Here is a 115,343-nt window from a genome sequence, read left to right as displayed (position 1 = left end):
TCCCTCAACCTCTTCAGATGATATTTTCATACTGTTGATACCAATAACTTGTCCGTCGGAATTGACAAGCGCTCCGCCACTGTTCCCAGGGTTTATAGCTGCATCCGTTTGAATTGCATCCATATCCCATTCACCAGCAGATGTAGCAACCGTTACTGTACGCTGCAATCCGCTGATAATTCCCTGGGTTACGGACCCCGAGAAGTCAAGACCCAAAGGGTTACCTATTGCCAACACTGGTTCACCAACACTTAGCTTTTCAGAGTCTCCGAATTCGGCTACTTTTGTCACTCTGCTTCCATCAATTTTTAATACCGCCAAGTCTGTTAATGGATCTGTTCCAACCAGTTCAGCCGTTATCCTTGTACCTTCTGCCAAGGACACCTCAATAGTATCTGCATTCTCAATAACATGATTATTGGTCACAATAAATGCATCTTTTCCCGTTTTTTTGAAAATAACCCCAGAACCAGTCCCGCTCTCCTGGCTGTTATTGGACTCCTCATTGATTGTTGGTTGGCGGTAGTCATAGTAATTAGATGAGTTTTGTATATTCACTATACCTACAACCGCAGGAGAAACCTCCTCAATCATTTGAATTAGTTCAGAGGTTGTTTTCGTAGAGTCTACAATCTTCAGGCCATCCTCATCATTTACCTTATCATTTGTAGCAATGGCTGTTTTAACAGGTCCATCATCACCTGGCAGTACGCCTGATAAATCAACAAAACCTAAGTAAGAACCTGCTCCAAGTGCCACCATTCCACCAAGAATTGCGGTAATGACTGGTGTCAGCCATCTGGACCTTTTTTTCTTCTCTCTTGTAGATCTAACCTCTGCTTGATCATCAGATGCTTGAAGCGGTTGTACTTCCACGCATTCATTTACTTGTTCATTATTTTCATCTGTCATATCTTCTTCCTTGGCAGAGCTTAGTTCATGATATCCACGATATGAAATAATTTCTGTTTCAATATCTTTCTCATCTGGTAATGCAGGAATCTGAATATTATCCTGATTAGCAGTATCTATTGGTCTATCAAAATCATCATAATCACGACGGTTATTGTTTTCCATCCAAATTCCTCTCCTCACTCATTAAACTGTCTATTTAATATATTACGATAATTGTAGAATAATTGCATTTCTGCTCTTCTCACTATCTAATTTACTAACTGTATGTGTCAACAAAATGTCAAAATCTTTTCTCCTCTTAAAAAATTTAAAAGCTGCCTGTTCTTTGGCAGCTTTTAAACATAATCATTATGTTCTGGGGGCCTACAGGATGTAGGTCACAAAGACGTTGCCACAGGAAGTGGCGCTTTTAGTCTTCGTTCCTTAAACGAGGCTCTTCAGCACTATGGTAATCCGGCTTCAGAGCCTAGGAGTTCGGGACATAAGCATAGCCTCTTCGGGGAAGAACATCCCCTTCGAGCCTCTGTCTTATGCTCCTCACGGGCCTACAGGATGTAGGTCATGAAGACGTTGCCACAGGACGTGGCGTTCTTAGTCTTCGTTCCTTAAGATAAGGCTCTTCAGTACTATAGTAAAGGTTGTACCTTCTTCACTGCTATTCGTTAATACCAAATCTCCATCCATTGCATTGGCGAGCATTCTGCTGAATGGGAGTCCTAGTCCTAGACCGCGGATTTTGTATTTTTTATCTTCTCCTCGATAAAAACGTTCAAATATTAAATCCTGCTCGGCAAGCGGGATTCCCGAACCGCTGTCCTGTACATCGATTGCGACATGATCCTCATCATATTTATAAATACGGACCTCTATCCTTCCCTCTCCTTGAATAGCATGCTTGGAATTATTCAAGAGATTAATCATAATTTGCTGCAATCGCAGAGGGTCCGCCGATACTACCATATCTTCTTTTGGTTGCTGTACAGTAACTTTAACAAGTTGATCATCCTGCACAATATCCCATTGGTAAATCATTTCATTAATGACCTCACCAATTTTTACAGACTCTCTGTTAACAGGGATGGCATTGGCTGTAAAGGAGTTGAACTCCAATAAGTCTCCCACCATTTTTTGCATACGAGTCGTTTCCTGTAAGGATATGGCCAGAAACTCTTTTGCTTCTTCCCCTGTTACAACTCCATCATTAACGGCTTGAAGCAAACCGCTGATAGACGTTACAGGCGTCTTTAATTCATGTGTTACACCTGCCAGCAATTCAGCTCGCATAGCTTCAAGCTGCTCCAATTTAATAGCCATTTCCTTAAAGGAATGGACTAAATCATAAACTTCCTGTTCATTTACCTCTTCAATAAGTTCAATATTATAATTTCCTTTTTGAACCTGCTTAGCTGCTTCAGCTACATTCTCAATCGGCTTAACCAGTCTTTTGGATAAAAAGTAAATCGCAACCCATCCGAGCAAGGCCAAACTTAAAATCATAATCAAAAGTAATTTGTATTCCTGATCTACTGCAGTTAACTCATCCTCAGATTGCATAACGACAATCCAACTAATCACCGTATCATTCACAATCATAGGCCGCTTAACCAAATAATAATCTCTGCCACCAATATTGTTTAATTGTTTCACTTCATCCTTACTATTAAGCAGTGCAGTTGAAAATGAAGATACATTAAGGTGATTACTTGAACGATTCTCAATTACTATTTTTCCATTTACATCCACCACATAAATGGACGGATTGCCGCTGACCTCTAATAATTTTTTTCGATTGGCAAAAACCTCTGGATTCTGCTCTGTTTGAATATCAGTTCCAACCATTTGATCCAGTATTCGCGCTGCTACTTCCTCAGCCAAATATTTATTAATATCCAGGTTCTTATTAAGAGTGGATTGCCTGATAATGATTCCTGTAAGGAATCCTATGACAATAAGTCCAATAAACAGGGTAACCAGATATCGTGTCGTCCAGTATTTCAACAAACTGACACGTTTAGTCGGATGGTTTTTCTTTTTTTGACCCAAGTGCTTCAGAAAATACATTTGCAGTTTATTATTTTTTTTCATAGACACTTAATTGATACCCCAATCCTCGCAGAGTTTTAATTTCTCCTTCAGATGCAGGCCAGTTTTGCAGAGACTTTCTCAGCCTTTTGATGGACAAATCTACCGCTCGGTCACTGCCGTCGTAATCCATCCCCCATACATGATCAATTAATTGATCTCTCGTAAATAATTGATTAGGATTTTGTGCCAAGAAGATGAGCAGTGAGAGATCGCGCGGTGTTAAGTCAAGCTCTACTCCATTTAATGTAACATTATGAGCTTTCATATTAATGCACAACGCGCCAAACTGTTTCTTTTCCTTATCATCAATGACCTGTCCAGATCTTCTCAATACTGCCTGGACACGGGCAACCACTTCATCTCCAATGAAGGGTTTAGTGATATAGTCGTCAGCTCCATCATTTAAGCCTGTGAGCTTGTAATTAATATCACCAAGTGCTGTGAGCATAATAACAGGGCATGCGCTTTTCGTACGAATTTCTTTTAATATATCCCATCCACTCATACCTGGAAGCATAACATCGAGCAAAACAAGATTCGGTTGAAACTCCTCAAATTTAGCAATGGCTTCACCACCTGTAAATACTTGTTCAACTTCGTAGTTTACTTTCTTCAAGTAAGCCTTTAAAACCTGGCTGATGGCTTTTTCATCTTCTACAATCATGATTTTTTGCATCTTTCGTACTCACTCCTCGAGGATTAAAAGATAGGACAAAAATCCCCGATAACTCGGAGATTTTCATTAAACAAAATTCACTTATTGGTGCGAATGTTCGCTTATATTATTAACAATCGTTATTTGGCCTTTAGAAAGGCGAATCGTTTGATCTGCAATGTCAGCAATATGCTGATCATGCGTAACGATGATGACACATTTATTTTCCTCATGTGCCAGCTGCATAAATAACTTAATGATGTCTTGAGCGGTATCCTCATCGAGGTTTCCAGTCGGTTCATCTGCTACAATTAAATCTGATTTACAGCAAAGGGCTCGTGCAATGGAGACACGTTGCTGCTGACCGCCACTCAGTGTGAGCACCTTTTGTCCAGCCTGCTTTTCATCGATGCCCACTTTTCTAAGCATCTCGAGTGCATACTGTTTTTTGTCCTTAACCTTATTTCCGGTAATCTCCATCGCTGTAGTGACATTTTGTAACGCAGTCATATAGGGCAGTAAATTATAGGATTGGAAGACAATCGAAACATATTTATTTCGAAACGTGGTATATCCAATTTTTCTAATATCTTTTCCTTCGTATAATACCTGTCCATCCTTAGGAGCATCCAGCGCACTCGCCAAGGCGAGAAGCGTAGTTTTTCCTGAACCGGAAGGACCGACAATTGCATAAAATAATCCTTTATTAAAAGAAACATTAATTTTCTTTACTATATCATGCTGTTTATTATTATGTCTGTACCAATAACTTAGATCCTTAAACTCCAATAATGCGCTCATTTACGGTTCCTCCTAATCCTGTCTTGAAAGTATTGCTTTTGGCTGCAATCGAAGTATGGATAATGATGGGATCAATGTAGCCAGGATGGCAATCAGTAAACCAATACCGGTTAACATACCAAGATCGGAAGCAGTTACTTTAACATCTAGATCATCCACTTGAGCTGTTTCCACCTGTGCCTGATTCGGTGCACCAGGAGCGTTTCCTCCTCCTCCCATTCCAGGGCCCATGCCGCCTTCCATTTGCATTCCTTTACCGCCAAATGGATCCATTGTGGATTGTGTATCCGTTTCTACTTGTTGGGATAATAATTGATCGCCGATTTTATCAGCTGCTACATTACCAGTGACAGAAGCTATACCAAGTGCAAATACAGCAATGATTAGTATTTCTACAATAAACTGCCCTATCAACTTGCTCTTCTTTTCTCCAATGGCAAGCAGTACGCCCATTTCATATTTACGCTCCCGTATACCAAGCATTACAATCAGTCCTAAAATAATCGCACCTGCAATAGTCACGAGATAGACAACGTTCTTAGAAAAGGATGCTACATTGTTAATTGGTTCAACCATTTGTTGATACAACTGATCGTTGGCATCCAATTTAAATATGTCCGTATCAATAGCTCCGGTCGCTTCTGCATCCTCAATAAAAGAATCCGTATCCGCTGGGTCATTCATGTAGTAGACTGCGCTTTCGATTGTATCCTTGTAATCTTCACCCTTCAATTCATTAACAAGTGTGTATGGTACATATACTTTGTTATACGGATTCATGGCAGTGAAGTTCATCATACCTGAATCAGTAGATATTGAAGAAGTTTTGTAAATGCCGATTATTTCGACTTCAACAGTTGTATCTTCATCTGTTGAAGAGGTCACCTCTAATTGGTCCCCAACTACCAATTCGTTCTCTTCAGCCAGTGTCTCTTCGATAATGGCTACATTTTTATTTAAATGGTCATCTGATAGATGAGTGCCCTCTACCATTTCGGCATCTCCATCCATAAATTCGCTTGTTGTATCTGTAAAAGCTACTCCCTGGAGACTAATATCGGCATCCGCCATACTTGGACTGCCGCCTCCTCCAAATCCCGGACCTTGGCCATTTTTGTTCGTTTCATTTGTTGTACTTGTTGACTCTGTTTCTATTGGATCAAAATTTCCAGCCACTCCAAATGTAGTAGAATAATAGTTATATCCTTTTATCTGTGACAAAGATAGTAATTCATTTGCATCCTCAACCGCGACAGGCTCTTCTGTTAATCTAACAGGTTCTCTGTTTTCTTGATTTTCACGCTCCTGCCGTTGCTGCTCCATTAATTTTTCTCGATCAGCACTTAGTGTGACTTCACTGCCAAGACTCTGTTTTGCGAGCTCTGCTGATTTGTTTGCTGCTGTTTGTATCGATAAGCCAGATAAAACAAGCACACAGATAACTGTGAATACAACTAACTGTAGAATGCTCTTCCCTTTTCTGGCTTTTACACTTAAAAAAGCCCTTTTTATAAAGTTCATCTTTTTCATCCTTTCTGACAATCTATACCGGGTAAATCCTTAGAAAAGCTTTTCTATAAAAAATCTTACGACCATAATGTGTCGATAAAATGTCAAACAAAACTAAAAATATTTGTGTAGGCGAAACTATTATATTTGTATGAAAAGCTTTACAATTGACGTTAGAAATATTGATTATGTACAGTTGAAAAGAATATAACTATTAATATAACCGCTTGATACATAGATTTTTTTATACTTCATAGACACATAATTATCTAAGCATTTTGAGCGGTTTTAGAGGAGAAACTCATGGAAAATAAAAAAATATTGCCCGTTCTATTCCTGGTCATGTTTTTAGTGATGGTTGGCTTCGGGATTATCATTCCGGTCCTTCCATTTTTAGCAGAAGAGGTCGGCGGCACACCTACCCAGCTTGGCTTACTAATGGCAGTTTATTCGTTAATGCAGTTAATTTTCGCTCCGATTTGGGGAAAGATATCGGATCGAATCGGCAGAAAACCAGTCATGTTAATCGGTATATTTGGTCTGGCTTTATCATTCTTCATCATGGCCATAGCCAATTCATTATGGATAATGTTTGTGGCACGGATCATTGGTGGTATCCTTTCCTCAGCCAATATGCCAACTACCATGGCCTATGTAGCAGATATTACGACTGAAGAAGATCGTGGAAAAGGAATGGGGATTATAGGAGCAGCGACCGGGTTAGGCTTCATCTTCGGTCCAGCAATTGGCGGGATTCTTTCAAAATCCAGCTTAAATACGCCTTTCTTAATTGCCGGAATCCTCTCTACTTTGACGTTCTTATTAGTACTTATTGTTCTTAAGGAATCCTTAACAGCTGAACAATTAGGAAAACAAAGCTCGGGCAACAAATCGATGTGGATGAATTTTAGCGGTGCTGCTTCTATCTTGTTTGTGCTTCAATGCGTCGTATCTTTGTCTATGGCTGGTCTTGAAGCAACTTTTGCTTATTTTGCCGCTAATAAGGCTGGAATTGATACGGTCCAATTAGGATATATCTTTATGATTATGGGATTTGGCAGTGCGATTGTGCAGGGAGGACTCATTGGAATTATGACGAAGAAATGGGGAGAAGGCCGAGTCATTCAAATCGGGCTAATCGTTTCAATCATCGGGTTTATACTAATCCTATTTACCAATAGCTTCTGGACTGCAACACTCTTTATAACAATCTTCGGGTTAGGCAATGGGCTTATTCGTCCAGCTGTCACTGCATTGCTGACAAAGACCTCAACAGGAGGACACGGCAGCTCAACCGGACTACTTTCATCCTTTGATTCCCTTGGCAGGATCATAGGCCCGCCACTTGGAGGTTTACTGTATTCATTCGCCGTTGGACTCCCTTATATTTCAGGAGCTATTCTGACTGTAGGTGCATTATTGCTTTATCAGGTTTACCATGCTCAGGCAAGAAAAGTTCAAGCTTTATAAAATTATAGTATTGAAGCCTTCGATTTTTTACCATCGGAGGCTTTTTTGTTTTATAAGAGGTAATCTTAAGCGCTATGGGCAGGCGCTGGCTGGTTTTTTCCTCAATCCGGCTTTATTATTCCTGCTTTCCGCTGGTTTATTCACCTAATTGGCTGGTTTCTGCCTCTTTCCCGCTGGATTTCCTGCCGAATCGGCGGGATTCCCCCTGTTACTCTCCCTAGAATATCCTAATCATCAGTTTCCTTTCCGCTATTTCACTTGCAATCTAGATTCGGTCTATATTTAGGAGGAATTTTGAGTGAATTATAGAATATAGGTATATCATAACTAACATTTTGTTAGCGGGGAGCCTTTACTTAATTTTATGCAACTTAATGGCTAGTAAGTTAACCGGAAGGATTCATGCTGAAAGAAGGAATATGATTCTTTTTGGAGAATTGAATATACATGAAACTAATTATGGACTTGGGAGACTTCTAATGGAACTTACAATAAGTAAAGATTATTTCAACGAGGCATTATCCGATGTTAGCAGGGCAGTGACAACAAAATCGCTTTTACCAATTCTAACAGGCATAAAGTTGGTCGCTAAGGAGGATTGTTTAATTCTGATTGGCAGCAATTCCAATATTGCAATAGAAAAAATAATTCCTTTAGAAATGAACGGTATCCGGATATTAAACATAGATGAAACTGGCAGCGCAGTTCTTCCAGCTAAATATTTATGTGAAGTTGTAAAAAAATTATCTGATGATATTCATATAAAGGTAACTGGAAATAACGTAGCTAAAATTCAATCTGATGAAGTCATGGTATACCTAAATGGATTTAATCCTGGCAAGTATCCCACTTACCCTTCAATAAAGACAAACCATTTTATACAGATACACAGCTCTGCCTTAATGGAAATAATCAAACAAACTACATTTGCAGTCTCCAAAAGTGAAACAAGACCTGTTCTAACTGGTGTGAATATGTCGTTTAAAGAGAATAAGCTAACCTGTGTTGCGACCAATTCCCATCGACTGGCTTTAAGGAAAGTACCAATAAACTCACAAATTGAAGCTTCTTTCATTGTTCCTGGTGCCAGCCTTACTGAGCTCACAAAACTAATGAATAATGAAAAAGATCTTATACATATTTACATATTAGACAATTATATCGTATTCAAATCGTCGACTACCTCATTATATTCCAGACTTATTGAAGGTAATTTCCCTGGCATCTCTAAACTTATACCAGCCGATTCGAAAACCGTCATGATACTAGATACAGTAAAGTTATTAAAGGGGATAGATCGGGCTCGGCTGTTTGCAAGTGAATGGAAAAATAACAATATATTGATTGAAATGATAGATGGTAAACAAATAAAGATTGCATCAAACTCAACAGACATGGGGAAAATCGAAGAAATAATGGATATCAGAATGGTTCAAGGTGAAATTAATTTAAGTATATCTCTTGATGGAGAATTTCTACTCGATGCTTTAAAAGCCATAAAAGAAAAAGAAGTAAAATTAAGTTTTGGCGGATCCTTAAGACCCGTCTTGATTGAACCAGTTAACAATCCGTCTCATCTTCACCTTATATCCCCTGTACGATCGTATTGATGTAAATCTATTTCTTAGAAAAAAAATAACGGCTGCTTGTACACGGCAGCCGTTATTTTTTATTGAATTCTGTTTTCAACTGCCTGACATACTTCCTCAGCAGTAAGACCATCAGCGTTGATCACTGAAGCTTTTGTTGCTGTATCCTGCATACCCATTACGTTAATATCCAGGCCGGATACAACACAGCAGTCACACCCTTGTGTGTCATTTTCCTGTTTTAATTCGATTACATTATGTCCTTTATCACGTAAAGCTTGTTGAACGTCTGATAAAGATTGCTCCACACCAATTTTAGCCATAACATCCACCTCCTTCTTATGTAAATTGTCCATTAAGGCGACAAATTATACCAAAAATGCAGAAGGTCAATCGAAATATTGGTATATATATTATTATTACTGGTATAGCATTTAGTATTACAATCATGTTAATATTTGAGCAAAACTATTTACTTATAACCAATTTAAGACTATTATTCTATAAAAAGGAAAGAAAAGTGGTGTGAAAATGAAGTCAACTGGGATTGTTAGAAAAGTCGATGAACTCGGCAGAATTGTACTGCCGATTGAACTTAGAAGAACTCTTGATATTAACATAAAAGATTCTATAGAGATTTTTACGGATGAAGACAAAATTATCCTGCAAAAATATACACCGGGTAAGGCTTGTGCCATTACAGGTGAAGTCAGTAATCAGAATATTTCATTAGCCAATGGAAAGATTGTGTTAAGTCAGGAAGGATTACGAATACTAAATTCAGAATTAAATCGAGTGATTGAAAGATAAAAGGCGATTCTTTATCGCCTTTTACCTCGAATTCAAGAGAATTTTATACTTACTTACTAGCATCGACTGTAATATGTTTAAATGCTTGGAAATTAAAGAGTCCTTGATTTGTTAATTTAAGTTGCGGACTAACTGGCAGTGCCAAAAAGGATCACATTAAAAAGGATTAACATCCTTTGAGGCACCGAGTTGTTCTAATCCTTTATGCAGCCGTCCAACTTTCTGATTTATCATGCAGGCAAAACAAAAAGCATGAGTCCAGTAAAGTACCGAACTCATGCCCTAAATCATCTGCAAAACAATATGTCATTTACTCAATTATTCTTTCACTAGATCCTCGATTGAATCTATATCCATGTAAGTAGGAACAACGAGTCCACTCTTGGCACCTTTTAGATTTGGACCCAGATCGGTTAAATCTTCCTTATACTTATCATAGTAGGCATTATGAGTTAATGGCAGCCAAGCCGCAACCATGGCATCTGCTTTTTGATTGGCAATTGATGCAAACATCGGCCCAATTTCTACCTGCTTTAATTCCGGACTATATCCATGCATTCTTAATACTTCACCAATAACATTTGTTGATGCGATCTCTGACTCCCAGGCAACATAGATTAGACTAATACTTTGTCCTTCTCCCTTTTCTGCACCTGTCAGCCATTGATCCACCTTATTTGGATATTTTTCAATCCATTTGGCGGCTGCCTCTTTTGGTGTCATTCCTCCTTCCATGTCCACCATTACCTCTTCCATATCAGCTGGAGTCCAGTAAAATTGATCTAAGATTTGTTCTGCTCCAGGCAACTCTTCTTTCAAGCCTTTTCGGACCAATGTATGGATGTTTTCACTTTGGCCATATACATTCTTAGAATCATCTAAATATTTCAGATCATATTTTTGGAACTTCCAATGCGGTGTCCAACCTGTCAGAATAATTGGATCCTGATTATCGTAAGCTTTTTGAAGCTCAGCAACCATAGCAGCAGATGATCCTTCCTGCAAAGTCCAGTCTTCTTCCAGTCCATATTTCTTCAACACTTCTTCAGTTGCTGACATAATTCCTGCTCCAGGCTCAATACCGACAATTTTATAATCCACCTGATTGCCCACATAAGCATCATCTTTTGTACCTGTTTCTGCAGAAGAAGATAATGCTATATATGCGTATCCTCCAAGGAAAATTAAGATGATGAAACTATAAACCCATTTCTTGGCAATTACTCTTTCATATACAGGAGTTCTGAGGTTTTGCGATAATCTGTCTAAAATAATTGCAATGATAACAAGTGCTAAACCAGCTTCGAATCCTTCACCTACTGCTATTTGCGAAACGGCACGGTATACCTCGGCACCCAATCCAGGCGCACCAACAAGGGATGCCATAACCACCATAGATAAAGAAAGCATGATACTTTGGTTGATTCCGGCCATTATCGTTGAAACAGCCAATGGCAGTTGGACCTTTGTGATTTTCTGCCACGTGGTGGAACCAAAGGCTTGAGAAGCTTCTATTAAATCTGCCGGAACCTCCCGGATTCCTAAGTTCGTCATTCGAATCGTCGGCGCAACAGCGAAAATAAAAGAGGCCACGATTCCCGGAACGACTCCAATTCCAAAGAAAAGGATGGCAGGAATCAGATAAACGAAGCCAGGCATCGTTTGCATGAAATCCAGAATCGGCATTACAATTCTCTTCACCGTATTACTCTGTGACGCCCAAATACCAATTGGGACTCCGACAATAACCGTAATCAGTACGGATGCCAAGACTAATGCCAATGTTTGAATCATAGCATCCCATAATCCTAAATTATCAATCAATAATAATCCTATAAACGTTAATAATGCCATGCCCCAATTATTTGTATATAAAACTAGCAGAGTAATCAGGATAATTAACAGAATGGAAGGTCCTAAGCCCAGTACTTCCACACTTGTATCAATAATAGTTTGAATGAACATCGAAATCCAATTAAATAGTGGTCCACATACTTCTGTTACCCAATCAATAAAACGATCTACTCCAGAAGCTATCGGTAATTTTTCTAGGTTCATTGACTTTCCTCCTTATCTTGGAGTACATCTTTGTTACCAGCCAATGCTCCAATGACAACACCACGTACAAGAACACCCTTCAATCTGTTAGCTTCATCAACGATTGCTAATGGGATTTGTGCATTTGCCATATCGTCGAGCAAATCAGATAGAATCGTATTTTCCAATGCTGTTGGCACTTCTTTTGTCATGACCTCTTCTATAGGGATTTTCTTTAGAATAGCTTCTCTTGCCTGGTCGGCGGAGAGCGCCCCAAGCAGTGTCTGCTTGCGGTCTACGATAAATATACTGGAGTATCCCCTGTCTTTCATAATTTGTAAGGCAACACGAGGACCTCTGTCAATTGTAATACGTTCCGCCCGAGTCATAATCGAAGACGCAGTCAGAACATGTGACAAATCGATATCTTCAATAAATCGTTCAACATAATCATTGGCAGGATTCATCATGATTTCCTCAGGAGTTCCCACTTGAATTACCCTGCCATCACGCATCAAAGCGATCCGGTCACCTATTCTTAAAGCTTCATCCAAGTCATGCGTAATAAACACAATTGTTTTTTTGTAATTATCCTGGATCTCCAGCAGCTCATCCTGCATGCTTTTGCGGATAAGTGGATCAAGGGCACTAAATGCCTCATCCATAAGAAGAATATCTGTATCACTGGCCAAAGCCCTCGCAAGTCCAACACGCTGTTGCATCCCGCCGCTCAATTGGGATGGATATTGATCTTCATATCCTTTTAGGCCAACTACTTCGAGTGATTCCATTGCCTTCTGTTTTCGTTCCTGTTCAGGTATTTTTTGAATTTCCAATCCATACTCTGTATTCTCCAGGATAGTTTTATGAGGAAATAGGGCGAAGTTTTGAAACACCATACTAATTTTCTTTCTTCTAGTTTCACGTAATTCAGCCGGTGACATGTTAACTATATTCTCATTATCAATCAAAATCTCACCGGATGTCGGGGCAATTAGACGGTTTAACATTCGAATCAACGTGGATTTCCCACTCCCCGATAACCCCATAACAACAAAAATTTCTCCTTCATAGATATCAAGATTGGCATTATTAACCCCAATCGTACATCCTGTTTTCTTTAAGATATCTTTTTTTGAAGAGCCCTGCTTCAATAATTCAAGTGCAGATTGTGGAGATTTTCCAAACACTTTTACAACATTTTTTATACTTATTTTTGGCTGCAAACAACCACTCCTTCTATGTATTTTTTTGAAACAAACCATTTTCCCCTACTTATTACTATATCTTATTTCGGGAAAATCTAAACTTTTTTGCTCCTTTATACCCTTTTGCATAAGAATTGACACTAAAAAAGCCCCTCTTTTATGAGGGGCCAGACATTCAATTTATCAAATTCTATTCTTCTTCACCAATTATTTTTACTTCTGTTTCCAGGCTGACGCCAAAATTAGCTTTAACCGTGTCCTGAACATGCTTAATCAGCGCCAGATAGTCAGTAGCAGTAGCATCGCCAGTGTTAATGATGAAACCGGCATGCTTTGTAGATACCTGTGCTCCACCAATTTGAGCCCCTTGCAAACCGCTATCCTGAATCAGTTTACCCGCAAAATAGCCAGGCGGACGTTTAAATACACTTCCACAGGAAGGATACTCAAGCGGTTGCTTGGACTCCCTTAAAAAGGTTAACTCATCCATTTTTTCTTTAATTACTTTTACATCTCCCGGTACTGGAACAAAACGGGCTTCTAAAACGATATAATTTTGCTTGGCGATCAAACTGCTACGGTAAGTAAGCTCCATCTCATCCTTCGTCAATGTAAGAAGCTCACCCTTCTCATTTAACACGATAGCTGACTCAATGACCTGTGAAATTTCTCCACCGTAAGCACCAGCATTCATATACACAGCTCCACCGACTGAACCAGGGATTCCGCAAGCAAACTCTAATCCCGTCAGCTTCTGTTCTAAAGCAAAGCGGGATACATCAATAATGGTTGCTCCGCTCTGGGCAATAATTTTCCCATCTTCCATATAAATCTTATCCAAATGATTTAGAATCAGGACAATTCCTCTTATTCCACCATCTCTAACAATTAAATTCGACCCATTTCCTAAAATAGTCAACGGTATATCATTCTTATTTGCATAAAGTATCGTACTTTGAACCTCTTCATAGGTTGTAGGCAACACCAAAAAGTCTGCATTCCCACCCGTTTTAGTAAATGTATATTCACGTAAAGGTTCATCCTGTTTAATATGTTCTGCCTGAATAATCTGCTGCAATTCTTCAATTGTTTTTTGTTTATTCATACTCTCAACCTTCTGAATTTATATTTGTCATATCTTATTATATACATGATTCACTCTGGGAAATCACTGCAAATGGTTGGAAATCGCTAAAATCACATTCATGAGTAAAACGATAATCCTGTTAGTGAGATATCTTTAGAACAACCTCATTGACTATCATACTATAAATATGCCCTATAAAAAAATAGTTATATCTATACCAAGATACATCGAGTTAATTAAATGAACCATTTTTCTTTATGTATATGACATATACCTAAACTAATGTGCAAAAAGCATCATCCCTCCTTAAGGATGATGCTAAGTACACACTCTAAGCCCTTTTAATCTCTAATGTTCTTGCAACTAAGGATAAACCGTAATTAACCACAAAATACATAAGTGCAACGAGAATCAGGATGGGGTAAATATAGTTCCCGTTTTGCGCGTAAATAATCTGGCCGTTATGTGTCAGTTCTGGCAATGCAATAATAACCGCTAATGATGTATCTTTTAACAAGGAAATAAACTGACTAACAATAGGTGGAACCATGTTCCGCAAGGCCTGTGGCAAAATAATATGAATAAGTGTCTGTATGTAATTTAAACCTGATGAACGAGCTGCTTCTATATGTCCTTTTGGCACTGAGTTTAGGCCACTTCTGATAATTTCTGAAATCATGGCAGATTCAAAAATGGTTAACGCCATAATGGCCGCAGTCGTTACACTCATATTCAAGGACCAGCCTCTGCTTGGATCCTGTAAACCAAAATAAACAAAGAAAATAATTAGGATTAGTGGCAGATTTCGGATCGTTTCTACGATAACCGCCACAATCTTTGATAACAATGGTACCTTGGCATAACGGATTATTCCTAATATCCCCCCGATAATAAAACTAAGGATAATAGAAATTACAGCAACCTTTAGCGTAACAAGAAATCCATCTACTAAAAATTTAAGATTATCGGGCGTATATGCTCCTGCAAAATCCATGATTACGCCTCCTTACGAGCTTTTTGCCAGGTGTTTTTCTAAATACCCTACACCTAAACTGAGTGGAATGGTGATAACCAAATAGAATATAGCAACAAAAATATAGACATCAAATACAACAAATGTGTGGAGAGAGATCAAATCAGCCTGATACATTAATTCACCGCCAGCAATGACAGCCAAAATGGATGAATTTTTGACTAAATTAATAAATTGATTGCCTAATGGAGGAATAACAACTTTTATAGCCTGAGGCAAAACAATCATTCTCATGGCCTGCCCATAGGTTAAGCCTGATGAACGGGCTGCTTCCATTTGCCCTTTGTGAATTGAAAGAATCCCTGCACGAATGGCCTCTGCTATAAAAGCCGCCGTATAGATCGTTAATGCTAATGATCCCGCCGCAAAGCCTGGCATTTTCGCCCCATAATAAAAGAGAAATGCAATGATCAACAAAGGGATATTTCGTACAAATTCAACATAGGCAGTCCCAATCCAATTAAGTGGCTTGAAAGGCGCAATCCTCATGACTGCGATCACTGCTCCTAAAAAAAAGCTTCCTACGAGGGCTAATAAACTTATTTGTATCGTCTTTAGAAAACCCTCTAAATACATATCCATATTTTCTGCGAGTATAGAAAAATCCAGCAATTGATTCACTCCTCTTAATCAATCAGGATGAGCCTGTATGCCCATCCTGATTGGAGAAATTATTTATTTTTGATCCATTTATTAAGTATCTCATCATAAGTTCCGTTATCTTTAATTGTTTTTAGAGCTTTATTTAATTCATCCACTAATTCTGTATTACCTTTTTTAACAGCGATTCCATATGGCTCTTCCGTAAATTGTCCGCCAACTAATTCATACGAAGGATCTTCATCAACCATTCCATACAGGATGGCATCATCCGTTGTTAAAGCATCTCCTTGTCCGGATTTAAGTGCTGTAAAAGCTTCTGCATAGTTTTCATATTGCAGAACTTCTGCATCCGGTGCTTTTTCTGCTATATTAATAGCAGAAGTAGAACCTTTAACAGCAAGAACTTTGGTACCTGCTTTTAAATCATCTATGCTTTTAATTTTGCTTCCCTTTTTAACAAGCAATGATTGACCTGCTTCAAAATAAACATCTGTGAAATCTACTTCTTTTTTACGTTCCTCTGTAATTGTCATAGTGGCAACAACAGCGTCAATTTTTCCATTCTGTAGCAGTGGCACACGCGTTTTAGAAGTTACTTCTACGAACTCTACTTTATTTTCATCCCCGATTACCTCTTTAGCCAATGCTTTTGCAATGTCCACATCAAAGCCTTCTACTTTACCAGTGCTTGTATTTTTCAATCCAAACAGACGTGTATCATTTTTCACACCAAATACGATTTTATCTTTATCCTTAATTTTTTCCAGACCGTTTTCAGATGATCCTCCGGTTGTTTCTTCTTTACTACCGCAGGCTGTCAACATGAATACAGCAATGATTGAGAGTATTGATACCTTCCAAAACTTTTTTAATGACATTCTTTTTCCCCCTTATTAATGATTTAAAATACGGCTTAAGAATGAACGAGCCCTTTCTTCCTGTGGATTCGTAAAGAATTCAGCCGGTGTGGATTCTTCTAAAATTTTTCCTTCATCCATAAAGACAATACGATTAGCAACCTCTTTCGCAAAGCCCATTTCATGCGTGACGACAACCATCGTCATGCCTTCCTTCGCCAGCGCTTTCATAACATCCAATACTTCACCAATCATCTCAGGATCGAGAGCAGAGGTTGGTTCATCAAAAAGCATAACTTCCGGATTCATCGCTAATCCTCTCGCAATAGCAACACGCTGTTGCTGCCCGCCGGAAAGCTGGGCAGGAAATGCATTTGCCTTATCAGGGATACCTACTTTTTCAAGATATAGTTTTGCAGTCTTTACGGCTTCCTCTTCAGACTTACCCAACACTTTCATAGGAGCCAATGTTATATTTTGAAGGACTGTTTTATGAGGATATAAATAAAAATGCTGAAATACCATACCGATATCACGACGAAGCTCGTTGATATTTGTCTTTTTATCCGTCACCGAAATACCATTTACTTTTAAAGTACCGCTATTAATCGCTTCGAGACGATTAATACATCTGAGCATCGTACTTTTACCAGATCCCGAAGGTCCAATTACGACTACTACTTCTCCCTTTTCAATTTGTAGATTTATATCTTTTAGAACATGAAAATCACCAAAATACTTATTTACATGATCAAAGACAATCAAAATACTTCCCCCTTGCTGATATTTGCGGCAATATTTTATATTTTCTGATATTATATGGACTACTTAGAATTATATGTATATAAAGTTTGTCCGTCAACCAAATTAAAACAATGTTTTCCATTTTTGGGGTAATTATACTTAGATAAGATTCATGAAATAACCTCTTATTATCATGGGAATATACTATTTTATTATCTGTGTGTAGTGGTTTAATCATTCTAATAGAATTGAAGTAGCAAATTCATCTCATCTAGATGTAAAACTTGCTGTACTAAGAAGTGTCATACTCTGAGGTAATAGAAATGTAGATCTAAAGATGTTTAAAAGGAATATTTCCTCCGATAAATGAAAAAGCAAAATAGGAACATGTTACTACATTTGTTCAATCCTATTTTACCTATATTTCATCATATAATTTAGATTTTACTGGTATATTATAACATTATCAATCATATTTTTTAAAAATTATAACATATTCTACTTAAACCAGCCTTTTTCTTTAAATCGAGAGATAGCTTCTATTCGATTATTGACGTCCAGTTTATCAAGTATGACAGAGATATAGTTTCGAACCGTCCCTGTTGTTATAAATAGTTGATTGGCAATTTCCTTCGTATTTTTCCCATCAGCTATTAAGCCCAAAACCTGCTGTTCACGTTCCGTAAGAGGGTTTTCCTCTTCATAAATCATGTCAACCAGTTCGGGTGCATAAATACGTCGTCCATCCATAATAACCCTGATAGAGTTGGCCAGTTCTTCACTCGGACTGTCCTTTAACAAATACCCGCGTACATCCGCTTTTCGTGCCCTTTCAAAATAACCTGATCTCGCAAAGGTTGTAAGTATAATTACTTTGCATGCGCTTCCTTTTAATTCTTCTGCGACATCGAGTCCACTTTTTCCAGGCATTTCTATATCCATCACACAAACATCTGGCTTATGCTGTTTGATCATGGATATAGCTTCCTCTCCATTTTTAGCTTTACCAACTACCGTCATATCTGGTTCTAAATCTAACAATGCGCCTAATGCACCAAGCAGCATTCTTTGATCTTCAGCTATTACGATTTTAATCATGCCATTACCTCCTGTTGAACGTTCCGCTCTATCAGTGGAATTTTAAAAATTAATTCTGTTCCTGAATTAACCCGAATATCAAGGCTTCCATTCACAAATTCAAGCCGCTCCCTCATTCCCTTTAATCCATTCCCTTTACCCATTTCTTTTTCAACAATTCCTGTTCCATTATCCTGAATAATCATTGTTAATTCTGTATGCGTTTTTTTAATATCGAGTCTGCATTCATTGGCCCTGCTATGCTTCACGATGTTAGTAATAGCTTCCTTTAAACACATACTCAATACATTTTCCACAAGCAGCGGAATCTTCTGGATACTCTCTTCTCCTTCAACATAAAATTCCATTTGAGCTGCTCTCAATATTTGCTTGATACGGATTAATTCATCCTCCATTTTGGTGCCCCTCATATCAGCTACAATGTCACGCACTTCTTTTAATGCTGTTCTTGCAGTCACTTGAATATCTTTCAATTCATTCTTTGCCTGCTCCGGATTTATTTGTACCAGCTTACCGGCCAAATCACTTTTCAGTCCGATCAACGAAAGTTTCTGACCAAGAATATCATGTAAGTCCCTTGCAATTCGCTGGCGTTCCTGAAGCTTAACTAAATCTGATATTTGTTTGTGAGCATCTTTCAGCTCAGCCTCCAGCCTTTCTCTTTTGTGAATATTATAGGAGCTCAATGGAAGTAAAATGACACCAATTACACATATTAAAATAAAAGGAAATTGTGAAAAGAAGAGTGGATTCTGAGTAATGAATCCCCAATTAACCGTAATCACTGTGCCTCCAACATGAATACCATATAAAATAAAGAAACCTACCTTATTCTCAACAGTTCCAATATAATAAGCCAGAAAGAGTGAAAAATAAACAAATCCAAAAATTAATGACATAGCTATACAAATGGCCATTTGAATTCCTACCCAGAAATAAACAAATCCACCTTTTGAAATAGCAGAAATACGATTGCTTATAAAAAATAACAGAATAAGAATGACTCCTAACACCATCATAAGTATGGATTTTGCATGAAAAATAAAATAGAAAGGGAGAATACTAAATACGAGCCAAACATAAAGATTCAGTCCTTTATTAGTTGGTAATAACTGATTCAAAGCATTCAATTGTCCTCTCCCCCTCGATTAATTTTACTTCAGCATATACCAGTAAATAAAAAAAATACAGTAAATTTACTGTATTTTTTTGTAATATCCAAATTATGACTTTACCTTACCAGCACGCCCATTTATGTCTTTAAAGCTCACAAATCCTTTACCTTTTTCATCCCATAAGCGAAAACGGATTGCCTTTAAGCTTGAAGATATCGTAATAGTTGTAGCTTGCTGTAAAGGAGCAGTCTCATTATGGACTTTTTCAAGATGATAATTTGGTACTCTTGGGCTTAAATGATGGACATGGTGAAACCCTATATTCCCCGTCACCCATTGAAGAATTCTTGGAAGCTTATAATAGGAGCTTCCGTCGATTGCCGCTTTGACATAGTCCCAATCTTTTTCTTCCTCAAAATATGAATCTTCAAATTGATGCTGTACATAGAATAACCAGATTCCCAGAGCACCTGCAATAAACAAGATCGGCAATTGAATCAATAAAAATTCTTTCCAACCGATGAGCAAGCACATAGATGCATATATGACGACGATAGATAGATTGGTAATATACGTGTTTATGCGTTCTTTTCTTCTGGCACCCTTACGATTGAAACGATTTGTAACTAAAAATAAATAGATAGGACCTAACCCAAACATGACAATTGGATTCCGATATAGTCGATATATTAACTTTTCCTTAAACGAGGCCATCTTGTATTCCTCGACAGTCATGATCCAAATGTCTCCGGTTCCACGCTTATTCAAATTACTGCTTGTCGCATGATGAATGGAATGACTTCTTTTCCACTGTTCATATGGAAACATGGTAATAACTCCAGTTATCGTCCCTAAAATGTCGTTCCATTTCCTATTTTTAAAAAAGGATTGATGGCAGCAATCATGGAAGATAATAAATAATCTAATAACAAATCCGGATGTAAGTACCGCAAAAAACAATGTCAGCCAATACGAAATCTCCAGGCTTTGATAGGCAGCAAACCAAAGAATTAAAAATGGAATAAATGTATTTAGAATTTGTTTTACGCTTGATTTTGTATTCGCCTTTTCATAGGGAGCAATTTGTTTTCTTAAGGATATATTCTTCTCCTTGGACATTTTATTCACCTCTATAACAATATTTATTCTTAATGTTATAGAATAGTTCAACTCCAAACTAGTCATAAACGTCAATAGGTAAACATGACATATGTCATATACAAACATTTTTGAATAAACTGAATAATTCATTTGCAAATCAAAAAAAATTAAACTATAGTTAATGTAATCACTTACTTAAAGGAGGAATGTATTATGGAAACTCAAATAGCAAACATCGTTAATGTCAATTTCATATCACAGCCCTCTGGTAAGGATGCATAAAAATTTCTTTTATTCTAACATGATTGAATTTGCATATTTCCATGGGCTGTGTGTGCCCATGGTTTTTATTTGTCTAATCTGTCTATAGCACAGAACTGACATGAAGGAGACCAACTTGTTTGGCCTCCTTTTTATTTTGCAATCAAAAACAATCATTTGGAGGAATTTAAATTGAATTTAAAACAATTAGGCTGGAATCAACATTTTGAAGAAGCTTTCAAACAATATAGCAATAAAGAATATACAGTAGGCCGTATAGCTTTGGAGCATAAAGGTATGTATCGTGTTTTCTCAGCTGATGGTAATCTTTTAGCTGAAGTTACAGGCAAAATGCGTCATGAAGCAAAGGAAAGCTCAGATTTTCCTGCAGTCGGTGATTGGGTTACCATCACTTCCCGAAAAGATGAGCAAAAAGCAACCATCCACGCCGTACTGCCAAGAAAAAGTAAATTCTCAAGAAAGAAAGCTGGAGTGACAACTGAAGAGCAACTTGTCGCAGCCAATATCGATACCATTTTCTTAGTCAATGCACTAAACACCGATTTTAATATGCGCAGGCTGGAACGTTACTTATTGATGGCTTGGGAAAGCGGAGCAAATCCTGTCATTATTTTAAGCAAATCTGATTTATGTGATGATGTTGATCAAAAAATCAGAGAAGTAGAGGCAGTCGCATTAGGTGTACCCATTCATGCTATCAGTGCGGAAAACAGGATGGGTTTAGAGCAATTAGACCCTTATATCCAAGAAGGTAAAACAGTTGCTTTACTTGGTTCATCTGGTACCGGTAAATCAACATTAACAAATGTACTATACGGCGACAGCATCCTAGAGGTTAAATCCATTCGGAAAGATGATGATAAAGGGAGACACACAACTACACACCGAGAACTAGTTATCCTTAATGGAGGAGGGATCATAATTGATACTCCCGGAATGAGGGAATTACAATTATGGGAAGCCGACGAAGGAATCAGTCATAGTTTCACTGATATAGAAGAATTAGCTTCACAATGTAAATTCACAGACTGTAAACACAAAACCGAACCAAGTTGCGCAGTACAGGAGGCAATATCCAATAAAACGCTGAGTAAAGAACGCTTTGCCAGTTACCTAAAACTCCAACGCGAACTCGCCTACCTAAACCGAAAAGAAAACCAACGCGCCGCACTCGCGGAAAAAGCTAAATGGAAAAAAGCAAAAGGCTGAGACGGCTTGCCCAGAAGCGAGGAGCATAAGACAGGAACTCGGAAGGAGGTGTTCTCCCTCCTGTAGAGTTCATGCTTATGTCCTGAGCTTCTAGCCGTCGAAGCTAGATTAGACAAAAGGCTGAAACGACTGGATTAAGGATCGAAGACTAAATTCGCCACGTCCTGTGGCAACGTCTTCGTGACCTACATCCTGTAGGCCTCCTCTTCTGCGTGCTTTTTCTTATCCACTATCCTATCTTTCTTGGTAAATTGATTGAACTGCCCACTCATATAAAACCCTCTCTTACAAAAATCCTCTTATATAAAAAATTACAAAATTCTCCCCCCAGTGCAGAATATTCAATCATTTAACCAAAATATGTTAAAATCATCATGACAAAATGATTATCCATATTTACAAGATAAAAGGCAGGCCTATGTACAGAAAGAGGAGATTTAAATGAATAGTCCAATAGGAAGAAAAAAGCGGACAGAAAAATTATTAAAAGAGATGGGAATCCCAATAAATACACACTTACATACATTAGAAAGTGAAAATAGCCTGCATTTTAAAGATATTGAACAGGTGATTGACCGAATTATTGCCATCACTATAGTATCGGCTAAAGGCAGCGGTGCCCCCGATGAAACGATCGACGAATTTTTAGAGAGTTACAATGCGAAAGAATTATTTTCTCCTGAGGAAAAAGAGTTCATTGAGAATGAAGAACCTGACCAGGACGAATATAACACCTACTCCTGGAAAATTGAATGTAACTCTGCCCTTTTATGGGCCATCAATCTGATACCCGATCTTCCATTCCCACATACTTTATCCGATGTAGAAACACTTTATGATCTTGTATTGCATTCTACCAAGGAAGAGCTATTGGAACGGGCTTCCTATCGGGACAAAAATGAAATACTGGATGCACTCGATCTTTTGTACAGACTCCATTGGGCTATTGCCGAAACTCGTATGAATAATGAAGAATTTCCGATTGAACTTAGTCCCGGTGTTGTTTACGAGAGAAGATATGCTCTAAATTGGATGATTAATATCTTGGATGAGGAATGGGACGATATATCAATGGATACAATCTAAACCTATACTATATTCAATCAATTCAGATGGGGATGCCTTGGCTTGCAGTTTCGTCACTACTTGTTACGAACTTACCATATCCCCTCCATTTGGATGGAGGATTTGCCCCGACATATAGCTCGAATCATCTGATGCTAAAAATACATAGCTGGGGGCAATTTCAAATGGTTGGCCTGCTCGCTTCATCGGTACCTCAGGAGTTAATGTTCCAAAAGTCTTTACCTCTTCAGCTGAAAATGAAGACGGAATCAGCGGTGTCCAAATTGGTCCTGGAGCTACACCATTTACCCGAATCCCCTTTTTTATTAAAGAAAGAGAAAGCGAACGCGTAAATGTAACAACCGCCCCTTTCGTTGCTGAATAATCCAATAGCTTAGGGTGACCATTATATGCTGTTACGGAAGCTGTATTTATAATAGAAGACCCACGCTGGAGATGTGGCAGGACAGCCTTCACCATGAAAAAATAGGAATAAATATTCGTACGAAATGTTAAATCAAGTTGTTCCTCCGTAATATCCTCAATCCGTTTTTGAACAAACTGTACAGCATGATTATTTACCAAAATATCGATCTTTCCAAATTCGTCCAAACATTGACGAACGGCAGCCACTGACATATCCTCATGGGTAAGATTTCCACATATAAGCAGGCACTTAACCCCTAGCTTCTCGATTCTTTCTTTTGTTTCCTCGGCATCCTCATGCTCATACAGATATACAATAGCAACATTCGCACCCTCTTTCGCAAAAGCATAGGCGACCGCTCTGCCAATACCTGAATCTCCTCCTGTAATAAGCGCAGTCTTCCTCTCCAGCTTTCCGCTCCCTTTGTAGTATGGATTTTCAGATATAGGTCTAGGATTCATTACATATTCCAACCCCGGATGCTCGCTTTGATGTTGAGAAGGAAAAGCAATCGGTACATCTTTACAATATCTTTCCTTCCTTAAATACTTATAGTATGGATACATATAATTCAGACCTCCCGAATTTTAGCCTCACTATTATGCGTATAGCAGAAAAGTGTCCTATATGCGCCCTGGGGTTATATATTTATTAAAATAGCTCATCAAGAGACAGGTGGCTTCCTATAATCCCTTTAACATAAAAAAGACACCCACTCTGGGTGCCCTTCATTTAAATACTTTTTACATTTTGGATAATGAATCCACTTTTTGGGTAGGTTGGTATTCTGGTCTTACTGATTGCTAAGTCCTGTTCGGGTACTTCATAATCAATATCTTTTACTAGAAAATCAACAGTTGTTTGCAAAATCTTGACGGTAGCCCATTCCCCTGCACAACGGTGTCCCTTATCATAATCTCCGCCGCCTTGTGGAATAAAGGCAAATGGGCTGTCCTTCCATTCTCTAAATCGCTCAACGTTAAATGTATCTGGATCATCCCAAAGATTCGGATGATGATTGGTTCCGTATAGATCCAAAAGAACCAATGTCCCTTTTTTGAACGGATATTCATTCCAATAAAAGTCTTTGCGGACTCTGGCTCCTAAAAATGGTGCAAAAGGATAATAGCGACGTACTTCCTGTACAAACATTTTATTGTACACTTCATTATTGGTTTTCAATAATTTACGTACCTCAGGATAATCATGCATCGCTATAGCACAGAATACAACAAAATAACAATTAGCCACCACAGGTCGAATGATATTAATTAATTCGACCGCAGCCAATTCCGGTTCCAACAATTCACCAGTCAAATCACGATGATTAGCTATGATCGATAAAGCAGTACCTGGCTCAGCTCTTATTTTCCCATCCCGTACTTGTCCAATAATATCAGCAACCCACTTATCTGAGTCTCTTCTTGCCCATCTGCCTTTTTGGTATCTTGGACCCACTCCACCAATAGAATCAACTAAATTAAACATTTCTTCTGCTCTCTTTTTTACTTCCTTTTCTTTTAACGGAACTCCAGCCCACTCACAGGCAATCCTGTAAAGAACTTGTTTAGCCTCTTCCATTAAAATCACTTTTTTACTCTTTTCCCATTTAGGGATAACCGACATCCATTGTTTTTTTGTGATTTCCTGGAGTTTGTCCAAACTTTGGTGTGTCATAATCGACATGAACATCCCTTTACGATGTCGGTGTTCTTCTTCATCCAGCGTTTGTACACCATTTTTACCAAAAAGAGATTTCTGAATTCTCATCGGAATTGCCGGTTTACGAATAAATCGATCTTCATCATAGAAGGCTCTTCCAGCTTCCTCTCCTGTCATACAAATAACCTTCTGTCCCAGAAGGCGAGTCTGAAATATGTCCGAATTGAATTGCTTTCGCCTGTTAGAAATAAATTCGTACCCTTCTGATAGTAGGGTAAGGGTGTTATCAACGGTTTTTTCACGAGGAATTTCTTTTATACCTTTCATATCAACAGCTCCTCATATATAGTCCATAATAAAACAGGATACCCCTCAGAAAAGTATATAAACATACTATTCATGCATGCCATTTCCGTTCTGTACCAACTAGCTGCCCTAATAGAAATAAGACTTACGTAATCCGTAAGTCTCTAATCAATTTTCAATATATACATGCTGGGAAAGTTCATGTTTTAAATGTTGCGGTATAGGTTCTGTTTTCTGAGTCTCCAAATTAAAATTAACATATACTGCTGTCCCTTTGGCACAAACCTGACCATTCTGGTGAATCTCCTCATACAGCTCCAAGCTTGTATTTCCAATGCGTTTAACCCATGTGAAAACTTCGACATTTGTACCGAAATATATTTGTCTACTATAATCTATATTCATATTTAGAATGATCATTTTCCATTTCTGAAATGAGAGATCTGGAGTAAACAGTTTAAAAATCGGGTTCCTTGCTGCTTCAAGCCAAATGGGAATCGTCGTATTATTGACATGGCCAATGCCATCTGTTTCAGAAACTCTCGGCTCTATCGTTTTCTTATACATACCGGCCTCCCGCCTCCCTACTCAAAGGCACTCCTTTATATGCATGCTGATAAATGTTCAATATATCATCCTTATTTAAAGGGAGCGGACTTCTGGCCAGCAACCTTGTCTGTTTGTTCGCATCATCGGACAATCCTACCAACGAGGCTTCCTTCACACCATATTCTTTCAATGTGACAGGCAATCCAACGTCCTCTATCAATTGATGAAACACCTCGAATGGCGTCTGCTTTTCATCTCCCAGCATCGTTACTAGATGACTCATTTTATCCTGGCAATGTTCCTTAATATAGTCCATTACATAAGGCAGCAATACAGCATTCGATTCACCATGAGGCAGTTTGTATTGACTTCCTAGTGGATACGCAAGTGCATGGACACCGGCTACACCTGCATTGTGAAAAGCCAGGCCAGCCAGATAACTCCCATGGCTCATTGCTGATCTTGCTTCCGGGGTCTCACCATTTTGTACAGCCCTGCGGATTGCCCCTCCAATAAGCTTAATTGCTTGAATGGCAATCCCATCCGTCACATCATTCGCTTGGACTGAAAGATATGACTCTATCGCATGTGTCAAAGCATCCACACCGGTAGCAGCCGTAATTCGTCTTGGTACAGAAACAGTCAGCTGCGGATCGACAATTGCCAGATCAGACAACAAATACTTATGGGTAATGACATCTTTTGTTCCATCAAGTGATAACACGGCAATATCCGTCACTTCACTTCCAGTCCCCGAGGTGGTCGGGATTAATATTTTTTGTTTCCCTTTACGGAGGATTGGTTTTGTCCCAGTTAAATTTAAATAGTCGGCAACATCCCCTTCATTGTCAGATATAACCGCGGCCAGCTTAGCTAAATCCAATACCGATCCTCCGCCAATACCTACAATACAATCAAAATCTTCTATTCTTGCAAAATCGACCAATCGTTGAGCACAAGCAAGAGTCGGCTCTGGCTCTACATCTGTGTAAATTTCAACTCTATATTTTGATTGCAATGGAGTCATATAAGGTGTAAGCAATCCAATATCAAGTAATATTTGGTCAGTGATTAGCAGGATTTTATTACTTTTCATAGATTGCAAACCTTCATCCAGTCTCTCCATTGAACCCCAGCCGATAAAAGTTTGACTTGGTAATTTAATAGTAGACAACACCATCACAGCCTCCTTTTCTCTATTAATGACTCTTTACTGAAAATCTAAAGACTTCTTTTACATACTTCGTTATAAACCGTCTATTTCCTGTTATATTTTTAACAACTACACAATTTTCTTCCAATTAAATATAAATTTTACATCTATTATCTATTTTAATATGATAGAAGTAACCACTTTCCCATCGATATAAAACTAATATGCCAAGGATTGCAGGAGATGAAGATGCATGAAAATCAAGAAAGTCCTTAATAATAATGCCGTTATTGTCATGGATGAAAATCAGGAAAAAATTGCGCTGGGTCCAGGAATTGCATTTAATAAAGGGAAAAACGATATCATCAATAGGAATAAGATCGATAAACTATTTGTTATCAAAAACAGTGATCATTTTGATCAGCTTTTGCCCCAAATCCCCAATGAGCATATGATTCTAACACAGGAGATTATTCAGTATGCTGAGGATTGCCTTCAAGTAAAATTAAATCCCCATATCTTTATTGCTCTCGCAGACCATCTTACGTTTGCGATTGAACGCCATGAAGATGGTATATTTATAAAAAATAAACTTATCCCCGAAATAAGAGTTTTATATAAAAAGGAGTTTGACATAGGCATTTGGGCGATCAATCATGTTAAGGAGAAAATAGGTATACAAATGCCCATAGATGAAGCTGCCTTTATCGCGCTCCATCTGCATACGGCATCTATTCCGTCTGGAAATCTGCAAGTCTCCCTGCGCCAAACTTCTATTATTAATGAAATTGTACATATGATCAGGGACTATTTTTCTATCAGTTTAGAAGAAACAGGACTTTCCTACGAGCGCTTAATAACTCATTTTCGCTACACCCTGTATAGAGTCAATGAAGCTCCTGAACGCACAATGGATGAAGAAATGCTAATGATGATAAGCAGTAAGTTTCCTTCCTCTTACCAATGTGCTAAAACAATCGCAGAACATCTATCTACACAGCATGGCATACATCTTCCCTCTGAGGAAATTGGCTATATTACGATTCATATTGAGAGATTGCGAGGCAGAAAGGGATGATTATGTTATTTATTGCTGATAGCTTTGACCGCTTCTCTCATAGTTGAACTTGTAATACTAAAAAAAGCTCTTTCCATATCGACTGGAAGGAGCTTTCGTTTGAGTTGCATTATAGGCTAGATGCCTGCAAAAAATGAAGCTAAGTTGCCAATTTAATAGGATCCACTTGAAATTCTATGATTGTATCTTTCATTTAAAACGATTATGAACTAGTTCTTTACTAATTTTTTTAATTCATCAGCAACAAACTGAACGTTTGTACCGACAATAACCTGCAGACTTTCCCTTCCGGTTATCTTAATACCATGTACACCGGTTGATTTAATTTTATTTTGATCAACCGCTTCCATATTTTTGACTTCCAGTCTAAGGCGAGTTGCACAATTATCAACAGAAACGATATTTTCTTTCCCACCCAATCCTGTATAAATCTCAGCAGCTAAACTAGCATATTTATTTTCAATAGAGGCCGCAGCAGATTGCATTCCATTTGCCTCATTCTCCAATTCTTCTCCTCTTCCAGGTGTATTAAGATTAAATTTCACAATAATGAATCGGAACAAGAAATAATAAATGACTGCAAAAATTAATCCCTGGACAATCAGCATATAAGGCTGATTTGCAAGCGGTAATTTGAAACTTAGGGCAAAGTCTATAAAACCAGCACTGAATCCAAACCCCGCTGTCCAATGAAAAGTGGCGGCAACCGCTAGAGAAATTCCTGTCAATACAGCATGGACTAAGTATAATAATGGGGCTGCAAACATAAAAGCAAACTCAAGAGGTTCTGTCACACCTGTAAAAAATGCAGCAAAGCCTGCAGCAAGCATTAAGGAAGCGATCTGTTTCTTATGTTTTGTTTTCGCCGTATGATACATAGCCAATCCAGCAGCAGGTAACCCAAACATCATTACCGGGAAGAATCCGGCCTGATACATTCCAGTGACACCTTTTACACCTTCACCTTTCCAGAAGTTACTGATATCATTAATGCCCGCAACATCAAACCAGAATACTTGGTTTAACGCATGGTGTAAACCGGTTGGTATTAGTAATCGATTAAAGAATCCGTAAAGACCGGCACCTACGGCTCCCAATTTAGAGATACCTTCACCAAATGAAATCAGAGCAGTATAAACAGGAGGCCAAACAAATAGTAAAACGATAGAGACAACCAGCATGGTTAAGGCTGTCATAATCGGCACCAAACGTTTACCGCTAAAGAAAGCCAATGCATCCGGAAGCTTGACATGACTGAATCTGTTATACATAGAAGATGCTATAATACCTGATATGATTCCGACAAATGCATTTTTGATTTTATCAAAGCCTGGTTGCACATTTTCTAATTCAATCCCTTTTAACATCGCAACCGTTTCCGGTGCCAGCAAGGTCGTTACAACTAAAAAGGCAACTAAGCCACTTAAAGCAGCTGAACCATCCCGATCCTTTGACATTCCAAGCGCCACACCGACTGCAAATAGGATTGGAATACTGTCAATAATTGATTTACCGGCTGTTATTAAGAAAGCCGCCAAAGGGCTGTCAGCACCCCAGTTATCAGGGTCAATCCAGTAACCAAGTCCCATCAAAATAGCAGCAGCAGGCAAAACTGCGACAGGCAACATTAACGAGCCGCCCAGCCTTTGTATATACTTCTTCACTTTACTCCCTCCGCTTCTTTTAATTAGTGAGCTAGACTACGCTTTCAAGCCATACATTTGACCAGATTTTGAAAACGTTTTCAAAATAATGCACTTTCCTAAAGTTCTCATCACCTCCTTTCATGTATAATAAAAAATAGTTTTAGATTGTCATAATAACCGTTTCACCTTGTGTACACGTTCCCTTACTGCCGTAGGTAATTTCCTTATCGCTATTCATCACTATAATTGGAGTAACCGTACTTTCAACTCGCTCCTCTAAATACGCCCAATCCACCTCTATCAACAATTGTCCAACTCTCACCTGTTCTCCTTCTTTAACGGAAGGCTGAAATCCTTCTCCATTTAAGGCAACAGTTTCAAGACCAATATGAATTAAGACCTCAATACCAGATTTACTGCGGATCGCAATGGCATGTTTGGTTGGAGCAATCATGATAATCTCTCCATTAAAAGGCGCATATACATGGCCGCCCGAAGGCTGAATTGCAATACCTTCTCCCATCATTTTTTGGCTAAATACCGGATCGGGAACCTCTTCAATTGAAATAACTGTACCATTTAACGGTGCCACCAAATTATTCTCTTTCTTCTTAAAAAAACTAAATGCCATTCTTAATTGCTCCTCTCTGTCTATAGATATGAATTGTATTTAGAAATTAATCTTCATCCTGTCCTATTGACCAAAAAAAGGCATGGCGGAATTAGAAATAGGTTACTTCTAACCTATCACTATACCACCATGCCTGATCGTATCAGTTACATGTGAGACAGATAACATTTCTATCTCCATAGTATCATTTTTCCTATGTAAATCACAGGATAATTTTGGATGCACTTACAATCTTTTTATATTGGCACTACCCTTATACCATTCATGAAATTCCACAACGACTTCCTTTGGTACATCAGGTAATGAAGTAATGACAACCGGCTTGGAGCGATTGGTGAATTCCAATGTAGCCACGTTAAATTTACGCTGCAGCCATGAATATTTACTCACGGTTTGCTGGATATTCTTGCGTTTTGTTAAAAAGGTTTCTGTAATTAAACCGCCATTTCGTACTTGGATGAAAGCATCCGTTTGCAAATAGCTTGTAAATTTATAATTAAGGAGGCGGAGAATCAGCTCAATTACAAATACACCTATAGCCAGCCAAATCCAGTCTTTCTTGAATAAAAAGAGACCGATCAAAGCAGCAATCGTCCAGTAATAAGGGCGAATTAGCCTTAGCCATAATACGTGCTTCGGTAAATGAGTCATTTCTTCTTCAATATGATAATCTGGCAATAATTCATTCGTTAACGAATAGGCTTCATGCTTTGGTAAAAATGGATAAAGTGAACTAATCTCCTGTTCACTACTCTCTGTTTGGCCGGCACTTACTACCTTGACCTCGGCCATCCCCAGAAGACGCTTGATTAAAGACTGTTTAATCGTAATCGCCTGAACCCTGCTTTTTTGTATAGAAAAAGTGTTTCTGTTCAACACTCCTTTAGAAATATAAATCCTTTGATTATCACCGGCTATTTCATAATTCCCATACTTGATGACAGTTTGGATATATCCTATTCCAAAAGAAAGAAGAAGCGCAATTACAATCAACGGAACCAATAAACCTAAGTGATTCATAAAGTAGGTAAACACTGCTTTAGTGGATTCCTCTACATTAAAAAAATCATCAATATTTGAGTACACAGCTGCCAGAAGAGGGAAAATGGCTAGAAAACTGAATGACGTCAGCGCAGCTTTTAGGTTATCTTTTTGAGTGGAGCGGAAGTAGATCTGCTTTTCAACGACTTCTTCTTCTTTTGCTTCATCTAACCGATTGGAATTTTTCCTGTATACTAAATCAAGGATGCGATCCGCTTCCTCTGAACTAACAGCCTCAAAGATTAGAGTCGATTCGTCATCCGTAGTCCCGGTTTCAAGTTTAATCGTTGTTAGCCCAAGCAGCTTATGAATAAAGTTTGTTTGAATATGATGGTCCTGAATTCGTTCATAGGTTGTTGTACGCAGCTTTTTAACCAACACACCCTCATGAAGAACGATCGCTTCTTCGTTCAATTCATAGGTATTTGAATACCATTTTAATGGAATGTATATAAGGGCCCAGGCAACAACAGCCCAAAATGCATATCGCGCCCATACAACCCAACCGGTCTCTGTGCCAGCATTTAAAATAAATAGGAAGATGATAATAAATAAGAGACTTTTAATAAATGAAACGATTTCTATAAGAATCCAGGCAGGATGCTGTCTTTTTTTAGAGTGATTCATAACTCCTGCTCCATTCCTTTTTCATCACGGTCTTTAACCTTCGCGAAAATCGCAATTTGCTCCCTTAAAGCGATCGCTTGTTCAGCTGGTATCGCTGGAATCGTATGATTTGTAGTTGTGGTTCCTATTTCAACATCATAAAGCTGATACTTTCGTAAGAAGGGGCCTTGATGTGTCGATACATATTCTACTTTTGCCATCGGAATCACAATGTGCTCTACAATAAAATGGCCACGCTTCAATTGAACGTATTCCTCGTCAATCTCGTATCTCCAGGTTTTATATTTATAGTACGGTTCAAATAAAATTTCATAAATAGCTGAAAGCACTGTCAAACCTATAAGCACGATTAAAGTATAGGTGATCCACGTTTTCCATTCATACATTTCAGATAGATACCATAATACCCCAGCTACGAGGATAGTGGCTCCATGCCCAAGTGTTTTGGACAGCCTCCAAACCAATATACTGTCCTTCGATATTCTCTGCGTCGGTTCTTGAATCTGTAAATACATTGCTCCACATCCCTGCTTATCTTTTACTATCTATACGTGAGGATAGATATTTACTCTGTTATGCTCCTATCCCTTATTTCGACAAAAAACCTTCTATTCCTTTCAATCAAATAAAAAAACCCGGTAACTAGCCTTACCGAGTTGTATCCTTCCAGGTTTATCCCAGCTTGATTGAGATACTGCATTTAGCCTGTAACTCATCGTGCGCAGGTAAACGAACAACACCTTCCATCTGTTCAAATCCACCAGGTAATGCCATCCATGGTTCAAGACATACATATTGATCCGGCCGTTCTGACCACACAACAATGGTAGTAAAGTCGTTGCTATACTCTACTTCTATAGTGTCTTGATTATTACTTAGTCTGGATATCCCTTCAGATACCGGATTGAAATTCTTTGCATCCTGAATAGGTAAATCTTTTAGATTTTCTTCGTACTTTTTTGTTATGCCATCTTCATTATCAACATATTGAGTTGCTGGAATTTCATAACGACTGTTTGGATGATTCGCATTAAAATAAGGATGAAAACCAGCATAGAATGGCATGGTTTCTGATGATAAATTTTTGTAGGTTTGGTAGATACTTAGTTTTCCGTCTTCCAATTTATACGTAAATTCTAGAGAAAAATGAAAAGGGTATTGTTTAAAGCTTTCTTCATCATCCTGCAGTTGTAAAGTAGCCCAATTTGAAGCTTGATCGATTACTTTCCAAGCTTTATTCCGGGCAAATCCATGCTGTCGCATTGTATATGTATGTCCGTTTAATTGATATTCATTGTTTGGTAATGGACCACAGATTGGAAACAGAACCGGGTTTCCTCCGCGGATATTTTTTGCTGGATCCGCAAACGTTTCCTCTTGTAAATATAAAATGTCCTTTCCATGAAGAGTTAGCTGAATTAAGATGCCCCCTCTTTCCGGACATAAAACCGCTCTTGAATCTGTGGCTTTTTCCGTAAGAACGATTACGTTATAACCCGCCATTACTTCCATCGTCATTCCGTTCACTCCTTAAACCTAAATTGATTTATATTTGTGAATTATACCACAATTCATACTCATATTGATTAATGGCTAGACAAAAAAACACAGTTTCGTTAGCAAACTAGGTTGCTAGGAAACTGTGTTTTTAGTTGTTTAGTCTTCTACTATATCCTTACGATTCTTCTTAAGCATTTTAGAAAGTACCTCATAAACAATCGGTACTACTACTAAAGTTAATAGCGTGGAACTAATCAAACCGCCAATAACGGTAATAGCCAAGTCTTTTGAAACAAGACCTCCACCGCCGCCATCACCGAGTGCCATTGGTATCATTGCACCAATTGTAGCAATAGCAGTCATGAGAATTGGGCGCAATCTTGTTGCTCCAGCCTCAAGAATGGCTTCACGCATCTTCATTCCTTCACGTTCCATGTGAATGATACGGTCAACTAACACTATGGCATTTGTAACAACAATACCAATTAACATTAACAGACCCATCATAACAGATACAGAAATGGTTTGATCAGTTAGATATAATCCAACAAATGAACCTATTACTGCAAATGGCAAGGAGAACAGAATGGCAAATGGCGCCAATCCTTCACGGAATGTGACAACTAGGATAAAGTAGACAATTGCAACTGCTGCAATCATGGCCACCCCTAGCTGTGTAAATGTCTCAGTCATATCTGCTGCAACGCCCGCAACTCCCGTCGTTACACCCTTAGGTAGATCGAGTTTATCCACTTCTTCATCTGCTGCAGTTGAAGCCTTGGATACATCTTCACCGATAATGGTTGCAGACACAGTCGCATAATACTCACCTTCAGAACGAGCTAATGTGTTGAGTGTTGTGCCTTCTTCAACTTTTACTAACTCGGATAAAGGCATTGCCGTACCCTGTGCAGTTGGTATTGGCGTTTTCAGTAAGTCATCCATTGATTTCGGATCAGCTTTCGCTTCACGTTGAACGACTACCTCTATATCATTGCCATCATTTTCAACTGTCGTTAATACTTCTTTTTGATCAGATGCATTTAGTGCCATAACAATTTGGCCAGTAGTTAAACCATATTGCAGGACATCCGCCTGATCCACATTTAATACGTGCTCAACATATGGATCCTCGGCATCAGAAGTCACATCTTCAACTTCATCCACATTACCGAGAGCGCCTTCCACTTGTTTAACAGCATTCTGCAGATCATCCAAGTCCTTACTGTAAATCGTGTAGCTTACTTCATTGGATGACATGCCGCCCATAGCTGCAAAGTCTTGCAGCTTCCATTCACCTGATTGGCCGATATTAAGTAAATATTCTTCAACTTCTTCTTTTGCCTCACTGAAGTTTTCCATATCAGGATCAAAGATGAGGAACATTAATGCTCCGCCAGCACCGCCGCCCATAGCCATAGATGCTGCCATATCAGCAGAATCAGAATCGTTTACGGATATCTGGATTGTATCTATATCTTTCCGATCCATTAACTTCTCTTCGACTTGCTCAATGTTTTTCAATGTATCTTCCTGTAACTCACCAGTAGCTGGTGTGTACGTAATATACATTGTTTTCTCTTCCTGTGATCCCATAAAGCTGAATCCAATTAACGGTGTTAAGGCTATTGAACCAACTAGCAGAACAACAGCGATAATGGAGGTGATGATTTTATGGTTCAGCACCTTCGCCAATACACCTTTATACCATAATGCTAGTTTACCTACTTCTTTATGCTGACCTTCTTTTCTTTCACCATATATTCCTTTACGGAATAAGAAGTGAGATAGTGCCGGAACAATTGTAATGGCCACGATTAACGATGCAATCAAGGCAAATGACATTGTTAAGGCGAATGGCATGAACAATTCTCCTACCATACCACCAATGAAGACCATTGGGGCAAATACTGCTATCGTTACTAATGTTGAAGACAATATAGGCTTGAACATTTCAAGCGTTGCTTCACGAATCAGTGCACGCCCTCTAAGCTTCTCTTCTTTCAAGTGCATTCTTCGATAAATATTTTCCACAACGACAATGGAGTCATCAATTACCCGTCCAATCGCAACCGTAATCGCACCAAGTGTCATGATATTTAAAGTAATATCCATCCAATTCAAGAGCAACAATGCCATGAAAATGGATACTGGTATAGAGATAATGGATATAATCGTAGATTTGATATCCCGTAAAAATAACAAGATAACCAGAATCGCAATTAATCCGCCAAATAAAGCTTTTTCAATCATCGTAAATACAGAGTCTTCAATTGGTTTACCCTGGTCAAGCGTAACATCGATCTTCAATCCATCGATTGCCTTCTCCTGGTCATCAATTAAATCTTTAACAGCATTCACGACTGTCACGGTATTTGCTTCCTGCCCTTTAACGATTTGAATCGCTATGGCATCCTTACCGTTCGTACGTGAAACGGATTCTACTTTACCAACCGTTTCAATTTTTGCAATGTCACTCAATTTCACAAATGGCGTTGGATTTTCCGCAGACGGTGTAACTGGAATGACCATGTTTTTCAGGTCATCAACTGTTTTTAGTTTACCATCTACATAAACCGCTTCTTCGCCTTCCTCAAACTCATAAAGACCGAGTGAAAGCTCCATATCACTCGCCTGAATCATTTCCTTCACTTTGTCTTCAGTCAGTCCCAATTGCTTCATCTTTTCCTGATCGTAACTGAAGTTTACTTCTTCTATATGCTGTCCTGTGATAGTTGCAGAAGCTACACCATCAATATCTTCAATCTTAGGCAGGATTGTATCTTCAACAGTCGAGGTTAAATCTACAATGTCCTCTTCCTCACTGCTGATGGATAAGGATAGAATCGGCATCATATTCATACTGATTGCCATAATAGATGGTTCTTCAGCATCCTCCGGCATTTTTACTCCGTCAATAGCTGATTCAAGCTGACGCTTTTTCTCATCCATATCTACTCCGTACTCATACTCTACCTGAACCTGAGATACACTGGATGATGAATTGGAATATACGGCATTGACATCTTCAAGTCCTTCTATTGCCTTCTCCATTGGAATGGAGACTTCATTCATTACTTGCTCTGGAGCAGCACCGGGATATACACCCATTACAATTAAGTAAGGAATAGATATATCTGGAATTGACTCCATTTTCATTCTTGTACCTGAATAGATTCCTGATGCTGTAATAATAATCGTTAATAGCCACACGGCCAGTTTATTTCCTAAAACAAAGTTGACTAACCCCTTCACCCTTACACCTTCCTTTAACTAAAAAAATTCAAACAATTGACTCAATTCCTACAATTAATTATAATAATGACTGGTTGGTCAGATGTCAACTAAATGAACAGGGGTGTCGGCATGGTTAAAAAACAATTAATAATGGAAAGGGCCTTTGAGCTTTTCGCAAAGAATGGAATTGAAGCAACATCTGTTCAACAAATAACGGAAGTATGCGGAATCTCAAAAGGCGCATTCTACCTATCTTATAAATCTAAGGATGAATTAGTTTATGCACTTATTGATTACTTCCTGAGCGATATGGCAGCGAATATTGAACAGGCGGTCAGTGAATCTAATTCAGACCATTCACTGCTTTATCATTTTTATTTTAATATTTTTAGTTCGTATCAAAGCCATTCCAACTTTGCAAAGGTTTTAATAACAGAACAATTTACCTCCTGTAGTATGGAATTATTTGAACAGTTATCAAAATATGATCAATTTATGAACTCTATTATATTCTCTATTGTTGACCGACAATTTCCAAATGTGGATGATTCGATGCGACCAGATTTGGTTTATACCATTAAAAGTTTCTCTAAACTATATGCAGAGCTATTCATATCAAATTATCCTTTTGAGCTTGATACAGTATGCAAATCGTTAGTTGAAAAGGTAACCATTCTAGCTAACCAGGCAGACATTCCGCTTATTTCAGCAGAATATTTAACCTATACAAGCTCAAAATCTATCATTCCTACCAAGGGGGAACTGGTGGATTTGCTCACTGCAAAAAAGGATGAAATATCAGATCAAACCATACAGCAATCATTAGAGCTATTAAAAGATGATTTATTGAACCCCCAATATCCAGGAGTCATCATTCAAGGGCTACTAAAAAACTTAAAGGCAAATTCCCACACTAAATGGACTGCTTATTTATATGAAACATATTTGGAGACATTACAATAAATTTTAACAACCGGAATTATTCATAAATCCCAAACGCAGAAAATGCCTGGGATTTTATTTATACTTATTGATAGTTCCATATCAAATATTCTATTTATTCTATTAATATTTATTACACCCTGCGATATTGCAGTATAATAAATAGAATAAGATGATTTCACCAGGGAGGGGTTTTCGTAATTGAAGGATTTAGGAAACAGCCTTTATACCATATTGGAATGGGTTATGAGGTTTGCTTATGTAAATATATTATGGATTTTATTCACGCTGGCCGGTGTAATTGTTTTAGGGATATACCCCGCCACCACAGCCATGTTTTCTGTAATGAGAGAATGGTTGAAAGGGAATTCGGATTTACCTGTGTTCAATACTTTTTCGTCCTATTACAAAAAAGACTTTTGGAAAAGTAATCATTTAGGAATTTATACATCCATTATCTTTTTATTGATAGGTATTGATCTTTTTTACATACAGAGCGAGGCAAGCAAGCTTATGACCTGGACTCATATCCCGATATTTGCTTGCATTCTATTTTTTATCTTTTTACTTTTTTACCTGTTTCCTGTGTTCGCTCATTATGATTTAACGGTACGATCCAATTATAAACAAGCATTCTTCATTATGTTAATTAGCCCAATCCAAATTATCATGATGGTCATTTGCCTTGTTGCATTTTCAATCATCTCGTTCATCTTCCCTGCACTTGCATTTATTTTTGGTTTAAGCTTTTATTCCTTTATTACATCATGGTTAGCCTCTTCCTCTTTCAAACGTTTAGAGGCAAACAACAAAATCAAACAGACTGATTTATAACTCTGTCAGTTAATTAAAACGCAAAGCACAAATGCTCCTTTATCGCACTTGTGCTTTTATTGATTTCATTGAATAAATTCCTTAACCATAAAAACGACATACTCCCCATGCCAGGTGTATGTCGCTTTGGTTTATCCTATTATCCTTTTACTGCGCTAGCTGATAATCCTTCAATTACTTTATTACTAAAGAAAATAAAGGCAAGCAATAATGGTAGGAAACTGATAATTAATGTGGCACCGATGGCACCCCAGTCAGTCATATACTGTCCAATAAAATTCTGAATGCCGACTGTTAAGGTTTTATATTTATCAGAGCTGATAAACGTATTAACAAAAACGAATTCATTCCAATTGTAAATCATATTGATGATGACTGTCGTAGAAAGAATAGGCATGGACATTGGCAGGACAATCCGGAAAAACATCCGGTTGATTGAGCTTCCATCTATGATCGCAGCCTCTTCAATTTCTCTTGGCAATGTAGTATAGAAGCCAAGCAGAATCATCATCGTAATCGGTAAATTATATGCAGTGTAGGTAAGAACAATCGACCATGGATTATCAATTAAGTTTACGTTCAAAAACATATTGAACAATGGAATTAATGCTGAGTGAATTGGAATCATCAACCCGATCATAAACAAACCAAGCACCAGCTTACTGAATTTCCAATGCATCCTCGTAATCGCATAAGTTGCCATACTTGCAAAAAGAACTGTCAAAATAATGGCTACTCCTGTAATCCAAATACTATTAAAAAAGTATAATCCTATGCCTCCATCCCAAACCTTCAAATAGTTTTCCCATCTAAATTCGGAGGGAAGAGCAAAGGGCGAACCCGCAAATATCTCCTGATTGCTCTTTAATGAAAACAGGAAAAGCCAAATAATTGGGAACACCTGAAAGACCGCAACAACTGTCAAACAAATATATAATACTATCTTTCCAAAACGAGCCATTCTTTTCCTCTCCTCTCTAATATTGGATTTCTTCCTTGGATGCAGTCAGTTTATTGATAATAAACGTCACAATTAACGTAATGACCAGTAACAGGAAGCCAATTGCACTGCCGTAACCAAAATTAGAGGATGAGAAAGCCAGCTTATACATATAGGATGCCATTACTTCACTGGATCCGTTCGGACCTCCGCCTGTCATAACATAAATAAGATCGAAATATTTAAGTGAACCAACAATAGCCAGTACAATTGTAACTTTTACAACTCCCATGATCAGCGGCAATTTAATCTTCATGGCAATCTGCCATGGAGTAGCACCGTCTATTTTTGCTGCTTCAATTAAAGATTCAGGTATATTTTTTAGGGCTGCATAATAAATCAAAATATAAAATCCTGCATACTGCCATAGGATGGGGATAAAAATAGCATATAAAACGATAGATGTATCAGATAACCATAATGGTGGATTTTCAACCCCAAACCAAACCAATATCGTATTTAATATTCCGTTCGATGGATTGAACACTTTAATCCAAAGCTGCGCAATAGCCACTGAAGATAGCAGCATTGGAATCAAATAAATTTTCCTTAATAAATTTGCCCCTTTTATTTTGGAAGCAAGAATGAGAGAAATAGCTAAATAGATAACTAAACTCAATGTTGAAAAGATAGCCAGTAAAATGGAATGCCAGGCACTATCCCAAAATTTCGCGTCCTGGATTGCATTTATATAGTTCTCCAATCCAATAAACTTCATGGCTCCAATGCCATCCCAATCCATAAGTCCATAATAACCTGTCAAAATAAGCGGGATAAAAATCAGTACACTGACCAATAACAAAGCCGGCAGAATATACATAGCTATAATCCACTTATTGGACATCACCTTATTCATAAAAACCACCTCATCTGTATGTAGGAAAAGGATTCATCGTATCAGGATGAATCCTTTTTCCTTTGTCGTTTTACTTTGAAGAAAGCGCCTTTTCATGCTCTTTTGCAAATTTCTCTGGAGTTGTTTCCTTGCCGAATAAAGCTTGAATTTGATCTAAGTGAACCTGTGCTGCATCGGAGCTTAATTGTACATCCGCATATAAGGTAATATTAGTTGCTTTATTTAATTTCCCTAAAACATCTACATACATTTGCGGCAAATCTAGCTTCTCAGCATCAATTTTAGTAGCTGGTATTACGCCGGCATCCGTGACAGATTTTTCTCCCCACTGCTGAACAAAGTAAGATACGAAATCCTTCGCCTCTTCTTTTACTTTAGAGTCTTCAGAAACAAACAATCCTACTCCAGGTCCACCAACATAACTGTTCATATCCCCTTTTCCATCAACAGATGGGAAGTCAAAGAAACCAACCTGATCTTTAAATTCCTGAGGTACATCTGGATTTGTTGTGTAGTTTGGCAAATCCCATGTAGCAATTAGATACATAGCGGCTTGGCTGTTCATGAACATACTTTTTGCTTCTTCATCAGATAAACCGTTGAATCCGTTTACAAACCCATTTGCATCAACTAATTCCTGTACTTTTTCAGCGGCAGATACAAGCGCTGGATCTTCGAAAGAACCTGAACGATCAATGGCACCTTTCAATGCTTCAGTCCCGCCAATTCGATCTGCTAAATACATATACCATAATGAACCAGTCCATTTATCCTTATTACCTAGCGCAATTGGCTCAACTCCATTTTTATCAAGCGTTTTTGCGGCCTTTACTAACTCATCAAATGTTTTTGGAGCTTCTAAGCCATTATCCTTAAACATTTTCTTATTATAGAAGACAGAGGCTATATTAAGCTCCAGTGGCAGACCGTACGTTTTACCATCGATTTGGTAAGCTTCCGAAGTACCAGCTACAAAAGAATCCTTTAAATCTCCTTCTAGAATGTCATCCAGCGGCGCAAACTTTTTGCCATCCACGTATGGTTGAAGGTATCCTGCTGACCATGTCATTCCCACATCAGGAAGTTCATTGGAAGCAGATAAAACTTTAATTTTATCCTTGTATTGTTCATTGCTAAGTACTTCAAGCTCAACCTTAACATCCTTATGTTCCTTCTCATAATCAGCAACGATTTTCTGAACAATTTCATGATGTTGTTTAGAGCTTCCTTCCGGCCATAGGTGCATAAACTTAACAACTTTCTTTCCATCACTGTTTGACTTTTCAGTTTCTGACGAACATCCCGCTAGAACTAAAAATAAGGCCAAGAACCCAGCAAGAAATGAAAACGCTTTCTTTTTACGCATAATTAAACCCCCAATAGTTAATTTTACTTACTATTAAACTTAAATTTAGAATATCATGGAATACTTTGTTTGTCTACTAGATAAACAAAGTATTAGATGTTACTATTATAGTAAATGTGATAGAAATGAGGCGGACCATTGAAAACGTATAATCAGCAGGTTGTAAAAAAAGAAAATAAATCTTTGGTCATGCATGTTATTAAGGAATCTCCTCCTTTATCACGCACAGATGTGGCCAATAAAACCGGCCTTAATAAAGGAACAGTCTCTTCATTGGTTTCCGAGCTTATAGAGGAACAGCTCGTATCTGAATCCGGACCTGGCAAATCCAACGGTGGCCGACGGCCAGTTATGTTATTCTTCAATGAAAATGCAGGCTATTCCATAGGAGTTGATCTTGGAGTTAACTATATTTTAGGAATCGTAACCAACCTACAGGGGAAAATCCACAAAGAAAAACTGGAAAAATTCCAGGAACTAACCTATGAAGATATTAAAAAAAGACTGTATGAAATGATTGATTGTATGATTGCTTCCATTCCTGATTCACCATATGGTTTAGTCGGGATTGGTATTGGTGTACCGGGCACAGTTGATACAACTGGAAGAATTTTAATGGCTCCCAATTTAAACTGGAAAAACATCGATTTGAAAAATATGGTCGCAAAGAAATACTGTGTACCTGTTAAAGTTGAGAATGAAGCAAACTGTGGGGCATATGGCGAAAAAAAATTCGGTGTCGGAATAAACTTCACCAACATGATATACATCAGTATTGGGTTTGGAATCGGCGGCGGCTTAATCCTGAATAACCAACTTTATCAGGGCAATAATGGACTTTCAGGGGAGCTGGGTCACATGACAATCGAAAGAAGCGGAGAAAAATGCCGCTGTGGAGACCATGGATGCTGGGAATTATATGCATCAGAGAGAGCCCTAGTCAGTCAGGCGAAGCTCATGATGAATGATCCCGCCATTACACTCGAACATTTAATTGATCTTGCTGAAAATGAAGACCTAACAGCAATTGAATTATTCAGTGAAATAGGGAAATCGATTGGGATTGGCATTAATAATATCATTAATATTTTTAACCCTAATCAAGTTATTCTTGGCAATCGCCTGGCCGCCTGTGAAAAATGGATTCACTCTTCATTAGTAGAAACCATAAAAAATCATTCTCTATCTAATCATCAAAAGAACTTACATATACAATATTCAAGTTTAGCGAGTCATTCTTGCGCACTGGGCGTAGCTGCTTTTTCAACTGAACATTTCTTAGATAACGACCTGTATCATCAAAGTATTCAGACCTATCCATTAGTGCATCAATATTAGCTGCTTTCTTTGCTGACGCAATCAAGATTACACATTTATGAAAGCGCTTCTATTTTTTTATATATTAAGGAGGCTACAATAATGAAAATTCAAAACCCTATTTTAACTGGCTTTAACCCTGATCCAAGTATTTGCAGACGTGACGAAGATTATTATATTGCCGTTTCTACGTTTGAATGGTTCCCCGGGGTCGGTATTTATCACTCTAAGGATTTAAAAAATTGGTCATTAGTTTCCCGCCCATTAAATAGATTAAGCCAATTAAATATGATGGGAAATCCTGATTCAGGGGGTATTTGGGCTCCTGCTCTCTCCTACCATGATGGGAAGTTCTGGCTCATTTATACAGATGTCAAGGTGACAGGCGGACAGTGGAAAGACAGCCATAATTATCTCAGTACCTGTGAAACGATTGATGGCGAATGGTCTGATCCAATCCATCTTAATAGCTCTGGCTTTGATCCATCTTTATTCCATGATGATGACAGCAAAAAATATCTTGTGAATATGGTCTGGGATCATCGCCTTGGAAACCATAGTTTCTATGGAATTGTACTTCAGGAATATAGTGTAGAAGAGAAAAAGTTAGTTGGAGATAAAAAAATTATCTTTAAAGGAACCGACATCAAACTGACAGAAGCTCCGCATTTATATAAATGGAATGGCTACTACTATCTGTTAACGGCAGAGGGTGGAACAAAATATGATCACCAGGCAACCATTGCCCGCTCCAAAACGATTGATGGACCATATGAAGTACATCCGGAAAATCCGTTAATTACATCGTTTCCTTATCCAAGAAATCCATTACAAAAAGCGGGCCATGCTTCTATCGTTCACACTCATACAGATGAATGGTTTTTAGTTCATTTAACCGGACGCCCTCTTCCTAAAGAGAATCAGGCATTGCTGGATCCAAGAGGGTTTTGTCCGCTCGGCCGTGAAACAGCCATTCAACGATTGACTTGGGAGAACGATTGGCCGTATGTAGTGGGCGGTAATCAGCCTTCTCTTGAAATAGAAGGACCTAAGATGGAGGAAGTAAAATGGGAAAAAGATTATCCTGAAAAAGATGATTTTAACGAGAAATCATTGAATCTTAACTTCCAAACTTTACGGATTCCTCTAGGAGATCATCTCTCATTGGAAGACAAACCAGGTCACTTGCGATTGTACGGTAAAGAATCACTCACTTCAAAATTCACACAGGCTTTTGTGGCAAGACGCTGGCAGCATTTTAACTTTACAGCTGAAACTAAATTGGCTTTTAACCCGGACACATTCCAGCAGGCCGCCGGCTTAGTAAACTATTACAACACGGAAAATTGGAGCGCCCTTCAGCTTACATGGAACGAAGAGAAAGGTAGAGTTCTAGATTTAACCGTATGTGATAATTTCACCTTTGATCGACCATTGAGTGGTAATGAAATTCCGGTACCGGATGAAATTGAATATGTTTATATACGTTCCGAAGTCCAAACAAACACGTATCACTACTCCTATTCATTTGACGGAGAAGCTTGGACACAAATCCCAGTAACCCTATACTCTTATAAACTATCTGATGATTATATCCGCGGTGGCGGATTCTTTACTGGAGCCTTTGTAGGCATGCAGTGCCAGGATACATCTGGAGAAGGCAAGGCTGCTGATTTTGATTACTTTACTTATAAGGTCAATGAATAATTTGCGTAGGGGTAAAATAGACTGCATTAGCTTAAGAGAGGATATCCAGACCGGATATCCTCTCTTCTCATGTATAAATACATCGTAAGCATTCCTATGTTTAAGTCCTTACTGTTTTAGGAAAGGTATAGGATAACGAGGAGGTTTTCTGATGGATACATTTTTGTATATACTGTTTGCTTGTTTTTATGCCGGCTTGCTCATCATGATGCTTCAATCCATAAAAAAGAGTGGTGTTAGCATAGTATCGAATGTATTAATTCTGGTTATTGTACCGCTCATCTATGATAATGCCATTCTTGGCATCGGAAAGTGGATTGGGGAGGGAGAAGTTTTAGAGAATTTGAATGCTGCTCGATACTGGATGCATGCGATTTTTACACCTTTGTTAATTTTATTTTCCTGGGATGTACTTAAACGTGCTAGGGTCAAGTGGGTGAATACCACCTCAGCCATACTGATTACAGTTGCCTTTACACTAATTGCTTTTTTGATAGAACTATTTACAGTTGTGTGGGACCTCTCACTAAAAGCGGAAAAAAGCTATGGCATTCTAAGCTATTCTTCAACCAATTCTCCACAAGGACCGCCAATCATGATTTTAATGGTCACACTGGCACTTCTTGTGTCATCCATTATTCTTTGGAAAAGGACAGGTTGGTATTGGATATTCGTTGGAACCGCACTTATGATTGTCGGGAGCATGGTCAAGATCCCAATTGAAAGCGGCGCAATCACCAATGCCTTTGAATTAATCTTACTCATCTCTCTTGTGTTTACAAAAAGGTATCAGGATCGTTATCAGGGGGGCAAAAAACTGGCTCTCGGTTGAATATCCAAAGAGACCAACCCAATGAAAATCAGCTTGGTCTCTTTAAAGCTCTATTTCTTATTAGGTTAAACTCCATTTACGATAAATAACAGATGCGCATTTAAAGGAAATATAAGACAATAAAATAAATCATAGTTATTGGGGGAGTTCATTTGAATTGGCTAGAACCTTTTAATAGAGATTTTTTTATTGATGAAGAAGAGGATAGCTCTCCTTTCTTCAGGAGCAAATCCATTGATGGTAATGGAGTGCCAAAACAATATTCCCTTCTGACGCAATTTTTCCTATTATTAAGTGCACAGTTGAGCGATAGCGTTACTTATTATCCGATAAAAAATGGCCTTATCAAGGATAAGGAGCTGCGAGAAATCATCTTGCACTTCGATGAGCGAAAAGAATTTATAGTGAATGATAAACCGATTGAGATCATGTTGGCTAAGCCCAATAATGATTCTTTAAAGCATCTCATGTCTAATCCCTTAAACCCTGTTATTAAGAGCCTTTTTCCACAAAGCAAACAACTTCAACAAGTTCAATTCTCACCTTCAAGTCCGTATAGAGTAATTCCAGAGAAAATCAATTCCTACGAGGACAAGGAGTTTGATCTAGTACTAGCCTATTTAAAAGAAAACACGGAAAGCCCTTCATTTGGTTTTCAACTCTCAAATTGGATTCTGAATGATTCCCTAAAAAATTCGCATGCTCTGCGTTATTTCTCTCATCACACACAAACACTTTGCCTGTGGATAGATGAATCAAAAAGAATTATCTCCATCGAAATGCAATTTTAGCATTAGCTGAAAGGAGAAAAACAATATTAAACAACACTAGCAGTAAAATATCTAACCTAAAATAACCCCTTGTTCTGAAAAACACACCAACCATGCTTAAGTCGCATAATACGTCTCAATGATGTATTTAAGGAAGGTTAGACAAACCTTCATCAATTATGGCGCTTTACGAATGGTAATGCGCCAATTACTGCCCGTACTAATGTGATAAGTATCAGCGAATGATTTTTGATTTAGGGCCAGCCCCAGATTATCAAGTGAATTAACATAAAGAATGGCTTCCTCTAATGCACTGTCTGCAAAAGATCTGCCATATACAACCTCTTCCTCAAACCTCACTGTTCCATCCTTTTCAATTTGAACCCAGACCTTATCTCCCAGTGAGATTTCCAGTTTTCTAAAGAGTTCTCGCGAAATATTCGTCCATAGATTTCCAAATCGAATATCAAGAATTTCAATAATACCGGTAATCTTATGATCATGTATGTATGCCTCATAAAGAGGTAGTTCAATAAGGGAATCAACAGGTATTTCCGGCCCCACTTCCTCAAAACTAATCACCCCAGCTGCAATCCTTGCCCCTGTATACGCATAAACATCACGCCCGTGGAAAGTGTAGGATTCTCCTGAATGCGGCAAACGATTTACCTTCTCATCTATCACTCTTGCTTCCGTGATGCCAATTTTATTTTTGATATGGGATAGGGTACCGTTATCAGGCGTGACCACATAGTGTCCACCAGAGGTCTTTGCAACGATACTTCGGCGATCGCATCCTACACCCGGATCTACCACCGATACAAATACCGTTCCTTCCGGCCAATAAGAAATAGCCTGCAATAGACGGTATGAGCCTTCCCATATATTAAACGTTGGAATATCATGCGTATTATTACTAATCTTTAAAGATGGCTCGACAGAAAGCGCTACTCCATACATAGCACTTACAGCCCCATCACTTAATCCAAAATCTGATTGAAAAACTAATAAACGTTTCAACTTCATCCCACCCATTTCTTTGTCCAAAATAAAAAACACCACGTCCTTACCATGATGAGGACGTGGTGTGACTTCACGTGGTTCCACCTTAATTCGCTGCTTACTCACATAAACAGCCTTCGTAAGCGTAAAAACGAATCAACGCTTCCTACACTCTGATATGGATAACGAGTACCAAATCTCGTCGAAACCTATTCATATAATTAATAAATTATACTTTCAGCACGAGGCTCAGAGGCCATTTTCAATAATGGTACTTCCCGCTCCTTTTCAGCTGCCGAAGCTCTCTAAAAGAGAAATATCCAGAATCTACTCTCCTCTTCCATACTTTATAATATTTTGAATTATTAAAATTATAATGAGCTTGATTATGCTTTGTCAATATACATTATCCAAATATGGAAACAATAATCGATAAAACTGATGAATTCCCTATTCTTTTTTTACATTGTCTATATCTTATAAAGTGTGTCTACATGCTCGTCTAAATTTCGACTGTAATTCTTTTAACACAGGAATAGAGTCATCCATAAAAATTTTCTGAATTATAGTAAAATGGGGACAGCGTACAGATTACGATGAGGGATACACTGTTTTCCGGTATAATCAGTCGCTAACATAGATAGAAAAATAAGAGTTTTTTAAATGGATGGAGGAATAAGCATGAAAAGGATAAAACTTGGTAGCAGCAGTTTAAGCGTTCCAGCTATTGCTGTAGGCTGTATGAGAATTGATTCTATGAATGATGACAATTTAGCAGCACATCTTACTTTTTGTATGGAGAATGGGCTGAATTTCTTTGACCATGCTGATATTTATGGAAATGGCATTTGTGAATCCAAGTTTGGTAAGGCCTTAAAGATTGCGGGATATAACAGAGAAGATGTAATCCTGCAATCAAAATGCGGGATCAAGCCGGGTACTATGTATGACTTATCAAAAGAGCATATCTTAACGTCTGTCGATAAAATACTAACACGCCTGGACACCGATTACTTAGATGCACTGGTACTTCATCGTCCAGACGCTTTGGTAGATCCTGAGGAAGTAGCTGAAGCATTCGATACCTTAGAGAGCTCTGGCAAAGTCCGTCAATTTGGCGTATCCAATCATAAGCCAATGCAAATTGAATTGTTAAAAAAATATGTAAAGCAGCCGATCATTGTAAACCAACTGCAACTAAGCCTCCCCTTTTCGAACATGATTGCTAATGGGATGGAAGTGAATATGCAAACAGAAGGCGCCGTTGAGAGGGATGGTAGTGTCCTAGATTATTGCAGACTCCATGATATAACCATCCAAGCTTGGTCACCTTTTCAATATGGTTTCTTTGAAGGCGTTTTTATCGGGAATGATGAGAAGTTCCCCGAATTGAACGAGACTCTTACAGAGTTAGCTGATAAATATGAAACAACTCCAACCGCTATTGCAGCAGCTTGGATTTTGCGACACCCAGCAAACATTCAGTTGATTGCTGGTACAACTAATCAAAAACGGATGGCTGACATTATTCGGGGCAATGAATTACAGTTAAGCCGTGAAGAATGGTATCGCCTTTATTTGAACAGCGGGCATATATTGCCTTAAAATCTTCCGAATAAAATGAAGAGCCTTAAGATACACTTAGGAAGACACTTTCCTTTCCAGTGTTATCCTATTTGAATTGAGGCTCTTCTTATCTTATTAGAAAGTCATCAATTTCACTAAAACTATTCTCTATCTATACCAACACTTATTCTTTCGTTTCATCAAAATTGCAAGCTATCGCTAGCATGTCAATGGGGTCTGCCACTTCGGAGACCGTATAAACGACTGTACCTTCCTGCCAAGAAATACGGTTATTGCCTGCTTTTTGCGAATCTATATCCGCTTTTACAGAACCATATTCATGGGGCACTGGCAGTTGGTTGCTTTCAAGATAGGAGACCATTTGTTTAGCGAGCGGGACGTAGTCACTGTTGCCTTCTATATTGGAGGCTTGGACTTGTAGATACCATCTTCCTTCATGCCAATTTAGCCACTTATGTCCTGCCCCTGCGTCCTCATATCCTTGGATGGAATGACCCAGATCTATAGGATTCCCTGCCTGGATCCCCTCAGGCTGTATATAGCCGATTTTTGATTTAGCCTCTCCTTCAGTTTTATACTGATGGACTTCTATTACAGCAATCGGTTTTGCAATGGTACTATTGTTCAACTCTTTACTGTTGACTGGTATCATTTTTTCGCTTTCAAAAAATATAACGCGATACATATCAGATTCCGAAAGGGTCGCCGCACTTAGATTCTTGTCCTCAGACGATAGCGGAAGATGTATGGGTAGCTTAGGAGATATTGAGCCTTTGATTTGTTCCTTGGCATCTTTTATTACTTTTTCCTGAGATAATGAGGCATCATGTGAGTCGTTTTGTTCAGCTTTTACAGGGCTTCCGTTGGCAGATTCGCTGTCTTCCTTCTGATCCGTTGAAGATTTTTCTGTTGTTACAGGTTGAGCTGATTCTTCATGTTTCTCCCCTGCTTTTTTATCCGTAGCTGCATCTTCATGCGAGCATCCAGCAAGGTAAATGCTTGTTAAAGCTAGCACGATACCCATCTGTTTCAACATTTTACTCACCCCTTTCTTTGTCGTCTACCACGTTATGATGCCAGATAATCCTATATACCAAAAAACGGTATAATTATAACAAGACTGATTCCTCAAAAAAAAAAGCATAAACCTTCCGAAGCGGAAAATTTATGCTTTATGTCATATATAAAACAAAAACCACCAAAATTATGTATTTGGTGGAGACGGTGGGAGTCGAACCCACGTCCAAAGATAACGGCACTTATGCATCTACGAGTGTAGTCGATATATTGGCAATTCGCTGTGCCTTATGCCTATCGACAGGCGTCCGGACAGCTAGTCTGGTTATTCTCTTCCTTCTCCCTCAGACGGTGAGATCCGGCGTAGTCCACTAAAGTTGAGTCCCTTACCCTACCACATGGACGATGGAGGGAGGAACAGCTTATCGACTGTTATTAAGCAGCGAAAGCTAAGTTGTTGTTTTGTTTGCCAGTTATAGGCTGTGACGTTTTAACGAGGCCGATCCCCTCGACTCGCAACATAAGCTCGAACTACCCCTGTCGAATCCGTAACGTCCCCATGATAAGAATGTGGATCGTACGAAATGAAGAAGCGTACTTTGAGCGTTGCTTCTATTCAATTGTGGTACATAAGTAATTATAACATAATGAATATGAAATTCAATTGTAAGAACTTGGTGAGAGTACCAGTCAAAGCTTAACGCTGACGTTCTTTGAACGCTCGTTCGATTTCACGCTTTGCTTCTTTTCTCTTCAAGTCTTCACGTTTATCATAATTCTTTTTACCCTTACCTAAACCGATCAAAACTTTTGCAAAACCGTTCTTTAAATACAGCTTCAATGGAACAAGTGCATATCCCTGTTCTTTTGTGGAACCAATTAATTTACTGATTTCCTTATTATGCAAAAGTAGCTTACGCACACGCAATGGGTCGTGATTATAGCGGTTACCCTGCTCATATGGGCTAATATGCATTCCCATTAAGAATACTTCCCCATTAATAATCCTTGCATATGAATCCTTTAAGTTCACACGACCATTTCGAATCGATTTAATCTCAGTTCCCTGCAAAACAATTCCTGCTTCATAGGTTTCCTCGATAAAGTAATCATGGTACGCTTTTTTATTTTGGCCGATTACCTTTCCTGAACCTTTTGGCATATAATTGCCCCCTCTCTCTTTATATGGGTTAGGTGAATAAAGAGCCCAGAATATCAGGCTCTCCTTTTATCATACTACAGCAATGGCTTCTATTTCTACAAGTCCGTCTTTTGGAAGCCGCGCTACTTCTACCGCACTCCTTGCCGGAAAGCTGCCGGTAAAGTAGGTTGCGTATACTTCATTAACTGCTGCAAAATCATTCATATCATTCAGGAAGACCGTTGTCTTCACAATTTGGTCCAAACCAAGGCCTTCTTCGTTTAAAATGGCCTGAATATTTTTAAATGCTTGGTGAGTTTGTTCCTTCACACCATCTTTTAATTCGCCCGTCTCAGGATCTAATCCTAGCTGGCCTGATGTATAAATAAACCCATTCACTCGAATGGCTTGAGAATATGGCCCGATTGCGGCCGGTGCTTTAGCTGTTTGAATCGTAATCTTACTCATTCTAGTATTCCTCCATTTCGCTAAATTCCATACCTTTAGTATTCGATTGAAATGTCCTCTTATCCTTCCATCAGGAATGGGATGCGGACTTAAAGAAAAAAGGAAGATGCAACAATTACGCATTCTTCCTTACTCTTTTATGCTTCAAGTGAATTCATTTCAACCATTTTACCATTGTATACTTCTTTGTTCAATTCGCCTGTCATACGGCCGGTTACTAATCCTGCTGTTGCTGAACCGCTGACATTAAGAGCTGTTCTTCCCATATCAATTAATGGTTCTACAGAGATCAGTAAGGCAGCTATACCAATTGGCAGGTTCATGCTGGATAATACGATTAATGCGGCAAAGGTAGCTCCTCCGCCAACACCAGCTACACCAAATGAACTGATAGCTACAATGATGACTAATTGAATAAGGAAAACGGGATCTAGCGGATCAGGTGCAATCATTACAGCCAGCATAGCCGGGTAAATTCCTGCACATCCATTTTGACCAATAGACGCTCCCAATGAAGAAGAAAAGTTAGCAATCCCTTCAGAGTTACCAAATTGTTTGGTTTGAGTCTCTATATTAATAGGAATAGCTGCCGCACTGGACCGGGATGTAAAAGCAAACGTAAGTAATGGACCCATTTTCTTAACATATTGCATTGGATTTAAACCGCTAAAGAATAATATAACTAAGTGGATCAGGAACATCACGATCAATGCTACATAGGAAGCAATAACAAATGTAGATAATTCAATGATTCCTTGTACATTTGTATTAGCAATGGTTGTAGCCATTAACGCTAAAATACCATACGGTGTTAAACGAAGAATCAACGTAACGATTCGCATGACAATTTTATATAAGGCATTAATGATTTTCTCAAATGTTTCAAATTCTGCAGGTGCCTTTCTTCTAACACCAATTGCCGCAATTCCAACAAACGCTGCAAAAATAACAGTTGCGATTGTAGAAGTAGGTCGTTGGCCAGTCAAATCAAGAAACGGATTTGTTGGGATGACCTGCAAAATACGTTCCGGAAAGCTTTGGTTCTCTACTTGAACCATAGTTTCTTCTAATTGAGCAGAACGCGCCTCTTCTGCTTCGCCAGATTCAAGATGGTCCGCTGATAAATCAAACGTTAAGGCACTGCCAATTCCAACAGCTGCCGCTATAGCTGTTGTTAATACCAGAATTCCGATAATGGAGAAACTGATTTTACCAACTCCAGCCTGCCCTTTTATGCGAATGATAGCCGATATAATCGACACAACGATCAAAGGCATGACAATCATTTTCAAAAAGCTAACATACCCTGTTCCAACAATACTGTACCAGTTTTTTGTATCTGCCAATACAGCACTCTCAGGATCAAATGCCAATTGAAGGAATACACCTAAAAGAATTCCTAATCCAAGACCTGTAAATACTCGTTTTGCAAAAGAAACATGTTTCTTTTGCATATAGAAAAGTACACCGACTAATGCTAACAAAATAAGAATATTTATAATAACTAAGGTCGTATCCAATTCAATCTCTCCCCCTTTTAATTCATACTAAATACATATGTATTATATAGATTGTACTGTCTATTGTACAGTATTATGACTAGACAAGCTGTTTTTCTATATCATCAATTCTTTTTTATCTATATACCTCAGCATGGTAAATATAACTACAAATCTAACACAAAGAAAAGAGAGCCAACATAAGTCAGCTCTCCTCTGCTTATTATCGTTTTTTCTTCTTACCGGATTTGCGCTTAGCAGCCGGTGCGTTTTCATAAAACTTCTTTTTCTTTCTCGGGCCTTTTTTATCGGAGCTTTCTCCCGGCTTACCTTTGCCCTGGCCTTTAGGACCGCATTTGTCTCCATTTCCTCCCTGTGGTCTGGAAGAATCCTTGCGGCGGTTTTTACCCGGTTCTGCTTTAAAAATACGTTTTTCACCAGAAACCCGTTCACGATTGTCTTTCATCCCAACAATTTCAAAGTCAATGGCACGCTCGTCTTTATTTACTTTAATAACCCTTACCGTGATCTCATCACCAATGCGGAAGACTTTAGCTGTACGTTCACCAATCATTGCAAATTGACGGTCGTCAAAATGATAGTAATCATCAGTCATATAGCTGACATGGACAAGACCTTCAATTGTGTTGGATAGCTCAACAAACATACCGAAGTTTGTGACAGAGCTAATAATCCCATCAAACTCCTCGCCCACTTTATCTTCCATGTATTCAGCTTTCTTCAGATCATCCGTTTCACGCTCAGCATCTACTGCCCGTCTTTCCATTGAGGAAGTATGCTGGGCAATCTCACCAAGTCTTTCATTCCATTTTTCCTGCGTCTCTTTGCTTAAATCTCCATTTATTAAATACGTACGAATTAAGCGGTGGACAATTAGGTCCGGATAACGGCGGATAGGTGATGTAAAGTGCGTATAATAATCGGTCGACAATCCAAAGTGTCCCAAGCTTTCAGGATCATATTTTGCTTGCTTCATGGAGCGAAGCATGACTGTCGATACAACCATTTCTTCTGGTTTTCCCTGTACCGCTTCAATGATTTCCTGCAAAGCACGTGGGTGAATGGAATTCGCCGTACCACGAACGATATAACCAAAGTTTACGATAAAGTCGAAGAACTTTCTCAGCTTCTCTTCATTTGGATCTTCGTGGATCCGGTAAAGGAACGGCACGTCCATCCAATGGAAATGCTCAGCCACTGTTTCGTTAGCTGCCAACATAAATTCTTCAATTAATTTTTCTGCAACAGATCGTGTACGAAGAACAACATCGGTTGGTTCTCCATTCTCATCAACAAGGATTTTTGCTTCTTTAAAATCAAAGTCAATGGCTCCTCTGCGCATCCGTTTTTCGCGAAGAATTCCAGCCAATTTCTCCATTTCCTCAAACATCGGAACAAGTGGTTCATAGCGCTCAATCAATTCTGCGTTCTTATCAACAAGAATCTCATTCACATCTGAATACGTCATACGCTCTGTTGTTTTAATGACACTCTGGAAAATCTCATGGGAAACAACAGTTCCTTCAGAATCAATCTCCATTTCACATGATAATGTTAAACGGTCAACACGTGGATTCAATGAACAAATTCCATTTGATAGTCGATGTGGTATCATCGGAATAACTCGATCCACAAGATAGATACTTGTTGCACGCTCTGCCGCTTCCTTATCAATTGGCGATCCTTCGGTTACATAATGAGAAACATCGGCAATATGTACACCCAATTTATAATTTCCATTATCAAGTCTCGTTACTGTAACAGCATCATCCAAGTCTTTCGCATCCGCACCATCAATCGTGACAATCGTTTCATCCCTAAGATCACGACGATTGGCCAGATCTTTTTCATCTATGACTTCAGGTGTTTGATTAGCTTGTTCCAGTGCATCCTCTGGAAATTCTCCTGGCAAACCAAACTTATGAATAATGGATAAAATATCAACACCCGGGTCATTTTTATGCCCTAAGATCGTGATAACTTCACCTTCTGCCGACATTCTGCCTTCTGGGTAATTTGTTATTTTAACAACTACTTTATGACCTTCAACGGCACCGTTCTTCGCCTCGTTAGGAATAAAGATATCATTAGCCATTTTTTTATCATCTGGGATTACAAAACCAATCCCTCTTGTTTCCGTATATGTCCCTACGACATTTTGGACACCGCGTTCAATGATTTTAACAATGGTGCCTTCCCGTCTTTGGCCTGATGATTGTGAAGAAACACGGACCATAACAATATCTCCATGCATCGCATTATTTAACTCATGCGGAGGAATAAAAATATCATCCATGCCTTTCTCTTCAGGTAGCACAAAAGCAAATCCCTTAGCATGACCTGATACCTTCCCTTTTACAAGGTTCATACGTTCTGGCAGTCCATAACGATCAGAACGAGTTCTCACGATTTGGCCATGCTCCTCCATATAGACAAGAGCCTTCACAAAATCCTTGAAATCCCCGGAGTCTTCTACCCCCATTGCTGCCTCTAATTCTTGTACGGTCATGGGTTTGTAAGCTTCTTCTTTCATATAAGAATACAGCTTTTCTACATGTTGACGTATCATGTCATCCATCACAAACCCCTCCTTTCTTTCCTTTATCATTGATCTATCTATTAATTTGCCCAATCAAGACTCTCTAAAAACGCAAAAACATCCTGATGAAGCTGATCACGTTCTTTATCCAGTGTTATCACATGGCCTGATTCCTCATACCATTTTAATGTTTTTTGTTCAGTAATTGCAGAATTATAGATAATATTAGCGCTGTCAGTATTGATCATATGATCGTGGCGTGCCTGAGCGACAAAAAGCGGAACATCCACTTGATTCACATGATCTCTTACATTGCCAATCAATTCTTGCAAGGCTTGCAGGGTATTCATTGGACGAAAACAATTCATTTCTGCCTCAATTTGTTCCTGACTTTTACCTTCACGCTTTTTATACTGACGGGCATACTCAAGTACCCCATCATACATAACTTTTTCACTTTTTATATACATAGGTGAACACATGGTAACGATACCCTTAACAGGTACAGTGTAACCTAATTTCAAGGAAAATACCCCTCCTAACGAAAGACCTGCTACCGCAATTTCCTTATGGCCCATTGCCCGCAATCGATCATAGGCTTTCATACAGTCCTTCCACCAATCAGTTGGTCCGAATTCTACCAACTCCTCCGGAGGTACTCCGTGCCCTTTATATTGCGGTGCATGACATGTATATCCCCTGCTTTCAAGATATCGGCCTAACATCCTTACATCAGCGCTATTCCCTGTAAAACCGTGAAGCAATAAGACTGCACGGTTTCCTCCCTCGAATGTAAATGGTTTTGGCTGAGTTAATTTCATATAAAAAATCTCCCTTTGTTAAAACTTATACTATGTACTATTAGTTTACGATGTTAGAGGAACAAAACGCTATTAATATGAACGATTTACACATCAAAAAAGCCTGGCAAAGCTGCCAGGCAATGTTTGTTTTCGCACTATTACTTTGCAAAGAAAGAAACCAGAATGGTTAAAACAAAAAATAATACTGATAAAACAATAGTAGCGCGGTGTAAATATAAATCAAGTCCTCTCGCCTTTTGTTTACCAAAAAGCTGTTCAGCACCACCGGAAATCGCGCCGGATAAACCTGCACTTTTACCGGATTGCAGTAAGACCACAACAATTAAACTAATACATGTAATAACCAATAATACCATGAGCGTAGTATGCAACACGAACAAATACCTCCTAATTACGGTCTTATCAATACTATCACTTTACCATAACCACCTTTTTTTCACAATAACTAACAAGGAGGTAATAGTTAAATTCACCGCAGGCAGGGTATAATCAAATAAGAGGATTCAAAAACCCGGGACAGAGGGGGACATGATTATGTTTACCGATTGGTTATATAAAGTAAATTACATAAATATGATCGGATTTATATTTGGCAGTTTAATGATGTTCTTCGGATGGAATGCCCCCTTAATGGGAGCTCTTTTACTCGCGGCCGGTGTACTATTAATCATTTCTAAACTTAATGGAAGGCCGTTCATCTATTTTATGACCTATTTTGTACATCTATGTTTGATTGGTTTATTGATTTTTGAACTCTTATCTATAGAATGGTTGTCTATTAACCCCATCCTTTTCGTGGTTTGTATAGCAGCACTGATTAGCTTAATAGCAGTCATTATTCGCTCGAATACGAGCACTCTAAGCCTCTTTTGGTTGGCATTACATATCTTAATACTTGCCTATGGATTTATTGGCGAAGGCACTTTCTGGTCGACTGTTTGGAGTCCGGGATCTGTCCAGGTCGTATTTAAAACCTTCTATTCTATATTAATCGCATTTTTCCTGATTGGCGTATTTTTGGACCGTTTTCAAAACGAACTAAGGAGAGAGTACCGCGATAGAAATTAAATGAAAAGACGCTCACTTTTTAGCACCTCAAGTTAGATATAAAATCTAACTTTTGGAGTAAACTAAAAATGGAGCATCTTTTTTGTTGATTTATTTATACACTTTCACACGATCTTCAATTGGATTGAATTGTTTTTCACCAGCAGGAGCAACTGGTTTACCAAATGGCATTTGGGCGGATAATCTCCAGCTTGCAGGTATATTCCAGGTTGCCTTCACTTCTTCATCAATCAACGGATTGTAATGCTGAAGTGTAGCTCCTAATCCTTCCGCTTCAAGAGCTGTCCAAACGACGAGCTGCAGCATTCCGGAGGCTTCATTAGACCAAATAGGGAATTTATCTGCATATAGATCAAATTGTGACTGCAGCCCCTCTATGACCGATTGATCTTCAAAGAAGAGTACAGTGCCATATCCAGCATTAAACATATCCATTTTTTCCTGAGTGTCACCAAAATTTTCGGCAGGTACGACTTTTCGTAATGTTTCAGTTGTGATACTCCAAAACTTATTACTTTGTTCTCCAAATAATACGACTACTCTTGCGCTTTGTGAGTTAAAGGCAGATGGTGTATGCTTGACGGCGAATTTAACAATCTCCTCTACTCTTTCTTCAGAAATTACCTTTTCATTACTAATCGCATACAGTGAACGTCTTTTTTCAATTGCTGATAAAAATTCATTTGTATTTGTCATGATTTATTCCTCCCCAATGTTTTTATACATACTAAAATCTATTTAGACAGATAACCGAATAGATAAACCAAACGGGTCTGTTGTTACCCAAATTCCATTCTCTTCTCGAACTTCAGCACCTATATTATTCAAACGTGAAATCACTTCTTCTCTTTGTTCATGATTAGGATAACGAATAGTGAATGTTTGGAGTCCCACACTTTCTTTTGAAGCAGCCGGTATATTCCTGCCATTCCATACATTTAAACCGATATGATGGTGGTAGCCACCTGTGGACAAAAACAATGCCTGATTTCCATAACGAGTAACTACATCAAATCCCAATCCCTGGCAATAAAACTCCTCCGCCAGTTCAAGATTGCCAATATGCAAATGAATATGCCCCATTGCCGTATCAGACGGAAGGCCTTTCCACATCGTGTCTTCTCCTGCTGCCAATACTTCTTCTGCCTTCAAAGGCTCCGTAACCATATGAACCTCTTTGTCTTTCCATATCCATGAGGAAGCTGGGCGATCTGCGTAAATTTCAATTCCATTCCCATCAACATCCTGTAAATATAGTGCTTCACTAACATGATGATCTGAAGCACCCAATGGGTAATTAATTTTTGCAATATGATGCAAAAAGCTTCCTAAATCTGCACGTGAAGGCAACAATAAAGCAAAATGGTACAGCCCGGTTTTATGTGCCTCTTTTGGTATAACATTTTCAGGTTGAATCAAAGTTAATAATGGTGTTTCCCCATCAGCTGTTAAAACTGTACGATTCTCCTCTTTCTCCAGCACTTTAAAACCAATGATGTTTTCGTAAAAGGCGAGCGATCTTTCCATATTAAGTATCTTCAATTCAAGACTTTTCACAAACGTATTTGTTTTCTGATGAAAGTTCATATTACTCTCTCCCAAATGGCATTTTGTTTTTTTATAATTTAATCAGTACATAACTTACTTTATGTAAGTAATTATACTTTAGTAATAAATTTATATCAAGTAAATTATTTCCTATAAATAATTATATGATTTTTCAATAATACGATATAATATAGACCAGAGGGGTGATGTAATATGAATCAATCTCACATTTGTCCTAAATTTGAGAAAGCTATGGATATCCTCAGCCGCCGTTGGTCAGGGTTAATTATTTATCAACTGCAATCCGGTCCTCAGCGTTTCTGTACGCTGGAATCCTCAATTGGTATCAGTGGACGAGTACTATCTGAACGGCTAAAGGAATTGGAAAAACAAGGGATTGTCAAACGCGAAGTTTATCCGGAAACGCCGGTCCGAATTGAATATTCCTTAACAGAAGCAGGAGAAGCCATGAAGCCTATGATGCAATCCATTGCAAAATGGGCCGATGAATGGATGAAAAAGGATTCTCCAGAAACTGATCAAAAATAAATGCCGATTGCGCTGGCCGCAATCGGTTTTTTCTTTTTTTGATTGAAATTCATATCAGCCTACAATAAAAAAAAAGAGAATAGGAGGTTTCCCTACTCTCCCATCCCTTCATTATTTTTTAATCATCACTTGTTTAGGTGCTGGTTATAAAAAGCCCTAATACAAGCGTTAATTATATACGCTTTCATTTAGAAGCTATGTATTCAGTATCTTTAATTTTGATCTACTTATATATAAAGTGAATTATTTTAACTTTTCTGATAAAATTAATCAAACGTTTTATTCTAGATAGTAAGTGAAAGTGCAGGACAAATTAGAGAAGAGACAAAGGGGGATCACAGATGGATTATGCATTATTAACATCAGTCATTATTTACATGATTTTAATGCTCGGGATCGGATATTTTGCCTATAAAAGAACATCCAATTTATCTGATTATATGCTTGGCGGCAGAACACTCGGACCTGCCGTAACAGCATTAAGTGCAGGAGCTGCTGACATGAGTGGCTGGCTGTTAATGGGATTACCCGGAGCTATGTACGTATCCGGCCTTAGCGCAGCATGGATTGCCATCGGTTTAACTATAGGAGCCTGGGCTAACTGGATTTATGTAGCGCCAAGACTGCGTACCTATACACAAATAGCCAATGATTCCATTACAATTCCTGGCTATTTAGAGAACCGCTTTGGCGATACCTCAAAAATACTGCGCTTGATTTCTGGACTTGTTATTCTTGTATTCTTTACCTTTTATGTTTCATCGGGGATGGTTTCCGGCGGTATACTATTCCAAAGTACATTCGGGCTTGATTACCATACTGGATTAATAGTGGTTACTCTAGTAGTAGTCGCATACACTTTGTTTGGAGGATTTCTTGCCGTCAGCTGGACTGACTTTGTGCAAGGGATCATCATGTTTATAGCACTGATTCTTGTTCCAATCGTCACTCTTATTGAAGTGGGCGGATTTGGAGAATCAATTGATACAGCACGATCTATCAATCCAGCCTTATTAGATATTTTCAGAGGCACAACGATACTGGGCATCCTTTCTTCCATTGCCTGGGGACTTGGTTACTTCGGCCAGCCTCATATCATTGTCCGCTTTATGGCCATTTCATCTGTTAAAGAAATTAAAAAGGCCCGTCGAATCGGAATGGGATGGATGATTTTCTCTATTATTGGGGCAATGCTGACTGGATTTATCGGGATTACGTATTTCTCACAAAATGGCTCACCATTAGAAAACCCGGAAACGGTCTTTATCGTTTTAGGAGAAGTATTATTCCACCCGATTATTACTGGATTTTTAATCTCAGCTATTTTAGCTGCTATTATGAGTACCATTTCTTCGCAACTTCTCGTTACATCCAGCTCGTTAACAGAAGATATCTACAAAACATTTTTCAGACGATCAGCATCTGATAGAGAACTTGTTTTCTTAGGAAGATTGTCCGTTTTAATTGTCTCGATTGTCGCGTTATTTTTATCCTGGGAAAAGAACTCCACAATTCTCGAACTGGTTGGTTATGCTTGGGCAGGCTTCGGATCATCATTCGGTCCGCTCATCCTTTTAAGTCTCTTCTGGAAACGTATGAATAAATGGGGAGCATTGGCAGGTATCGTTATGGGTGCCTTCACTGTTATTATATGGTCCAGCTTAGGTCTCTCTGATACGCTCTATGAAATGATTCCTGGCTTTGGAGCAAGCACACTTGCTATCATCATTGTCAGCTTACTGACCGCTCCACCGAAGCAAGAAGTGGGTATCCAATACAAGCAATTTAATGATTTAATGAGGCAATAGAAAGTAAAAAGCATTGGGGCGAGCCCCAATGCTTTTTTTTGAAAAATAGCCCCATATGACTGGACTACTAGTCCGCAATTCCCCTCCAACTTTTTTATTAAATTCAATATATTGTCATATTCTCGCTATCTTTTTATCTATGAAAGCGCTATAATTAATTTGTGGGACGATGTACCATAATGTGGAACAACTTCAAAATTAATTAAAAATTGGAGAGTGGTAACCAGAAGACTTGATTCTGGAAGAGCTGCTACTTGTACTCTTTTAAGCAACCAGCAGTTTGTTCCCAACAACTAAAGTAAAGAGCTTCATTGATTGCTACACAAAATTTTATAAATTAAATGAAGGAGATGTGAATAATGGAAATAAGATATTCTACTCACCCTGATCAAGCGAAAACATTTACAACGGAGGATATCCGTAAACATTATTTAATTGAGGAATTATTTGTACCAGGAGAAATTAAGCTTGTGAATACTATGGAAGACCGAGCTATTGTCGGAGGCATCACTCCTTTAAATGACTCTATTTCTTTAGAGGGTTACGATGAAATTAAAGCAGATTATTTCCTTGAACGAAGAGAAGTCGGAATTTTCAATGTTGGAGGCAGCGGTAAAATTACCGTTGATGGTGAAGTATATGAAATGGCCAATAAAGACTGTTTATATGTTGGCTTAGGCAAAAGAGAATTAATTTTCACAAGCAACCAATCTGATCAACCAGCAAAATACTATTTGTTCTCTGCCCCTGCACATAAAGAGTATCCTACTCAACATGTAGCATTTAATGATATTGAGGGCGATCGCTTAGGATCTGTTGAAAACGCAAATGATCGTGTGATTAGACGAATGATCCATAACGAAGGAATCCAAAGTTGCCAAGTCGTAATGGGAATGACGCAATTAAATACAGGAAGCGTATGGAATTCCATGCCAACCCATACACATAACCGCAGAATGGAAGTATACCTATATATTGATTTAGATGAAAATGCGAGAATGTTCCATCTGATGGGTGAACCTACAGAAACTCGCCATATTGTGATGAAAAATGAGCAGGCGGTTATTTCACCTCCATGGTCCATCCATTGCGGTAGTGCTACTAGTAACTATACATTCATTTGGGCGATGGCCGGTGAAAACAAAACCTACAATGATATGGATGCTGTATCAATAGATGAGCTCAGATAATTTCAGGAACGATTTAAAATAATGGCATTAATTTTTCTTTGCTATTCCAAAAAAACACAGATTTTAAAAATAATGTTTAAGGTGGTTTTCGTATGAGTCTAGAAAACTTTTCACTTGATTACTTTAATTTAACAGACAAGGTAGCCATCGTGACCGGTGGCAATACAGGCCTAGGACAAGGATATGCGGTTGCCTTGGCGAAAGCCGGAGCTAATGTATTCGTAGTTACCCATAATGATAATTGGAAGGAAACGCAGGACTTAATTGAAGCTACCGGAAGGAAAGCTCATTTTAAACAGGCTGAACTGACGGATAGAGAAAGTATAAAAGATATTGTCGAAGAATGCGTAAGTGTATTTGGTCGGATTGATATTCTCGTTAATAATGCAGGAACAATTCGCCGTGCTCCCTTACTTGAATATAAAGAAGAAGACTGGAACGCAGTCATGGACATTAACTTAAATGCTGTTTATTTCCTTAGCCAAGAAGTAGCAAAAGTGATGGTCAAACAAGAAAGCGGAAAAATCATCAATATTGGATCCATGCTTTCCTTCCAGGGCGGTAAGTTTATCCCACCATACACAGCGAGTAAACACGGTGTTGCCGGGTTAACAAAAGCGTTTGCCAATGAGTTAGGACAATACAATATTCAAATTAATGCGATTGCACCTGGTTATATTGAAACCGCTAACACTGATCCTATTCGTGCTGATGAGAAACGGAATGCGGAAATTCTATCAAGAATTCCTGCTGGAAGATGGGCTAAACCAGCTGATTTGATGGGAGTCGTTGTGTTCTTGGCAAGTAAAGCATCCGATTATATGAACGGACATATTCTCGCAGTAGACGGTGGTTGGTTAGCGCGTTAAAAAGGGCTTACACCAATTTGAATGGGGCTGATTTCATTGATTACCGGCAATATAGATGACCTGATTGAGCAAAAGAGTCTTGCTGAGAATTTACAATCAAAATTAACATTTTTAAAAGAGTTCGATAGCTCCCAGTACTCTGCTGGGCGCCATGACATTGACGAGAATTTATTTTTCTTCCTCAATGAATATGAAACAAAGGAAGAACCTGACTGTATTTGGGAAGCCCACCGAAAATACCTGGACATCCATTATATTCTTGAAGGCAAAGAAAACATTGCCGTTGACCATATAAATCGTCAACAAATCAAGGAAAATTACGATGAAGCAAAAGATGCTATCTTTCTTGAAGGTGATGTCCAAACGCTTGTAGCCATGAATCCAGGTGATGTGATGATTTGTTTCCCAAAAGATTCCCACAAGGTTGGAATTATAACTGAAGAAAAGCAAATGGTTAAAAAAATTGTTCTTAAAGTAAAACGGTAAATCCTAAAATCCCTGGATATGAAGATTCAATCCAACCAAAGAGAATATGTATGTGAACAAGAGAAATCTATCAATCATAGAAAATCATAATTCCAGCTTTATATCCATAAATCTACCATCTTAGACCTTACATAATTGTGACCTCATTTTAATCCGGAAGGTAAGGTAGATCATCATGCGAATTTTAAAGACGATTGAAAAAATCCCAGGCGGGCTCATGCTGGTACCACTATTTTTAGGGGCCATTATACATACTTTTGCTCCAACATCAGGTGAATACTTTGGTTCATTCACAAACGGATTAATGACAGGAACGGTTCCAATCTTAGCCGTTTGGTTCTTCTGTATGGGTGCCGGTATTAATATTAAAGCAACAGGAACTGTATTACGTAAATCCGGAACCCTTGTTATAACCAAAATCGCGGTTGCCTGGCTTATAGCATTAGTGGCATCTATGTTTATTCCTGATGGTGGAATCCAGACTGGAGTTTTCGCAGGATTGTCCGTTCTCGCTTTAGTGGCAGCCATGGATATGACAAACGGCGGACTTTATGCATCCATCATGCAACAATATGGCACCAAAGAAGAAGCAGGCGCTTTTGTCTTGATGTCCATAGAATCCGGCCCGCTTGTAACAATGTTGATTCTGGGTTCAACCGGTCTTGCTGCATTTGAACCACAAGCTTTTGTAGGTGCTGTATTACCTTTCTTACTAGGATTCCTTCTTGGAAACCTTGATTCTGATTTACGCGACTTTTTCAGCAAGGCTACTACTACTATGATTCCATTCTTTGGATTTGCATTGGGTAACTCAATCGATTTAGGTGTTATTCTTCAAACAGGTATTGGAGGAATCTTGCTGGGTGTATTAGTTATTATTATTACGGGTATTCCATTGATACTGGCAGATAAATATATTGGAGGCGGTAACGGAACAGCTGGTCTTGCTGCATCAAGTACAGCAGGAGCTGCTGTCGCCAACCCAATGATCATTGCAACAATGGCACCTGAATTCATGCCTGTTGCTCAATCTGCTACTTCTCTGGTGGCCGCATCTGTTATTGTAACATCGATATTGGTACCAATCTTAACTGCATACTGGGCTCAATATATGAAAAAGAGAAACAAAGATACGATATCACCAGATAGCAAAGCTACCGTTTAATATTCTAGTCCCGGGGGGCAAATGGCTTGCCCCTTCTGGAATGAACAGGAGGATCCTATGAGTAAAATTATCACCGTGGGAGAACCAATGGCCCTTTTTGTTTCTGAAAAAGAAGGTTCATTAGAAACCGCCGACCGTTTTGTTCGTTTTGTTTCAGGTGCCGAGGTTAATTTTTCAATCGGTATGGCACGTTTAGGCCATCAGGTCACCTATATAACCCAATTAGGCCAAGATCCGTTTGGAAAAAGCATAGAAACATTTCTTCAGCAAAATTCGATTAACACCGAATATATTAAATATGATTCAACCCATACAACAGGTATGCAATTTAAGCAAAAAGTTAGTGCTGGCGACCCGGAAGTATTTTCGGCACGGAAAAATTCAGCCGCTTCCCATATGAATCGGGAAACAATCGCTCATATAAACTGGACCGATTATAATCATATTCATTTAACTGGTATACCACCAGCTCTTTCAGGGGGCTGCAGAGATATGGTCTATGAATTAATGGATACAGCAAGAGCCAATGGTGTGCAAATTTCTTTCGACCCCAACCTCCGTCCAGGTCTTTGGGAGGATAAACAAGAGATGGCTGAAATTATCAATGATTTGGCATGTCGCGCAGATATTGTCCTTCCCGGCATTAAGGAAGGGGTACTGTTAACCGGCCAGGATGATGTTCAACATATTGCGAACTACTATCATGCAGCAGGTGTTAAAACCGTCGTTATTAAACTTGGTGAAAAAGGGGCATTTACCAGTTCAGAAGGCGAACGTTTCTATACCGACCGTTTCCCTGTCAAACAGGTTGTTGATACGGTAGGTGCCGGAGATGGCTTTGCAGTTGGGGTAGTAAGCGGTCTATTAGAAGGACTTCCCATCAAAGAAGCTGTAAAGCGTGGAGCCGCAATTGGGGCACTTGCCGTTATGTCTCCAGGAGACAATGATGGATTGCCTAACCATGAAAGTTTACTAGCTTACATGGAGGATTCAATCGCAGAGATTTAAATAAAGGCTCATAAAGAGTAAAGATAATGGCATCCATTATCTTTACTTTTGCTTTTTAAAATGATCAGAATAAATGCCACTCCCTGTAACTCTGCACATGCGCTCCCTAAGAGATTAGATATCCTAATCTCCTAATAGGATCTTTGGATAAAATCAATCAAAGGCGCAGAGATTACTTTTCAGTTTAAACTTCCTATGTATCCCAAGTTTCTAGAGATGGCCATACTGTAGTGTTTCATTTTTTCAATTAGCGTTTCATTAATCAAGTCCATAGTCACGCGATTATTGGGCCCAGATATACTGAAACTCGCGATGATCTTCCCTTTATGATTATAAATAGGCGCCGCAATACATCTTAAGACTTCTTCATTCTCTGAGTTATCCAATGCGTAGCCTTCTATCTTTATTTTCTCGATTTCTTCTAAAAGCTGTTCTTGCGACGTGATTGTAGTAGGAGTCTTAGCAATGAATTCTGTTTTGGAAAGAATAGAATCAAATTTTTCCTGATCCATTCCAGATAATAACACTTTACCGACTGCCGTACAGTACATCGGCGCCCGGCTACCAATACGTGAAAACATGCGAACCGTTTGATTACTTTCTATTTTATCGATATAAACAATCTCACCAAGGTTCTCTATACATAAATGAACCGTTTCATTGACTTCAAGAGATAATTTTTCGAGATAAGGCTTTGCCACTGTGATGACATCATTGTTGTTCAGAAGATTTCTAGATAAAAAGAGAATTTGCAGACCAAGTTTATACTTATCGGTCTCTTCATCTTTTACAACATAGTTCATATTGGACAAGGTAGTCAGAAGCCTGTGGACGGTACTCTTTGTTAGTCCCACCTGTTCAGACAGACGTGTAACCTGGAGACCATTCGGATATTCTGAAAGTTTATTTAATATAGTTAAAGCTCGTTCAATCGATTGAACATTAGACATGATTTTCTACCTCTTTTAGTTGATTTGTATAGAGAGATTTCCGTTGTTTCCTAATATCCTGCTCTATTTATAATGATACGGGAACCTACAATTTTTGTAAATTCGAATTAAGAACTATTATAGAAAGAGTAAACTCAGCAAATACGTATAGAAATGATTACAATACAAAAAGGAGTGTTCACAATGCAAAAACAAGCAATCTTACAAAAGGTTACGGAATGTGGAGTAGTCGCTGTTGTTAGAGCAGACTCTAAGGAAGAAGCTCGTTTGATATCTGAAGCCTGTGTAAAAGGTGGTATTCAGGGGATTGAAGTGACTTTCACAGTCCAGTCAGCAGACGAGGTCATCAAGGAATTGGTTTCTGTCTATAAAACTAATAAAAAGGTAGTCATCGGTGCTGGAACCGTCCTGGATGCTACTACTGCAAGAATTGCTATTTTAGCAGGTGCCCAGTTCATTGTCAGCCCGGCATTTGATGGGGAAACAGCTAAGTTGTGTAACCTCTATCAAATCCCTTATATGCCTGGGTGTATGACGATTACAGAGATGAAAACAGCATTGGAAGCTGGGGTTGATATTGTTAAACTATTCCCTGGAAATGCGTTTGGCCCTGGGTTTATAAAAGCCGTAAAAGCCCCTCTCCCTCAGGTAAATATAATGCCAACCGGCGGGGTGAGTTTAGATAATATTGAAGAATGGATTTCAAATGGCTGCGTTGCTGTCGGAGTCGGCGGCAATCTGTTAGCACCGGCCAAAACAGGCGATTACGATCAGATTACTGAAATCGCAAAGATGTATATTGAAAAGGCTGTAGCAGCAAGAAAAAAATAAGAATTCATTCTATTAACTAAGTTGAACAGTCATCCTTTATAATAAAAGAATAGTTAGAAAAAACCAAATTAGACAGAGGAGGATTCAGATATGCCAACAAATCTCAAAGATACAGTCACCTTACATAATGGCGTTGAAATGCCATGGCTTGGATTGGGCGTTTTTAAAGTTCAAGAAGGTGAAGAGGTTATCCAGTCTGTTAAAGCAGCCATCCAAAATGGATATATCAGCATTGATACAGCTGCCATTTACGGTAATGAAGAAGGCGTAGGCCAAGCGATCAAAGAATCAGGTGTGCCACGCGAGGATTTATTTATTACAACAAAGTTATGGAATAGTGAACAAGGATATGAATCTACCTTAAAAGCCTTCGATGAAAGCATGGAAAAGCTAGGCTTGGATTACTTGGATCTTTATCTAATTCATTGGCCTGGTAAGGATAAATATAAAGAAACATGGAAAGCCTTTGAAAAACTCTACAAAGATGGACGAGTTCGTGCAATTGGCGTAAGTAACTTCCTGGTTCATCACCTTGAGGATTTAATTGCTACAGCTGAAATTAAACCAATGGTGAATCAAGTGGAATTCCATCCTCATCTAACACAAGAGGATCTTCGTGCATATTGCAAAAAAGAAGGAATTCAACTTGAAGCTTGGTCTCCTTTAAAACAAGGACAGCTTTTGGACAATCCAGTTCTTAAAGAAATTGCCGAGAAACACAATAAATCGGTTGCCCAGGTTATCCTGCGCTGGGATCTGCAACATGGTGTCGTAACGATTCCGAAATCAATTAAAGAACATCGCATTATTGAAAATTCCAGTATCTTTGACTTTGAATTATCTGCAGAGGATATGGAAAGAATTGATCAATTAAATCAAGATAGCCGTGCTGGATCTCATCCTGATACAATGAAAGCAGGCTTTGAATTTTAATAATAATCAGGAGGCAGCTTATATATAGGCTGCCTCCTTTCTATTGTTACTCCGCGTATGCTCTCTCTTCTATTAATCTTGCATGGACCACCCTTCTTCCATCCTTTAGACCTTGACTGCATGTGGAGAGCGTTAAAACCTTATCCTTATCAGATAACGGTTCTACCTTATAGCTAAAATCTGACCTTGATCGTAATTGGTTTATAAAAGCAAGATACTGTTCACTAGTTCCAAACTCAGTTTGGATATAATTAAAGCTTGGATCTGTGTTATAAGTAGAGAAAACCTCCCACTTATAATAGCCCGTTTTCCCATAAAAGTTTATGTATCTATGCTCGTATAGGAAGTTTTCATCCTTGTATTTATTCAAATCATGAAACATCGTACCGTTCTTCATATTATGTCCATAAAGAATGATATGATTGTCTGCAAAACCTTCCTGATTACGATAATCCATAAAAATACTTCCCTGAATGGATGAGCTATTGTTAAAATCATGTGTTAAATAGTAACTGTTATCATCACCCTGTACAACGGGGTAGTCAATGGCTGTTCCATCAATGGTGATCCAACCAACCGATTGGTCATTCAGCTCTACCAATTTAGTAAAATCGGCATTACCTGTTTCTTCTGATATGACCTTGTGTTTATCTTGAACCAGCTTCTTCTCCAATTTATACATCTGATATTCATCCATTGCATATTGAAACAAATAAATTCCTGACCAGCAAAACACAATCAGTAGTCCTAAACCGATTAACTTTGATATAATTGTCCGACTTCGCTTCATGCCTCTCAACTCTCTTAAGAAAATTATTATTCTTATATAATATAAGTTTAATAACAGACATTTCAGAATACAATAGCTTATCAAATAAAACAAAACCCCCACATTTTAAGCATAAGGAGGTTAAAGTCTGACTAATTCTATCCCTTTAAAGTTTCAAAAACTTCTCAAGCGATTTTTGGGAATCATATACATACTCGGATAGGAATTTTACTTCGTAGAATTATTCTTTTTACTCCCTTTCACAATCTATATTGGTATTTAAGTATTCCCTCACCAAATTCCATTGAAGTCTCTTCTTGTTGTAATTTAGTCATCTCAGATCCTCATTCTAGTTGTTCATCTTTTATCGAAACAATCAATCGTCCGTTTGTATGCTTTTAAATGATAAACTTAGTTGCTGAACTGTTTCTTCACTTAACTCCAATTCCCAGTGCATAATCTTATTCCTGTCACCTTCTCATCCTTATGTCTTTCTCGAGAACCGTACCAATTTAGGGAGAACATGGATATTTTTCGTCATTATTCGACAATATTTGCATAAAACTTGACTGAATTTTCTCTTTAATGTTACCTTCAATATGGTTAACCAAAAGTTTACTATTTAAATTGTTAGATAGATTGGTTGTTTATATGCGAATAAATATTATTAAACTAGTATTCCTAGGCATTAGTTGATAATATACCTAAACCGCAATAATGCAGACTTATCCGTGGTTGCTTACACGAAAGCTGTGGATATGTCAGAAAACGGTTATTTCGCCCATACATCACCAACATACGGAAGTCCCTTTGATATGATGAAGGCTTTCGGAATCACATATGTAGCAGCAGCTGAAAACATTGCGCAAGGCCACAGAACAGCTGAAGCCGTTATGGAAGGTTGGATGGACTCAGAGGGTCACAGAGAAAATATCCTAAATCCAAACTATACTGAAATCGGGATTGGTTATGAAAAGTATGAGCATTACTGGGTGCAAATGTTCATTCAAAATTAATCAACCATTATTCTAACAAAAACGCCTCTTTCCAATAAGGAAAGAGGCGTTTTATTGTAAAAAAAAAACTTCTTATACTGAAATTCAGTATAAGAAGTTTCCCTTTTGAGCTTTTAATACTTCTCAAGCGTCCTTGAAAATCATATAAAATACTCATCAACTCATCAAAAATTTCTACTTCGTTAATTATTTCTTAAGGTTGTAGAAAGATTGAAGACCTTTGTATTCAGCTAAATCGCCAAGCTCATCTTCGATACGAAGAAGTTGGTTGTATTTCGCGATACGGTCTGTACGGCTCATAGAACCAGTTTTGATTTGGCCAGCGTTTGTTGCTACTGCAATGTCAGCGATTGTAGAATCTTCTGTTTCACCGGAACGGTGGGATACAACTGCAGTGTAACCAGCGCGTTTTGCCATTTCGATTGCATCGAAAGTTTCAGTTAAAGTACCGATTTGGTTAACTTTAATTAGGATAGAGTTAGCAATACCTTTTTCGATACCTTCAGCAAGCTTTTTAGTGTTTGTAACGAACAAGTCATCACCAACAAGTTGTACACGATCGCCAATGCGCTCAGTTAACAATTTGTGGCCTTCCCAGTCGTTTTCATCTAAACCATCTTCAATAGAGATGATTGGGAATTCGTTGATTAATTCTTCATAGAAGTTAACCATTTCTTCGGAAGAAAGACCATTGCGTCCTTCGCCTGCTAGATCGTATTTCTTAGTTTCTTTGTTGAAGAACTCAGAAGAAGCTACGTCCATTGCAAGGTAGATATCTTTACCAGCTTCGTAGCCAGCTTTAGTGATTGCTTCAATGATTACTTCAAGAGCTTCACGGTTAGAACCAAGGTTTGGAGCGAATCCACCTTCGTCACCTACTGCAGTGTTTAAGCCTTTGTCGTGAAGAACTTTTTTCAAGCTGTGGAATACTTCAGCACCCATACGGATTGCTTCTTTGAAAGTTGGAGCTCCAACAGGCATGATCATGAATTCTTGGAAGTCAACGTTGTTATCAGCGTGAGAACCACCGTTGATGATATTCATCATTGGAGTTGGAAGCTGTTTCGTGTTGAATCCGCCAAGGTAACGGTATAAAGGAATGTTTAGGTAATCAGCAGCAGCGATTGCAGCAGCCATGGAAACACCAAGAATTGCGTTCGCACCTAATTTACCTTTGTTTTCAGTTCCATCAAGGTCGATCATCGCTTTGTCGATTCCAGCTTGATCAAGAACATGCATACCGATGATTTGTTCAGCAATGATATTGTTTACGTTATCTACTGCTTTTTGAACACCTTTTCCAAGGTAACGGTCTTTATCGCCATCACGAAGTTCTACTGCTTCGTATTCACCAGTGGAAGCACCACTTGGTACCATAGCACGGCCGAATGCGCCAGATTCTGTTTCAATTTCTACTTCAACTGTTGGGTTACCACGGGAGTCTAATACTTCACGTGCATAAACGTCAATAATAATTGGCATTAAATTTCTCTCCTTTTAATTGGAAAATATAGTACATTTTATAGTTTGTACAACTTACTTTTTAATTAATGATTTTCCAGTCATTTCTTTCGGTTGCTCTACATGCAATAGTTCAAGCATAGTTGGAGCTAAATCACCCAGAATTCCACCGTCACGAAGTTCTACCTCTTTATCAGTGACAATCACTGGAACAGGGTTTGTCGTATGTGCTGTCATCGGATCTCCATCTGGAGTGATTACCTCATCAGCATTACCATGGTCAGCTGTGATAATGGCTTTACCACCCATAGATAGGATTTTATCGACGATTTTTCCAAGGCATTCATCCACAGTTTCAATTGCTTTGATTGTTGGTTCAAGCATTCCGGAGTGCCCAACCATATCAGGGTTAGCAAAGTTTAGGATGATCGCATGATGATTATCTTCATCCAATTCCTTCATAAGGGCTTCAGTCACTTCATAAGCGCTCATTTCAGGTTTAAGGTCATACGTGGCAACCTTTGGAGAATTAATCAAAATACGTTTCTCGCCTGGGAATTCATCTTCACGTCCACCACTCATAAAGAAGGTAACGTGTGGGTATTTTTCAGTTTCGGCAATGCGAAGCTGTTTTAAGTTGTTTTGCGATAAGACTTCACCGATTGTGTTATCCAGATTTGTTGGTTTAAATGCAACATATCCTTTAACAGTTTCACTAAAGTGAGTCAAGCAAACAAAATACAAATTCTGCGGGAATCCTGGGCCTCTGTCAAAGCCGCGGAAATCATCATTTGTAAATACGTTAGAAATTTGGATAGCACGGTCAGGACGGAAATTATAGAAAATAACAGAATCATTATCTTCAATTTTCGCCACAGGCTGTCCATCAGCTTTCGTAATTACAGATGGTAGAACGAATTCATCAAAAATCCCATTACGGTAGGAATCCTCTACTACTTCCATTGCGGAAGAATAAGAAGGTCCTTCACCATAAGTCATGGAACGATACGTTTTTTCTACACGATCCCAGCGTTTATCACGGTCCATGGAGTAATAACGTCCTGAAATAGTCGCGAACTGGCCTACACCAATTTCTTTAAACATATTTTCAGTTTGTTGAATGTACTTTTCAGCAGTTTGAGGACCAACATCACGTCCGTCTAAAATGCCGTGTACATAAACATTTGTAAAGTTTTCTTTAGCACACAAGCGAAGTAATGCAAATAAATGCTGAATATGGCTGTGTACTCCACCATCAGATAATAATCCCATTAAGTGTAGAGCCTTATTATTTTCTTTCGCATGTTGAATCGCGCCTAAGAAAGTTTCATTCTTTTCGAATTCACCTTCACGAATCGCAAGGTTTACTCGAGTTAAGCTTTGATAAACAATCCGGCCTGCACCGATATTTAAATGGCCAACTTCTGAGTTACCCATTTGTCCCTCCGGCAAACCAACTGCTAAGCCACTCGCTATCAGGTGATTATGTGGATACTCTGCCCAATAACGGTCAAAGTTAGGCTTTTTAGCCTGTGCCACAGCATTACCCTGTGTTACATCTCGAGATCCAAACCCATCGAGAATGATTAACGCTACTGGTTTCTTACTCATTTAGAAACAGCCTCCAATAATCCTAAGAAAGAAGTTGGTTCAAGGCTTGCTCCGCCAACTAAAGCACCATCGATATTATCTTCTGAAAGATATTCTTTGATGTTTTCAGGTTTAACAGAACCGCCATATTGAATCCTAATTGCTTCTGCCACATCAGTTGAAAAGCTATCAGCGATTGTTTGACGGATATGACCGCAAACTTCATCAGCATCAGCTGCTGTGGAAGACTTTCCTGTACCAATTGCCCAGATTGGTTCATAAGCAATAATTGTCTTCTTAGCTTGTTCTTCCGTAAGGCCTTTGAATGCCTTTTTAATTTGATCAGCTACAAGAGCTTTTGTTTTACCAGCTTCACGCTGCTCCAACGTTTCCCCACAACACACAATAGGGATTAAATTGTGTTTAAAAGCAGCCAATGTCTTCTGGTTAACTGATTCATCTGTTTCATTGAACATTTCACGACGTTCGGAATGTCCAATGATAACATAGTCTACCCCTAAATCAGAAAGTGCTTCCGGACTTACTTCACCCGTATATGCGCCACTTTCTTTAAAGTGCATATTTTGTCCACCAACTTTAAGATCCGTTCCTTTTGTTGCTTTTACAAGCGATTCAAGAAATAGCGGAGAAGAACACACAACCGCATCCACTTTTTCTGGAGTAGGAATGGAACCTTTAACTTCATCTACAAATTGTAAAGCTTCGCCAACCGTTTTATTCATCTTCCAGTTTCCTGCGATAATTGGTTTACGCACTTTTCTCATCCTCTCGTATGTGTCCGTATAATGTATTTATTTGTCGTTTAACGCTACCACACCAGGAAGCTCTTTACCTTCCATGAATTCCAAGGAAGCACCGCCTCCAGTAGAGATGTGGCTCATTTTATCCGCAAGGTCGAACTTTTCAACTGCCGCAGCTGAGTCCCCACCACCAATTACGGAGTATGTATTTTCCGCATTTGCAAGTGCTTCTGCTACTGCTTTTGTACCGCCAGCGAATTTATCAAATTCGAATACACCCATTGGTCCATTCCAGATCACGAGTTTGGAATTTTTAATAGTGTCTTCATATAATTTTGCAGTCTTTGGTCCGATATCAAGCGCTTGCCAATCAGCTGGAATCGCATCAATATCTACCACTTTAGACTCTGTATCAGGTGAAAATTCTTTTGCAATAACCGCATCCACCGGCATTAAGAAGTTAACACCTTTTTCTTTTGCTTTATCCATAAAGGATTTAGCCAATTCAATTTTATCTTCTTCTAAAAGAGATTGACCAATTTCATAACCTTGAGCCTTGATGAACGTATATGCTAGTCCACCGCCAATGATTAGGTTGTCCACTTTCTCAAGAAGATTATCAATTACACCGATTTTATCCTTTACTTTTGCTCCACCAATAATTGCTGTGAATGGACGTTCTGGATTAGAAAGAGCTTTTCCAAGCACTTCTAATTCTTTTTCCATTAGCAAACCGGCTACAGCAGGGATATGTTTTGCAATTCCTTCTGTCGAAGCATGTGCACGGTGAGCTGCACCGAATGCATCATTTACATACACATCTGCAAGATCTGCAAATGCTTTTGCCAATTCTGCGTCGTTCTTTTCTTCGCCAGGATAGAAACGTACGTTTTCTAGAAGAAGTACATCGCCATCTTTCATCTGCCCGATTTCAGCTTGTACAGCTTCTCCGTATGCTTCATCCGTTTTCTTAACATCTTTGCCAAGTAATTCGCTTAAACGCGCAGCAACAGGAGTTAAGCGTAGCTCTTCTTTTACTGCACCTTTTGGACGGCCCAAATGGCTTGCCAGAATTACTTTTGCGCCTTTTTCAATTAAAAGTTGAATAGTCGGTAAAGCCGCACGAATTCTTGTGTCATCAGTTACTTTGCCATCTTGCATTGGTACGTTAAAATCAACGCGGCAAAATACTTTTTTTCCTTGTACATCAATGTCTTTAATCGATTTTTTGTTCACTTAAATGAACCTCCTTTAAAATAAGGGACCAGCTAAAGACTTAATCAGGTCTGCCCAAACTCTGATTAATTGCCGTTAAAATAAAACAGGGAGAAAGGGGAATTTTCCCCTCTCCCCCCTTAAACAAATTCATTATACCTTTAATAAGGTTTTCTATCTACTACGTTAAAGATTAAAGACCTTTTTTAGCAATGTAAGCTGCAAGGTCAACTACACGGTTGGAGTAACCAGTTTCGTTATCGTACCAAGAAAGTACTTTAACCATGTTGCCTTCCATAACCATTGTAGAAAGAGCATCAATAGTAGAAGATTGAGTAGTTCCATTGTAGTCACGAGATACTAATGGAAGTTCGCTGTACTCAAGAACTCCTTTTAATTCACCTTCAGCAGCTGCTTTTAATGCTGCATTGATTTCTTCTGCAGTTGCTTCTTTTTCTAATTCAGCAACAAGGTCAACAACAGATACGTTTGGAGTTGGTACACGCATAGCCATACCGTTCAATTTACCTTTCAATTCAGGTAATACTAGAGCAACAGCTTTAGCAGCACCAGTAGTTGTAGGGATCATGCTTTCAGCAGCAGCACGAGCACGACGGTAGTCTTTGTGTGGCAAGTCTAAGATTTGTTGGTCATTTGTGTAAGAATGAATTGTAGTCATCATTCCGCGTTTGATACCGAAGTTATCGTTCAATACTTTTGCAAATGGAGCCAAGCAGTTTGTAGTACAAGATGCATTAGAGATTACATCATGGTTAGCTGCGTCATATTTATCTTCGTTAACACCCATAACGATTGTGATATCTTCATCAGATGCAGGTGCAGAAATGATAACTTTTTTAGCGCCAGCTTCAAGGTGTTTTGCAGCATCTGCGCGTTTAGTGAAACGTCCAGTAGATTCAACAACGATATCTACTCCAAGATCTCCCCAACCAAGTTGAGCTGGATCTCTTTCAGCAAGAACTTTTACACGTTGTCCAGCTACTACCAAGTAGTCTCCGTCAACTGTTACATCTTGATCTAAAGTTCCATGAACGGAATCATATTTTAAAAGATGCGCAAGCATTTTTGCATCAGTTAAATCGTTAACTGCTACAACTTCTACTTCCGGATTATTTAACGCTGCACGGAATACGATACGTCCAATTCTACCAAAACCATTAATACCTAATTTTACTGCCATTAGAAGGTTCCTCCTTTTGGAATCTTAGAAATAGATTTTAAATTATATTCAAAAGGGTGTTATCCCTTAAGTAACTGTAGTGCCGCACCTTCATCCGTAATTAAAATCGGTTTTTTAGGTGCCATTTTGATATAAGCTTTTATTGCCTTAGCTTTTGAAGCTCCGCCCGCGACGGCGATTACATGTTCCGCATTAACCAGATCATCTAATTGAAGGCCGATTGTATGGACTTTTTGTATTATGTTGCCATCTTCATCGTAATAATATCCAAACGCCTCTCCGATTGCCTTTTTATTCTCAAGCTCCTGGAGACTGTCATTGGATGATTTCCTTCTTTCAGCCATTGTTTTGGCTTCCCCTATACCATGAAGAACGATATTAGCTGATTTCAGCAAATTCAATACCTCATGTATAGCAGGTTCACTGGTTAGCGTATTGTATGCTGCTTCACTTAGGTTGTCCGGTACATACAGGACACGATATCGTGAATGCATCTTTTCTGCCATTTGTTCGCAAACTGTATTGGCCTGGTATTGAACACCCTTGCCAAGACCGCCTCTCGCTGGTACAAACAAAATGTCATCCACATCTGGAAGCTCTGAGACATCAGGTAACATTCTTCCTATTGCTGCCATTGTTGTTCCACCTGTTACGGCAATGATATTTTTACCCGTTAAGAGACTTTTCATACGCGACGCACCGGCACGTCCAAGCTCATCTATTACCCATGGGGATTGGTCACTATCACCGTTAACGATGATAATTTTCTCCAAATTAAGTTTTTCCTGTAATAGGCGTTCCATATCATCTATACCCGATAATTGCCTTATTACACCACCCAGATGGTCGAGTACCTCTTTCCCTTCATTGGTAACAGTCATTCCAGAGCTCGCAATGAGTATAAGATTTTGGTTTTTCAAAAATTCCACTTCGCTGCGCAAAATCCGCTCCGTAATGTTCAAAGTCAGTGATAAGCTTCGTCTGCCTACCGGCTGCAAAGTACGAATCGTTCTTAAGATATTGTATCTTTTTTGCATGACCTCAAATATATCTGGAATTAATTTCTTCTGTAAATGGAGTATTCCGTCCATATCCTTCAAACTCCTTTTATACTTTGGTCATTTTTTGTCCTAGCAAGACGTTTAGCGTCCCAGTTTATGTAAAAAAATAGCTCCTGATGTAATTCCATTCTAACAGGAGTTTCGAATAGTTGCAAGGTTCTAAATGTGAACATCACGTTAAATAGCGACGAATCTCATCTAAATCTATACGGCCGTATTGAATAACCTGATCATTGATTTCGACTACAGGAATCATAAGGCCATATTGTTCCAGTAATTTATCATTAGAATATATATCGACTTCAAGGAGAGTAAACGTCATATCTCTTTGCAAAATTTTCAAAAGATCCTTTGCCTCTTCGCATAATGGGCAATTCTTTTTTGTATAAAAATGAATGATTGGTACACTCACTCTCTTTCCCCCTGCTCTTTCTTATTTTCTACATTTATAAATTAATTATTCACTAACCTCATATCGTTTTCTTTTTGAAGAAGATGGTATATGAAGCTGATTCCGATATTTCGCGATTGTCCTCCGTGATACAAGAATACCAAAATCATCCTGAAGTTGCTTTGCAATTGCCTGATCGGATAAAGGTAATGTTTTCTGCTCTGCCTTTATCAACCGCACTATTTCTTGCTTTACTTGTTCTGATGAAGAGTCTTCCAATTGAGCGTTCGGGATGCTGCTCGTAAAAAACATTTTCATATCATAAGTCCCAAATGGCGTCTCTACCACTTTGTCTCTAATCGCCCTGCTTACTGTGGACTCATGCACATCAACCATTTTGGCGATTTCCTTCATAGTTAATGGCTTTAAGGTGACACTTTTTCCAGTATCAAAGAAGGCAGATTGCTTTTCCATGATGGCATAAGTTACACGCCTTAAAGTTTGCTCTCTTTGCTCAATAGCCTTTTTTAGCCAGTTAAGCTCCAATTTCTTTTCGTACATATACTTTTTAGTTATGTCATCACTTCCATTTATAGGGGAAGTAAATTCATTCGTTTTAAATCTTCTCATTGATAAAACTTTTACAGTGGGTACTCCTTTTGAAACAGAAACACTTACATCCGGTATGAAATATTGGAATTCACCACTATTAAAAGCTGAACCAGGTTTGGGGTTATATGCCTGTATTAAATCAAAAATGGATTGAATATCTGCAATTGTTACACCAACCAGCTTGGCAAGCTCTTTCCACTTTCTATTCACAAGCATATCGAAATGATTAACCAAAACCTCTTCTAGTGGCAGATCATCGATATAATCACGTTTAGCCTGTATGAGCAAACATTCACTTAGATTCCTGGCACCCACTCCGACAGGCTCCAATGCCTGCAAAACAGATAAGGCAACATCCCATTCTGCCTGACTAACCTCCACAAGGGATCGAGCTTCCTCAAAGGTAATACGTAAATATCCATTTTCATCGATACAATCAATCAAAAACAATAAAACGCACTCTTCCCTGTCGGTTAATACTTTAAATGGAATTTGGGATCGTAAATAAGATTTTAATGAAACAGTCTCCTCACTGATTTGATTGATTGATGAGTCGCCATATGATCTGCCTGAGACTTTCGGATACTCGTCATCTATTTCAATTAACGGATTCTCAAGTGCTTTTCCATCGATATAGGCAGCTAATTCAATTGCCGGGTATTGAAGCAAGTTTATTGCCTGATTTAATTCCGGCGTCATCGTCAGCTTTAACTTTTGTTGCTGGTACAAACCAAACTCTACGTTCAAATCCCTGCCCCCTTATAATAAATCGCTTACATTAATAGTAGTAAATAGGAAGGAGCAGAGCAAGAAAAAGGAGGATATATTTACAAAATATTGAATTTGTTAATAAATAAAAAAATGCCCCAGTGCTAAGCTACTTTCGGCACTGAGGCATTTCCTACAATATATTATACGCCCTCGGAGGGAATCGAACCCCCATCGTAAGAACCGGAATCTTATGTTCTATCCATTAAACTACGAGGGCAAAATGTTAGCCTACAAAATTATATTATAAGGAAGAGAAAGTCTTTTTGCAAGAACTATTCCTTAGGTTTATAAGCCTTTATGTTGGGTAAGATGGATATCAGGGATTATTTTGTTTCTATACATAGAATCAGTTGCAAATTATGCGCAGACCAATCAGATAAACTAGACATCAGTCCTTAATAAAAAACATATAGTAATGTAAGCGTCTTTTGTTTGACCTTTATTGACCATAAAGTGTATGATAAAGTCAAAGCCAAATGTATTATTTTTTTACATATAAGGAGGAGAAAATAAATGAATTTAATTCCTACAGTTATTGAACAAACAAATCGCGGGGAACGCGCATACGATATTTATTCCCGTTTATTAAAAGACCGGATTATCATGCTTGGAAGTGCAATTGATGACAATGTTGCCAACTCTATCGTTGCCCAATTATTGTTCCTTGAAACTGAAAACCCAGAGAAAGATATTTATCTTTACATCAATAGCCCAGGCGGAAGCATCACAGCTGGTATGGCAATCTACGATACAATGCAATATATTAAACCAAAGGTTTCTACGATCTGTATCGGTATGGCTGCTTCAATGGGTGCATTCCTTCTTGCTGCCGGCGAAAAAGGAAAGCGTTTTGTGTTACCAAACAGTGAAGTGATGATTCACCAACCACTTGGCGGAGCTCAAGGACAAGCGACTGAGATTGAAATCGCTGCTAAACGCATTCTCTTTATGCGTGAGCGCTTAAACAAAATTTTGGCTGAACGTACTGGTCAATCTTATGAAACAATTGCTCGCGATACAGAACGTGATAACTTCATGACAGCTGAACGTGCGGTTGAGTACGGATTAGTTGATAAAATTATCACCCGCAATGTAGTAGAAGAAAATAAAAAATAATAAACTGATTAAGAGCTGTCGAGATATTCGGCAGCTCTTTTGTTTTATCAAAAAAATAATGTAGATATCCCCCTCTACTCCCCTACCTCACAATATTTTAGTTCTCTAATTGTTTATCACTTTACCAAATTAAAGTTTGGTGTTAATATGAAAGCACAATTTAATAATTAGTCATTCTAAAGAGTGTTTATTGTGTTGAATTTCATACTTAAAAGTCTCAACCAATACAGCCACCGGAATGATCAAATTATAATTCGGGTATAGAATTATAACGATTTGTACCACTAGCAATAATTTATCTTATTATATTTTTCGCATATTTTGAAAACAGAAGGGGTCTTTCATCATGAATAATAAAAAATGGGGATTTTGGATATTAACCATGTTTGTTGTCGGCAACATGGTTGGTGGAGGAATATTTATGCTTCCGGCAAACCTAGCTGGTGTTTCTAGTCCGTTTGGAGCATCAATGGCCTGGATCTTAACAGGAGCTGGAGTATTAATGGTTGCTCTTGTATTTGGAAATTTGGCTATCAGAAAGCCGGAATTAAAAACGGGACCGCAAAGCTATGCTCAAGCCATGTTCAGTTCACCAAGTAAAGGGAAAATTGCTGGTTACAGTATTGCTTGGGGTTACTGGGCTGCTAACTGGGCTGCTACGGCATCAGTCATTATCTCATTTGCCGGGTACTTATCTACCTTCTTTCCAATTATGCAAAGCCAGTACATCCTTTTTTCAAGCGGCAATTTTGATCTTGAATTAGGGAAATTCTTAAACTTTATGGTATGTACAGTTATGCTGTGGGGCATTCACTTTATTCTCTGCGAAAGCTTTAACAGCGCTGGGAAAATCAATTTGCTGGCTACTATCACAAAAGTAATTGGTTTCGCACTTTTTATTGTCGCAACCATTTTTATATTTGATTCTGCTAATATAATGAACGGTAAAGAATTTATCGATGCATCTGGGGTTTCCCATTCATTGGGTGGACAAGTAAATAACGCAGCTATTGCCACGCTATGGGCCTTTATTGGGGTAGAAGCTGCTGTGATGCTATCCAATCGAGCAAAGTCTCAGACTGATGTGAAAAAAGCGACAATCACCGGACTGATTATTGCCATTGCGATCTATATTGGTATAACACTATTAACAATGGGCGCTTTATCCCAAGAGGCATTGCAACAGTCACATAAACCTTTGGTTGATGCTCTGCAAGCTGCAATCGGATCTAGCGGTGCTTATATTCTAGGATTCCTTGCCTTAATTTCATTATTCGGATCTACAGTCGGTTGGATTGTCGTTAGCTCCGAGGTTCCTTATCAAGCTGCTAAATCCAACTTGTTCCCGGCATTCTTCGGAAAAACGAATAAAAAAGGAAGTCCAGTCAATTCTTTGACTATCACAAACCTTTTAACGCAATTCTTTTTATTCGCTACTGTTTCCGGAACGATAATGGAAGCTTATGAATTCGCAATGGTCGTTGCTACATTAGCTTACTTAATCCCGTATTTCGTTAGTGTCCTTTATCAGGTAAAACTGATTATTACCGGTGAAACATACACAGGGATGAAGCAATCACGATTGATAGATGGCATAATTGCGATAGTGGCTCTTGTATACACCCTATGGGTAATTAAAACCGGAACAGCCGATTTAAAAACCTTCTCGCTCGGTATAGGATTATTTGTCCTCGGTCTTGTTCTCTATCCAATCCTGATGAAAAACAAGAAACCAAAAGAAATTTCTAGAAGTTTGACAGAAGATAGATAATTATAAGACGAAACCACTCTTTCAAAAAGGGTGGTTTTTTTATGTCTAATCACCCACTTCTTTTTCCTCAACTACTCCTATTCTACCATTTTCTACTATTAAAGAGGTTTTTTAACAGAATAGTTAGAATATTTATAGATGTTAATTAAAATTTAGAGGAGGAAACCATTTGCGAGGAAAATCTATTTTGGCATCGGCCTTCGCTGCTGCTTTAACATTCAGTGCCTTTGCACCAGCCACTTCTGCTCACCAAGTTTCGACAATAAGTAATCATGCTGCAACCGAGACCAGTCATAATCATTCAGTTACCTATACAGGAAGCTCTTTTGATTTAAGCATTGCCAACGAGGAACGATTAATTAAAATGCTTAAAAAGGAAGGTGTTATCAAGAAAAATGCAACAGATAAAGAAGCACAGGCACAGTTGAAAAAGTACCTAAAGAAAAAAGAAGAAAACGCTAAAAAGGACTCATCAAAAAAATTCGATAAGCAAATAAAAGAGTTGCAAAAGAAGTGGAACAAAAAGAAAAAAGGTAAAAAAACTGGCAAAGGTTCCAAACCTAGTAATGGTGTTGTTCAACCAGTAAAAGAAGAGAAATATAAAGGGTCTGTAGTAAAAGATAAAGTTTTGGTTCTGATGATTGAGTTCCCTGATTACAATGGTGACAATGTCAGACCAGAGGATACAGACATGTACTATCAAGATTATACTAAGGATCATTACCAACAAATGATTTTTGGTAAAAAGGGATATACAGGTCCTAACGGCGAAAAGCTAATTTCTATGAAGCAATATTATGAACAGCAATCTGGCGGTAGCTATACCGTAGATGGTGAAGTAGCTGGTTGGTATATGGCTGAAAAACCTGCTGCTGAGTATGGTGGAAATATTCCCACACCTGATGGAAATGACAAGGATGCACGTAGCCTTGTAGAGGAAGCACTTGAAGCTGCAGCAAACGATCCAAATGTAGATTTTGCTGAGTATGATCAGGAAGATCGCTACGATTATGATGGGGACGGCAATAAACGCGAGCCAGATGGATTAATCGATCACTTAATGATTGTCCACTCTGCTGTAGGTGAAGAAGCAGGTGGCGGCACACTGGGTGGAGATGCAATCTGGTCCCATCGTTCGAATTTGGACGGGATATTCGACGGGATATTCCCAATTGCTAATACGGAAACAGACATACCTTACTGGAATGGACAAATGGCTGCTTACGATTACACAATCGAACCAATTGATGGAGCTGCCGGAGTATTTGCCCATGAATATGGTCATGATTTGGGTCTACCGGATGAATATGATACGCAATACTCAGGATCTGGTGAAGCCATCGGCTATTGGTCAATCATGGCAAGCGGCAGCTGGGCAGGTAAAGTTCCAGGAGGAGAACCAACTGGATTCAGCCCATATGCCAAAGAATATCTTCAGGAGAGCCTCGGTGGAAACTGGCTTAATTATGAAGAGGTCGATTTGGATGATCTGACTAGACGGGGATCTGAATTCCTTCTCGATCAAGCCAATACAAAGGGAAGAAACCTGGATGCGCTTAAAGTGAATTTGCCACAAAAGAAGACCACAGTAAATACTCCTTATAGCGGGAAGTATGAATATCATAGCGGAAAAGGTAATAACCTAAATAACTCTTTGGTTACTTCTCTTGATCTAACAAATAAGTCGACAGCCCAGTTATCTTTCAAGACATGGTACCAAATAGAGCAGGATTGGGACTATGCATCTGTTCAAGTGCGTGAAGAAGGACAAACAAACTGGACAGGCGTAGCAGGGAATATAACCACTTCTACTAATCCATATGAACAAAATCCGGGTAATGGTATAACAGGAAACTCCAACGGATGGGTAGATGGTATATTTGATTTAAATGCCTATGCCGGCAAGAAAATTGAATTACGCTTTAATTACTGGACTGATATAGCAGCTATTGAACCAGGTTTTTATGTAGATGACATTACAATTACTGCTGATGGACAGGAACTCGTAAAAGATAATGCAGATACTTCAACCTCTGCCTTTACATTAGATGGCTTCACCAAGAATGAAGGCTTCTATACAAGCGATCAATACTATTTGGCAGAATGGCGAAATCATCAGGGGGTCGATTTAGGACTTGCTCATATCAAACGCGGAGCCAGCCTAATGAAATATGATGGTGGATTAGTAGTTTGGTATGTGGATGACAGCTATTCAGATAACTGGACAGGCAGTCACCCAGGTGAAGGCTTCCTAGGGGTAGTCGATGCTGACCAAGGAACATTAAAATGGAGTGACAAATCCTTAGCTGCAACTCGTTATCAAATTCATGATGCTGCATTTAGATTAGATAAAACAGATAAAATGTATTTGGATTATAAGAGTGTAAATGGTTTAACATTGTCAGATTTTGACACGAAACCATTTTCTGTGTTTGATGATAGCAAAAATTATTTAAATCCTGGCAAACCTGACGCAGGGCGGAATATCCCTGAGTTTGGCGTAAAAATCAAGTTAACGGGTCAAAGCAAAGACCGTACTGTCGGAAAAATTCTTATTAGTAAATAAAGCAGGAAAAGAGGCGGCTTATAGATAGCCACCTCTTTTCTATTTGTATCCTAATGATTCTTCGTATTACTACTCTTTGTCATAAATGCTTCTAAAACCTCTATAGCCTCTTCTTCATCCTGACCATCTGCTGCAAGGGTCACTGTCTTACCTGTACCAATCGCCATACTCATTAATCCCATAATACTTTTTACATTGACCTTCTTTTCTCCATCTATAATAAATATATCAGATGAAAAACGACTTGCCTCCTGAACAAATAGAGCAGCCGGGCGTGCCTGCAAGCCTGTTTTAAGCTGTACAGTGACTTCTTTTTCAATCACAGCGATTCCCCTCCATTAAATATTATTTATATCATAATGCTTGGAATACTTATTTAGATTCACCGGCTCGCAGCTTTTCGGCAATTTCATCTATTTTACGTAGACGATGATTAATACCCGACTTGCTTATTTTATCGCTTGAAACCATTTCCCCAAGTTCTTTTAGGGTTACATCTTGGTATTCGACACGCAGTCTTGCAATTTCACGTAGTTTATCAGGCAATATATCCAGACCAACTGTATTTTCAATATACCGTATATTTTCAACCTGGCGCAATGAAGCGCTGATTGTTTTATTCAAGTTTGCAGTTTCACAATTTACAAGTCGATTTACAGAATTTCGCATGTCTCTTACAATACGAATATCCTCAAATTTCAAGAGTGCATTATGCCCTCCAATAATATTCAGGAATTCAGAAATCTTTTCCGCTTCCTTCAAATAGGTGATAAATCCCTTTTTTCTTTCGAGCGTTTTGCTTTTTAATCCGAATGAGTTCATCAACTCACACAAAGAATCATTATGCTCTTTATATAAAGACGATATTTCCAAGTGATAAGAGGAAGTCTCAGGATTATTAACTGATCCGCCTGCAAGAAATGCACCACGTAAATATGATCGTTTACAGCATTTCTTGTGGATTAATTCCTCGGATATATCATGGATAATCGTAAATTCATTTTCAATGATATTCAAGTCTGTAAGTACTTCCTTCGCTTTCTCAGAAAACCGTACAATATAGACATTATTCTTTTTCAGCTTCATCTTTTTACGAACAAGCAAATCAACCTGGAGATTATAAAGCTTCTTTAAAAACGTATAAATTCTCCGGGCAATCGCTGCATTTTCTGTTTGCACATCCACAATAAGATGACGATTGGAAAAGGATAAGGATCCGTTCATCCGGATTAGCGCAGATAGTTCTGACCGTGCGCAGCACTCTTTTACTTCTAAATTGGTTAATTCTTTTTTTGTTTCCGACGCAAACGACATCCTTTTTTACACCTCAATCCCTTTACAACTTACACTTTATTCTTTTCCTTTAATAAATTATAGATAATAGAAGCAACGACGACTGTATCATGTCTGACACGGTTATTTTGAATCGTTACTATATTATCCTTAATCACTTGCAGTCCCATTTGTTCAAGTCTGTTTATATCAAAGATAACCGGTTGGGCATACTCTTCTTTATATTTTAATTTTAAATGCGCAGGGATATCCTCTTTATTGACTAAGATTGTATCCATACATGACTCACCTAAATGCTCATTTATTACTTTCAAATGGTCACTTGCTGTATAATTCAGGGTTTCCCCTGCTTGAGTCATTAAGTTACAAATATATACCTTGGATGCTTTGGCATTTGCAATTTCAGCTGCAATTGTAGGCACAACCAAATTAGGCAATATACTTGTATAAAGACTTCCCGGCCCCATCAAAATTAAATCTGCCTGTCTGATGGCCTGGATGGTTTCATGAGGAGGCTGAATATGCTCAGGACTGAGGAATACCCGCTTTATGCGTTTCCCGGAGTATGGAATTTTTGATTCACCGGAAACAACCGTCCCATCCTCGAGTTCTGCATGTAGGATTACGCTCTGGTTAGCAGAGGGCAAAACCTGTCCTCTTACATTTAAAACCTTACTCATCTCCTGAATAGCATGTACAAAGTCACCGGTAATAGAAGTCATCGCAGCAAGAATTAAATTCCCTAGCGCATGACCTGATAATTGTTCAGAGCCTGTAAATCTGTGCTGAAACATTTGCTCAATTAATGGCTCTACATCAGACATAGCTGCTAAAACATTCCGTATATCACCAGGAGAAGGGATGTCCAGTTCCTCTCTCAGTCTGCCAGAACTGCCACCATCATCCGCAACGGTCACTATAGCGGTAATGTCGAGAGGATATGCCTTTAGCCCTCTTAATAGGACAGGAAGGCCAGATCCACCACCTATGATGACCACTTTAGGTTGTGCTGATATGGATGTCATCTGTGCGTACCTTCCTTTTATCAATATCACGATGCGTTACACTCGTATGGTACTCATTGTTATACCGTTTACCCAGATATTCAGCTAAAGTTACGGAACGATGCTGGCCTCCAGTACATCCCACAGCGATAATTAACTGGGCTTTCCCCTCACGTTTATATTGAGGAATCATAAAATCAAGTAAATCCGTCCATTTTTCAATAAATTTCTGGGTTTCACTCCATTTCATTACGTAAGAAGAAACCTCTTCATCCAGTCCAGTTTGCGGACGCATATTTTCTATATAAAACGGATTAGGCAGGAATCTTACATCAAAAACTAAATCTGCATCGATAGGGATACCATGTTTGAAACCGAATGACATGATATTAATCGAGAACTCCACCCGTTGATTAACGGAGAATTGTTTGGCAATTTTCTCACGCAGCTCTTTTGGCTTAAAATTTGATGTGTTATAAATCGTTTGAGCACGTCCTTTTAATTCCTCAAGCAAATCTCGTTCAAGTCTAATCCCTTCCAACGGCGATCCTGATGGAGCCAATGGATGAGTACGTCTTGTTTCCTTATATCTTCTTACTAAAACGGAGTCATCCGCATCCAGGAATAAAATTTCAGGAACAAACTTGGAGGATTCATTAAGATCATCCAAGGCTTTGAATAAGTGTTCAAAAAATTCCCTGCCTCGTAAGTCCATTACTAATGCTACCTTATTCATTTTCTTTCCTGAATTGTTCATAAGCTCCATGAATTTAGGAAGAAGCGTAGGGGGAAGGTTATCCACACAGTAGAAGCCCAGATCCTCAAAGCTCTGTATTGCAACTGTCTTACCGGCACCTGACATACCCGTAATAATGACCAACCGATTCTCTGATGCTGCAGTTTCTATTTTTTTCTCTTCCATTAGTTATTCCCCGTTTCTTTCAAGCTTGTAATCGAGTAGTATGAAATCTTCTGTATATTTAAATGTACCTATTAGTATTCCTTGTCCATTCATCATATGATCCAATATTTTGCGATCTCCCTCTGCCATTGGCAATGCCAGAATATCGTTTAAAGGATGCCATTTCAGAATCCCTTCCTCATTCTCCTGATATGCTTCTCCCTCAAATGCGTAGGCACGAAAAGAAAAAAGCATCCATTCATGAACAATTTGGTCATCTTTCATATTAACCATGGTGAAAATGCCTTTTAACTCAGGACGCTCGATTTTCAAATTGGTTTCTTCATAGAATTCACGCATGACAGAGTCATGTATGGATTCTCCAGATTCCATTTTGCCGCCGGGCGCTACCCACCAATTTCTTCTGGGCTTCTGAAGCATAAGGGCCTTGCCATCTGCCATTAACATACAATTGGTTACTCTTTGCAAACTATTTCACCTCAGTTGCTACAGCACAAATTAGATAGACTTCTCTTTATTATACTATTTTAGATGTGCATGAACAATGTACGTTAATCATCATAATTTTTTCAAGTCATCCCTATATTTTTCGACAAACAACAAAAAAAAGCGGCATAGGTTTTATAACCTATGCCAAAAAAATATATAAAAGGGGGTCAATTTCTTATTTTTATTCTACCCCAAATGTATTGCACTTTGATTACAGCTACATTAATTAATAATGACTTTAATGTAAATTTTTTACTCATCCTTCAAGCTATTTTATTTTGCTTGTGCTTTTAATTGCTCCATCAACTCTTCAACATAATGCTGTGCGGATTGAGCGGCTATACTGCCATCACCTGTTGCCGTAACAATTTGTCGTAAATTCTTTTCACGAACATCTCCGGCTGCAAAAATACCAGGAATTTTTGTTTCCATGCGATCATTGGTTTCGATATAACCAGCTTGATTCGTAATTCCGATAGTTTGGAATGGTTTTGTTAACGGCAGCATTCCAATATAAATGAATACGCCATCTGCCGGATACTCGCGCTCAGTACCATCAACAGTGGATATCAATGTTACACTGCCAACCTTACCATCTTTCTCATTAATGCTTTTTAACGTTGTATTCCAAATAAAATCTACCTTTTCATTCTCAAAGGCACGCTGCTGCAGAATTTTTTGAGCACGAAGTTCATCCCTGCGGTGTACAATCGTTACTTTAGAAGCAAAGCGAGTTAAGTACACACCTTCTTCAACAGCAGAATCTCCTCCGCCAATCACGAAAAGTTCTTTGTTCTTAAAGAAAGCTCCGTCACAAACTGCACAATAGGAAACACCGCGACCACCTAGCTCTTTTTCACCTGGTACGCCGATTTTCTTATATTCAGCACCAGTAGCAATAATAATAGTACGCGTTTTATATTGCTTAGAACCAGCATCAATGGTTTTATATTCTTTTCCATCAATAATTTGTTTTACTTCACCATAAGCATATTCTGCTCCAAATTTTTTCGCATGCTCGAACATTTTAGTTGATAAATCTGGTCCAAGAATGGTTTCATATCCTGGATAGTTTTCAACCTCTTCCGTATTCGCCATTTGCCCGCCCGGAATGCCACGTTCAAGCATTAATGTCGAAAGATTGGCTCTTGACGTATATACAGCTGCTGTCATACCCGCCGGTCCGGCTCCAATAATAATTACATCATAAATTTTTTCCTCAGACATTATGAATCACTCCTTCTTACGATAGAACTCGAAGCCTCTCACATTCATTTCATTTCTCGTCTTATCCTCGAACTAATCGTATTAAACTATACATATTAGGTCCAAAAATTTGCTCATTGCAACAATTCGGCTACAAGCTTTACATACTTAGAAAGTGTCGAGTTAGATATTCCATATCGTTCCGCCACTGTTTTTTGAGATTCTTTTTCACCGCGCAGCTTGTGCCATTCGTAATCAATAGCAGCTGCCCATGCAAGTGGATTTGAGAACCGTATACCATTCTCTTTTCCTTCTGCATATACAGAAAACCAGAGAAAATAAAGGCCGGACTCAATCAATTTTACCGGCTGATAAAACCTATATAACGTGTCTGCTACCTCTGCCGCAAAAAATTGACGGTTATCGGATAGCTCGATGCTATTTTTATATTCTCGTTCCATCGCTGTGAAACGTTTATTAGTTTCGTAAGAGGGATGAGTTTTAATTTGATTAAATTCCCCCGAATGACTCGCTAAAAAGAGACCAAACAATCTCTCCTCCAGATACTCACTTTCCAACTTTTTAATGATGGAAGGCGCATGCTCTTCAAATCCAGATTCCTCATCTTCAGTCATTTCGCCCCAAGGCTCAAGTCCCTCTTTATCAGGACTGTATTCAACCACTTTAGCCCAGGCATTTTCAGCAACTCTCTTTTGCCCGATTTGATGGGCAGATTTACTGAGCCAATAATAGAAGGTTCCGTCCCCTTCATAACCCTTTTTCTGCAGCTGGCGAAGCCAGATATAAGCTTCCTCATAATAACCAGTCAGCGCAAAGGTCGCTCCTAATTTTAACCGGTGTTCATCAAGAATAGGTCTGACTTTTTTTAGGACAGCGAAAACCTCATCAAGCTTATCCTGCTCCATCTGATAATGGTAAAAGACCATTCCATTGCACAGAGCATGCAGATTGCCAGGGTTCTTCTCAAGGACTCGATCGAGCGTCTCAAAAGCTTTCTCTGTTTTACCTACATAGAAATAAGCCAGTGCCAAATTATTATAAGCCGACCAAAATTCAGGATATAAATCGATTAATTCTTCAATTTTTTCAACGGCTTTCACAAAATTACCCGCTTCAAGCAACTCACGTGCCGCCTCTTGGCGCATCATTAAATCATCCTGAACTTCCAAGGTCTCTTCTGTTTCATCCGTCTCAAATGTGATTAAATCCAGCAAATCTTCTGCATCCTCACTGAATTCACCAAACTGATCTTTATTTAAATATTCGTTAGCATGCTTATAGGCCTCTTTAAATAAACCCATATGAGCAAAATTATTAGCCAGGAAATAATGGCACTCCGTCATAAACGGATCCAACTCCTGAAGAATATTCTCAAGCAGCTGATTCGAAAACTGATATTCACCTAATTCCGTACAAATCACAGCCAGCTGGCAAGCAATCATCGGCTCACCCGGTTCCAGCTGCAACGCACGGTTCATATATTTCTTAGCTCTATATAATTCCCTTCGCTGGAAAGCTTTTATTCCCTTTGTAAAATAGAACTCTCCCGTGGGGTTAAACGAAACAACTTTTGCCTTATTAGTCAAATTAAAATTATTCCCCATCTAGTCCTCCAAGCACATATACTTTAACCCTACAATTATACCATATTAAGAGAATTATAGAAAGAAAAGCGGAAGGGCCTTGCCCAGGAGCGAGGAGCATAAGACAGAGGCTCGGAGGGGGATGTTTTCCCCCGTAGAGGCTATGCTTATGTCCCGAGCTCCTAGGCCCTGACGCTGGATCAGATGAAAAGCGGAGGCGACTGGTCAGCTGCGACAAGCATAAGGAGAGGCGATCTTCTCCACCTCCCACCTGCCTTTCACCCAACTATCACCCACCTTTATCCGGGACATCCCCCTGGCATAACCACTACATACCAACACTCCCCCCTGCCACCTTCATCAAACAAAAAAACTCAAAAGGATATCATTCATCCTTTTGAGTCAGTTTCTTCATCATTCTGTTTAGTAAGATGGCGTTCACGGAGGTTTTTTTGAATTTCAGAGAATGGGAGATTTTGTTCTTTTAAGAGGACAAGGACATGAAAGAATAAATCGGATACTTCCCATTTTAATTCTTCTAGGTCGCGGTTTTTGGCAGCGATGATGACTTCGGCTGCTTCTTCTCCCACCTTTTTAAGAATCTTGTCTACCCCTTCTTCAAATAAATACGTTGTATAGGAGCCTTCGGGACGCTCTGCTTCCCGTTCAGCAATGATTTTCTCCAAATCATACATAAAATCCTTTGCTTCATCTGCCGGCTGAATTAAATTAATATCATCAGCCTGATACAGCGATTCCGTAAAGCAGCTTACCGTGCCGTTATGACAGGCTGGGCCTGCTGGTTGAACCAATACTACTAATGCATCCTGATCGCAATCATAGCGGATTTCCCGTACGGCTTGAGTGTTTTTGCTTGTTTCCCCTTTATGCCAAAGCTCCTGGCGGGAACGACTGTAAAACCAGGTTTCTCCCGTTTGAATCGTTTTCTCCAATGATTCCTTATTCATATAAGCCAGTGTCAGGACTTCCTTCGTTTCTCCATCCTGAACAATGGCCGGCACTAATCCGTTCGTATCAAATCGTATATTCTCTATATTCATCTCACAAGCACTCCTTGTTCTCGCAGTCTACGTTTAACTTCCTGTACGCTTGTCTCTTTGTAATGAAAAATGGAAGCAGCCAGTGCTGCGTCTGCTTTTCCTTCTGTAAAAACCTCAGCAAAATCTTCCTTACTTCCCGCTCCACCGGACGCAATCACCGGGACTGTAACAGCCTCACTGATCGCCTTGGTCAGTTCAATATGGAATCCGCTTTTTTCCCCGTCACAGTCCATACTCGTTAGTAATATTTCACCGGCACCGAGCGCAACGGCTTGCTTAGCCCAATCAATAGCATTTAATTCGGTAGCTTTACGGCCGCCATGTGTATAAACTCGAAAGCCGTTCATCTCCGCATCATACTTTGCATCAATAGCAAGAACGATACACTGATTCCCAAAATAGCTGGCTCCCTCTGCAATCAGCTCCGGCCGAAGCACTGCCGCCGTGTTTACAGATACCTTATCCGCTCCGGCACGTAGAATGGTTCTCATATCAGCGACTGAGTTAATTCCTCCACCAACTGTAAATGGGATGCTCAGGACAGTCGCCGCTTCCCGAACCACTTCCACCATCGTCTTTCTTCCTTCATGGGACGCTGAAATATCAAGGAATACTAGCTCATCTGCTCCTTGGTCATCATACATTTTCGCCAATTCAACTGGATCACCTGCATCCTGAAGCCCAAGGAACTGAATCCCTTTCACGACACGGCCCTCTTTTACATCTAAACAGGGAATAATTCGTTTCGTAATCATAAGGATTCAACCGCCTTCGCTAGGGCCTGCGGCAATGTAAAGCGATTTTCATAAAGTGCCTTCCCGATGATGACTCCTTCAATTCCATCCGCTTGATAGGCCTGTAAAGCAGCGATATCCTCAAGCTGACTCATTCCTCCTGATGCGATGACATTCTTTCCGGTTGCGCGCGCAAGTTCAGCTGTTGCCTCTACACTGGGACCATTAAGCATCCCGTCATTGGCGATATCCGTAAAAATGAACCATTCTGCCCCTTTATCGGCAAAATACTTGCCTAAGTCAACGACAGTCCATTCACTTGTTTTCAGCCAGCCATCAGTCGCCACCTTACCGCTTTTACCATCCAGTCCTATAGCAACTTTCCCCGGATATTGCTGAATCATCCGTGTGGCAAATTCCGGTTCTCTTACAGCCACACTGCCAAGAATGACACGCGATATACCATTCTCCAAGTAACGGGCTACCTGCTCCTCATTGCGAATCCCGCCTCCGACTTGAATGGATACACTCTTTAATTCCCGGGCTGCCTTTAGTACGTGTTCCTCATTAACTGGATTTCCCTCTTTGGCACCGTCTAAATCGACCATATGAATCCATTTGGCTCCTAAATTAGAGAAGGACTTGGCCATTTCAAATGGAGAATCTCCATAAACCGTTTCCTGCCCATAATCTCCCTGCAGAAGACGGACACATTTACCGCCTCTCATATCAATTGCCGGATAGATTGTAAAATTAGTCCCCATCACTTATCCCCCGCCTTCTCTATTACCAGATTCACGAAGTTCCCGAGCAAACCTTTTCCCATCTGTCCACTTTTTTCAGGGTGAAATTGCATTCCCATCACATTCCCTTTTCCTACAATTCCGGGTACCTCGACATCATACATTGCTGTTGCAATTAATTCCGCTGAGTCCTTTATTTGTGCATAATAGGAATGGACAAAGTAGACATAATCCTCTTCCAATCCTTCAATTAAAGGATTCACATTCTTAAATTGCAGTTTATTCCATCCCATATGAGGAACTTTATAGGTTTTACCGGTTTGATCAATCCCCGTAAATTTCGCAATATGTCCTTCCAAGAAACATAGCCCCTCGGAAAACCCGTGTTCATCACTGCTCTCGAACAATAGCTGCATTCCAAGGCAAATGCCGAGCAGGGGCTTGCCACTTTCGACATACTCCTTTAAAAATACGTCCAATTTCTGCTCTTTTAATGCAGTTATTGCATCCCGAAAAGCACCCACGCCGGGTAAGATTAACCCATCACAGCCGGCCAATACAGTCGGATCACCGCTTATCACAGGATCCGCTCCCAGCCTGTCTAATGCGTTATAAACGCTGAATAAGTTTCCCATCCCGTAATCAACGATTCCAATCAAGACTGCCACCCCTCTCCACTTACAGCATCCCTTTTGTAGATGGAATTCCTTTCACCCTTGGATCGTGTGATGTCGCTTCATCAAGCGCACGTCCAAGCGCTTTAAAAATGGCTTCAACAATATGATGGGAATTGCGGCCATAATGGACGACGACATGAAGATTCATCTTCGCCTCAATCGCAAGCTTCCACAGGAATTCATGTACAAGCTCTGTATCAAAGGATCCAATCATCGGTGCCGGAATGTCTGCTCTAAATTCAAGATGCGGCCGATTGCTCAAATCAACAACGACCTGTGCCAGTGCTTCATCCATCGGAACAAAGGCATTTCCATATCGCTTAATCCCTCTTTTATCTCCAAGCGCCTGACTCAACGCCTGCCCTAAACAAATACCAATATCCTCTGTTGTGTGATGCCCATCCACTTCTATATCCCCATCCGCATCTACTCGTAAATCAAAATGGCCGTGCTTCGCAAATAGATCCAGCATATGCGAGAGAAAAGGCACACCTGTTGAAAGCTCCGTCTTACCTTCACCGTCAAGGCCTAAAGCAAGCTTAATTTTCGTTTCGTTCGTTCTTCTATCTATTTCGGCTGTACGTTTCATTGACCTTCCTCCTTCGAAATAAATCGCGATTCCACGGCCCGCGCATGAGCCTCTAATCCTTCTAATCTAGCAAAAGCAGCGATTTTAGATGCATTAGCCTCAAAATCCTGTTGACTGTACATAATTAAGCTCGTTTTCTTTTGAAAATCATCTACATTCAATGGGCTTGAAAAACGGGCTGTACCATTTGTAGGCAGCACATGATTGGGACCTGCAAAATAATCGCCAACCGGCTCAGAACTATATTTACCGATAAAAATAGCACCTGCATGCCGAATTGCGCCCGCCACATTCATCGCATCCGCTGTTTGAATTTCCAAATGTTCAGGGGCCAGCTCATTTACAGCCTCAATCGCCTCTTCCAATGTGTTTGCTACGTATATACCGCCAAAATTATTCCAGGCAGCGAGCGCAATCTCTTTACGCGGTAACACGGCCAATTGTTTCTCCACTTCCACTTTGACCTGGCTCGCCAATCTTCGGCTCGTGGTAATCAGCACACTGCATGCCCGTTCATCATGTTCAGCCTGTGATAGCAAATCTGCCGCAACATGCCGAGCCTCTGCCGTTTCATCAGCAAGCACCGTAATCTCACTAGGACCGGCAATCATATCAATATCCACATCCCCATATACTTCCCTTTTGGCAAGCGCGACGTAAATATTACCCGGTCCTGTAATTTTATCTACTTTTCCGATTGATTCTGTTCCATAGGCAAGAGCTCCGATTGCTTGGGCACCGCCTACCTTATAAATTTCAGTGATGCCTGCAATATGCGCGGCAGCAAGCACGGAGTCAGGTAATCTCCCGTCTATTCCCGGCGGCGAAACCATGACAATCCGCTTTACACCGGCCACTTTAGCCGGGATGGCATTCATTAATACGGAGGATGGGTAGGCGGCCGTACCGCCTGGAACATAGATGCCGACTGAATCAAGCGGAGTACGCCTTAAACCAAGCATAGTTCCTGTCACGGACATATCTATCCATGAATTTTGCACTTGTTTTTCATGATAGCTTCGAAGATTTGAAGCAGCTTCAGTCATGATTGAAATCATCTCTTGCGGCATGTTGGCGATTGCTTTTTCCATTTCATCGTTTGTTACTTTAAGAGAATCCATCTCTGTTTGGTCAAACTTTTTTGTATAAAAAAATAAAGCCTGATCTCCGCGTTCCTTTACATCCTGCAGGATTTGTTGGACAACCTTCCTTTGAGCATCGGATCCGCCATCCACCGTACGTTTCAACGATAATCCACTCGTTAACGATTTAATTTCCATGCCTTCTCCCTCCAATTATTCCTTCGGCTGCAAAACCTTCCCCAGTCGAGTTACCATTTCAGCGATTTCTTTTTCCTTCATTCGATAACTTACCGGATTTGCAATAAATCGTGATGTCACATTTTGGATTGCTGCATACTCTACCAGTCCATTCTCACGTAAAGTTTGTCCGGTCGATACAATATCAACGATTCGATCAGCAAGGCCTATCATGGGAGCCAGCTCAATGGACCCGTTTAACTTAATAATTTCAACCTGTTCACCCTGCTCACGAAAATATTGGGAAGCGATATTTGGGTATTTACTGGCAATCTTCGGAGCAATCTTGTTCATTTCTGTATTCGGCATGCCTGCCACTGCTAAATGGCATTCACTTATTTCTAAATCCAACAATTCATACACATCACGTGCTTCTTCCATCAGAACGTCTTTACCGGCAATCCCTACATCAGCCACACCATGCTCGACATAAGTGGGAACATCCATTGGTTTAGCCAGGATAAAACGAAGATTTTCATTCTCTACATGAATGATCAATTTTCTAGTATCGTCAAAATCAGGAGGAATCTGATAATCTGCTTTTCTTAATAATTCCACTGCTTCATCCAAAATCCGTCCCTTTGGCATGGCAATCGTTAATTGTTCCATTATCCCTCTCCCCCTGATCCATCTGTCATGTCAATCATAAATTCAATATTCAGAAAATGATTTGTAAATGTATTTACATCCTTTATTCCATTCACATTTTGTAAAACCACGCGCATGCCGGATTGTCGCAGCTCCGTTGCCCGGCTTATCGCTTTCTGTTGCTGTACAGGGTGATAAATGATGCAAAGGGGCGGCTCTTCTTCAACTCCTGAATCGAGCGCCTCCAGTATACGGTCTAAACGTAAACCAAATCCTGTGGCAGGAGCATCTGTCCCGAACTGTTTATATAGCTCGTTGTATCTTCCTCCATTTCCAAGTGGAAAGCCTACATTTTCCCCAGATACTTCAAACAAAATACCTGTATAATAATCCATATGGCTGACAAGTGATAAATCATACGTAATCATTTCTGTATGATCTGTTAAAAGAAGGATATCGGCCAATTTTTTCAACTCTTTAACCGCATGCTGACCAAGCTGCCCATTTGTCAGTTTTTCAGCCATTTCCAGAATCTCGCGGCCCCCTTTTAAATAAAGAAGCTGAAACAGAGTCTCTTTATCCTTTAATGAGATTGGCAATTGATTCACATACTGTTTAAAACCAACATAGTTTTTTTCAAACAGAAATTTCCTCATAATCCCTGCAGTTTCTGCGCAACCGCCAAAATGAAGGAGTAAATCCTGTACAAAGCCAATATGACCAAGCGTAATATGGAATCTTTCCAAACCAGCACATTTTAAAACATCAGACAGAAGACAAAGCACTTCAGCATCAGCCGAAAGGGTACGATCCCCTATCAATTCAATCCCAAATTGCTCAAATTCTGCTGGACGTCCTCCCTCTTTTTCCTGTGCTCTGAACACATTTGCACTATAGGCGAGCCGCTCGGGATTCCCTTCCTTCAATAGATGGGAAGAAGCAACCCTGGCAATAGGCGAGGTCATATCCGGTCGCAACACTAAACTATGACCATCTTTATCTAATAACTTGAATAAATGAACATCACGGATAGCAGATACCTTACCGACCGTCTCATAATATTCGAGTGATGAAGTTTCCAAAAAACCATATCCGTATTGAACCGTTTGATCCATCATCCTTTGTTTCATGGATTGTTTTATCTTATATAAATCCGGCAATGTGTCACGCATGCCCAAGGGCTTTTCAAACATAAATAAATCCGGCATAATTAACAGTCCTTTATTATAAGTTTTTAGAATACTTTAGTTCGCTAATATGCTAATATGATGAAGTTAAGTTAAAGTGTATCGTTCCTTCCAAATAACGTCAAGTGATATGGATATTCCTTTCCACCAATCTATCATTAGGCCTGCAAATTACACAATTAAAAACCCCGCTCTAATGAACGGGGTTCCTCTTTTACCGAAAGAAATCATCTTCCTTTATTCTAATTTTCATTTCTTCCGCACTATAGATGATTTTCATCGGATTACCTCCTACAAAGGCCCCTGCCGGAACATCCTTATGAACGAGGGTCCCTGCCGAAACAATCGCACCATCACCTATTTCAATTCCGGGCAACAGAGTAGAGTTGGCACCAATCAACACCTCATCACCAATAATTACACTCCCTAAACGGTATTCGTTTATTAAGTATTCGTGCGCGAGAATCGTTGTATTATAGCCAATCACCGAGTTACGTCCAACGGATATTTTTTCTGGAAACATAACGTCAAGCATAACCATTAAGGCGAAGGAGGTCTTCTGCCCAACCTTCATTCCTAAAAAAGTCCGATAAAGCCAATTTTTCATGCTTAAAAAAGGTGTATATCTCGCAAGCTGTATAACGATAAAATTCCGAACAACCTTCCAAAAGGGAACGGTTTTATAAACATACCAAAGGGAATTGCCATCACCTTTTACCGGATAACGCTTAGTTCTTCTCATTGCTTTACAATCGTTAAGAGATCGCGCATATTTTCAAGCATATAATCTGGCTTGAATTGCTCAAGATACTCTCTTCCCTTGATTGTCCAGGCAACGCCCGCTGTCTTCGTTCCAGCGTTTTTCCCAGCCAAAACATCATGGCTATTGTCTCCAACCATAATCGTTTCAGAAGGCTCAGATCCGATTAATTTCAACGCTAACTGGATTGGCTCCGGATCTGGCTTTGGCATTTGAACATCATCAAGTGTGACAACAACATCAAAAAAGGATTCAAGGCGGCCTTTAATCAAGCCCATCTTAACAGCATTGCGCATTTTAGTTGTCACAATACCGACTTTATATCCACTTTTTTTAAGTATTTCAATCGTCTCATATACACCTTCATATTCACGAACAAGTAAGTCATGATTGGCAAAATTGTGTTCACGGTAAAATGCAATCATCTCATCCTTACGCTCAGGATCCAATCCTCCAAAGGTTTCAGCCAGGGAGGGACCAATAAATTGGTAGACGTCCTCACGTGAATATTGGCCTGGATAGTAGTGATTAAATGTATGCAAAAATGAAGCAATAATTAGTTCATTCGTATCAATTAATGTTCCATCTAAATCAAATAGTAATGTTGTGATTTTCTGCTTCACGCTGTTCGTCCTTCCTCTTTCTTAATTCTACCTTTTTCCATATAAATGCAATTGTTACGGCTAAAAGAATGGCTGTCACCAAACGGATGAGCAGCAGGGGCAGAACTGGCACGCCAAGAGGGATAAAAATGACCGTATCCTCCACCACTGCATGGCAGGCGATTAGAAAGATAAAGGCGATCGTAATATCCTTTTTACTAACCCCATCTTCACGAACGGCATCAAGCATAACTCCCGCTCCATAAGCCAGACCAATGACCAAGCCCGCAACCAAAGTCATGGATGTGTTTTCTTTCATCCCCAGCATCCTAGTGATAGGCTTCATCCAGTCCGAAAATTTATTTAGCCAATTAAGATCCTTCATAATTTGGATAACTAGCATCAATGGAATAACGATCAATGCCAGCTTTAATGTTCCATAGGCTGCTTTTTCCAATGCCAGCAATAACACAGGTATGAGGCCTGATACCACTTCCTCATTGCCGCTGATTCCATAATATATTCTCTCTGATCCGCCCTGCCATACTAAATGAATGACAATGGCTGATAATAGCGCGAGTCCAATACGTGTGAGCAGGACAACCCATAGTTTAACTCCTACCTTTAGCGCAACACCGGTTTCAATAAAGAGATTATGGGAAAAGGAAAGCATTACGGCAATAATAAATACTTCTTTAACAGTTAAAGAATCGAGTGCCAATATGCCCCCAATCCCGGCATAGAGATTCAAAAAGTTCCCGAGTACCAACGGAATTGCTGCGTCTCCCGGAAGTCCAATCAGTCCCATGGCAGGACTTATCAAATCAATGATCCAAGGTAATACCGGTGTATATTGCAAGATGGATATTAAAAATGTAACGGGAAAAATAATCTTCCCGAGCATCCACGTAGTTCTTAACCCAGCCATTATCCCTTTTGATATGGTATCTTTTTTCATAAATTCCACCCCTTTAGCTGTTCACGATGTACAACCTGCAATCTGAAATTCTAAAGATGTGGTTATGAGCAATGGACATCATATGTCTAAATATTTTTTCTCTGAATATCCCATTTTCCGTCTTACAACAAGCAGGATTATTCCACCAATAATCAATGAAAGCGATAAGACCTGCGCCATTCGGAATTCACCAAACAGCATGAGGCTATCTGTTCGCATCCCCTCTATAAAGTAGCGGCCGATGGAATACCAAATTACGTATGTCAGGAACATTTCACCCTGACGCAGATTAACTCTTCTTAACAGAAGCAATAAACCAAATCCAAGGAAATTCCAAAGGGATTCGTACAAGAAAGTCGGGTGGTGGTAAGCACCATTGATAAACATTTGATCAATGATGAAGTCGGGCAACATTAAATTCTCAAGAAATTGGCGGCTAACCACATCACCATATGCTTCCTGGTTAATGAAGTTACCCCATCTGCCAATACCCTGCGCGAGAATAAGAGATGGCGCTGCAATATCAGCAATTTTCCAGAAGGATATATTTCTGGAGCGAGCAAAGAAAATGGTTGTAATGACGGCCCCAATCAAGGCTCCATGAATGGCAATTCCGCCATTCCATATTTTATAAATATCGCCGAGGTGATCTTTATAATAGGACCACTCAAAAATAACATAGTAAATACGTGCACTGATAATAGAGATTGGAACTGCATAGATCAACAGGTCAACAAACAAATCTTTGTCCAACCCACGGCGTTTTGACTCACGCATGGCAAGCCAAAGCCCAATAAAGACACCCATTCCAATAATAATTCCATACCAGTAAATCTGGATGGAACCGATATGTATGGCAACACGGTCTATCGTATTCATCTACCCTAACACCTACTCTAATTATTTTTCTTTTTCAATTGCTTCATTCAATTTTTCGGTAAATTGCTGAGCTGTATTAACGCCCATTCGTTTCAGACGGAAATTCATAGCCGCCACTTCAATAATAACCGCAATATTTCGGCCCGGCCGAACTGGTATATTCATTCTGGTGATATCCGTATCAATAATTCGTACCTTTTCTTCTTCCAAACCAAGTCTATCGTAATTCTTCTGCTGATCCCATAGCTCCAGATTGATGACAAGGGAGATTCTTTTATGGCTTCTGACTGCTCCCGCACCAAACAAAGTCATCACATTAATGATGCCTACGCCTCTAATTTCCAAAAGGTGCTCGATCAATTCAGGTGAATTTCCGACCAGTGTGTCGTCATCTTCCTGGCGAATTTCCACACAATCATCGGCAACTAAACGATGTCCTCTTTTTACAAGTTCAAGCGCAGTCTCACTTTTTCCGACTCCGCTCTTTCCGGTAATCATGACACCTACGCCATATATATCTACCAAAACGCCGTGAACAGCAGTCGTTGGAGCAAGCTTGCTTTCAAGGAAATTAGTCAGTCGGCTGGAAAACCGGGTCGTTTTCATCGATGTTCTTAAAACCGGTACAGAAACGCTTTCAGAAGCCATCAATAATTCCTTCGGCACCTCTAAATCACGCGTGATAACGATACAAGGTGTAATATCACTGCATAGCATTTGCATTCTTGAAATTCTTTCTTCATCATTTAACTTAGAGAAAAACGATAATTCTGTCATCCCAAGGATTTGAATACGGTCAGCAGGGTAATAATCGAAATAACCTGCAATTTCTAAACCAGGTCTTGAAAGATCGCTCGTAGTGATAGGTCTATTTACACCTTCTTCACCACAAACCAGTTCAAGCTGGAATTCATCAATGAGGTCGATTGTTTTAACTTTTGCCAAAAAATTCACTCCCTGATCTAGTGATTATTAAATTTGTGCTTTCATTTTATCATTATTTCCTACATAACCATACAATTACAATAATATAATTCTGGTTTTTCTAAAAAGTTAAAAGTACCATAAGGATAGGACAACTTACCTGGGGGTTTAAGAGAAATGACACTACTGATACAAAACGCAACGATATATCAAGAGAACACCATCCTGCAAAACGGATATATTTTAATTAAAGATAATCAAATTAAAGAAGTGGGTCTTATGGAAAACTCACCACAGCACGCTGATGAAATTATCACTCTTAAAGAGGGACAGCTAGTTCTGCCGGGTTTCATTGATATCCACATTCATGGCGCGGCCGGGGCTGATGCCATGGATTCTACAGAAGAAGCACTTAGAGTCATGGCAAAAGAGCTGCCTAAAGAGGGAACCACATCTTTTCTTGCAACAACAATGACACAGGATCCTGCCAATATAAATAAAGCGTTAAAAGCTATCTATAGCTTTAGGATTAACGGAAATCCTGCCGGAGAAACTGAAATGCTGGGCGTACATTTAGAAGGTCCATTCATCAGTCCATCAAAAGCAGGAGCACAACCATTGCATCATATCAAGAATGCCGACGTTGATATATTTAAGGAGTGGAATGAATCATCAGGTAATGCAATCAAACTGGTCACTCTTGCTCCGGAACAGCCTGGTGCAAAGGAATTAATTAAACACCTGCGCGCTTCAAATATCATCTGCTCCATGGGTCATACTAATGCCACATACGAACAGGCATCAGAGGCGATTGAACACGGAATATCGAATGCTACACATTTATTTAATCAAATGACCGGCTTACACCATCGTGACATAGGTGCCGCTGGAGCAGCTTTGCTGCATGATCAGGTATTCGTGGAGATGATTGCGGATGGAATTCACATATCACCTGAAATGATAAAGCTTGCTCTCAAGGTTAAAGGCACAGAAAAGGCCATTCTTATTACGGATGCCATGCGGGCAAAAGGAATGGCGGATGGACAATATGATCTTGGCGGACAGGAAGTAACCGTTACAGGTGATGAAGCGCGTCTTGCAGATGGTACTTTGGCAGGCAGTATTCTCAAAATGAACGATGCCATAAAAAATGTATGTCATTTTACCGGATATTCATTGCAAGAAGTTGTCCAAATGGCTTCTGTTAATCCAGCTAAACAGCTTAATATTTATGATCAAAAAGGAAGCATTGCTGTTGGGAAAGACGCAGATCTTGTGATTATGGATACAAACTTTAATGTATCCATGACAATCTGCCGTGGTAAAATAGCTTACAGAGGTGAAGAGCAATGAATCAAACAACTATGAGGATTATTAAAGCAGACAATTATGATGAAATGAGCCAAATTGCAGCAGAAATTTTCATCAGCAAAATCAAGCAAAAACCGGATGCAGTCCTTGGACTCGCTACCGGAAGCACCCCACTCGGTCTCTATAAAAATCTTATAGAGGATCACCAGAAAAATGGAACAAGCTATCAGCAAATCCATACCGTAAACCTGGATGAATATATAGGGCTTTCAAAAGATAATCCAAACAGCTATCACTCCTATATGATGAATAATCTATTCAAATACTTGGACATTCCACAAAATCATATTCATCTTCCACATGGGGATGCAGAGGACCTTATGCAGGAATGTGAGCGATATGAAACGGCGATAAATAATCTTGGTAATGTAGAGCTTCAGGTATTAGGAATCGGAAAAAATGGTCACATTGGCTTCAATGAACCTGGAACTCCATTTTCCAGTAAGACACATATCATTGAATTAAAAGAAAGCACTCGACAAGCTAATGCCCGCTTCTTTAATCATCTGGATGAGGTCCCAAAACAAGCGATCACAATGGGGATTTCTACAATTATGAAAAGCAAAGAGATTATACTGCTCTCTTCTGGTGAAGCAAAGGCAGAAGCAACCTACAAACTGATTCACGGTGATTTAACAGAACAATTACCAGCAAGTATTCTAAAGCAGCATCCGGCTGTAACCGTAATCGTAGATAAAGAAGCAGCTTCTATGCTCGATTAATCATTGGCTTTCCACATTCTATGGAGTGCTATAACGCATATTAGATGAAGCCATTACATACATTCTGACAGCCATGAAGCTGACTGAGATAAAATATCCATTTTAATCAAGAGATCCTGTCCTTTTAATTTAAAACGATGACCATAGATGGGCCATTTAGATGGCTTGCCTCATATTATGGTAGTAAAAGGACAGGGGGCTTTTAAAGTTGAAGATTATGATTGATGCAGGCCATGGCTATAAAACACCTGGAAAGTCATCACCGGATGGAATGAAGGAATATGAATTTAATCGAAGTGTTGCTGAATATTTAAAGGATTTATTAACCAACTATCAAGTTAATACTTTCTTTGCCCATTCGGACATAGTAGATGTTCCTTTACAGGAAAGAACGAATCGTGCAAATTCTCTCCATGTAGATTTATATGTATCAATCCATGCCAATGCCGCCGTAAATCGAGGTTGGCATAAAGCAGAAGGAATTGAAACGTATATTCATACATCAGGGCCTAAAGAAGCCCTCTCTCTCGCTACAAAAATCCAGAATAAATTGATTGCCACCACCGGTTTACAAAATCGAGGAGTTAAAACGGCTGATTTTCATGTGCTGAGCGCAACAGAAATGACAGCTGTACTGGTTGAATGCGGGTTTATGACAAATGAAAAGGAAATAAAGCTGCTTAAAAGCGATCACTACCGAAAAAAATGTGCACAAGCAATTGCCGAATCTATCATCTCTCATTATTCATTGAAAAAGAAATTAAGCAATCCTGCCAAACAATCAGATCCAGAAAAAATACTGTACAAGGTTCAGTTAGGTGCCTTTTCAGACAAACAGAATGCAGCCAACTTAGCAACACAGCTAAAACGTCTTGGTTTTGAAACAACCATCATAACGGACAAGCAAGAATGCTAAAAAACCTGAAGCCTAGTAAACAGGCTTCAGGTTCTTTATTTATCATCCATTACACTTTCCATAATCGTATTAACCAATGAAAGAATAATCGATACCAGGAATGTCAGCCAGAAGCCATTGATATCAAAGGCACTTCCCATTGCTGCATCCGTAATCATTAACACAATGGTATTAATGAAGAGCAGAAATATTCCTAGCGTAATGATCGTTATAGGTATCGTTAGGATGGTCACAATTGGTTTGACAATTACGTTAAAGATGGATAATACAATGGCTGCAATAATGGCTGCACCAAACCCGGTTACATGAACACCTTCAAATATCTGTGTCAGCAATACGAAAACGACTGCATTAACAAGTATTTTGGCTATCCATTTCATATGTCCATCTCCTTCACTTCTTCTCTCGGCATAAAACAGCTAAGAATCGTATAGGGAATAATCAGCATAAAGCTAGTTGGAATGAGCGCGATTATAAATAGGATACGCAAAAGCTTTGAACTCATACCAAAATATTGTGAGATTCCTCCAAGGACACCCGAAACAATCTTATCTGACCTTGAACGGACAAAACGCTTTTTTTCCTTCAAAATACCCCGCAGCTCCTTTTAATCCATTAACGTATTGATTAATGTTTGATTTTAATATTACCGGCTCTTGATTCGGCCAAAATATGAATGGATTCCTCATAATTACCCTCTGACTTGAATCGGAGCATCTTTTGGACCACATCACTTTTTTCCTCAATGATGTGAATACCCTTCAGGTCAATATTAAAACTGCCGAGATTGGATTTTAACTCCCCATCACATCCAGTATTTGCTGGGATTTGCAGATTAATACTTCCTGCCGACGCCTTAGCTCGGATCGTTTCTCCATAACGGCCGGTTTGTTCACATTGAATACTTCCATTAATCGTCTGGAAATCTCCTTTTCGGAAGCCTCCCTGGATTTGGATTGCACCATTCATCGTTTCGACTTCCAATTCGCCTACATCAAATCCTTTAAGATTGACAACACCATTGACCGTCTCAAATTCTGCTTCTCTTGCATTCAAATCCGTAAATTGAATTTGCCCATTACCCGTTTTGGTCATAACCGTATCGACTTTAACATTTTCACCGGTAATTGCTCCGTTAAATAGTCGAATTTTCAATTCCTCATAGCGATTGTCTGGCACACGAATGATTGCTTGTAATTTAATGGATTTGTCGTGTGCAGCAAATCGAAGTCTTCCTTCTTCAAGCGAATAAGTTACTTCTTTAAGCAGTTTTTCTCTCGCTTCAGTCGTATTTTCTGCCCTATACACCTTCGCCTGGCATTCAATCCTAATCTCGTCCTTATCCCATGGGAGGAACTGGACACTGCCGTTTGCCAGATCGACATCTATTTTACGCAAAGATACATGATCATGATGATAAATATGCTCGATATCAACCGCTGAGCCAAAATTAAGGTCAAAATCTACATCTTTTATCTTTTTAACAACATCGTCTACGATTCCTAATAGTTTATCCATTGTGGATGCAGACTTTTTGGATGGTGACCCCTTATATTCTGATTCACTTTGGTTTACAACCGTTGATAATTCACTGGTTTCTGTCCTTTGCTCATCTTCTTTAATCAGTTTGTCTTTCTTTTCAATTTGCTCAAGTAATAATAATGCTTCATCGGCGTTAAGTAAGCCTTCCTTCACCATTTCCAAAATTCTTTTTTTCTCTTGATTCATTCTTACCAGCTCCCTTTTCCATGGTATGTACCTATCAATCCTTTACTAGTTTAATACCCTGAATGACGTTCCAAATCATCACAATAAAGCTAATCAAACCGAAAAGAAACATAGCCAGTATAGCAGTATAGGGCAAGGCCGTTATTTCCGAACTCGAGGCAAGCTGAGTTAGAAATACAAAGAACACGATAATGCCCATGACTAATGGAAATAGATGTGAGATTAAAGCTCGTTTAGCATGCCCTTTTAGCTCAAAATCATCTACAGCTACGAAATAAATAACCGTAGGAAAGATGAAGCCTAAAAAGAAGAAACTGAAATAACATAGAGCAGCCAGAAATCGATTAGTTGTTGTCATAGATACAGACACCTCTCCTAATTGTACGTATAAATTGAAAGAAAGTTTCTTATATATCAACAATACCTTACAACAATTGGAAAATGGTAACTTTTCGATTATACCCTGGCCAGAAATCGTTAATCTATGAGTTTTCTAAAGGTGCACGGGCAAACGTATGAGTAAGTTCTCTGAAGCAAATACGCCGGATATGGATAAAAAGCAAGCCGTTTTATCTGGCGGCTTGCTTTTCCTTGATTTTATTATTCATACGGTCCCGATCACGTTCTAGAACGGGCTTTAAATATTTTCCTGTATAAGATTCAGGTGTCTCCGCTATAACCTCCGGTGTTCCGGTAGCCAAAATGGTTCCGCCTTTTTCTCCACCTTCAGGACCTAAATCAATTAAATAATCAGCTGCTTTAATGACATCTAAATTATGCTCAATGACAAGCACTGTATCGCCATTATCAACCAAGCGCTGCAATACTTCCAAGAGACGCGAGATATCATCAACATGAAGTCCTGTTGTCGGCTCATCCAAAATATAGAGTGAGCGGCCATTGGAGCGACGGTGTAATTCACTCGCCAGCTTAACCCTTTGCGCTTCTCCGCCGGATAGTGTTGTGGCAGGCTGACCCATCTTAATATATCCCAGACCAACATCATAAATGGTTTGGATCTTCCGTTTGATTTTCGGATGATTTTCAAAGAACTGAAGTGCTTCTTCTACTGTCATATCTAAAATATCAGAAATATTCTTCCCTTTATAGGTTACTTCCAATGTTTCCCGATTATACCGTTTTCCATGACAAACCTCACAAGGAACATAGACATCCGGAAGGAAATGCATTTCTATTCGGATGATTCCATCTCCACGGCATGCTTCACAGCGTCCGCCTTTAATATTGAAACTGAAACGGCCTTTCTTATATCCACGGACCTTCGCTTCATTTGTGGAAGCAAACACATCCCTGATATCATCAAACACACCTGTATAGGTTGCCGGATTGGATCGCGGCGTACGACCGATTGGTGATTGGTCAATATCAATCACTTTCTCCAGTTCCTCCACACCTTTTATCTCGCGGTGGTTTCCTGGTCTCGCTTTCGCCCTGTGCAGCTTTTGAGCTAATGATTTATGGAGAATTTCATTCACTAATGTACTTTTACCTGATCCGGATACTCCTGTAACAGCTACAAATGTCCCAAGCGGAAAAGATACATTTACATTTTTGAGATTATTCTCTTTAGCACCTTTAATCTGAATTAATCGTCCATCGCCCTTTCTGCGTTCCTGTGGCAAAGGAATGAATTTTTTCCCTGATAAATATTGGCCCGTTAAGGAATTAGAATCCTCCATCACTTCCTCCGGCGTACCTGCTGAGACAATCTCACCGCCGTGCGCTCCTGCTCCAGGACCGACATCAATCAAATAATCCGCTGCCAGCATCGTGTCCTCATCATGCTCCACCACAATAAGCGTATTCCCGATGTCACGCATACTTTTCAGCGTCGCAATCAATCGGTCATTATCACGTTGATGAAGACCAATTGAAGGTTCATCCAAAATGTATAAAACACCTGTTAAGCGCGAGCCGATTTGAGTAGCCAATCTGATTCGCTGTGCTTCTCCCCCTGAAAGTGTTCCGGCTGCTCGGTTTAATGTCAGATATTCCAAGCCAACATTATTCAAAAAGCCCAGCCTTTCTTTGATTTCCCTAAATATCAAACGGCCGATACTCATATCTTTCTCGGATAGATTCAAATTTTCAAAGAAATCGTTAGCATCTTTAATAGAGAGGGCCGTAATCTCGCCAATATGCTGTCCTGCTATTAATACCGCCATCGTTTCCTTCTTCAGACGATAGCCTTTACAGGTTGGACATGCCTGCTCGGCCATATATTTTTCCATCTGATCACGTGTATAATCTGAACTTGTTTCTTTAAACCGGCGTTCTACATTAGCCAATACGCCTTCAAATTCCACTCTGTTTTCCCGTATTTGCCCGAAATCATTCTCGTAACGGAAATAGATTTTCTCCCCATCCGAGCCATAAAGAATTTTATCAAGCTGGCTTTCCGGTATTTGAGAGACTGGAACATCCATATCTATACCATAGTGATTGCATACACATTCAAGTAATTTAGGATAATACTGAGAACTGGTAGGTTCCCATGGAGCGATTGCATGCTCCCTTAATGTTAATTCCGGGTCAGGAATTACGGCAGCCCGGTCAACTTTTACTTTAAAGCCCAGTCCATCACATGTTGGGCAGGCGCCAAATGGACTGTTGAACGAGAACATCCGAGGCTCCAATTCCCCAATTGAAAATCCACAATACGGACAGGCATGATGCTCACTGAAAAGCAACTCTTCCTCGCCTATTACATCAATGATAACTTTACCATCACCCAGACGGAGTGCAGATTCAATTGAATCTGCTAAGCGGGCATTGATTCCCTCTTTCACGACAACCCGGTCGATGACCACTTCAATCGTATGCTTTTTATTTTTATCCAGACGAATATCATCATCCAAATCATACATTTCTCCGTTTACACGGACACGGACATACCCTTGCTTTTTAATATCTTCAAGCATTTTGACATGGGTACCTTTTCTGCCTGTTACAACCGGAGACAGAATCTGCATTTTCGTGCGTTCTGGATAGGACAAGATTCTGTCTACCATTTGCTCAATTGTTTGAGATGTAATTTCAATCCCATGCACAGGACAGACTGGTTTGCCGACTCTGGCATACAATAAACGCATATAATCATAAATCTCTGTCACTGTCGCAACGGTTGAACGAGGATTGCGGCTTGTCGTCTTTTGGTCAATTGATATCGCTGGAGACAGCCCTTCAATCAAATCAACATCCGGTTTATCCATTTGGCCGAGGAACTGCCGGGCATATGCGGAAAGAGATTCCACATAGCGGCGCTGGCCCTCCGCATAGATTGTGTCAAAAGCCAGGGAGGACTTTCCGGAACCGGATAAACCCGTCAGTACAACCAGCTTATCCCGGGGGATTGTCACATCAATATCCTTAAGATTATTGGTCCTGGCCCCTTTAATTACAATTTTATCAAGTGCCATCCTATGTTCATCCTTCCACTTTTAACTCTAAAATTAAATCTCTAAGTTCGGCAGCACGTTCAAAATCAAGCGCTTTGGCTGCTTCCTTCATTTCTTTTTCCATATTTGCAATTACTTTTTGACGCTCTTTCTTGGAAAGTTTCTCGTATTTATTTGCAGCTTTTTCTTCTTCATCTTCCGTTATATGAGTGGCCCGAATGACATCGCGAATATCCTTCTGAATCGTCTTGGGAACGATGCCATGTTTCCTGTTATACTCTTCCTGAATCGCACGGCGCCTTTTAGTCTCTGAAATCGCTATTTCCATGGAATTCGTTATTTTATCTGCATACATAATAACATGACCGTTTGAATTACGGGCAGCACGGCCGACCGTTTGAATAAGAGACCGTTCTGAACGCAGGAATCCTTCTTTATCCGCATCAAGAATAGCTACGAGTGAGACCTCCGGAATATCAATCCCTTCACGCAGTAGATTTATTCCAATCAACACATCATATTTTCCAAGACGCAGATCTCTGATGATTTCGATTCGTTCGAGTGTTTTAATCTCAGAGTGTAAATATTGAACCTTGATGCCAAGCTCTTTTAAATAATCCGTTAAATCCTCAGACATTTTCTTAGTCAATGTAGTGATTAGGACACGCTCATCCCTTGTGATTCTCTCGTTAATTTCCCCTAACAAGTCATCAATTTGACCTTCAATCGGGCGAACATCAATAGTTGGATCCAGCAGTCCTGTTGGACGGATAATCTGTTCAACCATTTCCGGTGAATGCTCCTGTTCATAAGGCCCCGGTGTAGCAGATACATAAACAATCTGGTTGACATGTTCTTCAAACTCCTGAAATTGCAAAGGCCTATTATCCATTGCGGACGGCAAACGGAAACCATGATTGACAAGTACCTCTTTCCGGGCGCGGTCTCCATTATACATTCCGCGAACCTGCGGGACTGTAACATGGGATTCATCTATAACCATTAAAAAGTCTTTAGGGAAATAATCGATAAGGGTATAGGGGGTAGAGCCCGGCGGCCTTAAGGTCAGATGTCGGGAATAGTTCTCGATTCCTGAACAAAAGCCCATTTCTCTCATCATTTCAAGATCGTAACGGGTTCTTTGCTCCAACCGCTGTGCTTCGAGAAGCTTTCCTTCACCTCTTAAAAAGGTGAGCTGCTCTTCCAATTCCGTCTCAATATTTTGAATAGCAATCCTCATCTTTTCTTCTCTTGTAACGAAGTGGGATGCAGGGAAGATAGCTACATGATCTCTTTCGCCGATAATTTCTCCAGTCAGCGCATCCACCTCTCTGATCCGTTCCACTTCATCGCCGAAAAATTCAACACGTACACAGTGTTCATCCTTTGAGACTGGAAAAATCTCTACTACATCTCCTCTTACTCGAAATGCTCCGCGTTGAAAGTTAATATCATTTCGTTCATATTGAATGTCGACCAATTTACGTAATAGCTGATTCCGCTCCATTTCCATGCCAACTCGTATGGATAAAACCATTTCCCCGTATTCTTCTGGAGAACCCAAGCCATAAATACAGGACACACTGGCAATAATAATGACATCCTTCCGCTCAAATAATGCAGATGTTGCAGAGTGGCGCAGTTTATCTATCTCATCATTAATACTGGCGTCCTTTTCTATAAAGGTATCAGTCTGAGGTACATACGCTTCAGGCTGATAGTAGTCATAGTAACTGACAAAATACTCGACTGCATTATTCGGAAAGAACTCTTTAAATTCACTGTACAGCTGTCCAGCAAGCGTCTTATTATGAGCAATGATAAGGGTGGGCTTATTAGTCTCTTTTATCACGTTTGAAATCGTGAATGTTTTTCCGGTTCCAGTAGCGCCAAGCAGCGTTTGATGCTTAACGCCATTATTAATTCCATTCACTAGCTCTTTAATTGCAGTTGGCTGGTCTCCTTGAGGAGTATACTTGGAAACCAATTCAAATTGTTTACTCACACAAAAGCCCCTTTCATCATTTTCATCTCAAGTCTCGTTTTATTTGATAACAATATTTTACCACAATCATCTATAAACAAACCAATAAAAAGCGAACAAACATTCCCTTTTTTAACTTTAATAATATCATTTATGCCCATCCTGCAAAAAAATAAAAGAGTCTTCCTCAATAATATGGAAGACTCAGTCTGTTGTTTATGCACTTTTAGGTGTTCTTTTGATCATGCGCTGAGAATACCAATACCCGGCCGTTAATGAAAATGCGTCAATTATAATCAGAGGCCAGGATGATGTATAGCCTTTATACGCTGATGCGGCGATTAGGGCAACCGTTAAACACAAACCGACTATGCAGCTATATGTCACTCTTGAAAAGAGCACAACTAATAAACCTGGAGCTAAAAGAGCTATTAAAATCTTCATCTGAGGTCTCACCTGCTTCCCTCTGGAATCACGCAGCTATTTTCCAGCAATTCTATTCAGCTACAAATATATTACATTTCATGTGATTAATCCAGCAGGATACTAAGTTAATCGCTGACTGGCCCTCCATTTGGCACCCCTCTGACTTCAAATGTGTCCATAGGCCTTTAGGATCATGTATGAAATTTTATCCAAAATTAGGTTTCGTTAACCAAATCTAAAGGAATTTATAAAGAAGCAAGTATTCATTAATATAGGAGGGAAAATATGAAACTTAAAAAATGGTTATCCATCTCTTCTGCTGCTTTCTTAGGGATTGCCTTAACAGCATGTTCGGATGCCGAAGAAACCTCTAATGATGAGAACGATTCAAAAGAAGAAACAGTTGAAATTACATATGCCAGAGGAGTCGATACGACAGGCAGTACAGAAAAACTGATAGAAGCATTCGAGAAAAAACATCCGAATATTAAGGTAAACTATCAGGAAATGCCGAATAGTTCTACTCAACAGCACGATCAATATGTAACCGCATTCAGTAGTAAAAGTGCTGAAATTGATGTATTTGATGCAGATGTTGTTTGGCCGGCAGAGTTCGCCCAAGCTAACTATGCGATGGAATTAGACCGCTTCATCGATCAGGATAAAATAAATCTCGAAGACTACTTCCCCGGTCCAGTTGAAGCCGGGAAATTTGAAGGCAAGCAATGGGCTCTGCCAAAATACTCAGATGCCGGTATTCTTTATTATCGAACAGATTTGGTTAGCGAACCCCCAAAAACATGGGATGAGTTGATAGAAATGGCTAAAGAAGGAAACGGGAAAGAAGGCACAAGCTCAGGCTTTGTCTTCCAAGCAAAGCAATATGAAGGTATTGTTGTGAACGCCATGGAATTCATTGCCTCCTACGGCGGCAAAATCATCGATGAAAACAATGAAGTCGTCATTAACAGTCCAGAAGCCAAAAAAGGACTTAGTAAAATGGTTGAAATTGCAAACGCAGATTTCATGCCAAATAACATTTTAACTTTTACCGAAACGGAAACTGAATCTGCCTTTAAAGAAGGCCAAACTGTATTCGCACGCAACTGGCCCTATATGGAAAAAACAGCTGCTGATAAAAGTACCTCAAAGGTAGCTGGCAACTTTGCCTTTACCTCCTTGCCTGCTGGTGATTCAGGCTCAGCTTCGACACTCGGAGGCTATATGGCCATGATTAACCGCTATACTGATCATCCAAAAGAATCATGGGAATTTGTGAAATTCATGACTGGGGAAGAAGGACAAAAAATCTCTGCGACCGAAGGCGGACGTGCTCCAACCATAAAAGCTTTATATGAGGATAAGGAAGTACAGGATGCGGCTCCTGTTTTCAAAGAAAAGTCTTTTGTTGAAACACTAGAAAACGCTGTACCTAGGCCGGTTACTCCAAATTACCAGGAAATATCGGATATTTTGCAAATCGAAATTTCTAAAGCATTAACAAAGGATATTACAGTTGATGAAGCCATTGAAAATATGGAATCGAAAATGAAGGCTGCATTGAAGGAATAGATAACTTAGCCTAATAGGAACGGCAATGGGAGGGAGATGGGCACAAAAGCTTGTCTCCTATTTTTTAGCTTTTGAAGTCCATCCTGAAAGGAGTAATGATATGAAAAA

The 115,343-nt window shown here is 39.2% G+C and carries 108 protein-coding genes, 1 tRNA gene, 1 other RNA gene and 1 pseudogene (2 of these 111 running past the window's edge); 32 read left to right on the top strand and 79 right to left on the bottom strand.

Annotated elements, in window-relative coordinates:
• The 5 genes from FHY47_RS11710 to FHY47_RS11690 all read right to left on the bottom strand — a co-directional run.
• On the bottom strand, window positions 1-1,077 hold the 5' portion of the coding sequence (locus FHY47_RS11710) for a S1C family serine protease (protein ID WP_148630695.1). It extends 384 nt beyond the left edge of the window; 1,077 of the gene's 1,461 nt are visible here — the first part of the coding sequence; the start codon lies at window positions 1,075-1,077; the stop codon falls past the left edge of the window.
• 429 nt (window positions 1,078-1,506) lie between these two features.
• The gene (locus tag FHY47_RS11705) at window positions 1,507-3,000 is read right to left on the bottom strand and encodes a HAMP domain-containing sensor histidine kinase (protein ID WP_262366011.1); all 1,494 of its coding nucleotides are present in this window, start codon (window positions 2,998-3,000) and stop codon (window positions 1,507-1,509) included.
• Window positions 2,987-3,676: a response regulator transcription factor gene (locus FHY47_RS11700; protein WP_139892251.1), complete on the bottom strand. Its 690-nt coding sequence runs from the start codon at window positions 3,674-3,676 to the stop codon at window positions 2,987-2,989. Before FHY47_RS11700 ends, FHY47_RS11705 begins: the two co-directional genes overlap by 14 nt.
• Before the next feature lie 81 nt (window positions 3,677-3,757).
• Window positions 3,758-4,456, bottom strand: coding sequence for an ABC transporter ATP-binding protein (locus tag FHY47_RS11695; protein WP_066106398.1), 699 nt, complete (start codon window positions 4,454-4,456; stop codon window positions 3,758-3,760).
• A gap of 12 nt (window positions 4,457-4,468) precedes the next feature.
• Complete coding sequence (locus FHY47_RS11690) at window positions 4,469-5,977, bottom strand: ABC transporter permease (protein ID WP_148630693.1); 1,509 nt, start codon at window positions 5,975-5,977, stop codon at window positions 4,469-4,471.
• Window positions 5,978-6,268: 291 nt separating this feature from the next.
• Between FHY47_RS11690 and FHY47_RS11685 the strand changes: the two genes are divergently transcribed.
• Together FHY47_RS11685 and dnaN are read left to right on the top strand one after the other, a co-directional pair.
• The gene (locus FHY47_RS11685) at window positions 6,269-7,435 is read left to right on the top strand and encodes an MFS transporter (protein WP_140461740.1); all 1,167 of its coding nucleotides are present in this window, start codon (window positions 6,269-6,271) and stop codon (window positions 7,433-7,435) included.
• Between the two features lie 374 nt (window positions 7,436-7,809).
• Window positions 7,810-9,045, top strand: coding sequence for a DNA polymerase III subunit beta (dnaN, locus tag FHY47_RS11680; protein WP_262366004.1), 1,236 nt, complete (start codon window positions 7,810-7,812; stop codon window positions 9,043-9,045).
• Window positions 9,046-9,104: 59 nt separating this feature from the next.
• Here dnaN and FHY47_RS11675 read toward each other — a convergent pair whose 3' ends face one another.
• Complete coding sequence (locus FHY47_RS11675) at window positions 9,105-9,347, bottom strand: YkuS family protein (protein ID WP_066106389.1); 243 nt, start codon at window positions 9,345-9,347, stop codon at window positions 9,105-9,107.
• Between the two features lie 208 nt (window positions 9,348-9,555).
• On the opposite strand from FHY47_RS11675, the gene FHY47_RS11670 reads away from it, so the two are divergent.
• The gene (locus tag FHY47_RS11670; RefSeq protein WP_066106388.1) at window positions 9,556-9,834 is read left to right on the top strand and encodes an AbrB/MazE/SpoVT family DNA-binding domain-containing protein; all 279 of its coding nucleotides are present in this window, start codon (window positions 9,556-9,558) and stop codon (window positions 9,832-9,834) included.
• A gap of 318 nt (window positions 9,835-10,152) precedes the next feature.
• On the opposite strand, the gene FHY47_RS19455 is transcribed toward FHY47_RS11670, so the two are convergent.
• The 10 genes from FHY47_RS19455 to desA all read right to left on the bottom strand — a co-directional run bounded on the left by FHY47_RS19455 (window position 10,153) and on the right by desA (window position 20,735).
• Complete coding sequence (locus FHY47_RS19455) at window positions 10,153-11,892, bottom strand: glycine betaine ABC transporter substrate-binding protein (RefSeq protein ID WP_148630691.1); 1,740 nt, start codon at window positions 11,890-11,892, stop codon at window positions 10,153-10,155.
• On the bottom strand, window positions 11,889-13,097 hold the full coding sequence (locus tag FHY47_RS11660) for a quaternary amine ABC transporter ATP-binding protein (protein WP_066106383.1): 1,209 nt from the start codon (window positions 13,095-13,097) through the stop codon (window positions 11,889-11,891). Before FHY47_RS11660 ends, FHY47_RS19455 begins: the two co-directional genes overlap by 4 nt.
• Window positions 13,098-13,269: 172 nt before the next feature.
• Window positions 13,270-14,184, bottom strand: coding sequence for a UDP-N-acetylmuramate dehydrogenase (murB, locus tag FHY47_RS11655; protein ID WP_066106379.1), 915 nt, complete (start codon window positions 14,182-14,184; stop codon window positions 13,270-13,272).
• A 313-nt stretch (window positions 14,185-14,497) separates the two neighbouring features.
• Window positions 14,498-15,160 carry an amino acid ABC transporter permease gene (locus tag FHY47_RS11650; protein WP_139892246.1) on the bottom strand — a complete coding sequence of 221 codons (663 nt, stop codon included), beginning with the start codon at window positions 15,158-15,160 and terminating at the stop codon, window positions 14,498-14,500.
• Between the two features lie 12 nt (window positions 15,161-15,172).
• Window positions 15,173-15,808, bottom strand: coding sequence for an amino acid ABC transporter permease (locus FHY47_RS11645; RefSeq protein ID WP_140461923.1), 636 nt, complete (start codon window positions 15,806-15,808; stop codon window positions 15,173-15,175).
• A 62-nt stretch (window positions 15,809-15,870) separates the two neighbouring features.
• Window positions 15,871-16,680 carry a transporter substrate-binding domain-containing protein gene (locus tag FHY47_RS11640; protein WP_148630689.1) on the bottom strand — a complete coding sequence of 270 codons (810 nt, stop codon included), beginning with the start codon at window positions 16,678-16,680 and terminating at the stop codon, window positions 15,871-15,873.
• A gap of 15 nt (window positions 16,681-16,695) precedes the next feature.
• Window positions 16,696-17,424, bottom strand: coding sequence for an amino acid ABC transporter ATP-binding protein (locus FHY47_RS11635; RefSeq protein ID WP_066106365.1), 729 nt, complete (start codon window positions 17,422-17,424; stop codon window positions 16,696-16,698).
• 477 nt (window positions 17,425-17,901) lie between these two features.
• The gene (locus tag FHY47_RS11630) at window positions 17,902-18,501 is read right to left on the bottom strand and encodes a response regulator transcription factor (RefSeq protein ID WP_139892244.1); all 600 of its coding nucleotides are present in this window, start codon (window positions 18,499-18,501) and stop codon (window positions 17,902-17,904) included.
• Entirely contained in the window at window positions 18,498-19,631 is a 1,134-nt protein-coding gene (locus FHY47_RS11625; protein WP_262366003.1) for a sensor histidine kinase, read from the bottom strand. The genes FHY47_RS11630 and FHY47_RS11625 overlap by 4 nt, the downstream gene beginning before the upstream one ends.
• 93 nt (window positions 19,632-19,724) lie before the next feature.
• Entirely contained in the window at window positions 19,725-20,735 is a 1,011-nt protein-coding gene (gene desA / locus FHY47_RS11620; protein WP_148630687.1) for a Delta(5) desaturase DesA, read from the bottom strand.
• A 435-nt stretch (window positions 20,736-21,170) separates the two neighbouring features.
• On the opposite strand from desA, the gene rsgA reads away from it, so the two are divergent.
• Entirely contained in the window at window positions 21,171-22,208 is a 1,038-nt protein-coding gene (gene rsgA, locus FHY47_RS11615; protein ID WP_148630685.1) for a ribosome small subunit-dependent GTPase A, read from the top strand.
• A 441-nt stretch (window positions 22,209-22,649) separates the two neighbouring features.
• Window positions 22,650-23,294, top strand: a complete 645-nt coding sequence (locus FHY47_RS11610; RefSeq protein WP_148630683.1) for a DUF4272 domain-containing protein — start codon at window positions 22,650-22,652, stop codon at window positions 23,292-23,294.
• Between the two features lie 63 nt (window positions 23,295-23,357).
• Here FHY47_RS11610 and FHY47_RS11605 read toward each other — a convergent pair whose 3' ends face one another.
• From FHY47_RS11605 to FHY47_RS11590, 4 genes are all read right to left on the bottom strand, one after another.
• Window positions 23,358-24,266, bottom strand: coding sequence for an SDR family oxidoreductase (locus tag FHY47_RS11605; protein WP_148630682.1), 909 nt, complete (start codon window positions 24,264-24,266; stop codon window positions 23,358-23,360).
• Window positions 24,267-24,432: 166 nt separating this feature from the next.
• A complete protein-coding gene (gene cypC, locus FHY47_RS11600) occupies window positions 24,433-25,689 on the bottom strand; it encodes a CYP152 family fatty-acid peroxygenase CypC (RefSeq protein ID WP_148630680.1) in 1,257 nt (418 codons plus the stop codon).
• Window positions 25,690-25,836: 147 nt separating this feature from the next.
• Window positions 25,837-26,235, bottom strand: coding sequence for an acyl-CoA thioesterase (locus tag FHY47_RS11595; RefSeq protein WP_066106341.1), 399 nt, complete (start codon window positions 26,233-26,235; stop codon window positions 25,837-25,839).
• Entirely contained in the window at window positions 26,228-27,397 is a 1,170-nt protein-coding gene (locus tag FHY47_RS11590) for an iron-containing alcohol dehydrogenase (protein WP_066106338.1), read from the bottom strand. The genes FHY47_RS11595 and FHY47_RS11590 overlap by 8 nt, the downstream gene beginning before the upstream one ends.
• 226 nt (window positions 27,398-27,623) lie before the next feature.
• Between FHY47_RS11590 and FHY47_RS11585 the strand changes: the two genes are divergently transcribed.
• Complete coding sequence (locus FHY47_RS11585) at window positions 27,624-28,448, top strand: PRD domain-containing protein (protein ID WP_066106335.1); 825 nt, start codon at window positions 27,624-27,626, stop codon at window positions 28,446-28,448.
• A gap of 209 nt (window positions 28,449-28,657) precedes the next feature.
• Here FHY47_RS11585 and nagE read toward each other — a convergent pair whose 3' ends face one another.
• From nagE to FHY47_RS11555, 6 genes are all read right to left on the bottom strand, one after another.
• Complete coding sequence (gene nagE, locus FHY47_RS11580; protein WP_139892239.1) at window positions 28,658-30,112, bottom strand: N-acetylglucosamine-specific PTS transporter subunit IIBC; 1,455 nt, start codon at window positions 30,110-30,112, stop codon at window positions 28,658-28,660.
• A 142-nt stretch (window positions 30,113-30,254) separates the two neighbouring features.
• Window positions 30,255-30,725 (bottom strand): PTS sugar transporter subunit IIA, encoded by a 471-nt coding sequence (locus FHY47_RS11575; RefSeq protein WP_139892238.1) that lies wholly within the window; start codon window positions 30,723-30,725, stop codon window positions 30,255-30,257.
• Window positions 30,726-30,950: 225 nt separating this feature from the next.
• The gene (locus FHY47_RS11570) at window positions 30,951-32,393 is read right to left on the bottom strand and encodes a PH domain-containing protein (protein WP_148630678.1); all 1,443 of its coding nucleotides are present in this window, start codon (window positions 32,391-32,393) and stop codon (window positions 30,951-30,953) included.
• Window positions 32,390-32,908, bottom strand: a complete 519-nt coding sequence (locus FHY47_RS11565; protein WP_066106323.1) for a PH domain-containing protein — start codon at window positions 32,906-32,908, stop codon at window positions 32,390-32,392. The genes FHY47_RS11570 and FHY47_RS11565 overlap by 4 nt, the downstream gene beginning before the upstream one ends.
• A gap of 157 nt (window positions 32,909-33,065) precedes the next feature.
• The gene (locus FHY47_RS11560) at window positions 33,066-33,911 is read right to left on the bottom strand and encodes an aldose epimerase family protein (protein ID WP_139892235.1); all 846 of its coding nucleotides are present in this window, start codon (window positions 33,909-33,911) and stop codon (window positions 33,066-33,068) included.
• Window positions 33,912-34,049: 138 nt separating this feature from the next.
• The gene (locus FHY47_RS11555) at window positions 34,050-37,148 is read right to left on the bottom strand and encodes an efflux RND transporter permease subunit (protein ID WP_139892234.1); all 3,099 of its coding nucleotides are present in this window, start codon (window positions 37,146-37,148) and stop codon (window positions 34,050-34,052) included.
• A 111-nt stretch (window positions 37,149-37,259) separates the two neighbouring features.
• On the opposite strand from FHY47_RS11555, the gene FHY47_RS11550 reads away from it, so the two are divergent.
• Together FHY47_RS11550 and FHY47_RS11545 are read left to right on the top strand one after the other, a co-directional pair.
• The gene (locus FHY47_RS11550) at window positions 37,260-38,093 is read left to right on the top strand and encodes a TetR/AcrR family transcriptional regulator (RefSeq protein ID WP_181162024.1); all 834 of its coding nucleotides are present in this window, start codon (window positions 37,260-37,262) and stop codon (window positions 38,091-38,093) included.
• Between the two features lie 180 nt (window positions 38,094-38,273).
• Window positions 38,274-38,906: a YesL family protein gene (locus FHY47_RS11545; protein WP_148630676.1), complete on the top strand. Its 633-nt coding sequence runs from the start codon at window positions 38,274-38,276 to the stop codon at window positions 38,904-38,906.
• A 139-nt stretch (window positions 38,907-39,045) separates the two neighbouring features.
• On the opposite strand, the gene FHY47_RS11540 is transcribed toward FHY47_RS11545, so the two are convergent.
• The 3 genes from FHY47_RS11540 to FHY47_RS11530 form a co-directional block, all read right to left on the bottom strand.
• Entirely contained in the window at window positions 39,046-39,867 is an 822-nt protein-coding gene (locus FHY47_RS11540) for a carbohydrate ABC transporter permease (protein WP_139892231.1), read from the bottom strand.
• A gap of 16 nt (window positions 39,868-39,883) precedes the next feature.
• A complete protein-coding gene (locus tag FHY47_RS11535; RefSeq protein WP_066106306.1) occupies window positions 39,884-40,762 on the bottom strand; it encodes a carbohydrate ABC transporter permease in 879 nt (292 codons plus the stop codon).
• Window positions 40,763-40,832: 70 nt separating this feature from the next.
• Complete coding sequence (locus FHY47_RS11530; RefSeq protein WP_066106303.1) at window positions 40,833-42,128, bottom strand: extracellular solute-binding protein; 1,296 nt, start codon at window positions 42,126-42,128, stop codon at window positions 40,833-40,835.
• Between the two features lie 138 nt (window positions 42,129-42,266).
• Between FHY47_RS11530 and FHY47_RS11525 the strand changes: the two genes are divergently transcribed.
• The 4 genes from FHY47_RS11525 to FHY47_RS11510 all read left to right on the top strand — a co-directional run bounded on the left by FHY47_RS11525 (window position 42,267) and on the right by FHY47_RS11510 (window position 46,775).
• Window positions 42,267-43,466, top strand: a complete 1,200-nt coding sequence (locus FHY47_RS11525) for an ROK family transcriptional regulator (RefSeq protein ID WP_066106300.1) — start codon at window positions 42,267-42,269, stop codon at window positions 43,464-43,466.
• A gap of 78 nt (window positions 43,467-43,544) precedes the next feature.
• Window positions 43,545-45,152, top strand: coding sequence for a glycoside hydrolase family 43 protein (locus FHY47_RS11520; protein ID WP_140461924.1), 1,608 nt, complete (start codon window positions 43,545-43,547; stop codon window positions 45,150-45,152).
• 151 nt (window positions 45,153-45,303) lie between these two features.
• Entirely contained in the window at window positions 45,304-45,984 is a 681-nt protein-coding gene (locus FHY47_RS11515; protein WP_139892229.1) for a hypothetical protein, read from the top strand.
• A 152-nt stretch (window positions 45,985-46,136) separates the two neighbouring features.
• Entirely contained in the window at window positions 46,137-46,775 is a 639-nt protein-coding gene (locus tag FHY47_RS11510; RefSeq protein ID WP_066106296.1) for a hypothetical protein, read from the top strand.
• A 156-nt stretch (window positions 46,776-46,931) separates the two neighbouring features.
• Here FHY47_RS11510 and FHY47_RS11505 read toward each other — a convergent pair whose 3' ends face one another.
• Complete coding sequence (locus FHY47_RS11505; RefSeq protein ID WP_148630781.1) at window positions 46,932-47,780, bottom strand: SAM hydrolase/SAM-dependent halogenase family protein; 849 nt, start codon at window positions 47,778-47,780, stop codon at window positions 46,932-46,934.
• A 657-nt stretch (window positions 47,781-48,437) separates the two neighbouring features.
• Between FHY47_RS11505 and FHY47_RS11500 the strand changes: the two genes are divergently transcribed.
• Window positions 48,438-49,361, top strand: coding sequence for an aldo/keto reductase (locus FHY47_RS11500; protein ID WP_139892228.1), 924 nt, complete (start codon window positions 48,438-48,440; stop codon window positions 49,359-49,361).
• Between the two features lie 145 nt (window positions 49,362-49,506).
• On the opposite strand, the gene FHY47_RS11495 is transcribed toward FHY47_RS11500, so the two are convergent.
• From FHY47_RS11495 to secG, 8 genes are all read right to left on the bottom strand, one after another.
• Window positions 49,507-50,379: a hypothetical protein gene (locus FHY47_RS11495; RefSeq protein ID WP_148630674.1), complete on the bottom strand. Its 873-nt coding sequence runs from the start codon at window positions 50,377-50,379 to the stop codon at window positions 49,507-49,509.
• Window positions 50,380-50,556: 177 nt separating this feature from the next.
• Window positions 50,557-50,919: a transfer-messenger RNA gene (gene ssrA, locus FHY47_RS11490) on the bottom strand.
• A gap of 138 nt (window positions 50,920-51,057) precedes the next feature.
• Window positions 51,058-51,522 (bottom strand): SsrA-binding protein SmpB, encoded by a 465-nt coding sequence (gene smpB, locus FHY47_RS11485; RefSeq protein ID WP_066106290.1) that lies wholly within the window; start codon window positions 51,520-51,522, stop codon window positions 51,058-51,060.
• Window positions 51,523-51,591: 69 nt separating this feature from the next.
• The gene (locus FHY47_RS11480) at window positions 51,592-51,969 is read right to left on the bottom strand and encodes a RidA family protein (RefSeq protein WP_066106287.1); all 378 of its coding nucleotides are present in this window, start codon (window positions 51,967-51,969) and stop codon (window positions 51,592-51,594) included.
• 137 nt (window positions 51,970-52,106) lie between these two features.
• On the bottom strand, window positions 52,107-53,489 hold the full coding sequence (locus tag FHY47_RS11475; protein WP_148630672.1) for an L-cystine transporter: 1,383 nt from the start codon (window positions 53,487-53,489) through the stop codon (window positions 52,107-52,109).
• Window positions 53,490-53,691: 202 nt separating this feature from the next.
• Window positions 53,692-56,058, bottom strand: a complete 2,367-nt coding sequence (gene rnr, locus FHY47_RS11470) for a ribonuclease R (RefSeq protein WP_395940472.1) — start codon at window positions 56,056-56,058, stop codon at window positions 53,692-53,694.
• Between the two features lie 50 nt (window positions 56,059-56,108).
• Window positions 56,109-56,849, bottom strand: coding sequence for an alpha/beta hydrolase (locus tag FHY47_RS11465; RefSeq protein ID WP_139892225.1), 741 nt, complete (start codon window positions 56,847-56,849; stop codon window positions 56,109-56,111).
• A 140-nt stretch (window positions 56,850-56,989) separates the two neighbouring features.
• On the bottom strand, window positions 56,990-57,208 hold the full coding sequence (secG, locus tag FHY47_RS11460) for a preprotein translocase subunit SecG (protein WP_373925489.1): 219 nt from the start codon (window positions 57,206-57,208) through the stop codon (window positions 56,990-56,992).
• Between the two features lie 178 nt (window positions 57,209-57,386).
• Between secG and FHY47_RS11455 the strand changes: the two genes are divergently transcribed.
• Window positions 57,387-57,920 (top strand): hypothetical protein, encoded by a 534-nt coding sequence (locus tag FHY47_RS11455; RefSeq protein ID WP_066106276.1) that lies wholly within the window; start codon window positions 57,387-57,389, stop codon window positions 57,918-57,920.
• 90 nt (window positions 57,921-58,010) lie between these two features.
• Here FHY47_RS11455 and FHY47_RS11450 read toward each other — a convergent pair whose 3' ends face one another.
• Window positions 58,011-58,616, bottom strand: coding sequence for a nitroreductase family protein (locus FHY47_RS11450; protein WP_148630667.1), 606 nt, complete (start codon window positions 58,614-58,616; stop codon window positions 58,011-58,013).
• A gap of 42 nt (window positions 58,617-58,658) precedes the next feature.
• On the bottom strand, window positions 58,659-59,507 hold the full coding sequence (locus tag FHY47_RS11445; protein ID WP_148630665.1) for a VOC family protein: 849 nt from the start codon (window positions 59,505-59,507) through the stop codon (window positions 58,659-58,661).
• Between the two features lie 174 nt (window positions 59,508-59,681).
• On the opposite strand from FHY47_RS11445, the gene FHY47_RS11440 reads away from it, so the two are divergent.
• The 7 genes from FHY47_RS11440 to FHY47_RS11410 all read left to right on the top strand — a co-directional run bounded on the left by FHY47_RS11440 (window position 59,682) and on the right by FHY47_RS11410 (window position 66,543).
• Window positions 59,682-60,017, top strand: a complete 336-nt coding sequence (locus tag FHY47_RS11440; RefSeq protein ID WP_139892222.1) for a winged helix-turn-helix transcriptional regulator — start codon at window positions 59,682-59,684, stop codon at window positions 60,015-60,017.
• Between the two features lie 341 nt (window positions 60,018-60,358).
• On the top strand, window positions 60,359-61,825 hold the full coding sequence (gene putP / locus FHY47_RS11435; RefSeq protein WP_066106265.1) for a sodium/proline symporter PutP: 1,467 nt from the start codon (window positions 60,359-60,361) through the stop codon (window positions 61,823-61,825).
• Window positions 61,826-62,184: 359 nt separating this feature from the next.
• Complete coding sequence (gene kduI, locus FHY47_RS11430) at window positions 62,185-63,015, top strand: 5-dehydro-4-deoxy-D-glucuronate isomerase (protein WP_148630662.1); 831 nt, start codon at window positions 62,185-62,187, stop codon at window positions 63,013-63,015.
• Window positions 63,016-63,107: 92 nt separating this feature from the next.
• The gene (kduD, locus tag FHY47_RS11425; protein ID WP_148630660.1) at window positions 63,108-63,884 is read left to right on the top strand and encodes a 2-dehydro-3-deoxy-D-gluconate 5-dehydrogenase KduD; all 777 of its coding nucleotides are present in this window, start codon (window positions 63,108-63,110) and stop codon (window positions 63,882-63,884) included.
• 36 nt (window positions 63,885-63,920) lie between these two features.
• On the top strand, window positions 63,921-64,370 hold the full coding sequence (locus FHY47_RS11420; protein ID WP_262366002.1) for a NanQ anomerase/TabA/YiaL family protein: 450 nt from the start codon (window positions 63,921-63,923) through the stop codon (window positions 64,368-64,370).
• A 175-nt stretch (window positions 64,371-64,545) separates the two neighbouring features.
• Window positions 64,546-65,535, top strand: a complete 990-nt coding sequence (gene kdgT, locus FHY47_RS11415) for a 2-keto-3-deoxygluconate transporter (RefSeq protein WP_066106251.1) — start codon at window positions 64,546-64,548, stop codon at window positions 65,533-65,535.
• 57 nt (window positions 65,536-65,592) lie between these two features.
• Entirely contained in the window at window positions 65,593-66,543 is a 951-nt protein-coding gene (locus FHY47_RS11410) for a sugar kinase (RefSeq protein WP_066106248.1), read from the top strand.
• A gap of 179 nt (window positions 66,544-66,722) precedes the next feature.
• On the opposite strand, the gene FHY47_RS11405 is transcribed toward FHY47_RS11410, so the two are convergent.
• Window positions 66,723-67,493, bottom strand: a complete 771-nt coding sequence (locus FHY47_RS11405) for an IclR family transcriptional regulator (RefSeq protein ID WP_148630655.1) — start codon at window positions 67,491-67,493, stop codon at window positions 66,723-66,725.
• Between the two features lie 183 nt (window positions 67,494-67,676).
• Here FHY47_RS11405 and FHY47_RS11400 point away from each other — a divergent pair, with 183 nt between their 5' ends.
• Window positions 67,677-68,324, top strand: coding sequence for a bifunctional 4-hydroxy-2-oxoglutarate aldolase/2-dehydro-3-deoxy-phosphogluconate aldolase (locus FHY47_RS11400; protein ID WP_140461766.1), 648 nt, complete (start codon window positions 67,677-67,679; stop codon window positions 68,322-68,324).
• A 90-nt stretch (window positions 68,325-68,414) separates the two neighbouring features.
• Window positions 68,415-69,257: an aldo/keto reductase gene (locus FHY47_RS11395; protein ID WP_066106239.1), complete on the top strand. Its 843-nt coding sequence runs from the start codon at window positions 68,415-68,417 to the stop codon at window positions 69,255-69,257.
• A 46-nt stretch (window positions 69,258-69,303) separates the two neighbouring features.
• Here FHY47_RS11395 and srtB read toward each other — a convergent pair whose 3' ends face one another.
• Window positions 69,304-70,047 (bottom strand): class B sortase, encoded by a 744-nt coding sequence (gene srtB, locus FHY47_RS11390; protein WP_140461767.1) that lies wholly within the window; start codon window positions 70,045-70,047, stop codon window positions 69,304-69,306.
• A gap of 704 nt (window positions 70,048-70,751) precedes the next feature.
• On the opposite strand from srtB, the pseudogene FHY47_RS11385 reads away from it, so the two are divergent.
• Window positions 70,752-71,042 (top strand): annotated as a pseudogene (locus FHY47_RS11385) (CAP domain-containing protein); the annotation flags it as partial.
• Window positions 71,043-71,228: 186 nt separating this feature from the next.
• On the opposite strand, the gene eno reads toward FHY47_RS11385, so the two are convergent.
• The 9 genes from eno to FHY47_RS11340 form a co-directional block, all read right to left on the bottom strand.
• Window positions 71,229-72,524 (bottom strand): phosphopyruvate hydratase, encoded by a 1,296-nt coding sequence (gene eno, locus FHY47_RS11380; protein WP_066106229.1) that lies wholly within the window; start codon window positions 72,522-72,524, stop codon window positions 71,229-71,231.
• Between the two features lie 54 nt (window positions 72,525-72,578).
• The gene (gene gpmI / locus FHY47_RS11375; RefSeq protein ID WP_066106226.1) at window positions 72,579-74,114 is read right to left on the bottom strand and encodes a 2,3-bisphosphoglycerate-independent phosphoglycerate mutase; all 1,536 of its coding nucleotides are present in this window, start codon (window positions 74,112-74,114) and stop codon (window positions 72,579-72,581) included.
• Complete coding sequence (gene tpiA, locus FHY47_RS11370; protein WP_139892217.1) at window positions 74,111-74,869, bottom strand: triose-phosphate isomerase; 759 nt, start codon at window positions 74,867-74,869, stop codon at window positions 74,111-74,113. The genes gpmI and tpiA overlap by 4 nt, the downstream gene beginning before the upstream one ends.
• Before the next feature lie 36 nt (window positions 74,870-74,905).
• Entirely contained in the window at window positions 74,906-76,090 is a 1,185-nt protein-coding gene (locus FHY47_RS11365) for a phosphoglycerate kinase (protein WP_066106220.1), read from the bottom strand.
• A gap of 172 nt (window positions 76,091-76,262) precedes the next feature.
• On the bottom strand, window positions 76,263-77,270 hold the full coding sequence (gene gap, locus FHY47_RS11360; protein WP_066106217.1) for a type I glyceraldehyde-3-phosphate dehydrogenase: 1,008 nt from the start codon (window positions 77,268-77,270) through the stop codon (window positions 76,263-76,265).
• Window positions 77,271-77,329: 59 nt separating this feature from the next.
• Window positions 77,330-78,361, bottom strand: coding sequence for a sugar-binding transcriptional regulator (locus FHY47_RS11355; protein ID WP_139892216.1), 1,032 nt, complete (start codon window positions 78,359-78,361; stop codon window positions 77,330-77,332).
• Window positions 78,362-78,503: 142 nt separating this feature from the next.
• Window positions 78,504-78,743 (bottom strand): glutaredoxin family protein, encoded by a 240-nt coding sequence (locus tag FHY47_RS11350; protein ID WP_262366001.1) that lies wholly within the window; start codon window positions 78,741-78,743, stop codon window positions 78,504-78,506.
• 45 nt (window positions 78,744-78,788) lie between these two features.
• Window positions 78,789-80,081: an RNA polymerase factor sigma-54 gene (gene rpoN, locus FHY47_RS11345; RefSeq protein ID WP_148630650.1), complete on the bottom strand. Its 1,293-nt coding sequence runs from the start codon at window positions 80,079-80,081 to the stop codon at window positions 78,789-78,791.
• A gap of 169 nt (window positions 80,082-80,250) precedes the next feature.
• Window positions 80,251-80,322 (bottom strand) — tRNA-Arg (locus FHY47_RS11340).
• Window positions 80,323-80,618: 296 nt separating this feature from the next.
• On the opposite strand from FHY47_RS11340, the gene clpP reads away from it, so the two are divergent.
• The 3 genes from clpP to FHY47_RS11325 all read left to right on the top strand — a co-directional run bounded on the left by clpP (window position 80,619) and on the right by FHY47_RS11325 (window position 85,558).
• On the top strand, window positions 80,619-81,221 hold the full coding sequence (gene clpP, locus FHY47_RS11335) for an ATP-dependent Clp endopeptidase proteolytic subunit ClpP (protein ID WP_066106206.1): 603 nt from the start codon (window positions 80,619-80,621) through the stop codon (window positions 81,219-81,221).
• A gap of 346 nt (window positions 81,222-81,567) precedes the next feature.
• Complete coding sequence (locus FHY47_RS11330; protein WP_139892214.1) at window positions 81,568-82,992, top strand: amino acid permease; 1,425 nt, start codon at window positions 81,568-81,570, stop codon at window positions 82,990-82,992.
• Window positions 82,993-83,161: 169 nt separating this feature from the next.
• On the top strand, window positions 83,162-85,558 hold the full coding sequence (locus FHY47_RS11325; protein ID WP_148630648.1) for an immune inhibitor A domain-containing protein: 2,397 nt from the start codon (window positions 83,162-83,164) through the stop codon (window positions 85,556-85,558).
• A 50-nt stretch (window positions 85,559-85,608) separates the two neighbouring features.
• Here the strand turns inward: FHY47_RS11325 and FHY47_RS11320 are convergent, their stop codons facing one another.
• From FHY47_RS11320 to hprK, 20 genes are all read right to left on the bottom strand, one after another.
• Window positions 85,609-85,881: an HPr family phosphocarrier protein gene (locus tag FHY47_RS11320; RefSeq protein WP_148630645.1), complete on the bottom strand. Its 273-nt coding sequence runs from the start codon at window positions 85,879-85,881 to the stop codon at window positions 85,609-85,611.
• 49 nt (window positions 85,882-85,930) lie between these two features.
• Window positions 85,931-86,872, bottom strand: a complete 942-nt coding sequence (whiA, locus tag FHY47_RS11315) for a DNA-binding protein WhiA (RefSeq protein WP_148630643.1) — start codon at window positions 86,870-86,872, stop codon at window positions 85,931-85,933.
• Between the two features lie 29 nt (window positions 86,873-86,901).
• Window positions 86,902-87,876, bottom strand: a complete 975-nt coding sequence (locus FHY47_RS11310) for a gluconeogenesis factor YvcK family protein (protein WP_302621342.1) — start codon at window positions 87,874-87,876, stop codon at window positions 86,902-86,904.
• Window positions 87,851-88,777 carry an RNase adapter RapZ gene (rapZ, locus tag FHY47_RS11305; RefSeq protein WP_373925482.1) on the bottom strand — a complete coding sequence of 309 codons (927 nt, stop codon included), beginning with the start codon at window positions 88,775-88,777 and terminating at the stop codon, window positions 87,851-87,853. Before rapZ ends, FHY47_RS11310 begins: the two co-directional genes overlap by 26 nt.
• A gap of 3 nt (window positions 88,778-88,780) precedes the next feature.
• A complete protein-coding gene (locus FHY47_RS11300) occupies window positions 88,781-89,245 on the bottom strand; it encodes an 8-oxo-dGTP diphosphatase (RefSeq protein WP_140461775.1) in 465 nt (154 codons plus the stop codon).
• A gap of 294 nt (window positions 89,246-89,539) precedes the next feature.
• Window positions 89,540-90,493 carry a thioredoxin-disulfide reductase gene (gene trxB, locus FHY47_RS11295; protein WP_066106186.1) on the bottom strand — a complete coding sequence of 318 codons (954 nt, stop codon included), beginning with the start codon at window positions 90,491-90,493 and terminating at the stop codon, window positions 89,540-89,542.
• A gap of 113 nt (window positions 90,494-90,606) precedes the next feature.
• A complete protein-coding gene (locus FHY47_RS11290) occupies window positions 90,607-91,971 on the bottom strand; it encodes a tetratricopeptide repeat protein (RefSeq protein WP_316246004.1) in 1,365 nt (454 codons plus the stop codon).
• 494 nt (window positions 91,972-92,465) lie between these two features.
• Entirely contained in the window at window positions 92,466-93,137 is a 672-nt protein-coding gene (hisIE, locus tag FHY47_RS11285; protein WP_066106181.1) for a bifunctional phosphoribosyl-AMP cyclohydrolase/phosphoribosyl-ATP diphosphatase HisIE, read from the bottom strand.
• A complete protein-coding gene (gene hisF, locus FHY47_RS11280; protein ID WP_139892209.1) occupies window positions 93,134-93,892 on the bottom strand; it encodes an imidazole glycerol phosphate synthase subunit HisF in 759 nt (252 codons plus the stop codon). The genes hisIE and hisF overlap by 4 nt, the downstream gene beginning before the upstream one ends.
• Window positions 93,889-94,635 (bottom strand): 1-(5-phosphoribosyl)-5-[(5-phosphoribosylamino)methylideneamino]imidazole-4-carboxamide isomerase, encoded by a 747-nt coding sequence (hisA, locus tag FHY47_RS11275; protein ID WP_148630641.1) that lies wholly within the window; start codon window positions 94,633-94,635, stop codon window positions 93,889-93,891. Before hisA ends, hisF begins: the two co-directional genes overlap by 4 nt.
• Window positions 94,635-95,273, bottom strand: a complete 639-nt coding sequence (gene hisH / locus FHY47_RS11270) for an imidazole glycerol phosphate synthase subunit HisH (protein WP_066106169.1) — start codon at window positions 95,271-95,273, stop codon at window positions 94,635-94,637. Before hisH ends, hisA begins: the two co-directional genes overlap by 1 nt.
• A 19-nt stretch (window positions 95,274-95,292) precedes the next feature.
• Window positions 95,293-95,880: an imidazoleglycerol-phosphate dehydratase HisB gene (gene hisB, locus FHY47_RS11265; protein WP_066106166.1), complete on the bottom strand. Its 588-nt coding sequence runs from the start codon at window positions 95,878-95,880 to the stop codon at window positions 95,293-95,295.
• Complete coding sequence (gene hisD / locus FHY47_RS11260; RefSeq protein WP_139892207.1) at window positions 95,877-97,160, bottom strand: histidinol dehydrogenase; 1,284 nt, start codon at window positions 97,158-97,160, stop codon at window positions 95,877-95,879. The genes hisB and hisD overlap by 4 nt, the downstream gene beginning before the upstream one ends.
• A 15-nt stretch (window positions 97,161-97,175) precedes the next feature.
• On the bottom strand, window positions 97,176-97,811 hold the full coding sequence (hisG, locus tag FHY47_RS11255; protein ID WP_139892206.1) for an ATP phosphoribosyltransferase: 636 nt from the start codon (window positions 97,809-97,811) through the stop codon (window positions 97,176-97,178).
• Window positions 97,808-98,995: an ATP phosphoribosyltransferase regulatory subunit gene (locus tag FHY47_RS11250; protein WP_140461779.1), complete on the bottom strand. Its 1,188-nt coding sequence runs from the start codon at window positions 98,993-98,995 to the stop codon at window positions 97,808-97,810. Before FHY47_RS11250 ends, hisG begins: the two co-directional genes overlap by 4 nt.
• A 193-nt stretch (window positions 98,996-99,188) precedes the next feature.
• A complete protein-coding gene (locus FHY47_RS11245; protein WP_066106154.1) occupies window positions 99,189-99,716 on the bottom strand; it encodes an acyltransferase in 528 nt (175 codons plus the stop codon).
• Window positions 99,713-100,357, bottom strand: a complete 645-nt coding sequence (ppaX, locus tag FHY47_RS11240) for a pyrophosphatase PpaX (RefSeq protein WP_139892204.1) — start codon at window positions 100,355-100,357, stop codon at window positions 99,713-99,715. Before ppaX ends, FHY47_RS11245 begins: the two co-directional genes overlap by 4 nt.
• Window positions 100,326-101,294, bottom strand: coding sequence for a nucleoside recognition domain-containing protein (locus FHY47_RS11235; protein WP_139892203.1), 969 nt, complete (start codon window positions 101,292-101,294; stop codon window positions 100,326-100,328). Before FHY47_RS11235 ends, ppaX begins: the two co-directional genes overlap by 32 nt.
• A 78-nt stretch (window positions 101,295-101,372) precedes the next feature.
• Window positions 101,373-102,173: a prolipoprotein diacylglyceryl transferase gene (gene lgt, locus FHY47_RS11230; RefSeq protein WP_139892202.1), complete on the bottom strand. Its 801-nt coding sequence runs from the start codon at window positions 102,171-102,173 to the stop codon at window positions 101,373-101,375.
• 21 nt (window positions 102,174-102,194) lie between these two features.
• The gene (hprK, locus tag FHY47_RS11225) at window positions 102,195-103,118 is read right to left on the bottom strand and encodes an HPr(Ser) kinase/phosphatase (RefSeq protein WP_066106142.1); all 924 of its coding nucleotides are present in this window, start codon (window positions 103,116-103,118) and stop codon (window positions 102,195-102,197) included.
• A 156-nt stretch (window positions 103,119-103,274) separates the two neighbouring features.
• Between hprK and nagA the strand changes: the two genes are divergently transcribed.
• From nagA to FHY47_RS11210, 3 genes are all read left to right on the top strand, one after another.
• Window positions 103,275-104,450, top strand: coding sequence for an N-acetylglucosamine-6-phosphate deacetylase (nagA, locus tag FHY47_RS11220; protein WP_140461781.1), 1,176 nt, complete (start codon window positions 103,275-103,277; stop codon window positions 104,448-104,450).
• A gap of 11 nt (window positions 104,451-104,461) precedes the next feature.
• Window positions 104,462-105,190 (top strand): glucosamine-6-phosphate deaminase, encoded by a 729-nt coding sequence (gene nagB, locus FHY47_RS11215; RefSeq protein ID WP_140461929.1) that lies wholly within the window; start codon window positions 104,462-104,464, stop codon window positions 105,188-105,190.
• A 217-nt stretch (window positions 105,191-105,407) separates the two neighbouring features.
• Window positions 105,408-106,106, top strand: coding sequence for an N-acetylmuramoyl-L-alanine amidase (locus FHY47_RS11210; protein ID WP_262366008.1), 699 nt, complete (start codon window positions 105,408-105,410; stop codon window positions 106,104-106,106).
• A 35-nt stretch (window positions 106,107-106,141) separates the two neighbouring features.
• Here the strand turns inward: FHY47_RS11210 and FHY47_RS11205 are convergent, their stop codons facing one another.
• The 8 genes from FHY47_RS11205 to FHY47_RS11175 all read right to left on the bottom strand — a co-directional run bounded on the left by FHY47_RS11205 (window position 106,142) and on the right by FHY47_RS11175 (window position 113,681).
• Window positions 106,142-106,486, bottom strand: coding sequence for a phage holin family protein (locus FHY47_RS11205; RefSeq protein ID WP_066106135.1), 345 nt, complete (start codon window positions 106,484-106,486; stop codon window positions 106,142-106,144).
• Entirely contained in the window at window positions 106,483-106,695 is a 213-nt protein-coding gene (locus FHY47_RS11200) for a PspC domain-containing protein (protein WP_066106133.1), read from the bottom strand. The genes FHY47_RS11205 and FHY47_RS11200 overlap by 4 nt, the downstream gene beginning before the upstream one ends.
• 38 nt (window positions 106,696-106,733) lie before the next feature.
• Window positions 106,734-107,834, bottom strand: a complete 1,101-nt coding sequence (locus tag FHY47_RS11195; RefSeq protein WP_066106130.1) for a DUF4097 family beta strand repeat-containing protein — start codon at window positions 107,832-107,834, stop codon at window positions 106,734-106,736.
• 34 nt (window positions 107,835-107,868) lie between these two features.
• Window positions 107,869-108,192 (bottom strand): magnetosome magnetite crystal formation protein family, encoded by a 324-nt coding sequence (locus FHY47_RS11190; RefSeq protein ID WP_066106127.1) that lies wholly within the window; start codon window positions 108,190-108,192, stop codon window positions 107,869-107,871.
• Window positions 108,193-108,403: 211 nt separating this feature from the next.
• Window positions 108,404-111,274, bottom strand: coding sequence for an excinuclease ABC subunit UvrA (gene uvrA, locus FHY47_RS11185; protein WP_066106124.1), 2,871 nt, complete (start codon window positions 111,272-111,274; stop codon window positions 108,404-108,406).
• Between the two features lie 7 nt (window positions 111,275-111,281).
• Window positions 111,282-113,258: an excinuclease ABC subunit UvrB gene (gene uvrB / locus FHY47_RS11180; protein WP_140461784.1), complete on the bottom strand. Its 1,977-nt coding sequence runs from the start codon at window positions 113,256-113,258 to the stop codon at window positions 111,282-111,284.
• Entirely contained in the window at window positions 113,255-113,398 is a 144-nt protein-coding gene (locus FHY47_RS18970; protein WP_187393483.1) for a hypothetical protein, read from the bottom strand. Before FHY47_RS18970 ends, uvrB begins: the two co-directional genes overlap by 4 nt.
• A 55-nt stretch (window positions 113,399-113,453) precedes the next feature.
• Entirely contained in the window at window positions 113,454-113,681 is a 228-nt protein-coding gene (locus FHY47_RS11175) for a CsbA family protein (protein WP_066106119.1), read from the bottom strand.
• Between the two features lie 267 nt (window positions 113,682-113,948).
• Between FHY47_RS11175 and FHY47_RS11170 the strand changes: the two genes are divergently transcribed.
• Complete coding sequence (locus FHY47_RS11170; protein ID WP_139892197.1) at window positions 113,949-115,235, top strand: ABC transporter substrate-binding protein; 1,287 nt, start codon at window positions 113,949-113,951, stop codon at window positions 115,233-115,235.
• A gap of 100 nt (window positions 115,236-115,335) precedes the next feature.
• Window positions 115,336-115,343, top strand: partial view of a carbohydrate ABC transporter permease gene (locus FHY47_RS11165; protein ID WP_140461785.1) — the 5' end (the start) only. It continues 1,288 nt past the right edge of the window; only the first 8 of its 1,296 coding nucleotides appear in the window; the start codon lies at window positions 115,336-115,338; its stop codon lies off the right edge, out of view.

Origin of the sequence: Bacillus sp. E214 (assembly GCF_008087365.1) — a bacterium.
Classification (GTDB): Bacteria; Bacillota; Bacilli; order Bacillales; family Pradoshiaceae; genus Pradoshia.
This window is presented reverse-complemented; position numbering and strand designations above follow the sequence as displayed.

Coding starts and splice junctions, on each gene's coding strand:
- FHY47_RS11170 (WP_139892197.1), top strand. CDS start 113,949: ATGAAACTTAAAAAATGGTTATCCATCTCTTCTGCTGCTTTCTTAGGG.
- FHY47_RS11560 (WP_139892235.1), bottom strand. CDS start 33,911: ATGACGATGGAAGTAATGGCGGGTTATAACGTAATCGTTCTTACGGAA.
- FHY47_RS11550 (WP_181162024.1), top strand. CDS start 37,260: ATGGTTAAAAAACAATTAATAATGGAAAGGGCCTTTGAGCTTTTCGCA.
- FHY47_RS11480 (WP_066106287.1), bottom strand. CDS start 51,969: ATGAGTAAGATTACGATTCAAACAGCTAAAGCACCGGCCGCAATCGGG.
- FHY47_RS11530 (WP_066106303.1), bottom strand. CDS start 42,128: ATGCGTAAAAAGAAAGCGTTTTCATTTCTTGCTGGGTTCTTGGCCTTA.
- desA (WP_148630687.1), bottom strand. CDS start 20,735: ATGTCCAAGGAGAAGAATATATCCTTAAGAAAACAAATTGCTCCCTAT.
- clpP (WP_066106206.1), top strand. CDS start 80,619: ATGAATTTAATTCCTACAGTTATTGAACAAACAAATCGCGGGGAACGC.
- kdgT (WP_066106251.1), top strand. CDS start 64,546: ATGCGAATTTTAAAGACGATTGAAAAAATCCCAGGCGGGCTCATGCTG.
- trxB (WP_066106186.1), bottom strand. CDS start 90,493: ATGTCTGAGGAAAAAATTTATGATGTAATTATTATTGGAGCCGGACCG.
- FHY47_RS11585 (WP_066106335.1), top strand. CDS start 27,624: ATGAAAATCAAGAAAGTCCTTAATAATAATGCCGTTATTGTCATGGAT.
- FHY47_RS11675 (WP_066106389.1), bottom strand. CDS start 9,347: ATGGCTAAAATTGGTGTGGAGCAATCTTTATCAGACGTTCAACAAGCT.
- whiA (WP_148630643.1), bottom strand. CDS start 86,872: ATGTCGTTTGCGTCGGAAACAAAAAAAGAATTAACCAATTTAGAAGTA.
- FHY47_RS11685 (WP_140461740.1), top strand. CDS start 6,269: ATGGAAAATAAAAAAATATTGCCCGTTCTATTCCTGGTCATGTTTTTA.
- FHY47_RS11500 (WP_139892228.1), top strand. CDS start 48,438: ATGAAAAGGATAAAACTTGGTAGCAGCAGTTTAAGCGTTCCAGCTATT.
- FHY47_RS11590 (WP_066106338.1), bottom strand. CDS start 27,397: ATGGTGTTGTCTACTATTAAATTACCAAGTCAAACTTTTATCGGCTGG.
- nagB (WP_140461929.1), top strand. CDS start 104,462: ATGAGGATTATTAAAGCAGACAATTATGATGAAATGAGCCAAATTGCA.
- FHY47_RS11250 (WP_140461779.1), bottom strand. CDS start 98,995: ATGCCGGATTTATTTATGTTTGAAAAGCCCTTGGGCATGCGTGACACA.
- rnr (WP_395940472.1), bottom strand. CDS start 56,058: ATGATACGTCAACATGTAGAAAAGCTGTATTCTTATATGAAAGAAGAA.
- FHY47_RS18970 (WP_187393483.1), bottom strand. CDS start 113,398: ATGGGCATAAATGATATTATTAAAGTTAAAAAAGGGAATGTTTGTTCG.
- murB (WP_066106379.1), bottom strand. CDS start 14,184: ATGAATAAACAAAAAACAATTGAAGAATTGCAGCAGATTATTCAGGCA.
- hisD (WP_139892207.1), bottom strand. CDS start 97,160: ATGGAAATTAAATCGTTAACGAGTGGATTATCGTTGAAACGTACGGTG.
- FHY47_RS11640 (WP_148630689.1), bottom strand. CDS start 16,680: ATGTCATTAAAAAAGTTTTGGAAGGTATCAATACTCTCAATCATTGCT.
- FHY47_RS11440 (WP_139892222.1), top strand. CDS start 59,682: ATGAATCAATCTCACATTTGTCCTAAATTTGAGAAAGCTATGGATATC.
- FHY47_RS19455 (WP_148630691.1), bottom strand. CDS start 11,892: ATGAACCTAGAAAAATTACCGATAGCTTCTGGAGTAGATCGTTTTATT.
- FHY47_RS11400 (WP_140461766.1), top strand. CDS start 67,677: ATGCAAAAACAAGCAATCTTACAAAAGGTTACGGAATGTGGAGTAGTC.
- FHY47_RS11700 (WP_139892251.1), bottom strand. CDS start 3,676: ATGCAAAAAATCATGATTGTAGAAGATGAAAAAGCCATCAGCCAGGTT.
- cypC (WP_148630680.1), bottom strand. CDS start 25,689: ATGAAAGGTATAAAAGAAATTCCTCGTGAAAAAACCGTTGATAACACC.
- FHY47_RS11205 (WP_066106135.1), bottom strand. CDS start 106,486: ATGAAATGGATAGCCAAAATACTTGTTAATGCAGTCGTTTTCGTATTG.
- FHY47_RS11515 (WP_139892229.1), top strand. CDS start 45,304: ATGGATACATTTTTGTATATACTGTTTGCTTGTTTTTATGCCGGCTTG.
- FHY47_RS11570 (WP_148630678.1), bottom strand. CDS start 32,393: ATGAATCACTCTAAAAAAAGACAGCATCCTGCCTGGATTCTTATAGAA.
- rapZ (WP_373925482.1), bottom strand. CDS start 88,777: ATGGAAGAGAAAAAAATAGAAACTGCAGCATCAGAGAATCGGTTGGTC.
- FHY47_RS11670 (WP_066106388.1), top strand. CDS start 9,556: ATGAAGTCAACTGGGATTGTTAGAAAAGTCGATGAACTCGGCAGAATT.
- hisA (WP_148630641.1), bottom strand. CDS start 94,635: ATGGGGACTAATTTTACAATCTATCCGGCAATTGATATGAGAGGCGGT.
- gpmI (WP_066106226.1), bottom strand. CDS start 74,114: ATGAGTAAGAAACCAGTAGCGTTAATCATTCTCGATGGGTTTGGATCT.
- FHY47_RS11195 (WP_066106130.1), bottom strand. CDS start 107,834: ATGAATCAAGAGAAAAAAAGAATTTTGGAAATGGTGAAGGAAGGCTTA.
- FHY47_RS11575 (WP_139892238.1), bottom strand. CDS start 30,725: ATGGCATTTAGTTTTTTTAAGAAGAAAGAGAATAATTTGGTGGCACCG.
- eno (WP_066106229.1), bottom strand. CDS start 72,524: ATGCCAATTATTATTGACGTTTATGCACGTGAAGTATTAGACTCCCGT.
- FHY47_RS11405 (WP_148630655.1), bottom strand. CDS start 67,493: ATGTCTAATGTTCAATCGATTGAACGAGCTTTAACTATATTAAATAAA.
- FHY47_RS11605 (WP_148630682.1), bottom strand. CDS start 24,266: ATGTATCCATACTATAAGTATTTAAGGAAGGAAAGATATTGTAAAGAT.
- FHY47_RS11355 (WP_139892216.1), bottom strand. CDS start 78,361: ATGGACGGAATACTCCATTTACAGAAGAAATTAATTCCAGATATATTT.
- FHY47_RS11630 (WP_139892244.1), bottom strand. CDS start 18,501: ATGATTAAAATCGTAATAGCTGAAGATCAAAGAATGCTGCTTGGTGCA.
- lgt (WP_139892202.1), bottom strand. CDS start 102,173: ATGAATACGATAGACCGTGTTGCCATACATATCGGTTCCATCCAGATT.
- FHY47_RS11610 (WP_148630683.1), top strand. CDS start 22,650: ATGAATAGTCCAATAGGAAGAAAAAAGCGGACAGAAAAATTATTAAAA.
- FHY47_RS11310 (WP_302621342.1), bottom strand. CDS start 87,876: ATGACATCCATATCAGCACAACCTAAAGTGGTCATCATAGGTGGTGGA.
- FHY47_RS11690 (WP_148630693.1), bottom strand. CDS start 5,977: ATGAACTTTATAAAAAGGGCTTTTTTAAGTGTAAAAGCCAGAAAAGGG.
- FHY47_RS11535 (WP_066106306.1), bottom strand. CDS start 40,762: ATGAATAAGGTGATGTCCAATAAGTGGATTATAGCTATGTATATTCTG.
- FHY47_RS11235 (WP_139892203.1), bottom strand. CDS start 101,294: ATGAAAAAAGATACCATATCAAAAGGGATAATGGCTGGGTTAAGAACT.
- hisIE (WP_066106181.1), bottom strand. CDS start 93,137: ATGAATATAGAGAATATACGATTTGATACGAACGGATTAGTGCCGGCC.
- kduD (WP_148630660.1), top strand. CDS start 63,108: ATGAGTCTAGAAAACTTTTCACTTGATTACTTTAATTTAACAGACAAG.
- srtB (WP_140461767.1), bottom strand. CDS start 70,047: ATGAAGCGAAGTCGGACAATTATATCAAAGTTAATCGGTTTAGGACTA.
- FHY47_RS11450 (WP_148630667.1), bottom strand. CDS start 58,616: ATGACAAATACAAATGAATTTTTATCAGCAATTGAAAAAAGACGTTCA.
- gap (WP_066106217.1), bottom strand. CDS start 77,270: ATGGCAGTAAAATTAGGTATTAATGGTTTTGGTAGAATTGGACGTATC.
- FHY47_RS11410 (WP_066106248.1), top strand. CDS start 65,593: ATGAGTAAAATTATCACCGTGGGAGAACCAATGGCCCTTTTTGTTTCT.
- FHY47_RS11290 (WP_316246004.1), bottom strand. CDS start 91,971: ATGAACCGTGCGTTGCAGCTGGAACCGGGTGAGCCGATGATTGCTTGC.
- FHY47_RS11650 (WP_139892246.1), bottom strand. CDS start 15,160: ATGGATTTTGCAGGAGCATATACGCCCGATAATCTTAAATTTTTAGTA.
- FHY47_RS11445 (WP_148630665.1), bottom strand. CDS start 59,507: ATGAACTTTCATCAGAAAACAAATACGTTTGTGAAAAGTCTTGAATTG.
- FHY47_RS11210 (WP_262366008.1), top strand. CDS start 105,408: ATGATTGATGCAGGCCATGGCTATAAAACACCTGGAAAGTCATCACCG.
- FHY47_RS11190 (WP_066106127.1), bottom strand. CDS start 108,192: ATGACAACAACTAATCGATTTCTGGCTGCTCTATGTTATTTCAGTTTC.
- FHY47_RS11540 (WP_139892231.1), bottom strand. CDS start 39,867: ATGGCTCGTTTTGGAAAGATAGTATTATATATTTGTTTGACAGTTGTT.
- FHY47_RS11245 (WP_066106154.1), bottom strand. CDS start 99,716: ATGAGAAGAACTAAGCGTTATCCGGTAAAAGGTGATGGCAATTCCCTT.
- hisB (WP_066106166.1), bottom strand. CDS start 95,880: ATGAAACGTACAGCCGAAATAGATAGAAGAACGAACGAAACGAAAATT.
- FHY47_RS11505 (WP_148630781.1), bottom strand. CDS start 47,780: ATGAAGTTGAAACGTTTATTAGTTTTTCAATCAGATTTTGGATTAAGT.
- FHY47_RS11330 (WP_139892214.1), top strand. CDS start 81,568: ATGAATAATAAAAAATGGGGATTTTGGATATTAACCATGTTTGTTGTC.
- FHY47_RS11695 (WP_066106398.1), bottom strand. CDS start 4,456: ATGAGCGCATTATTGGAGTTTAAGGATCTAAGTTATTGGTACAGACAT.
- FHY47_RS11175 (WP_066106119.1), bottom strand. CDS start 113,681: ATGAAGATTTTAATAGCTCTTTTAGCTCCAGGTTTATTAGTTGTGCTC.
- dnaN (WP_262366004.1), top strand. CDS start 7,810: ATGGCTAGTAAGTTAACCGGAAGGATTCATGCTGAAAGAAGGAATATG.
- kduI (WP_148630662.1), top strand. CDS start 62,185: ATGGAAATAAGATATTCTACTCACCCTGATCAAGCGAAAACATTTACA.
- FHY47_RS11465 (WP_139892225.1), bottom strand. CDS start 56,849: ATGAAATTAACTCAGCCAAAACCATTTACATTCGAGGGAGGAAACCGT.
- secG (WP_373925489.1), bottom strand. CDS start 57,208: ATGGTATTATTGGTTATTACATGTATTAGTTTAATTGTTGTGGTCTTA.
- FHY47_RS11395 (WP_066106239.1), top strand. CDS start 68,415: ATGCCAACAAATCTCAAAGATACAGTCACCTTACATAATGGCGTTGAA.
- FHY47_RS11595 (WP_066106341.1), bottom strand. CDS start 26,235: ATGTATAAGAAAACGATAGAGCCGAGAGTTTCTGAAACAGATGGCATT.
- FHY47_RS11455 (WP_066106276.1), top strand. CDS start 57,387: ATGTTTACCGATTGGTTATATAAAGTAAATTACATAAATATGATCGGA.
- FHY47_RS11495 (WP_148630674.1), bottom strand. CDS start 50,379: ATGTTGAAACAGATGGGTATCGTGCTAGCTTTAACAAGCATTTACCTT.
- nagA (WP_140461781.1), top strand. CDS start 103,275: ATGACACTACTGATACAAAACGCAACGATATATCAAGAGAACACCATC.
- smpB (WP_066106290.1), bottom strand. CDS start 51,522: ATGCCAAAAGGTTCAGGAAAGGTAATCGGCCAAAATAAAAAAGCGTAC.
- hisF (WP_139892209.1), bottom strand. CDS start 93,892: ATGATTACGAAACGAATTATTCCCTGTTTAGATGTAAAAGAGGGCCGT.
- putP (WP_066106265.1), top strand. CDS start 60,359: ATGGATTATGCATTATTAACATCAGTCATTATTTACATGATTTTAATG.
- uvrA (WP_066106124.1), bottom strand. CDS start 111,274: ATGGCACTTGATAAAATTGTAATTAAAGGGGCCAGGACCAATAATCTT.
- FHY47_RS11705 (WP_262366011.1), bottom strand. CDS start 3,000: ATGAAAAAAAATAATAAACTGCAAATGTATTTTCTGAAGCACTTGGGT.
- FHY47_RS11565 (WP_066106323.1), bottom strand. CDS start 32,908: ATGTATTTACAGATTCAAGAACCGACGCAGAGAATATCGAAGGACAGT.